This is a genomic window from Streptomyces sp. NPDC031111 (genome assembly GCF_055570675.1).
Genome location: NZ_JBVIGS010000004.1, coordinates 304641 through 416989 on the forward strand (window position 1 = coordinate 304641; position 112349 = coordinate 416989).

A 112349-nucleotide genomic window follows, 5' to 3' on the forward strand; every position below is an offset into this window, starting at 1 on the left:
ACCCCCTCCCCCCCCCCCCCCCCCCAGCCCCACCCCCCCCCCCCCCCCCCCCCCCCCCCCCCCCCCCCCCCCCCCCCCCCCCCCCCCCCCGCTGCAGTTTTCCGGGATATTTCGGGGTATGGCCCCGATCGCGTGATGGCCGGAAACCGACGGTCGGAGGCGGATGCGTTACATCCGGTTTCACCCTCGCCCCATCGCGCGTGTGAGGGTGATCTCGATGACCACCCGTGACGGGTTGGGCCGCGGTGTCCGGCCGTAGCGCTCCGCGTACCGCCGCTCCGCCTCCGCGACCCGCTCCCGCTCCGTACGGACCACGGCCCGCCCCTCCAGCGTCGCCCACCGCCGGCCGTCCACCTGGCAGGCCGCCACGAGCGCGCCCTCCGCCCCCGCCGCGAGCACGTGCCGCACCTTCGCGCTGGACTTGTTCGCGACCACCCGCGCCAGTCGCGCCTCCGGGTCGTACGTCACCGCGACGGGTACGACGTGCGGGGTGCCGTCCGGACGGAGGGTGGTCAGCGTGCACAGGTGCTTCTCGCGCCAGAAGCTGAGATAGGTCTCGTCCGGATCGCCCGGATCTACCGAGTACGTGGTGGCCATGACCCCGGAACTTAGCCCTCGTCGTACTCCCGTCCGCCACCTTGAGTGGAATAGACTCAAGTTTGTGTACGTTGGCCGAGTCAGCAACGAAGGCCGCTGAAGGGTCACCGCAAGGAGGAGAACGGATACGTGGACGCCGAGCTGACCAACCGGAGCCGGGAAGCGATCCAGGCCGCGGGCAACCGGGCCGTGACCGAGGGACACCCCGACCTCACCCCCGGCCACCTGCTGCTCTCCCTGCTCGCCGGGCAGGAGAACGAGAACATCACGGACCTCCTCGCCGCGGTCGACGCCGACCAGGCCGCCGTGCGCTCCGGGGCCGAGCGCGTCCTCGCCGGCCTGCCGAGCGTCACCGGGTCCACCGTCGCACCGCCCCAGCCCAACCGTGAACTGCTCGCCGTCATCGCGGACGCCCAGTCCCGGGCCCGCGACCTCGGCGACGAGTACCTCTCCACCGAACACCTCCTCATCGGCATCGCCGCCAAGGGCGGGGCCGCCGGCGAGGTGCTCACCCAGCAGGGCGCCACCGCGAAGCGGCTCCAGGACGCCTTCCAGAAGGCGCGGGGAGCCCGCCGGGTGACCACCGCCGACCCCGAGGGCCAGTACAAGGCCCTGGAGAAGTTCGGCACGGACCTCACCGCCTCCGCCCGCGAGGGCAGGCTCGACCCCGTCATCGGACGCGACCAGGAGATCCGGCGCGTCGTCCAGGTGCTGTCCCGCCGCACCAAGAACAACCCCGTCCTGATCGGCGAGCCCGGTGTCGGCAAGACCGCCGTCGTCGAGGGCCTCGCCCAGCGCATCGTCAAGGGCGACGTCCCCGAGTCGCTGAAGAACAAGCGGCTCGTCGCCCTCGACCTCGGCGCCATGGTCGCCGGCGCCAAGTACCGCGGCGAGTTCGAGGAACGCCTGAAGACCGTCCTCGCCGAGATCAAGGACTCCGACGGCCAGATCATCACCTTCATCGACGAGCTGCACACGGTCGTCGGCGCGGGCGCGGGCGGCGACTCCGCCATGGACGCCGGCAACATGCTGAAGCCCATGCTCGCCCGCGGTGAGCTGCGCATGGTCGGCGCCACCACCCTCGACGAGTACCGCGAGCGGATCGAGAAGGACCCGGCGCTGGAGCGCCGCTTCCAGCAGGTCCTCGTCGCCGAGCCGTCCGTCGAGGACTCCATCGCCATCCTGCGCGGGCTCAAGGGCCGCTACGAGGCCCACCACAAGGTCCAGATCGCCGACAGCGCCCTCGTGGCCGCCGCCACCCTCTCCGACCGCTACATCACCTCCCGCTTCCTCCCCGACAAGGCCATCGACCTCGTCGACGAGGCCGCGTCCCGGCTCCGTATGGAGATCGACTCCTCGCCCGTCGAGATCGACGAACTCCAGCGCGCCGTCGACCGGCTGCGCATGGAGGAGCTGGCCATCGGCAAGGAGACCGACGCCGCCTCCCGCGAACGCCTGGAGAAGCTGCGCCGCGACCTCGCCGACAAGGAGGAGGAGCTGCGCGGCCTCACCGCCCGCTGGGAGAAGGAGAAGCAGTCCCTCAACCGGGTCGGCGAGCTGAAGGAGAAGCTCGACGAGCTGCGCGGCCAGGCGGAACGCGCCCAGCGCGACGGCGACTTCGACACCGCCTCCAAGCTGCTCTACGGCGAGATCCCGGCCCTGGAGCGCGACCTGGAGGCCGCGTCCGAGGCCGAGGAAGAGGTCGCCAGGGACACCATGGTCAAGGAGGAGGTCGGCGCCGACGACATCGCCGACGTGGTCGCCTCCTGGACCGGCATCCCGGCCGGCCGGCTGATGGAGGGCGAGACCCAGAAGCTGCTCCGCATGGAGGACGAGCTCGGCAAGCGCCTCATCGGTCAGACCGAGGCCGTGCGCGCGGTGAGCGACGCCGTACGGCGCTCGCGGGCCGGGATCGCCGACCCCGACCGCCCCACCGGCTCGTTCCTCTTCCTCGGCCCCACCGGCGTCGGCAAGACGGAGCTGGCCAAGGCCCTCGCCGACTTCCTCTTCGACGACGAGCGGGCCATGGTCCGCATCGACATGTCGGAGTACGGCGAGAAGCACTCCGTCGCCCGTCTGGTCGGCGCGCCCCCCGGGTACGTCGGCTACGAGGAGGGCGGCCAGCTCACCGAGGCGGTGCGCCGCCGCCCGTACAGCGTGGTGCTGCTCGACGAGGTGGAGAAGGCGCACCCCGAGGTCTTCGACATCCTGCTCCAGGTGCTCGACGACGGCCGGCTCACCGACGGGCAGGGCCGCACCGTCGACTTCCGCAACACGATCCTGGTGCTGACGTCCAACCTGGGCAGCCAGTACCTGGTCGACCCGGTGACCACGGAGGCGGAGAAGAAGGAACAGGTCCTGGAGGTGGTCCGGGCCTCCTTCAAGCCCGAGTTCCTCAACCGCCTGGACGACCTGGTGGTCTTCTCGGCGCTGACGAAGGAGGAGCTGAGCCGGATCGCGCGGCTCCAGATCGACGCGCTGGCCCGCCGCCTCGCCGAGCGCCGCCTCCCCCTGGAGGTCACCGACGAGGCCCTGGCCTGGCTGGCCGACGAGGGCATGGACCCGGCGTACGGCGCCCGTCCCCTGCGGCGCCTCGTCCAGACGGCCATCGGCGACCGGCTCGCCCGGGAGATCCTCTCCGGCGAGATCAAGGACGGCGACACGGTCCGCGTCGACCGCTTCGGCGACGACCTGATCGTGGGGCCCGCGACCGGCAAGACGCTGTAGCCGCGGGCGGGAGGGCCCCTCCGGCGGAGGGGCCCCCGCTCACAGCGTGAACGCCGAGAACCGCACGAGCGCGGTGCCCGCGTCCTCGTGGACCACGTTCACCGTGACCGTGTCGGCTCCCACGCCCTCCGGCAGCCCCTGCCCGTACCCCAGATCCAGACACAGATCCGCGTCGTCGTCCGCGCAGAACTCCGTCTCGGGGGCGGGCGCGGCCGGATAGGTGCGCGCGAGCCAGTCCCGGACGTCCGCCCGGGGCATCCGGAATTCCGCCCTGTAATAGAGGTCCTGCCATCCCTGCTGTGTGCAGGCCCCGACGTGCTGGGCACCCGGGGGAAGAGCCGCACCGCCGAAGCCGAGGACGTCCGCGCAGGGCACCTCTTCCGGTCCGCCGCCGAGCGGGTACTCGGAGTCGGAGAAGACGATGCCGGCGAACGCGATGAGAAAGGGGAGCAGGACCAGCGCCGGAAGGGCGACGACGGCCGCGAACAACCACCACCGGGTCCGCCCCGCGACCCGTCCCCCGGTCCTCGCCGCCATCGCGCCCCCACCCGTGCGTCCGCTGTCCACCCGACCGGCCAGATCATGTCAGCCCGGGGCGGACAGGCCCCGTCGGGGCTTGCCACCCCCCTCCCCGCATGAGGGAGGATGGCAGGATCCGTACGAAGGGAAAATCACGGTGACCATCGACCCGTCCTCGATTCCGAATTTCGGGGGCCAGCAGCCCGAGCCGCAGCCCCAAGGACCGGCGGGCCCCGTCGTCCCGGATCAGGACCTCGTGAAGCAGCTCCTCGACCAGATGGAGCTGAAGTACGTCGTCGACGAAGAGGGTGACCTCGCGGCGCCGTGGGAGCAGTTCCGCACCTACTTCATGTTCCGTGGAGAGGGCGACCAGCAGATCTTCTCCGTCCGGACGTTCTACGACCGGCCGCACAAGATCGACGAGAAGCCGCAGCTGCTCGAGTCCGTCGACGACTGGAACCGGCGCACCCTGTGGCCCAAGGTGTACACCCACACCCACGACGACGGCACGGTCCGTCTCATCGGTGAGGCCCAGATGCTGATCGGCATGGGCGTCAGCCTGGAGCACTTCGTCTCCTCGACGGTCAGCTGGGTGCGGGCCGCGATCGAGTTCGACAAGTGGCTCGTCGAGCAGCTCGGCCTGGAGCAGGAGATCAACGAGGCGGAGAAGCCCGAGGACGACGAGTAGTCCGTCCTGACGCGGGAGAAGCCCGGCCCCGGCGTCGACCCTCACGGTCGGCCGTCGAACGGCCGGGCTTCTCCGCGTCCGCGCGGCGACTGCTCCGCCTCCCCGGCCGCGACGCACCCCCCGCCGTTCTCCCCTTCCAGACCTGCGGCGGTTGCGACAAGGCGTTCCGTGCAGCGGAACCCGGACAGTGCCGGGACTGCCGCTCGGGGAGCCTTCTCCATGCCGCCTGCTGAAGACTCGGGAGATTCCGACGGCGCCTACGGGGCCGGCCTGACCGCGAGGCGGTCGGCTGCCTCCTGAAGGACGTCGTCCTTCTTGCAGAAGGTGAAGCGGACCTGGGCGCGGCCGGCGTCGGGGTCGTCGTAGAAGACGGAGTTGGGGACGGCGACGACGCCGCAGCGTTCGGGGAGGGCGCGGCAGAAGGCGTAGGCGTCCTTCTCGCCGAAGGGGGTGATGTCGGTGGTGATGAAGTACGTGCCCTGAGGTTGGTAGACCTCGAACCCGGCCGCGCGCAGGCCGCCGGCGAGCAGGTCGCGCTTGCGTCGCAGGTCGGCGCGGAAGGTGTCGAAGTACGTGTCCGGCAGGCGGAGTGCCTCGGCGATCGCGTACTGGAAGGGGCCCGCGCTGACGTAGGTCAGGTACTGCTTGGCCGTCCGGACGGCGGAGACGAGCGGGGCGCTCGCCGTGACCCAGCCGACCTTCCAGCCGGTGAACGAGAACGTCTTGCCGCTGCTGGAGATGGTCACCGTGCGGTCCCGCATGCCCGGGAAGGTCGCCAGCGGTACGTGTTCGGCGTCGTCGAAGACCAGGTGCTCGTAGACCTCGTCGGTCACGACGAGCAGATCGCGTTCGACCGCCAGCTCGGCGATCGCCGCCAGCTCCTCGCGGGTGAGGACCGTGCCGGTCGGGTTGTGCGGGGTGTTGATCAGGAGCAGACGGGTGCGGTCGGTGACGGCGTCGCGGAGTTCGTCGAGGTCGAGGTGGAAGCGGCCCCCGCGCGGGCGGAGCGTGACCGGGACGCGGGTGCCGCCGGCCAGGGCGACGCAGGCCGCGTAGGAGTCGTAGTACGGCTCGAGGGCGATCACCTCGTCGCCGGGCTCCACCAGGGCGAGCAGCGCGGCCGCGATCGCCTCGGTGGCGCCCGCGGTGACCAGGACCTCGGTGTCGGGGTCGAAGGAGAGGTCGTAGAGGCGCCGTTGGTGGTCGGAGATCGCGGTGCGCAGCTCGGGGATGCCGGGGCCCGGCGGGTACTGGTTGCCGCGGCCGTCGCGCAGGGCCCGTACGGCGGCCTCCCGGACCTCCTCGGGCCCGTCGGTGTCGGGGAAGCCCTGGCCCAGGTTGATGGATCCGGTCCGCAGGGCCAGGGCGGACATCTCGGCGAAGATCGTCGTCCCGAACCCGGCGAGCCGGCGGTTCAGGAGGGGGCGCGCGCTGGAGGTCATGGCGGTCATCCTGCGCCGAAGCTCTGGAGTTCCTCAACTCTGCTTTGGGGCGTGTGGGCGGGGGGCATCTCCCCGGCACGCACGTGAGCGAGGCGCCCACGGGGGGCCGCTTCGGGGGATCACGGGGCAACGAAAGGAGGGTGGCGCCATGGTCATCGGCATCATCCTGGTTGTGCTCTTCGCGGTGTTGGCCGTCGTCGTCGTGGGCGCGGCCCGCGGTACGACGCGGCGGGTGGGCGTCGGCCGTCGCGGCAGGGGCCGTGACAGCTGGTGGGCCGGTGGCGGTGGGGGCAGCGGCGGGGGCTGCGGCTCGTCGTCGTCCGGCGGCGGATCGTCCTGTGGAGGTGGCTCGTCCTGCGGAGGCGGGTCGTCCTGCGGGGGCGGCGGATGCGGTGGCGGAGGCGGCTGACACGGGGCAGCACGCCTCCGCTTCGGGAGACAACGCATCCGCGACAGCGGGGTCCGCACCTGGGGCGGGCCCCGCTGTCTCGTTGAGCGGGGGCAATCCGTCCGGTTCCGGTTGTGACCCGGCGGCGTGGCGTGCGGGGTGTGAGCCGTTCACGCGGGGCGTACGCCGTGATTGAACAGTTGAGCTGAGGAGCCCCCCAGGGGATGGAAAGCCCACGAAGTTGGGTAAAAACGCTGTGGTGGCGCCACAGTTCATGAAAGCCTCTAAATCACCGACGCAGCCCTCGGACTCCCCGCGGACCCTTCTTCCGGCCGGGTGACCGGGCTGACGGGCCGAGTTCCCCGGTGCGACCGGGGTGCGCGGACCCCCTATCTCCCTCTCCATGTGTGCTTGCGGAGCCGATCCATGCTCACGACCCTGAACACCACCTATTCCGACACATGTGCCTCCGACCTGGCCTGGGCCCTGGGACGCGAGCCGCTTCCCGCGCTGGCCACCCTCGATCTCGAACTGGGCCGGTCACGGCTCCAGTTGAGACTGCTCGGCGCGTCCCACCAGGTGCTGCTGGAGGAGGAGCGGGGCGTCTGCTCGGAGACGGTGGCGTGCATTCCGGGCAGCAGCACGCCGCTTCCGCTGGGTGTGGCCAAGCGGGTGGACGACTGGGAGTACGAGTTCGCCGCCCGGGTCGAGGCGCTGTCGCCGGGCTCCTTCGAAGGCCGCGCCCAGGAGTTGCTCGCCCTGGTCTCCGACCATCCGCAGGGCCTCGCCGGGATCTTCCCCGGCAGTCCGCACGCCTTCACCGCCATGCTCGCCCAGCGCCACGAGGGTCAGGTCCACTGGCGGACCTGGCACGCCTACCCGCAGGACGGGCAGTTGGTGGCGACGCGGACCAGGGTGGGAGTGCGGGTGAAGTCGGCGGTCCGAGGGCGCTGACGCGAAGTCATTGCTCATACCAATATCGGACGGGCCTAAACAAAGACCACACGTGTGGGTGACGATGTGCGATGAGGGTGTGACGTAACGTCGCTGGAGTGATCGAACCGCAGGCCCCCGCCCCACCCGGCTCCACGCAGTCCGGGCACGGGCCGGGCGGCTCCGGTGACGACACGGGGAGCCCGCTGCGGCTGCCGGTGCGGCAGGGCACCGGGCGGTTCCTGGTCCTCGCGGGCGTGTTCGTCTGCGCGGCCTGCGGACTGGTGTACGAGCTGGAACTGGTGGCGCTGGCCACGTACTTGATGGGCGACTCGGTCACCCAGGCGTCGGTCGTGCTCTCCGTGATGGTCTTCGCGATGGGCATCGGCTCGCTCGCCGCGAAGCGGCTGCGGCGGCACGCGGCGGCCGGGTTCGGTGCCGTCGAGGCGACCCTCGCCCTCGTCGGCGGGTGCAGTGCGATGGCGCTGTACGCCGTGTTCGCCTGGACGGGGGACTGGGGCGGCGTGTGGGCGAGCGGCCCCCGCGCGCTGCTGGTGGCCTTCTCCCTCGCGACCGGACTGCTGATCGGTGCCGAGGTGCCGCTGCTGATGGAGCTGATCCAGCGGATCCGCCGGCAGGACGCGGGGGGCGCGGTGGCCGACCTGTCCGCCGCGGACTACGTCGGCGCGCTCGTGGGCGGCCTCGCCTTCCCCTTCCTGCTGCTGCCGCTCCTCGGCCAGCTGACCGGCGCGCTGATCACCGGCGCCGTCAACGCGGTCGTCGGCGGCGCGCTGGTGCTCGGGCTGTTCCGGCAGGACCTCACGGCCCGCGCCCGCCGGCTGCTGGTGTGGGCCAACGTGGGCGTGCTCGTGGTCCTCGCCTCGGCCGCCGCCCTCGTCGACGACTTCGAACGGGCCGCCCGGCACGCCATGTACGGCCCGGACGTCCGCGTGGCCCTCCACACCGACGTCCAGGAGGTGCTGCTCACCGGCGGGCGGGACGGACGGCCGCTGAACCTGTTCCTCGACGGGCGGCTGCGGGTCAGCGGACGGGACGAACTCCGGTACCACGAGGCGCTGGTGCACCCCGCGATGAACGGCCCGCACGCGCGCGTGCTCGTCCTCGGCGGCGGTGACGGGCTGGCCGCGCGCGAGGTGCTGCGCCACCCCGGTGTGCGCCGGGTCGACGTCGTCGAACTCGACGCGGGCGTCGTGCGGCTGGCCCGCCACGATCCGGCGCTGTCCGCGCTGAACGCGCACGCCCTCGACGACCCGCGCGTGCGGGTGACCACCGCGGACGCCTTCGACTGGCTGCGCGGGGCGCCCGCGGCGGCGTACGACGTGGTCGTCTCGGATCTGCCGCATCCCGGGATCACCGCGAGCACCAAGCTGTACTCGCGGGAGTTCTACGGACTGGCCGGGCGGGTGCTGGCGCCCGGCGGGCGGCTCGTGGTGCACGGGGGAGCGGTGGCGTCCCGCCCCCGCGACTTCTGGACGGTGGACTCCACGCTCCGCGCGGCGGGGTTCCGTACCGCCGCGTACCGCACGCGCGGCCGGCAGGCGGAATTCGCCGCCGGGCCCGACCGGGGTACCGCGGTGAACGCCCGCACCGACCGCGACTGGGGTTTCGTCCTGGCCTCCGGTGACCTCCCCGAGCCGCGCCTCGACCCCTCGGGGCCGCGCCCGCGCACGCTCGACGACGCCTCCCTCGCGGCGGACGTCCGGGCCGCGGGGCGCACCCGGGTCCCCGGTCTGCCGCCGTCCACGCTGGTGCATCCCCGGTACACCGGCTGAGCCCCTTACTACGTTCCGCACCGACGCGCCGTGACTTCTCGCCGACGGGGGTGCAGCCCGGCGTCGCGTGGGTAGGCTCCGCACTCATGGAGCACGAGGTGTTCGTTCCGGTTGAGGTGGAGCGGCTCAGGGAGGTGCTGGACGACCCCGCGCGGGTCGCCCGGGCGGTGCCCGGGCTCCAGCACGACGCCGGTGCGGATCCCGTCGCCGGCCGCCTGAAGGTCCGCGTCGGCAGCCACTCCGTCACCTACCGCGGGGCGGTACGGGTGTCCGCGCGGGACGACGGCTCGTACGCCGTCGAGGGCGACGCGTCGGAGACCCGCGGCAGCGGTGCGGTGACGCTCGCGCTGCGGCTGACACTGCGGGACGAGTCGGGCGGCACGGTCCTCGCCGTCACCGGGACTGCGACGGCCGACGGCCGGGTCACGGAACTCCCGGCGGACGCGGTGGCCTCCGCGGTGACCCGCCTGCTCAACCGCTTCGCGGAGAATCTGGGCACGGTGGCGGGTGAGGCCGGGACCGCGGTCCCGGAGTCGCCGGAACTGCTGGCGGCGGGGGACTTCGAGCCCCAGGCCACCACCGACTTCGAGACCACCCCGGACGCGGACGACGCCGCCCCGCCTCCCGAGCCCGGCCCGGAACCGGACGAAGAGGTCCCGTCCGTCTTCGACGCGGAGATTCCCCCGCCCTCCCTCGACGCGGGCGTGGAGGACGCGGAGGACTCGGAGGAGGAGGACTCCGTCGCCGAGGCGGCGCACGCCCGGCGGACGATGATCGGCCGCAGCGCCGAGGAGGTCGACCACGCCCCGCCCCGCGGCCGCTACGCCCCCGTCCCCGCCCCCCAGACCGTCGCGTCCCCCACCCCCCTGCGCTGGGCCGCCCCCGCGGCAGCCCTCGCCGTCGCCTCGGCCGTGGTCGCCATCAGAGCCCTCCGCCGCCGCCACTGACCCGCGCCGGGGCGCGGCACCCTCGAAGCGGTGCGCGTAGGCGACCCGGCCCCGCGCCCGGGCACCGGCACCGGCAAGTGCTGCCTCCCGGCACCTGCACCACGCACCCGGCCCGCGCTGCGGGCGTGCTCCGCACCGCCGTGCTGCCTGCGCCGTCCGCCCCGCCCACGCTGCCCGCCCCGCGCCGTGGACGTCCTTCCGCACCGCCGTGCCGGCTGCGCCCTGCGCCGCTCGGCGCTGCCGCGTTGTGCACTGCCCGCGCCGCACTGCCGTGCGCTGCGGGCGTGCTTGCGCGCCGCTGTGCCGGCTGCGCCTTGCGCCCTTCGGTGCTGCCGCGTTGTGCACTGCCCGCGCCGCCCGCCCCGCGCTGCGGGCGTGCTTGCGCGCCGCTGTGCCGGTTGCGTCTTGCGCCCTTCGGTGCTGCCGCGTTGTGCACTGCCCGCGCCGCCCGCCGCGCGCTGCGGGCGTGCTTGCGCGCCGCTGTGCCGGTTGCGTCTTGCGCCGCTCGGTGCTGCCGCGTTGTGCACTGCCCGCGCCGCCCGGCCCGCGCTGCGGGCGTGCTGGCGCGCCGCCGTGCCGGCTGCGCCCTGCGCCGCTCGGTGTCACCGTGCTCCGCGCCGCCCGCGCCGCGCTGCGGGCGGGCTTTCGCACCGCCGTGGCGCCTGCGGCGCCCCCGCGCCGTCCCGTCCTGCCCTCACGATGTGTCCCCGTCGTCAGGCCCGTGCCCGCGTCGCCCCGTCCGGCAAGGGGTGCGGGGAGAGGGAGCGCCGGGGACGGGGGGTTGATCGTCACAGTAGGGTCTTCGCGTGAGTAACGAACACATCACGCTGACCGCGGGTGACGCGGAGGTGGACGTGCTGCCGGGGAACGGCGGTCGGGTCGGTGGGCTGCGGGTCGGGGGCGTCGAACTGTTGCGGCAGGGGGAGCGGTTCGGGTGCTTCCCGATGGTGCCCTGGTGCGGGCGGATCCGTGAGGGGCGGTTCCGGGACGGCGCCACCGTGCAGCAGATGCCGCTCAACGCCCCGCCGCACGCCATCCACGGCACCGCCCGCGACGCCGCCTGGCGCACCGCCCGCAAGAGCACCGACGAGGCCGTGATCACGTACGACCTCGTCGAGCCGTGGCCGTACCCGGGGCGCGTCACCCAGCAGATCGCGCTCACCGGGGACTCCCTGACGCTGACGATGAGCGTGGAGACGTACGAGTCGTCGTTCCCCGCGCAGATCGGCTGGCACCCGTGGTTCAACCGCAGCCTCGGCGGCGAGGACGTCGCGATCGACTTCGCGCCCGCCTGGCAGGAGGAGCGCGGGGAGGACCATCTGCCGACCGGACAGCGCATCGACCCGAAGCCGGGGCCCTGGGACGACTGCTTCGGGATGCCCGGCGGTGTCGACGTCACCCTCACCTGGCCGGGGCAGCTGGAGCTGAAGGTGACCAGCCGCGAGGAGTGGGTCGTGGTCTACGACGAGCAGCGCGAGGCAGTCTGCGTGGAGCCGCAGACCGGGCCGCCGAACGGGCTCAACACCCACCCGCGTCTGGTCACCCCCCTGGAGCCGCTGGAGGCCTCGACGACCTGGACCTGGACCCGCCTCTAAGCTGGCTGACATGAGTGACGTACGTGGCGCGCTGCTGAAGCAGATCAAGGACAAGGCCGTGGTGCACGGCAAGGTGACCCTCTCCTCCGGTCTGGAGGCCGACTACTACGTCGACCTGCGCCGCGTCACCCTCGACGGCGAGGCCGCCCCGCTGGTCGGGCAGGTGCTGCTGGACCTGACCGCGGAGCTGGACTTCGACGCGGTGGGCGGCCTGACCATGGGAGCCGACCCGGTGGCGGCCGCCATGCTGCACGCCGCCGCCGCACGCGGCCGGAGGCTGGACGCCTTCGTCGTCCGCAAGGCCGCCAAGGCGCACGGCCTCCAGCGGCGCGTGGAGGGCCCGGACATCAGGGGCCGCCGCGTCCTCGTCGTCGAGGACACGTCCACCACCGGCGGCTCCCCGCTCACCGCCGTCGAGGCCGTGCGCGAGGCCGGCGCGGAGGTCGTGGCCGTCGCGACGATCGTCGACCGGGCGACCGGCGCCGCCGAGAAGATCCAGGAGGGCGCCGGGGTGCCGTACCTGTTCGCCTACTCCAAGGACGAGCTCGGCCTCGACTGAGAATCACCCCGCATAACGACTTGACCTGCACCGTCGACCAGCCCGGCAAGTCTGGGAAGATGGGCCCGACAATGACGTCGCTTCCAAGGTTCCAGGTCAGGGCCGACAGTACGCAGTACGCCACACCGCACGCATAAGGAGCGGACAGATGCCCATCGCAACTCCCGAGGTCTACAACGAGATGCTGGACCGGGCGAAGGCAGGAAAGTTCGCCTACCCGGCCATCAACGTCACCTCGTCCCAGACCCTGCACGCGGCACTGCGCGGCTTCGCCGAGGCGGAGAGCGACGGCATCGTCCAGATCTCGACGGGCGGCGCCGAGTTCCTGGGCGGCCAGCACAAGAAGGAGATGGTGACCGGCGCGGTCGCGCTCGCCGAGTTCGCGCACATCGTCGCCGAGAAGTACGACGTCAACATCGCCCTGCACACCGACCACTGCCCGAAGGACAAGCTCGACGGGTACGTCCGCCCGCTGCTCGCGGTGTCCGAGGAGCGCGTCAAGGCCGGCCGCAACCCGCTGTTCCAGTCCCACATGTGGGACGGCTCCGCGGAGACCCTCGCCGACAACCTGTCCATCGCCCAGGAGCTCCTCGAGCGCGCCCGCGCCGCGAAGATCATCCTGGAGGTCGAGATCACCCCGACCGGCGGCGAGGAGGACGGCGTCTCGCACGAGATCAACGACTCCCTCTACACCACGGTCGACGACGCCGTCCGCACCGCGGAGGCCCTCGGCCTCGGCGACAAGGGCCGCTACCTGCTCGCCGCGTCCTTCGGCAACGTGCACGGCGTGTACAAGCCGGGCAACGTGGTGCTCCGTCCCGAGCTGCTGAAGGAGCTCAACGAGGGCGTCGCCGCCAAGTACGGCAAGCCGGCCGGCTCCCAGCCGTTCGACTTCGTCTTCCACGGCGGCTCCGGCTCCTCCCCGGAGGAGATCCTCACCGCGCTGGAGAACGGCGTCGTGAAGATGAACATCGACACCGACACCCAGTACGCGTTCACGCGTCCGGTCGCCGACCACATGTTCAAGAACTACGACGGCGTCCTGAAGGTCGACGGCGAGGTCGGCTCCAAGAAGACCTACGACCCGCGCACCTGGGGCAAGCTGGCCGAGGCGTCCATGTCGGCCCGCGTCCTGGAGGCCTGCCAGAACCTGCGCTCCACGGGTACCCGCATCAAGTAACACCCCGCAGCACGGGAGCCCGGTACCGCCCCAGGTGCCGGGCTCTTCCGTATGCTCGCTCCATGCCCGACGTCCGGCTGTCCTCACCGCAGGGCAAGTGGATCCTGCTCACCACGGTGCTCGGCTCCAGCATGGCCCTGCTCGACTCCACCGTGGTCAACGTCGCCCTCCCGCGCATCGGCCGCGACCTGGACGCCGACCTCGCCGTACTCCAGTGGACCGTCAACGCCTACATGGTCACGCTGGCCGGGCTGATCCTGCTCGGCGGGGCGCTGGGCGACCGGTTCGGGCGGCGGAAGGTGTTCGTCGTCGGCGTGCTGTGGTTCGCCTTGGCCTCCCTGCTGTGCGGCCTCGCCCCGAACGCCGGCATCCTCATCGCCGCCCGCGCTCTCCAGGGCGTCGGCGGGGCGTTGCTCACCCCCGGCTCGCTCGCGCTCATCCAGGCGTCCTTCCACCCCGACGACCGGGGCCGCGCGGTCGGCCTGTGGTCCGGCTTCGGCGGCATCGGCGCGGCGGTCGGCCCGTTCGTCGGCGGCTGGCTGGTGGACGGGCCCGGCTGGCGCTGGGTGTTCCTGCTCAACGTTCCGCTCGCCCTGCTCTGCGCCCCCATCGCCGTGCGCCACGTACCGGAGTCGGCGGGCGGGAAGGCCGAGGGCCGGTTCGACGTCCTCGGCGCGGCACTCGGCGCGATCGCCCTCGCGCTGGTGACGTACGCGCTGATCGAGGCCGACGAGGGGTCCCTGCTGGTCGCGGTCTCCGCGGTCGCCGGACTGGCCGCCGCGGTCGCCTTCGTCCTCGTCGAGAAGCGCCGCCCGGTCCCGATGATGCCGCTGGACATCTTCGCCTCCCGGCAGTTCTCGGCGGTCAACGTGGTCACGCTGTGCGTGTACGCGGCGTTCGGCGGGTTCTTCTTCCTCGCCGCGCTCCAGCTCCAGGTCGTCGTCGGCTGGTCCGCGCTGGCCGCCGGTACGGCGCTGCTGCCGACCACCGCCCTGATGCTGCTGCTCTCCGCCCGCTCGGGCGAACTCGGCGACCGGATCGGCCCGCGCATCCCGCTCACCGTGGGACCGCTGCTGTGCGCGGCCGGGATGCTGCTGATGCTGCGGGTCGGGCCGGACGCCTCGTACGCCACCGAGGTGCTGCCCGCGCTGGTGGTGCTCGGCTTCGGCATGGTCACCCTGGTGGCCCCGCTGACCGCGACCGTCCTCGCCTCCGTGGACACCGCGCGGGCCGGTCTGGCCAGCGGCATCAACAACGCCGCCGCCCGCGCGGCCGGCCTGGTGGCGGTGGCCGCGCTGCCGCTGCTCGCCGGAATGGGGCCCGAGGCGTACCGGCTGCCGGACGCCTTCGACGACGCCTTCCGGCGGGCCATGCTGCTGTGCGCGGGCGTCCTGGTGGTGGGGGCGGGCATCGCCTTCGCGACCGTGCGCCGCCCGGCGCCGGACTGCCGGCACCCGGAGTGCCTGCCGCACGGGAGTGTGGCGGTGCCCCCGCTGGAGGCGGGGGAGGAGGGCGGGAGCCGGCCGCGCTGATGTACGAGACTGGACCCATGTCGATTCACGAGAACCTCCTCGGGGGCCCGCCCCCGACCCACCTCCCCGACGACCCCGGCCCGCGCGAGCTGCTCGCCTCCGGCACCACGCCCGCCGACGTCGCCGCCCAGCACCCCACCTCCTCGCTGGCCTGGGCCCGGCTGGCCGACGAGGCCTTCGAGCGGGGCAGCGTCGTGGAGTCGTACGCGTACGCCCGTACGGGCTACCACCGCGGACTGGACGCGCTGCGCCGCAACGGCTGGAAGGGCCACGGCCCGGTGCCGTGGGAGCACGAGCCGAACCGCGGCTTCCTGCGCGCCCTGCACGCCCTCGCCCGCGCCGCGCAGGCGATCGGCGAGCAGGAGGAGTACGAGCGTTGCAGCCAGTTCCTGAAGGACTCCTCGCCGACGGCGGCCCAGGTGCTGGGCTGAGCCGTCCGTGTTCCGTGGGGCCCGCCTGTGAGCAGGCGGGCCTTGCGGTCGTGGGGGAGCATTACGGAGGATGCACCGTGGGGACCGGGGCCCCCGTGCCGGTAACGGCAGGGGCGGACCGCTACCCGGAGTAACAACAGGAGACAGCGATGTCCCACGAGGCTCACGAGCCCGAGACCCCGCATCTCGACTTCAAGGGAACGACCCCTTACGAGGACTACGTCAAGGCCGACGTCCTCACCCACCTCCAGCACACCCTCTCCGACGATCCCGGAGAGATGGTCTTCCTGGTCACCACCCAGGTGATGGAGCTGTGGTTCACCGTCATCGTCCACGAGTGGGAGACCGCGGCGAAGGCGCTGCGCCGGGACGACGTACCGACCGCGGTCGACGCGCTGAAACGTTCCGTGCGGGAGCTGGAGGCGCTGAACGCCTCCTGGAAGCCCCTCAGCGGCCTCACCCCGGCGCAGTTCAACGCGTACCGCGGCGCGCTCGGTGAGGGCTCCGGATTCCAGTCGGCGATGTACCGGCGGCTGGAGTTCCTGCTCGGCGACAAGTCCGCGTCCATGCTGGTCCCGCACCGGGGCGCGCCGCGTGTGCACGCCGAGCTGGAGAAGGCGCTGCACGAGCCGAGCCTGTACGACGAGGTGCTGCGGTTCCTCGCGCGGCGCGGGCACGCGATCCCCGAGGACGTGCTGCGGCGCGACGTGACGCTGAAGTACGAGCCGTCGGCGGAGGTGGAGGCGGTCTGGACGGCCGTCTACTCGGGTGACGAACGGGACGAGGTGGCCCGCCTCGGCGAGGCGCTGACCGATGTCGCCGAGCTGGTGTGGCGCTGGCGCAACGACCATCTGGTCGCCACCCGCCGCGCGATGGGCGCCAAGGCCGGTACGGGAGGCTCGGCCGGGGTGGCCTGGCTGGAGAAGCGGGCGCGGAAGAGCGTGTTCCCCGAGCTGTGGACGGCGAGGTCCTATGTCTGAGCTCGCGCAGAGGGCGGAGAAGCTGGACGGGTCCGACGAACTGGCCGCCAAGCGCGCCGAGTTCGTGCTGGACGACGTGGTCTACCTCGACGGCAACTCGCTGGGCGCGCTGCCCGCCGCGGTGCCCGGCCGGGTGGAGGACGTGGTGCGCCGGCAGTGGGGCGAGCTGCGGATCCGGTCCTGGACGGAGGGCGGCTGGTGGACGGCGCCGGAGCGGATCGGCGACCGGATCGCGCCGCTGGTCGGGGCGGCGGCCGGGCAGATCGTCGTGGGCGACTCCACCAGCGTCAATGTGTTCAAGGCGCTGGTGGGCGCGGTACGGCTGGCGCGGTCGGCGGATCCAGGCCGGGACGAGATCGTGGTCGACGCGACCACGTTCCCCACGGACGGCTACATCGCCGAGTCGGCGGCCCGGATGACGGGCTGCACGCTGCGTCCGGTGGCCCCGTCCGAGGTGCCGGGCGCGCTCGGTGAGCGTACGGCGGCGGTGCTGCTCAACCACGTCGACTACCGCACCGGCCGGCTGCACGACCTGCCGTCGCTGACGGCCGCCGTGCACGCGGTGGGGGCGTACGTCGTCTGGGACCTCTGCCACAGCGCGGGCGCGCTGCCGGTGGACCTGGACCGGCACGGGGTGGACCTGGCGGTCGGCTGCACCTACAAGTACCTGAACGGGGGGCCCGGTTCACCCGCGTTCCTGTACGTCCGCGCGGATTTGCAGGACCGCTTCGACTCCCCGCTGCCCGGCTGGAACTCCCACACGGAGCCGTTCGGGATGCGCCCGGAGTACGAGCCGGCGGCGGGCGCGGTGCGCGGGCGGGTCGGCACTCCGGACATCCTCTCCATGCTCGCCCTGGAGGCGGCGCTGGAGGTCTGGGACGGGGTGACGGTCGAGGAGGTGCGGGCCAAGTCCCTCGCGCTGACGGACTTCTTCCTGGAGTGCGTCGAGGAGTACGTCCCCGACGGCCGGGTCGAGTGCGTGACACCGCGTGCGCACGGGGAGCGGGGCAGCCAGATCGCCCTGCGCTGCCCGGACGCCGGGGACGTGATGAAGCGGCTGATCGAGCGGGGCGTGGTCGGCGACTTCCGCCACCCGGACGTGCTCCGGTTCGGCTTCACCCCGCTGTACGTCGGTTTCGCGGACGTGGAGCGGGCGGCGCGGGTGCTGGCGGAGGTGCTGGCGTAGTCCTCCGGGGCCGGGGGGTGACGTCGTACGGTGTCGCCTCCCGGGCCCGCTGACCGAGCGTGACATCCGCATGTCGGCGTACGTGGGCGTGCTGATACCGTCCCGGCCAAACGGCCGCGTTCCCGTCGGTCCGTCACCCGTGTTTTGTCGCTGAGAGGTTGGAGCAATGACGGACGACGTCGCAGCCGCCCGGGCCGCCGCCGAGGAGGAGTCGGCCTTCTCCCACCCGCCCGTCGACCCCGACGCCACGGCGGCGTACGGCGACGGACCGGACCGGCTGATCGACTTCTACGCGCCTCGCGGGGAGGACGGACGGCCCGCGCCCGTCGTGGTCGTCCTGCACGGGGGTGCCTGGCGGGCGCCGTACGACCGGCGGCACATCAGTCCGTTCGCGGCCTTCCTGGCCGGGCGGGGCTTCGCCGTGGCCAGTGTCGAATACCGGCGCGGTGAGCCCGGTGGGGGTGACGCCGTCGCCGGGCGGTGGCCCGACACCTTCGACGACGTCGCCGCCGCGATGGACGCGTTGCCCGCGCTGGTGCGTGAGTATCTGCCGGGGGCCGATCCGCGGCGGGTCGTTCTCACCGGCCACTCGGCGGGCGGTCACCTCGCGCTGTGGGCCGCCGCCCGGCATCTCCTCCCCGCCGACGCCGTCTGGCGCACGGACGGGCCCCCGCCGCTGCGGGGTGTCGTCGCCCTCGCGCCGATAGCCGACTTCGCGGTCGCCGACAAGCTCGGGGTGTGCGGGGGTGCGGCTCGCGAACTCCTCGGCGGTGACGAGTACTTCGCCGAGCGCCAGGCCTACGCCGACCCTGCGTTGCTGCTTCCCACCGGTATCGCCACCACTCTTGTGCAGGGGCGCACCGACGTCGATGTCCCGCAGGCGGTCGCCGAGGCGTATGCGGAGGCGGCGGCGAAGGCCGGGGAGGTGGTGGGGGTGACCTTGCTGGAGGACGTCGGGCACTTTCCGCTGATCGATCCGGGGGCGGATGCGTGTGCGGTGGTGGCGGAGGAGATCGCGCAGTTGGCGTGGTGATACCCGTCATACCTGAGAGCTACCTCTCGGGTGAGTCCCTCGGCGGGACGCGGGTTACGCGCGTGGCTCCGTAACTTCCCTTTTCGGCAGGCCCGATGGTCGGGCTGGCGGGGGAGGTGCGGGCGGGATGGGAACCACCGGGGGATCGTGGGCCGGGGGGTGTTCGCGCGGCCCGGCGCTTGCGGGGTGCCGTCGCGCCCACCCGTGCCGCCCCAGCGGCACGACTGCCCGCGGATCGCGAGGGCGGGGGGTGCTTGCTGGGGTTGTTGCTTGTGCTCTTGCTTTGCCGTTGGCCGGGGCTGTTCCGGGGCGGGTGCCTGCGCCGGTGCCTGCCGTGGTGGCGGCGCCCACGGCTGGGGCGCTCGACGGTATCTACGCCGCCCACCGGGGCAACGCCCGGGAAGCGGCCCGTATGGCCGACGCCTACGGTGACCGGGAGCGGGCCGCCGTCGACCGGGCGCTGGCCGGGCGGCAGTTGCTGGACTTCGACGGGCGCGGGTCCGGGCGGGTCACCGAGGTTCTCGGTGACCTCGCGCACGCCGACCGTGTCGCCGTCCTCGTCCCCGGCTCCGACACCGGTCTCGACACCTACGGCCGGTTCCGCGCCGCCGCCGTGGCCCTGCACGAGCGGCTCACCCCCCGTACGGCGGTCGTGGCCTGGCTCGGCTACGAGACGCCCGGCACCGTCAGCACCACCGTCGCCACCACCGGCCGGGCGGAGGAAGCCGCGCCGGGACTGCGCGACCTCGTCCGCGACCTGCGTGCCGTCGCCGGACAGCGGGCCCGGATCTCCCTCCTCTGCCACTCCTACGGCTCCGTCGTCTGCGCCGAGGCCGCCGACGGTCTCGACGCCGACGACCTCGTCCTCCTCGGCAGCCCCGGCACCGGCGCCGACACCGCCGCGGACCTGCGCACCCGGGCCAGGGTCTGGGCCGCCCGGGGTGCCGACGACTGGGTCGGCAACGTCCCGCACCTCAGCGCCGACCTCTTCGGCACCACCGTCGGCTTCGGCACCGACCCCGTCTCCCCGGCCTTCGGCGCCCGGGTCTTCGCGGCCGGCGACGGCGGCCACAGCGACTACTTCGCCCCCGGCTCCACCTCCCTGACCAACCTCACCCGGATCGTCCTCGGCGAGATCTCGGCGGTGACCTCATGAGCCGGCTCACCACCGCGATACGCGCGGCCGCCGGGCGCCTCGACGCGGCCACCCCCGACCGGCGCGACCGTGCCGTGGACGCCCTCCGCGCCGGCGCCGTCCTCGGCGTCGTCCTCGGCCACTGGCTGGTCACCGCCCTCGTCGCGGACGGCCGCACCCTGCACACCGCCAGCCCGCTCCAGCACCTGCCGTGGCTGGCACCCGTCTCCTGGGCCTTCCAGACCCTCGCCGTGTTCTTCCTGGTCGGCGGCCATGTCGCGACCCGCGGGTACGCCTCGGCCCGCGCCCGCGGCATCCCGTACCACCGCTGGCTGGGGGCCCGGCTGGCCCGGCTGTTCAAGCCGGTCGCCGCCGTCCTCGGCCTGTGGACGGTCGTCACGGCCGCCCTGCTGCTCTCCGGTGCCGACCTGGCGACGATCCGCACGCTCGTGAAGCTGGCCCTGTCGCCGCTCTGGTTCCTGCTGGTCTTCGCCGCCCTGACCGCCGCGACCCCGCTGCTCGCCCGGCTGCACCCGCTGTGGCCGCTCGCCGTCGTCCTCCACGTCGACCTGTTCCGCTTCGGCCTCGGCGCCCCCGACCGGCTCGGCTGGCTGAACCTGGTGGCCGGCTGGCTGGTGCCGTACACCCTGGGCGCGGCCTGGACCAGGGGCGAGCTGGAACGCCGCCGCTCCGGCTGGATCCTGCTCGTCTCCGGTACGGCGGCCACGGCCGCGCTCGTCGCCGGGGCCGGCTACCCGGCGTCGATGGTCGGCGTCCCGGGCGCCGGCGTCTCCAACCTCAACCCGCCGACGCTGGCCGCCGTCACCTTCGGCCTCGCCCAGTGCGGGCTGGCGCTGCTGCTGCGGGAGCCGCTGCGCCGCGCGATGCGCGCACCGGTCGCGTGGGCGGCGGTGGCCCTGGTCAACCTCTCCGCGATGACGGTCTTCCTCTGGCACCAGACCGCCCTCATGGCGACCACCGCCACCGGTCTCCTCGCGGGCAGGCTCCCCGGTCTGCACACGGTCCCCGACGGCCTCGGCTGGGTGGCCGCCCGTGTGGCCTGGCTGCCGGTGCTGGCCCTCGCCCTCGCGGTGTGCCTGGCCGCCTTCCGGTCCTGGGAACGGGGCGGTGGCGGGCGGCGGGGAGCGTCCCGGGTGGTCCGCGCGCACCGGCCGGCCGTGAAGGACGTACGGCATGTCTAGGCTGGACCGCGTGGCGAACAAGGGGGTGGAACTCGTCCGGCGGTGGCTGGGCGTCCTGCGGGACGACCTGTGGACGGCGCGTGTCGACCCCCTGCCTCCGTCGGCGTGGCTGCGCTGGCTGCCGCACGGCATCGTGTGCCTGGCCGCGTTCGGCGTGCTGGTCGGTGACGCGGCCCAGCTCCGGGAGAACGCCCGGCTCGACGGCGGGGCCGCCTTCGCGGTCGCCCTCGCCGAGGCCGGCGCGATGGTGCTCGCGCTGTGGCGGCCGATCCCGGCGTGGTGGCTGTCGATGGCGGCCATGGTGGCGGGGCAGTACGCGGTGCGGCTCCTGATGACCCCCGACGGCTACAAGTTCACCTGGCCCTGGACGGCGGCCGGGATCGTCGCGCACCTCTTCGTCCTCCTGCTGGTCGCCCTGCGCGTCCGCCCCCGGGTGTCCCTGGAGACGCTCGGCCTGACGGCGCTCGCCACCTACGTCGTCCAGGGGCTGGTGGGCGCCCAGAACTTCCAGCCGACCGGGCAGCTCGCCGTCATCCTCTTCACCGTCGCCGTCATGTTCGGGATGGCCCTGCGCAGCCGCCGCGAGGCCCGTACGGCACTCGCGCAGCAGACCTCGCTCACCGCCGAGGAACGCGCCCGGCGCACCCTGCTGGAGGAGCGCAGCCGCATCGCGCGGGAGCTGCACGACGTGGTGGCCCACCACATGTCGGTGATCTCCATCCAGGCCCAGGTCGCCCCGCACCTCGTCCAGGACCCGCCCGACGAGCTGAAGGAGAACCTCGCCGGCATCCGCCAGAACGCCGTGGAGGCGCTGACCGAACTGCGCCGCGTGCTGGACGTGCTGCGCTCCGAACACCCCGCCCCCGGTGAGCGCTCGGACGCCCCGCAGCCCACCCTCGACCGTCTCGCCTCGCTGGTGGAGAACACCCGCGCCGCCGGGCTGACCGTGACCACCGAGATCAGCGGGGAGCGGCGCCCGCTGCCGCCCGGCGTGGAGCTGTCGGCGTACCGGATCGTGCAGGAGGCGCTGAGCAACGTACTGCGGCACGCGCCCGGCGCGACCGCCCATGTCACCCTGGCCTACGATCCGCGGGGGCTGCGGGTGACGGTCGTCAACACCGGACCGACCCGTGAGGCACCGCCGTCGGCCGGCGCCGGGCACGGGCTGCTCGGCATGCGGGAACGGGCCGTCATGCTGGGGGGCAGGCTGACCGCCGGTCCCTGGGCCGGCAAGGGCTACAAGGTCGACGCCCACCTCCCGGTCTCCTCCCCGCCCGCCACCGAACCCCTTCCCCAGGACGGCACCGCATGATCCGCGTACTCATCGCCGACGACCAGCAGATGGTCCGGCAGGGCTTCACCGTGCTGCTCAACACGCAGCCCGACATCGAGGTGGTCGGCCAAGCGGTGGACGGACTGGACGCGGTCGCGCAGGTCGCCGAACTCGCCCCGGACGTCGTCCTGATGGACATCCGCATGCCCGAACTCGGCGGGATCGAGGCCACCGCCCGCATCACCGCCGCCACCCCGCACATCAGGGTGCTGGTGCTGACCACCTTCGACCTCGACGAGTACGTGTACGAGGCGCTGCGCGCCGGGGCGTCCGGCTTCCTGCTGAAGGACGCCTCCGCCGAGCAACTCGCCGAGGCGGTGCGCGTGGTGGCGGCCGGGGACGCGCTGCTCGCGCCCGGCGTCACCCGCCGGCTGATCGCCGAGTTCTCCCGGCTGGACGCCCGGCCCCGCAGCCCCCTCAAACAGCGCGTGGGCGACCTCACCGAACGCGAGACGGAGGTGCTCGCGCTGATCGCGCAGGGCCTGTCGAACGCGGAGATAGCGGTACGTCTCGTGGTGGCCGAGCAGACCGTGAAGACCCACGTCGGCCGGATCCTGGTGAAGCTGGGCCTGCGGGACCGCACCCAGGCGGCGGTGTTCGCGTACGAGTCCGGGCTGGTCCGTCCCTCCGGGTACTGAGCGCCGCCGCTCGGTCATGGCCCGCGTAGTACCTGAGACGGACGCCCGGGAACCCGTCTCAGCGGTGACGACCGCCCTCACCCGGTCGGCCTACGGTGTGGGCGTGACCGAGACGACTCACCAGCAGCACGGGGCCGGGACGCGCAGTCCGGAGTTCCGGCTGGCCCAGGACGCCCTGCGCGGGCTGCGCCAGGACCTGTTCCACGACCCGTTCGCCTACCGCCCGCTGCCGCGCCGGCACACGGACGGCCCGTTCGTCCGCCGGCTGCCCGAACGGCTGCGCACCTCGGCGGAACACCTCCCGCACGCGGTGGTGGCGGCGGTCGCGCTGCTCGCCCTGTGCGTCGGCTCGCTGGGCGGCGACCTGCCCGGCGGCGACGTACCGGCCGTGCTGACCGGCATGCTGTGCGCCGTCCCGGTGCTCGCCACGCTGGTCCGGCCGGTCGGCGCGTTCTGGCTGTCCCTCGCCGTGACCCCGGTGGTCGCCGTCCTCAACGGCACCGGATGGGACTGGCCGTGGATGCCCGGCGCGTTCATCTGCCACCTGGCGGTGCTGATCGTCGTGGCGCTGCGCACCCGGCCCCGCACCGCCCTCTGGATGTGGGTGCTGACCTCCGCGTACGCGTTCCTCGCCGACGTCTTCTTCGGCGGGGCGTACTACTACACCAACGGCGGGCCCATGATGGTCACGTCCGCCTTCGCCCTGCTCGTGGTCTCCCTCTGGCACGTCCGCAGGACGGCGCAGCAGGAGGTGACCGCCCAGCAGACGGTCACCGCGCACGAACGCTCCCGGCGCACGCTGCTGGAGGAGCGCACCACCATCGCCCGGGAACTGCACGACGTGGTGGCCCACCACATGTCGGTGGTCGCCATCCAGGCCGAGGCCGCGCCCTACCGGGTGGAGAACCCGCCGCCCGAGCTGGAGCGCGCCTTCGTCACCATCCGGGAGAACGCGGTGGCCGCCCTCACCGAGCTGCGCCGCATCCTCGGCGTGGTCCGCGCCGAGGACTACGAGGCCCCGGACGCCCCGCAGCCCACCCTCGCCGACCTGGACGCCCTGCTCGTCAACGTGCGGGACGCCGGTCTCGAGGTGGAGAAGGTGGTGACCGGTGCGGTGCGGGAACTGCCGCAGGGTGTGGAGCTGTCGGCGTACCGGATCGTGCAGGAGGCGCTGAGCAACAGCCTGCGCCACGCGCCCGGCGCGAGCGCCCGCGTGGAGCTCGGGTACGTCCTCGGCGGGCTCGGCATACGCGTCGTCAACGGTCCGATGCCCGAACCGAGCCTGGTCAAGCCCTCGCCCGGTGCGGGACACGGCATCACCGGCATGCGCGAACGGGTCACCATGCTGAACGGCGAGATGACGGCCGGCCCGACCGACGACGGCGGTTACGAGGTCGCCGTGTTCCTGCCGGCCGCCACGGTGAACGAGAACGAGGGTGACGCATGACGATCCGGGTCCTGATCGCGGACGACCAGATGATGGTGCGCGAGGGCTTCTCGGTCCTGCTCAACGCGATGCCGGACATCGAGGTCGTCGGCGAGGCCGTCAACGGCCGGGAGGCCGTCGACCGGGTCCGCGAACTCGCCCCCGACATCGTGCTGATGGACATCCGCATGCCCGAGCTGAACGGCATCGAGGCGACCCGGGAGATCGTCGCCACCGACGGCGCCGCGAAGGTGCTGGTGCTGACCACCTTCGACCTCGACGAGTACGTCTACCAGGCGCTGCGCGCGGGCGCCTCCGGCTTCCTGCTCAAGGACGCCTCGGCCCGCCAGCTCGCCGACGGGGTGCGGGTCGTCGCGGCGGGTGAGGCGCTGCTCGCCCCCTCGGTGACCAGGCGCCTGATCACCGAGTTCTCCAAACTGTCCGAGGGCCCGCGGCTGATGCCGTCCGCGCAGGCGGCGTACGGCGATCTCACCGAGCGGGAGACGGAGGTGCTGGTGCTGATCGCGCAGGGCCTGTCGAACTCGGAGATCGCCGGGCGGCTGGTGGTCGCCGAGTCGACGATCAAGACGCACGTGAGCCGCATCCTGGTGAAGCTGGGCCTGCGGGACCGCACCCAGGCGGCGGTGTTCGCGTACGAGGCGCGACTGGTGACACCGGGCTGACCGGCACCGGGCCCGTCGGCCTCAGATCTGGTTCAGGCCGCCGTCGACGTACAGGCTGGAACCGGTGATGAAGCTGCTCTGCTCGGAGGCGAGGAAGAGCACGGCGGCGGCGATCTCCTCCGGGGCGGCCAGCCGCCCCAGCGGCACCGAGTCGGCCAGGAACCGCTTGAACTCCGCCGACTGCTCCGCGTCGGGCTGAAGTCCCGAGAGGCCGGGGGTCTCGGTCGGGCCGGGGGTGACGGCGTTGACCCGGATGCCGCGTCCCTTGAGTTCGTTGGCCCAGGTGCGGGCGAACGAGCGGGTGGCCGCCTTGGACGCCGCGTACAGGCCGAACGCCGGCGCGCCGGAGTCCGCGCTGGTGGAGCCGTTCAGGATGATCGAGGCACCGTCGTTGAGTACCGGCAGGGCCTTCTGGACGGTGAACAGCGTGCCGCGGACGTTGACGCCGAAGTGGATGTCGAACTGTTCCTCGGTGATGTGCTCCAGCGGCACGAACTCGGCGACGGAGGCATTCGCGAACAGCACGTCCAGTCCCTCGCCCCGGGCGCGGACCACGTCGTACAGCCGGTTCAGGTCGTCCGGGTCCGAGATGTCGCCCACCACCGCGGTGGCCGCCGCGGAGCCGATCGTTTCGACGGCCGTGTCGAGTTCGGCCTTGCGCCGACCGGTGATGATCACGTGCGCGCCCTCGGCGGCCATCCGCTGAGCGGTGGCCAGGCCGATTCCGGTGCCGCCGCCGGTGACGAGGGCGGTCTTCCCTTCCAGCAGTCCCATGGTGATCGTTTCCCTTCGAGTTCTGTAGCGATCGATGCGGAATTCAGACCCTAGCACTTCTGTAGTGATCGATGCGGAAGATTCTGCATCGATCGCTACGGAAGGGGTAGAGTGCACGGGTGGCGAGCAAGCAGAGCGGTCCGATCGGCCGACCCCGAGCCTTCGACACCGAGGCGGCGCTGGAACGCGCCATGCTCCACTTCTGGGAGCACGGCTACGAGGGCGCCAGCCTCAGCGGCCTGACCAAGGCGATGGGCATCTCCACCACCAGCATGTACGCGGCCTTCGGCAACAAGGAGGAACTGTTCCGCAAGGTCCTGGAGCGCTACGACGAAGGCCCGAGCGCCTACCTGAACCGGGCCCTGGAACAGCCGACCGCACTCGGCGTCGCGACCACGATCCTGACCGGCGCCGTACGCACCACCACCCGGCCGGCTCAGCCCCACGGGTGCCTGGGTGTCCAGAGCGCCCTGGTCACCGGTGCCTCGGGCAGCGGCGTCCGCGATCTCCTCGCCGCCTGGCGCAACAACGGGTGCGACCGCCTCCGCGAGCGGTTCCAGCAAGCCGTCGACGAGGGCGACCTGCCCCCCACGACCGACGCGGGACTACTGGGCCGGTACGTCAGCACCCTGGCCTTCGGCATCGCCGTGCAGGCCGCGAGCGGTGTCGGCCGCGACGAACTCCAGGGCATGGCCGACGCCGCGCTGAAGACCTGGCCACCCTTCTGAACCGGACACGCACGCCGGGCCGAGGCGGCGGGGCTACGGTGAGGGCATGGAACAGCGCATCACCCTGATCACGCTGGGAGTCTCCGATCTCGCCCGTTCCAAGGCCTTCTACGAGGCCCTGGGCTGGCGCGGGCAGGAGGTCGAGGAGACCGTGTTCTTCCAGACGGGCGGTCTGGGACTGGTGCTCTGGGGCCGCGACAAGCTGGCGCGGGACTGCGGTCTGGAGCCCGGGGCGGCGGGCGGGTTCGGCGGGATCGTCCTCGCGCACAACGTGCGGTCCGACGCGGAGGTGGACGAGATCCTCGCGGCGGTGGAACGGGCCGGCGGCACCGTCACCAAGCCGGCCGCCGTCAACGCGATCGGTTTCTACTCCAGCGCCTTCACCGACCCGGACGGACACGCCTGGGAGGTCGCCCACAACCCCGGCTTCCCCCTCGCCGAGGACGGCACGATCACGCTCCCCGACTTCGGCGCGGCATAGGCGGCCCCTGGCCCTACGGGGCGAGGCCGGGCTAACGTCCGTTCATGGCAGCCCTTCCCGACCTCGCGTTCGACCCGTGGGACCCCGCGTTCGTCGCCGACCCGTACCCCGCCTACGCCGAGCTGCGGGAACGCGGGCGGGTGCACTGGTTCGAGCCGACGAACCAGTGGCTCGTCCCGCACCACGCCGACGTCTCGGCACTGCTGCGCGACCGGCGCCTGGGACGGACGTACCAGCACCGCTTCACCCACGAGGAGTTCGGCCGCACACCGCCCCCGCCGGAGCACGAGCCGTTCCACACCCTCAACGACCACGGCATGCTCGACCTCGAACCGCCGGACCACACCCGCATCCGCCGCCTGGTGTCGAAGGCGTTCACTCCCCGCACGGTGGAGCGCCTCGAGCCGTACGTCCGGCGGCTGGCGGAGGACCTGGTGTCCGCGCTGGTCGAGGCGGGCGGCGGAGATCTGCTCAAGGACGTCGCCGAACCGCTGCCGGTCGCGGTGATCGCGGAGATGCTGGGCATCCCGGAGGCGGACCGGGCGCCGCTGCGCCCCTGGTCGGCGGACATCTGCGGGATGTACGAGCTGAACCCGCCGGAGGAGACGGCGGCGAAGGCGGTCCGGGCGTCGGTCGAGTTCTCCGACTACCTGCGCGAGCTGATCGCCGAGCGCCGCAAGAACCCGGGCGACGACCTGATCTCGGGCCTGATCGCCGCCCACGACGAGGACGACGACCGGCTCACCGAGCAGGAGATGATCTCCACCTGCGTGCTGCTGCTGAACGCGGGCCACGAGGCGACGGTGAACTCCACGGTCAACGGCTGGTGGGCGCTGTTCCGCCACCCCGACCAGCTGGCCGCCCTGCGCGCGGACCACTCGCTCGTCCCGTCCGCCGTGGAGGAGCTGATGCGTTACGACACCCCGCTCCAGCTCTTCGAGCGCTGGGTGCTCGACGAGATCGAGATCGACGGCCGGGTGATCCCGAGGGGCGCGGAGATCGCGATGCTGTTCGGCTCCGCCAACCACGACCCGGCGGTCTTCACCGACCCGTCCCGCCTGGACCTGACCCGCACCGCCAACCCGCACATCTCCTTCAGCGCCGGCATCCACTACTGCATCGGCGCCCCGCTGGCCCGCATCGAACTGGCGGCCTCGATGACGGCCCTGCTGGAGAAGGCCCCGACGCTGCGCCTCGCGACGGAGCCCCAGCGGAAGCCGAACTTCGTGATCAGGGGGCTGGAAGGGCTGGCCGTGGAGGTGGGCTGATCACCCGTTCGACTGATCACCTGCCGATTCCCGGCGATGGCCATGGACGGCCCGACAAGCTGGTGTCCGCCTGCGGAGGGAGGCACCATGACGTTTATGGCAGAACGCGCGTCATCCCGGTTGTCGGTGGACATGTTCGAGCGGATCGCCGAGTTCGCCGAGCGTGAGGACGAGACCGTCAGGTTCGAGTTCATCAACGGACGGATCGGGCTCAGGAAAGTGACCAACGGCAATCATGGCGCGATCATCATGTGGCTGGTCCGTCAGTGCATGCAGGCCAGGCCCGAACTCGATCTCAGCCCCGTGCAGGGGCTGAAGGTGGAGTCCTACCGCAAGGGCCGGGCCCGGCCGGACGCGGTACTCGCCCCTGTCGCCCACTTCGCCGGGCAGGGGGACTGGGCAGATCCCAAGGGCGTGCTGATGACGGTGGAGGTCACCTCCTTCGACTCGGACACGCACGATCGCGACCGGGTGGAGAAGCCCCAGGCCTACGCCGAAGCCGGGATCCCCGTCTACCTGCTGATCGACCGCGACCGCCGTGCGGTCCTCGTGCACAGCGACCCGGACCCGGTCGTCGGCTACCGGAACGTCCAGAAGCGTCAGTTGGGCGCGAAGGTCGTGCTTCCGGACCCCATCGGCATCGAGTTCGACACCGAGGAGCTCAAGCAGTACATGGACTGACGGGGCCCGGCGCGTCGTCAGCCCCTTCCTACTTCGTCTCCAGGTCCCGGCGGCGGAAGCCCTCCAGGCCCAGCCAGACCAGTCCCGCCGCGACGAGGGTCAGGAGCAGCATCGGGGTCCAGGACATGCCCGCCGCGGGCAGCCTCGGGACGTGGCCGAAGGGGGAGAGGTTGTTCATCCAGTCCGGGAACTGGAGGAGCTGGCCGAGGTAGCCGATGACGAAGGCGTACACCGGCACGATCCAGGCCGCCGCGCTCGCGCGCGGGAACCAGCCGAAGAGGACCACGGAGACACCGACGGTCACCCACAGGGCGGGGGCGTAGGCCAGAGCCGCGCCGACCAGCTTCGGGAACAGTGCGCCGTCGCCGGCCGAGGCCGCGCCCGAGATGCCGAAGCCGAGCCCGGCGAGGAGCAGGACGAGCGTGCCGCCGCCCATCGCCACGGCCAGGTGGCCGGCGACCCAGCGGGTGCGGGAGAGGCCGGTGGACAGCAGGGGCTCCGCGCGGCCCGCGGTCTCCTCCGCGCGTGGCCGCAGCGCGGCCATCACCACGTACACCGCCGCGACCACCGTGATGACCACCATGACCATCGAGGCGAACGACTCGGCGACGCTGGCGCCGCCGATGCGGTCCAGGGCCTCCTGGATCTGGTCGATGTCCTTCAGCATGTCCTCGGCGTCCCCGAGGATCGAGCCGTACATCGCGCCCATCACGAACAGGCCGACGCCGAAGCCGATCAGCGTGCCGCGGTGCAGCCGCAGCGCGAAGCCGAGCGGCGTGCCCAGCGCCTCGGAGGCGACCGGGCGGCCCAGCTTCTGCGGGCGCAGGCCCGCGCCCACGTCCCGCCGGGTGGAGAGGACGAAGCCCGTCGCGGCGCAGGCCACCGCGAGCGCGGCGCACAGCAGCAGCGGCCACCAGCGGTTGTCGACGAAGACGTACGTGCGCTGCACCCAGCCGATCGGGGACAGCCAGGACAGGGCGCCGCTGGAGCCGCTGTCGCCGGCGGCGCGCAGCACGAACGCCACGCCGATGACCGCGAGGGCCATCCCGCTCGCGCCGCGCGTGTGCGCGGTGACCTGCACGGTGATCGCGGCGACGGCCGCGAAGACGATGCCGGCGGCCGCGTGGGTGAGGCCGTACAGCAGCGACCCGGTGGTGTCGACGCCCTCCAGGCCCATGCCGGACAGCCCGAAGGCCAGGAGCAGGGCGAGGACCAGGTTGGCGAGGACCGCGACCGACAGGGCGGCGGCGAGGTGGGCGTGGCGGCCCACGACCGTGGAGCGCACCAGTTCGGCGCGGCCGGTCTCCTCCTCGGCGCGGGTGTGCCGAGTGATGATCAGTACGCTCATCAGCCCGACGAGGACGGCCATGAAACCGATCATCTGGTGGCCCAGCATGGAGCCGAAGTCGTAGTCGTCGAGGTAGTGGCGTGGGCCCGACATGGCGAGGCCGGCCGGACTGTCCATCGTCCTGACGACGTTGGCGCGGTCCTCGGGGTCGGCGTAGAGGGTCTTGTAGCTGTTCGCCGTCGAGAGCGTGCCGAGGAACAGCGCCAGGATCCACACGGGGAGCCGGATCCGGTCCCTGCGCAGGGCGAAGCGCATCAGGGTGCCGGTCCCGGCCAGGGTGTTGCCGACGGTGGCGGGGGCGGTGGGCGCGGGGGCCTTGGCGGTGGTGGCGGCGGTCATTTCACTGCTCCGTCGCCGTTGCCGGAGTGGCCGTTGGCGGTCAGCTCGTCGCCGTAGTGGCGGAGCATCAGCTCCTCCAGGGTCGGCGGGTGGCTGACCAGGCTGCGGATGCCGAACTCGGTGAGCTTGCGGACCGCGCCGTCGACCTGGGCGCCGTCGACCGCGAAGTGGACGCGGCCGTCGACGGTCCGCAGGTCGTGGATGCCGGGCAGCGCGTCCAGGCCGGTGGCCGGACGCTCGGTCTCGGCCTCGATCGTCGTACGCGTCAGATGCCGCATCTCGGCGAGCGTGCCGGACTGCACGATCCGCCCGAGCCGGATGATGCTCACCCGGTCGGCGAGCTTCTCCACCTGGGCCAGGATGTGGCTGGAGAGCAGCACGGTCTTTCCCGCGGCCTTGGCCTCGACGATGACGTCCTGGAAGACGACCTCCATCAGCGGGTCCAGGCCCGCGGTCGGCTCGTCGAGGAGCAGCAGTTCGGCGTCGGAGGCGAGCGCGGCGACGATGGCGACCTTCTGCCGGTTGCCCTTGGAGTAGGCCCGGCCCTTCTTGGTCGGGTCCAGGTCGAAGCGCTCGATGAGATCGGCGCGGCGCCGCTTGTTGATGCCTCCGCGCAACCGCGCGAGCAGGTCGATGGCCTCACCGCCGGTGAGACCGGGCCACAGCTCGACGTCGCCGGGGACGTAGGCGAGTCGGCGGTGCAGCTCGACCGCGTCCGCCCACGGATCGCGGCCGAGCACCTGGGCGGCGCCCGAGTCGGCGCGCAGCAGGCCGAGCAGGACGCGGATGGTGGTGGACTTGCCGGCGCCGTTGGGCCCGAGGAAGCCGTGGACCTCGCCGGACTCGACGCCCAGGTCGAGACCGTCGAGTGCGTGGGTCCGGCCGAACGACTTGTGCAGTCCGGACACGGTGATGGCCTTCGTCATGCTTCGGAACGTACGCTTCCTTCAGAAATTTGTGAAGTTAAGGAAGCGTATAAACCTCGGGCTAGACTGATCGACGGCGGTTGAGCAGGGGAGATGATCGGATCATGGCGGAACGGAGCGGGGCGGTCCGGGACCCGGAGGCGGTCTCGCGGTTCGTGGAGCACTTCGCGGCACAGCTGGTGGAGGCCGGTCTCCAGCGGATGCCCGCCCGTGTCTTCGCCGCCCTCCTCGCCTCCGACACGGGCGTCCTGACCTCCGCCGAACTGGGCGCACAGCTCAAGATCTCACCGGCCGCGGTCTCCGGCGCGGTGCGCTACCTGGCACAGCAGCACATGGTCTCCCGCGAACGCGAGCCCGGCTCCCGCCGGGAGCGGTACCGGGTCCACGGCGACCAGTGGTACGAGGCCCTCACCAACCGGGAGGCCGTCATCAAGCGCTGGGAGGACGCCCTCCGCGAGGGCGTCACCAGCCTCGGCCCCGACACCCCGGCGGGGCGGCGCCTCGCGGAGACGCTGGCCTTCTTCGAGTTCGTGGAGAAGGAGGTCGAGGCGATGATGGAGCGCTGGCGGGCATATCGGGACGAGCGGTTCGGGCGGGACTGAGACGCGGTCGCCCTACCGCGCCGGCACCGTGAGCCCCCACGCCGCCTCCCGCACCATCCAGGTCCGGGTCCGCACCGGGCCCGACACCGACGCGTCCGCCCGGTAGCGGAAGTGGGCGCCCGACACGGTCACCGTACGGGCCTGTGCCAGCAGCGGGGACGCCTCCGCCCCCACCGAAGCCGGGCGCACCTCCACCCGGGCCGTGCCGGAGGCACCGGGGCCGATCGAGACGGCCTCCACCGGCTGCCGCAGATCGACGAGCGTCTCCCCGTCGACCTCCACCCGCAGCCGCGTCGGCCCCGCACCGGGTGCGGCGACGGTCCTGGCCGGCCGGGCGGGCGCCAGGGTGCGCACGAGGGAGCGGCAGGTCCGCAGCCAGGGCCGGCCGGACCCGTCGGGGGCCTCCCGCACCGGTGCCGTACCGCCGAGCGGCGGTATCCGCAGCGTGTCCAGGACCACGCCGTCGCTGTCGTCCACCAGGAGGTCCATGCGACGTTCGGCGCCGTCGAGGACGGCCCGCGCCGCCGCCACCGCCCCCGTCGGTACGCCCAGCGACCGGGCGAGGGACATCGCACCCCCCACCGGCACCAGCGACACCGTGCAGTCGGCCAGTTCCCGCCGGCGGTGCAGCAGCGACACCGCCCGCACCAGGGCCCGGTCGTCGCCGACCACCACCGGCCGCCTCGACCCGCGCCGCGCAAGCGCCCGCGCGAACTCCTCCGGACCGTCCGGCAGACACACCTTCGTACCCGCCGCACCCGCGCTGAGCACGTCTTTCGCGATCCGCACGGACTCGCCGTCGGCGCGACGGGCGACCGGATCGATGACCACCAGGAGCTGATCGGACGTCGCGAAAGTCGCCACCTCGGCCATGCCTCGCTTCCTCGGGTAGCATCTTTGTGCAAGAGCCCCTTGCGCTATTGCGCCAGGGGCTTCGTCTATTCCGGGGCATCCGGTCCGACGGTTGGCGGCCAACGGTGGTCGCGGTGCACGCGGCGGAGATTCTCCGTGTGCGCCCCTGACCTTGGACATGCCCCGCCCGGAAGGGGTGTACGCGCGTGCCCGCACTTGTGCTGCTCGGTGCTCAGTGGGGTGACGAAGGCAAGGGAAAGGCGACGGACCTGCTAGGCGGATCCGTCGACTATGTGGTGCGCTACCAGGGCGGCAACAACGCCGGCCACACGGTAGTCGTGGGCGACCAGAAGTACGCCCTCCACCTGCTCCCTTCCGGAATCCTGTCCCCCGGCTGCACGCCGGTCATCGGCAACGGCGTCGTCGTCGACCCGTCGGTCCTGCTCTCCGAGCTGAGCGGTCTGAACGAGCGTGGCGTCGACACGTCCAAGCTCCTGATCAGCGGAAACGCCCACATCATCACGCCGTACAACGTGACGGTGGACAAGGTGACCGAGCGTTTCCTCGGCAAGCGCAAGATCGGGACCACGGGCCGGGGCATCGGCCCGACCTACGCCGACAAGATCAACCGTGTCGGCATCCGCGTCCAGGACCTGTACGACGAGTCGATCCTCACCCAGAAGGTGGAGGCGGCGCTCGACGTCAAGAACCAGATGCTCACCAAGCTCTACAACCGGCGCGCGATCGCCGTGGAGCAGGTCGTCGAGGAGCTGCTGGGCTACGCGGACAAGCTCGCCCCGTACGTCGCCGACACGGTGCTGGTGCTCAACGAGGCGCTGGAGCAGGACAAGGTGGTCCTCTTCGAGGGCGGCCAGGGCACGCTGCTCGACATCGACCACGGCACGTACCCCTTCGTCACCTCCTCCAATCCGACCGCCGGCGGCGCCTGCACCGGCGCCGGCGTGGGCCCGACGAAGATCAGCCGGGTCATCGGCATCCTCAAGGCGTACACGACCCGCGTCGGCGCCGGCCCGTTCCCGACCGAGCTGTTCGACGAGGACGGCGAGGCGCTGCGCCGCATCGGCGGCGAGCGGGGTGTCACCACCGGCCGTGACCGCCGCTGCGGCTGGTTCGACGCGGTGATCGCCCGCTACGCCACCCGCGTCAACGGCCTCACCGACTTCTTCCTGACCAAGCTCGACGTCCTCACCGGCTGGGAGCAGATCCCGGTCTGCGTGGCGTACGAGATCGACGGCAAGCGCGTCGAGGAGCTGCCGTACTCGCAGACGGACTTCCACCACGCGAAGCCGGTCTACGAGATGCTGCCGGGCTGGAGCGAGGACATCAGCAAGGCGAAGTCCTTCTCCGACCTGCCGAAGAACGCCCAGGCGTACGTCAAGGCGCTGGAGGAGATGTCCGGCGCCCCGATCTCCGCGATCGGCGTGGGCCCCGGCCGCGACGAGACGATCGAGATCAACTCGTTCCTGTAGCCCGGCGGGCCGCCGCTCACCGGTGCCCCGCGCGGGCGCCGGTGGGCGGGCATAGCCTGGGTGTGTACCACCGCGTGCGTCGACCAGAAGAAGGTGAGTGCGATGCGCGTGCTGCTGAAGGCCACCCTGGACACGGAGAAGTCGAACGAGGCCATTCGCAGCGGGAAGTTGCCCGAGCTGCTGAAGGAGATCATGGACCGGCTCCACCCGGAGGCCGCGTACTTCGGTCCCGTCGGAGGACGGCGGACCTGCATGCTCTTCGTCGAGTTGCAGGACAGCTCGCAGATCCCGCCCACCGGTGAGCCGTTCTTCGCCGAACTGAACGCCGAGGTCGAGATGACCCCGGTCATGAACGCGGACGACCTGCAGAAGGGCCTCGCCCAGCTGCGCTGACCCGCACCGGGCTCAGCTGAAGACGATCATCGACCCCTGCGCCAGACTCCTCGTCGCCGCCGCGTGCAGGCCCAGCCAGACATGCCGTTCGCGGGCGAAGGGGCTGGGGTCGTACGGGGCGGGGACGGCCGGCTCCTCCAGCTCCGTCGGGCCGCGCGGGGGCTCCGGCGCGGCCGGGGGGTTCGCCGCGTCGATGCCGATGGCCGGGGCGACCAGCTCCAGCTCCCGCAGCAGCGCGTGCGAGGAGCCCAAGGGGCCGCCGCCCGCGAGGAGTTCGTCGTTGGAGAGGGGGTGCGGGAAGTCGACGGGGACGTAGGCGCCCGCGTGGTCGTAGTGCCAGACCAGATGGGACTGCTGGGCGGTCGTCTCGAACATCTCCAGCAACTGCTCGTAGTCACCGCCCAGTTCGTCGACCGGTGTGACCGGCAGCCCGCACACCTGGAGCAGATGCGCCCGCCGCAGGAAGTGCAGCGCGTCGTAGTCGAAACCCGCGACGGGGGCCACGTCGCCGGTCAGTCCCGGCATGTACTGGTACACCGGCACCGGTGGCAGCCCGGCCTCGGCCAGCACCGCGTTGTACTGCGCGAGTTCCTCGGCGAACGGGTTGTCGGGCGTGTGGCACAACACGTCGACGAGCGGTACCAGCCACAGGTCACAGGCCAAAGAGGGCTCCTCACACAGCACGGTCGTCGGGACGGTCGTCGTGGTCAGGGAAGCGTATCGGCGCCCGGCGCGGGCGGCTTCCCCTGTGCAGGTCCCTTACCCAGAGCACCGGCCGTCAGCCCCTCGACGAGGGTGAGCGAGTGCGCGTTGTACGACTCGACGAGCGCGCGGGCCGATTCGGTGTCACGGCGCGACAACGCGTCGACGAGATCGGTGTGTTCGGACCACAGCCGGCCCCGCAGGTCGGGCAGCCGCCGCAGATGCTGCACCACGCACACCCAGGTCTGGACGCGCAGCCGGTGCAGGAAGTCGGTGAGATACGGGTTGCCGAACACGGCCCCGAGTTCGCGCCAGAAGCGCAGGTCGTAGCCGATCAGCACGGTGACCTCGCCGGCGAGGGCGGCCCGCTGGGCCTCCTCGCCGCGTCTGCGCACCCCGGCGAGGGCCGCGGCGACCCTGGGGTCGTCCGGCTGGAGATGGACCATGTGGCCCTCGTTCAGCGCCTGGAACATGCCGTCGGTCACCAGCGTGCGGGCCTCGATCATGCCCCGGAAGTCGTCGGCGGAGTACTGGTGCACCCGGAATCCCCGGTGCTGGTCGGCGTCGAGCAGTCCCTGCGCGGACAGGTCGACCAGCGCCTCCCGGACGGGGGTCGCGGACACCCCGTACTGGTCGGCGATCTCCTTGACGGTGAACTCCTGCCCCGGCTGGAGCCGCCCGGCCAGCACCTCGTCACGGAGCGCGTCCGCGATCTGCTGGCGCAGGGTGCTGCGGGTCACGGCGCCGCTGCCGCTGATGCCGGGCATGGTCGGGGCGTCTCCCTGATCGCGTTCGAGTGACGTGCACGCGGATGTCTGTGAGCACGCCACCTTACGCGGTCGGGCGGGACGCGGGGTGTTCGAAACGGGTGCGCGGCGGACCCCCCACCGCGCGCCCGTTCCGGCCCGGTCGCTCCGTTACCGCCGACCGTTTACCGTACGTAGCCGTCCGCCACCGTCAGTGCCGCGTCCAGCGCCGCCAGCCCCTCCTTCAGCTCCGCCTCGCTCGCGTTGCAGGGCGGGACCACGTGCGTGCGGTTCATGTTCACGAAGGGCCAGACCCCGGCCTCCTTCGCGGCGGCGGCGAAGGCGGCCATCGGGGCGTTCGCCTCACCGGCCGCGTTGTACGGCACCAGCGGCTCCCGGGTCTCCCGGTCGCGCACCAGCTCCAGCGCCCAGAACATGCCGGTCCCGCGGACCTCGCCCACGCTGGGGTGCCGCTCCGCCAGCTCCCGCAGGCCGGGGCCGACGACGGACGCGCCGAGTGCCGCCGCGTTCTCGACGACGCCCTCCTCCGCCATCACGTTGATCGTCGCGACGGCGGCGGCGCAGGCCAGGGGGTGCCCCGAGTAGGTCAGCCCGCCCGGGTACGGCCGCTTCCCGAACGTCTCGGCGATCGCCCCGGAGATGGCGACACCGCCCAGCGGGACGTACCCGGAGTTCACGCCCTTGGCGAAGGTCATCAGGTCCGGGACGACGTCGTACAGGTCGGCCGCGAACCACGTCCCGGTCCGGCCGAACCCGGCCATGACCTCGTCGAGGACGAAGACGATGCCGTACTTGTCGCACAGCTCGCGGACACCGGCGAGGTAGCCGGCCGGGGGCGGCATGATGCCCGCCGTCCCCGGGATCGTCTCCAGGACGATCGCGGCGACGGTCGACGGCCCCTCGAAGGCGATCGTCGTCTCCAGGTGCTCGAGCGCCCGCGCGCACTCCTGCTCCTCGGTCTCGGCGTAGAAGCGCGAGCGGTACAGGAACGGCGCCCAGAAGTGCACGACCCCCGCCGTGCCGCTGTCGGAGGCCCAGCGGCGCGGGTCGCCGGTCATGTTCACGGCCTGCTGGGTGCCGCCGTGGTACGAGCGGTACGCGGAGAGCACCTTGGGGCGTCCGGTGTGCAGGCGCGCCATGCGGACGGCGTGCTCGACGGCGTCGGCGCCGCCGTTGGTGAAGAAGATCTTGTCCAGGTCGCCCGGGGTCCGTTCGGCGATCAGCCGGGCCGCCTCCGAGCGCGCCTCGACGGCGAACGCGGGTGCGAACGTCGTCATCCGAGCCGCCTGCTCCTGGATCGCGGCGACGACCTTCGGGTGCTGGTAGCCGATGTTCGTGTAGACGAGCCCGCTGGTGAAGTCGAGGTAGCGCCGGCCGTCGTAGTCCCAGAAGTAGGACCCCTCCGCCCCGGCGACGGCGAGCGGGTCGATGAGCTCCTGGGCGGACCAGGAGTGGAACACATGCGCACGGTCGGCGGCCTTGACGGCGGCCCCGACCTCGGGGTTGGGCTGAGGGGTCATGCCGCCGAGGGTAGGCCCGGGCGGCGCGTCCGCGACATCGGCGGCCTGTCTGCGGTCGGGGACTTTCCGCGACAGGGTGTCCATGGCTACAATTGACAGGAGGCTGTCGTAATGACAAGATGCTGTCATCTGTTGGCGTACTCACCAGGGAGCGGTCATGACCCGCAAGCCCGTGCACCTCGCCCTCTATGACACCTTCGCCGACTGGGAGACCGGTCACGCCACCGCGCATCTCGCACGCGCCGGCTACGAGCTGCGTACCGTCACCCCGGCCGGGGAGCCCGTCACGAGCGTCGGTGGACTGCGCGTCCTGTCCGACCTCGCCCTCGACGAGCTGCGGCCCGAGGACAGCTCCCTGCTGATCCTCCCGGGCGCCGACCTCTGGGACGAGGGCGACGACCTCGCCCCCTTCGCCCGCACGGCCCGCGCCTTCCTCGACGCCGGCGTGCCCGTCGCCGCGATCTGCGGCGCCACCGCCGGGCTCGCCCGGGAGGGGCTGCTCGACGAGCGGGCGCACACCAGCGCCGTCTCCTTCTACCTCGCCGCGACCGGCTACGCGGGCGGCGACCGGTACGTCGAGACCGACGCGGTCACCGACGGCGGTCTCGTCACCGCCGGGCCGACCGAGCCCGTCGCCTTCGCCCGCGAGATCTTCCGGCTGCTCGGCGTCCACGACGACACGGTGAACGACGCCTGGTACCGGCTGTTCCACGACTCGGACCCCGAGGCGTACGCCGAGTACACGAAGGCCACGGCCTCGTGAGCCGTGAGGATCAGGACCTGCTCAGCCGGGGCGCGCTCGGCACCTTCCGGCTGAACGGCCAGTTCCTCGCGGTCGCCGAGGAGCTGGCCAAGCCCGCCGGGCTCACCGCCGCCTGGTGGCAGGTGCTCGGCGCGGTCCTCGGTGAACCGCTGCCCGTCTCCGGGATCGCCAGGGCCATGGGCATCACCCGGCAGAGCGTGCAGCGCATCGCCGATCTGCTGGTGGAGCGCGGACTCGCCGAGTACCGGCCCAACCCCGCCCACCGCCGCGCCAAACTCCTCGCCCCCACCGAGGAGGGCCGCGCGGCGATCAGCCGCGTCGACCCCGGCCACGCGGCCTTCGCCGAGCGACTGGCGCGGGCGTACGGGAAGGCGTACGGCGAGGGGGAACTCGCCCACGCCGTACGCGCGCTGGAACGCCTGTCCGCGGTGCTGGACGAGCTCGGCCCGCCTGTTACGGAACCGTAGAGGTCGCCCAGCTCACCGGGTACCTGCCCCGCACTATCCTCGGGATGTTGCTCATTGGGGGGAGGCGGCGCGGCGATGGACAAGCTCGGGCCCGGGGAACCACGGCACATCGGCGCGTACCGGCTGCTGGCGCGGCTCGGGGCCGGTGGCATGGGACAGGTCTATCTCGCCCGCTCCGAGCGGGGGCGCACCGTCGCCGTGAAACTGGTGCGCCGGGAGCTGGCGCAGCGGGAGGAGTTCCGGGCGCGCTTCCGCCAGGAGGTGCGCGCCGCGCGGCAGGTCGGCGGCGACTGGACGGCGCCGGTCCTGGACGCGGACACCGAGGCGCCGGTGCCGTGGGTCGCCACCGGGTACGTGGCCGGGCCGAGCCTCCAGCAGGTGGTCGGGCACGATCACGGGGCGCTGCCCGAGCGGTCGGTGCGCATCCTCGCCGCCGGTCTCGCGAACGCGCTGAAGGACATCCACGCGGCCGGGATCATCCACCGCGACCTCAAGCCGTCCAACGTGCTCGTCACCATCGACGGCCCGCGGGTCATCGACTTCGGCATCGCGCGGGCGCTGGAGACGGTGACCGACGGCGGGCTCACCCGCACCGGGGCGCTGGTCGGCTCGCCCGGCTTCATGGCGCCCGAGCAGGTGCGCGGCGACCGCATCACACCGGCCTGCGACGTGTTCTGCCTCGGCTCGGTGCTGGCCTACGCCGCGACCGGCACGCTCCCGTTCGGCACCGCCAACAGCGGTGTGCACGCCCTGATGTTCCGCATCGCCCAGGAGGAACCCGACCTGGAGCGGGTGCCCGAGGGGCTCGCCGACCTCGTACGCGACTGCCTGAGGAAGGACCCGGCGGCGCGGCCCACGCTGGACGAGGTGCTGGAGCGCACGGGCGCGGAGGACACCGTCGTCGGCGGCCGCTCCCGCGACCCGTGGCTGCCGAGCGCCCTGGTCGCCCAGCTCGGCCGCCACGCGGTCCGCCTCCTCGACACGGAGGACCCGGAAACACCGTCACCCCCCGCCCCGGCGGGTCCACCCCCGTCCACCTGGCCCCCGGTCCCACCGGGGCCGGCGGGCAACTCCGGCACACCGGTTGCGGGGCAGCAGCCGCCGCCCGGTGCGGCGGCGCCGGGCGCACCCGCGCAGGGGCAGGCCGCCGGACTGCCGGCGCCGGGAGCCCTCGCGCAGGGGTGGCCTGGCGAGGCACTTGGTCCCGGCGCACCGGCGGCCGGACAGTCGGCGCCGTCCGAGGCGCACCCCGGTGCTGGGTACCGGATGCCGCCCGGCGCGGCGGGCCCTGGCGCACCCGCGCAGGGGCAGGCTGGCGAGGCGGCCGGTCAGGTGGCGTCGGGCGCCCCCGCGCAAGGGCTACCTGGCGAGGTGCCTGGTTCCGGCGCACCGGCGGCCGGACAGCCGGCATCGTCCGAGGCGTACCCCGGCGCGCCCGCCGCCGGGTACCGGGTGCCGCCCGGTTCGGTGGTGCCGGGCGACGCTGCGGAGGGGCGGCCTGGCGAGGCGGCCGGTTCCGGCGCACCGGCGGCCGGACAGCCGGTGCCGGGCGCCCCTGCGCAGGGGTGGCCTGGTGAGGTACCTGGTCCCGGCGCACCGGCGGCCGGACAGTCGGCGCCGTCCGAGGCGCAGCCCGGTGCTGGGTACCGGATGCCGCCCGGCGCGGCGGGCCCTGGCGCACCCGCGCGGGGGCAGGCCAGCGAGGCGGCCGGTCAGGTGGCGTCGTCCGAGGCGCAGCCCGGATCGCCCGCCGTCGGGCGGTCCGTGGCGCCCGGGGCGGCGTATCCCGACGGTGGGTATCCGATGGCGCCCGGGTCGGCGCATGGTGTTGGGCAGCCGGGTGGGGACGCGGTGACCGCCGGTACCCCGGAGCACGCCCGTGCCGCCGACGACTCCGCCGTGCCGCGGGCCCCCGGCACACCCGTGCCGCCCCCGCCCGGGCAGCCGGGTGCCGACCACCTCCCCACCCTGGTGGCCGGTCAGGGCGCCCCCGTCCCGCCCCCGGCGCCGGGCCCGTACGGGCACCCCCAGCCGCCCGCGTACGGCTACCCCTACGCCGGCGGCCAGACTCCGCCCTACGGGCCACCGCCGTTCGCCCCGGCGCCCGAGCCGCGCCGGGACAGCCGTTCCACCGTGCTGCTCGTGGTGATCGCGCTGGTCGTCGCGCTCGCCGCGGGCGGCACCGTGTACGCGCTGATGAGCGGCGGCGCCGCCGACAACCGTGCCGGCGGCGACCCCACCACCCCACCGGCCCCCACCGGCGCACCGCGGAGCCCCGGTCCGAGCACGCCCGACAGCGGGCAGCCGGCCGAGACCCCCCGGCCCAGTACCTCCGCGCCCGCGGACGGCACCGTCCCGGCCGGCTACCTGGGCAGCTGGTCCACCACCATCGACAACGCGAGCGGGGAGCACACCCGGCGGCTCACCATCCAGCAGGGCGAGGTCGGCGACACCGTCATGTCCCTCGTCGCCGACGGGCCCACCGGCGACGGCACCTACCACTGCGTCTTCGAGGCCCGGCTCACCGCCACCGACGGCGGCCGGCTGGAGCTCGGCCCGTCCTCCGTGACCGTCGGACAGCCGCGCAGCGCCTGCACCCCCGGCTCCGCCAGCGAGATCACCCTGCTCTCCGGCGGCTCCCTCCAGCGCGTCACCACCGGCAACGGCGAGCGGCTCACCTACACGCGGGACTGAACTCACCGTTCATCCACGGCTGTTGAACGTTCGGCGAACACCCGCGAACGTACGGCGCCGCCCCCTTCGTACAGCCGTACGGTGGCCACCCGGTCGAACGGGCGGGCACTGGCGGGGGCGGCACGATGGAGTGGCTGAGCGCGGAGAACCTGGTGGCCGTGGCGACGGCGATCCTCGGTGTCGTCGCCTCCGCGGTCATGGTCTGGTACGAGCGGCGGGTGCCGCGCCGCAAACGCATCGGGTACCGCGTGCAGTTGGACGTACCGATCGGGGACGGCCAGCGGTCGAGCCGCACCAGCCGACGGGAGGGCTGGTTCGACACGGCGTCGGGGATGACGCACGCCAGCATGGTGCTGCTGCGCATCGAGAACGACGGCTCGCAGGCCATCGGCCACGACGACTACCAGAGCCCGGGCAGCCACGGCCTGACCGTGGAGTTCACGGAGCGCACCATCCTCGGTGTCTCGGTCACCCAGCCGTCGGAGACCAGCCACCTCCTCGGACACTTCACCCAGGACCGCGGCTTCGGCTACCAGGACGGCACCCTGCGCCTCCCGCGCGTCCCGCTGAACCGGGGCGCCTACTACAAGCTGCTGGTGCTGCTCTCCGGCGGCCGCGTCGGCGACGAGATCCAGCTGAGCGGCGACCTCCGCGAGGGCGACGTGCACCGCAACCGCAGTGCCACCCCGGACGACAAGGCCCCGCTGTTCAGCCGGGCGGCACGGCTGATCACCATTACGCTCACGCTGTGCGTGGTGGCCCTGGCGGTGATCGTCGTGGCCCAGGACGACAGCCCGCCCCCCATCGGGTGCCGGGGCGGCACCCTGACCCTCACCGGATCGACCGCGTTCGCACCGGTGCTGCGGGAGGTCGCGGAGGAGTACGAGCGGGACTGCGAGGACGTCGACCCGGACATCGACGTGGAGAACCCCCACGGGTCGACGGCCGGGATACGGGACCTGGCGGCGGCCGGAGCGGAGGCGGAGAACGGCTCGCCGCCGGTGGTGGCCCTGTCGGACGGACCCAAGCCGAGCGGGCACCCCGAACTGCGCGAGCACCTGGTGGCGGTGTCGGTGTTCGCACTGGTGGTGAACGAGGACGTGCGGGTGCGGAACCTGTCGACGGCGGACGTACGACGGCTGTACCGGGGCGAGATCGCGAACTGGAGCGAGCTGGGCGGCCCGGACCTGGCGGTCCACCTCGTCAGCCGGGACGCCAACTCGGGCACGAGACAGGTCTTCCAGCGCCGCGTGCTGGGCCGGGGCGAGATCGCCCACTCCTCCGTCGACTGCGTGCACAAGGACGACCCGACCGCCCCCGTCATCCGCTGTGAACTCGACTCCACCGAACAGGTGCTGGAGACCGTCGCCGACATCCCCGGCGCGATCGGCTACAGCGAACACGGCCGCGCCTCCCGGGCGAAGGGGCTGCACTGGCTGAACCTCGACGGCGAGGTCCCGTCCGTCGACGCCATCGAGCGCGGGACGAGTGCGTACCCCTACCGGGAGATCGAGTACGCGTACACGTACGGGCAGCCTTCGTCGGACTCGCTGACGTCGAGATTCCTGACGTACCTCACGCGCGGCAGCGGCCAGGACGCGATCCGCGCCCACGGACACCTGCCGTGCTGGACCCCGGCGGGGATGGAGCTCTGCCGACGGCCCGCGCGGTGACGGCCCGGCTCACCTCGGCTCGGGCGGACGCTGCCGGGGCATGTTCGGGCGGGCCGGCCCCGGCGGGGACGGGAAGCGGCCGTTCGGAAGGGCGCCCTCCGGGCGGCTCCCGCCCGTCACCGCCGTCTGGATGCCCAGCGGCGCGCCACCCGTGCGGAACTCCACCATCCAGTCGGCCGTCTCGACCCGCACCAGCTCGGCGACGTCCTCCGAGAACCTCCGCAGCACCGTCAGGCACCGCTCGGCCGCCTCGCTCGCCGTGCCGTCCGCCGGACCCAGCACCTCGCGGACGCACTCCGACGCCCAGTCGAACTGGAACGCCTGGAGCCGCCGCTGCACCGCCTGCGCGGTCGCCATGTCCCGCATCCAGCCGGACGTCACCCCGAAGAACCGGTCCGCGGCGGCGCAGGCCACCCCGAGCAGCAGCGCCAGATACCCCCAGGGCGCGGACCCGTCGGCCACCCCGGTCAGATCGAGCAGCGGGAGCGCGGCCCCGGTGAGCGCGCCCACGGCCGTCCCGGCCCGCAGCGCCCACCCGCACCGCCGCTTCCACACCCGGTCCTCGAGATACCAGGCGGCCGTGTCCAGGGCCCCGCGCTCCACCCACCGGTACAGCTCGTCCAGCCGGGCCGCCGGCTCGCCCCAGTCCCCGAGCGGGAACTCCCGCCCGGCCGGGTCGCCCGGCCGCAGCCCGGCCGCCCCCTCGCCCCGCCCGTCCTGAGGCCGACCCTCGGGCTGCATCTCCGGCTGACCCACCCGGTTTCTCCCTACTGGTACCCCTGCTGACGCCGCGTACTGTCCGTACCGTCCGTGCATGAAGTGTGACGCCAGGTGTTCGCGCGCCGGACCCTTCCTACCGCCCAATGGGTGGCGGTGTCGGGGGTTCGGGCTCTTTGTCGCCCGGAAGATGGCCGTGATCAGGTATAGGGCCGAAACCGTGACTCACCCGAAAGAGTGCCGGGGCGACGGCTCCCGTGACCACGTAGGCTCGTGCCGAACGGTAAATCCCTTACCGACGGACCGACCAAGGAGCGCAATCGTGATCCCCGGTGGTGGCCAGCCGAACATGCAGCAGCTGCTCCAGCAGGCCCAGAAGATGCAGCAGGACCTGGCCAAGGCCCAGGAGGAGCTGGCGAGGACCGAGGTCGACGGACAGTCCGGCGGCGGTCTGGTACGGGCCACCGTGACCGGCTCCGGCGAGCTGCGCGGCCTCGTGATCGACCCCAAGGCGGTGGACCCGGAGGACACCGAGACCCTCGCGGACCTGATCGTCGCGGCGGTCCAGGCGGCCAACGAGAACGCCCAGACCCTCCAGCAGCAGAAGCTCGGCCCGCTGGCCCAGGGCCTGGGCGGCGGCGGTATCCCCGGTCTGCCCTTCTGAACCTTTCTAAGACGGCCCGCGGGCCTCTACCGTACGTACTGAAGGAACACCAGGAAGGGACGGCAGTCCGTTGTACGAAGGCGTGGTCCAGGACCTCATCGACGAACTGGGGCGGCTGCCCGGCGTCGGTCCCAAGAGCGCGCAGCGGATCGCCTTCCACATCCTCCAGGCCGAACCGACGGACGTACGCCGGCTGGCGCACGCGCTGATGGAGGTCAAGGCGAAGGTCCGCTTCTGCGCGACCTGCGGGAACGTCGCGCAGGAGGAGCAGTGCAACATCTGCCGCGACACCCGCCGCGACCCGGCCGTCATCTGTGTCGTGGAGGAGCCGAAGGACGTCGTGGCGATCGAGCGCACCCGTGAGTTCCGCGGCCGCTACCACGTCCTGGGCGGCGCGATCAGCCCCATCGACGGGGTCGGGCCCGACGACCTGCGTATACGAGAACTTCTCGCGCGGTTGGCCGACGGGACGGTGACGGAGCTGATCCTGGCCACGGACCCGAATCTGGAGGGCGAGGCCACGGCGACGTACCTCGCCCGCATGATCAAGCCCATGGGCCTGAAGGTCACCCGCCTGGCCAGCGGCCTCCCGGTGGGTGGCGACCTGGAATACGCGGACGAGGTCACCCTCGGCCGCGCCTTCGAGGGGAGACGACTCCTAGATGTCTGATGCCACGCTGCACGCGACCGACCAGAACCCTGACGACTTCGCGGTCCAGATCGCGGATCAGATCGAGAGCTTCCTGGTCGCCGTCACGGAGGTGGCGAAGGGTGACGAGCCGGACTCGGCGGTCCCCTTCCTCCTCCTGGAGGTCTCCCAGCTCCTGCTGGCCGGCGGCCGCCTGGGCGCACACGAGGACATCGTCCCGGACGAACGCTACGAGCCGGACCCCGGCCCGGAGCTGGACGTGGACGACCTCCGCGAGAACCTCGCCCGCCTCCTCGACCCGATCGACGTCTACTCCGAGGTCTTCGACCCCTACGAGCCCCGCAAGGCCCCGGTCCCGGCCCGTATCTCCGACGACCTCACCGACGTGATCACCGACCTCCGCCACGGCATGGTCCACTACCGCGCGGGCCGCACCTCGGAAGCCCTGTGGTGGTGGCAGTTCTCCTACTTCTCCAACTGGGGCTCGACGGCGTCCGCGACCCTGCGCGCACTCCAGTCGGTGGTCGCCCACGTCCGCCTCAACCAGCCCCTGGCCGAACTCGACGGCCTCGACACCGACCAGGGCATGGGCGACGACACCCTGGAGTTCGAGGCGGGCAGGGTCATGGCCGAGGAGATCGGCGGACCGCTGGGGATGCGTCCGGTTCAGTAACCGTCGGATGTGACGCAGGTCGCTTTTCCGAGTGGTTCGCGTGGGGATGGGCATGAGCCCCCCTGCACGGGCGCCGGGGAGTCTCACCATGCGATATCGCGGAGGGGTTTTTCGGGCGCTCGATAGACTGAGCCGACCGCAGCGCACACATATGTGGGCGGACTGTGGAAAACGACGGACTGAGCGAGGAGCGCACGTGGGCCTTGTCGTGCAGAAGTACGGAGGCTCCTCCGTAGCCGATGCCGAAGGCATCAAGCGCGTCGCCAAGCGGATCGTGGAAGCCAAGAAGAACGGCCACCAGGTGGTCGCCGTGGTTTCCGCGATGGGCGACACGACGGACGAGCTGATCGATCTCGCCGAGCAGGTTTCCCCGATCCCTGCCGGGCGCGAGCTCGACATGCTGCTGACCGCCGGAGAGCGTATCTCCATGGCCCTGCTGGCCATGGCGATCAAAAACCTGGGCCACAACGCCCAGAGCTTCACCGGCAGCCAGGCAGGTGTCATCACCGACTCGGTCCACAACAAAGCCCGCATCATCGATGTCACGCCGGGCCGGATCAAGGCATCGGTGGACGAGGGCAACATCGCCATCGTCGCTGGTTTCCAGGGCGTCAGCCAGGACACCAAGGACATCACCACGCTCGGCCGCGGTGGCTCCGACACCACCGCCGTCGCCCTCGCCGCCGCGCTCGACGCCGAGGTGTGCGAGATCTACACGGACGTCGACGGTGTGTTCACCGCCGACCCGCGTGTGGTGAAGAAGGCGCGGAAGATCGACTGGATCGCGTTCGAGGACATGCTCGAACTCGCGGCCTCCGGGTCCAAGGTGCTGCTCCACCGCTGTGTGGAGTACGCCCGCCGGTACAACATCCCGATCCACGTCCGCTCGTCCTTCAGCGGACTCCAGGGCACGTGGGTCAGCAGTGAGCCGATGAAGCAAGGGGACAAGCAGGTGGAGCAGGCTCTCATCTCCGGTGTCGCGCACGACACCTCCGAGGCCAAGGTCACGGTCGTCGGTGTGCCGGACAAGCCCGGCGAGGCCGCCTCGATCTTCCGCACGATCGCCGACGCCGAGATCAACATCGACATGGTCGTGCAGAACGTGTCCGCCGCCTCCACGGGCCTGACGGACATCTCCTTCACCCTGCCGAAGACCGAGGGCCGCAAGGCCATCGACGCCCTGGAGAAGAACAAGGGCGCCATCGGCTTCGACTCCCTGCGCTACGACGACCAGATCGGCAAGATCTCCCTGGTCGGCGCCGGTATGAAGACCAACCCCGGCGTCACGGCGGACTTCTTCACGGCGCTCAGCGACGCGGGCGTGAACATCGAGCTGATCTCGACCTCCGAGATCCGTATCTCGGTCGTCACCCGCAAGGACGACGTGCCGGAGGCCGTCCGCGCCGTGCACTCCGCGTTCGGCCTGGACTCCGACAGCGACGAGGCCGTGGTCTACGGAGGCACCGGCCGCTGATGGCCGGAACCGCGGGACCCGGACGTTCCGGGCGGCCGACGCTCGCGGTCGTGGGAGCGACCGGCGCCGTCGGCACGGTCATGCTCCAGATCCTGTCCCAGCGTGCGGACGTCTGGGGCGAGATCCGACTGATCGCCTCCCCGCGCTCGGCCGGCCGCAAGCTGGCCGTGCGCGGCGAGGAGGTCGAGGTCGTCGCGCTCACCGAGGAGGCCTTCGACGGGGTCGACGTCGCGCTGTTCGACGTCCCCGACGAGGTCGCCGAGCAGTGGGCGCCGATCGCGGCGGCGCGGGGCGCGGTGGTCGTCGACAACTCGGGCGCCTTCCGCATGGACCCGGACGTGCCGCTCGTCGTGCCCGAGGTCAATCCGCACGCCGTGCGGATGCGTCCGCGCGGGATCATCGCGAACCCGAACTGCACCACCCTGTCGATGATCGTCGCCCTGGGCGCGCTGCACGCCGAGTTCGGCCTGCGCGAGCTGGTCGTCTCCTCGTACCAGGCGGTCAGCGGCGCCGGGCACGCCGGCGTGCGGACCCTGCGCGAACAGCTGTCCCTGGTCGCCGGTACGGAACTGGGGACCAGCCCCGGTGACGTGCGGCGCGCCGTGGGGGACAACACCGGGCCGTTCCCGGAGCCGGTCGCGCTGAACGTCGTACCGTGGGCCGGGTCGCTGCGGGAGGACGGCTGGTCCTCGGAGGAGATGAAGGTCCGGGACGAGTCCCGCAAGATCCTGGGCCTGCCCTCGCTCCCGGTGGCGGTCACCTGTGTCCGCGTCCCCGTGGTCACCACGCACTCCCTCACCGTGCACGCCCGCTTCGAGGGCGAGGTCACCGTCGACAAGGCCCGCGAGATCCTCGCCACGGCGCCCGGAGTCGTCCTCTTCGACAACCCGGCCGCGGGGGAGTTCCCCACCCCCGCCGACGTCGTCGGCACCGATCCGACCTGGGTCGGACGCGTACGCAGGGCCCTCGACGACCCCACCGCGCTGGAGCTCTTCGTGTGCGGCGACAATCTCCGCAAGGGAGCCGCGCTCAACACCGCGCAGATCGCCGAACTGGTGACGGTTGAACAGTGAAAAGTTCTGGATCACACGGCATTCGTTTGTAGGATCTGTGTAAGTCCGGTGAACCGATTCCGAGCCGAGGGCCACTTGATCGGGCCGGGCCGGCAACCGAGGATTGCACGAGGATTCACCTCCCCGTTCTCCGCAACCGAGCGGAGGGCGGGGAGCGTCTTTGCGGACACCCCTACCGGGGGCCGTGGGGACGCTGCCTTTCGGACGTGGGGACGTCCGGGCCGGGCGTGGGGACGTCCGTTCATATGGGACACAGGGGAAGAGCGGGACACATGAGGGCATTTGACGTGCTGTCGGTGGTGCTGCCCGACACGGGCGGCGGGCCGGTGACACCGGCCGCCGTAAAAGTGACGCCCGGCATGTACAACCCTCACGGGGGGAAGCGTGTCCAACTGGCGTGGCTGAGGTACTCGACTTCACAGCGCCGCGCGGCACGGCCCTACGTCCGCCCCGCCAGGCTCTACGACCCCGCGTGGCCGGCGTGCCCGGTGGCATGCCGGTGATCGCGCCCATGCCCGCAGCGCGCCCCGCCCGCATACCCGGTCAGCGAGACGGCGCCGACGACGTCGTGGCGGCCGGCACCACCGTCGACCATCTCACCGAGACCTACCGCGCGCACTACCGCTCGCTGCTGGGCCTCGCGGCGCTCCTCCTCGACGACACGGCCTCCTGCGAGGACGTCGTCCAGGAGGCGTTCATCCGCGTCCACTCGGCCCGCAAACGCGTCCGGGACCCGGAGAAGACCCTGGCCTATCTGCGCCAGACGGTCGTCAACCTGTCCCGCTCCGCGCTGCGCCGCCGCATCCTCGGCCTCAAACTGCTCTCCAAGCCCATGCCCGACATGGCGAGCGCGGAGGAGGGCGCCTACGACCAGCTGGAGCGCGACTCCCTCATCAAGGCGATGAAGGGTCTGCAACGCCGGCAGCGCGAGGTGCTGGTGCTGCGCTACTTCGCGGACATGACCGAGGCGCAGGTCGCCGAGACCCTCGGCATCTCGCTGGGTTCGGTCAAGGCGTACGGCTCGCGCGGCATCGCGGCGCTGCGGGTGGCCATGGAGACGCCGGCATGAGCGACGGCAAGGACGCGCGACGCGAGGAGCGCGAACCGGAGGTCACGGAGACCCCCGGTTCGTCCGACGCCGCGCGGGAGTCCGAGGGCGTGAGCGCGCCCGAGGGCGCACGGGAATCCGGCGACGGGCACGAGCCGGAGCACACGCACGCGGGGAACGGAACTGTGAACGACGGCCTGGACGAACAGAGCCCCAACGGGCTCGACGCGGACGAGCTGGCACTGCGCAGCATGCTGCACGACGCGGTGCGGGAGGTGGAGCCGGGCGACGGCACCCTGGACTATCTGCGCCGGGCCGTCCCCGCCCGCCGGGCCCGCAAGCGCCAGGCCCTCGTCGGCGCGGCCGCCGCCGCGCTCTTCCTCGGCACCGCCGTCCCCGCCCTGCTCCACGTCTCGGGCGCTACCGGCTCCGACGCCAACCCCTCCGCCGTCGGCCACGCCTCGCAGGCTCAGGGCGGCACCGGCGAGGGCAAGGGCACGGACGGCGGCGAGAGCACCGCCGGCGGCTCCTCCGACCGGGTCGAGGGGACCGACAAGGGCGACAAGAAGGACAAGGACAAGGACGAGGACGGCGCGAGCAGCGGCTCGAGCACGGGCACCACGGAGGGGGCCGACCCCTCGTCCAGCGTCGCGGCCGGGGCGCCCGCCTGCACCGCCGCCCAGCTCGGCCCGGCGGTCGCGTCCAGCGCCGCCCCGGACTCCATGGGCACGGTCTACGGCTCGTTCCGGGTCACCAACGTCTCCACCGCAGGCTGCACCGTCGAGGACGCCGGCGTCGTCGGCGTGACCCCGCAGGGCGCGGCCGACCCCGCCAAGGTGGGCTCGGCGCGGCATGTGGCGGGCGACGCGGCGGCCGGACTGCCCGACCCCTCCCTGGAGGCCGCGCAGCTGGTGCTCAAGCCGGGAGAGTCGTACGAGGTGAAGTTCGCCTGGGTGGCCTCCGAGCCCTGCGCCCCGCCGGGCGACACCACGGGCGGCGGCACCGGCGGCCCCTCGCCGGACCCGACACCCACCGAGAACCCGACCACGACGACCGGGGCGTCCACGGGCACCGACAGCGGCATGACCACGCAGCTGGTCATGGAGGACGGCACGGTCGAGGGCAGCGTGGCGGTGACGTACACGGCGTCCACCGGCTCGGGCTCGGCCACCGCGACGGTCGGCAAGGCGTGCGCGGGCACGGTGTACTGGACCGGGCTGCTGCCGGCTGTGTGAGGTGACGGAGGCCGCCGCGCGGCCGTCAGTCAGACCGCTGACGGAGTCGGCCGCTCCGGTTCGCGTTCCCCGTCGCCGTTCTCGTCGTCCTCGTCGTTCTCGTCCGGGACCAGGCCCAGTTCCGCGTCGCGGGCGAACTCCAGCTCGCGGCGGAGCAGACGGAACCACATGAAGATCACGAAGCCCACGAAGGCGAACCACTCGGCGGTGTAGCCGAGGTTCTGGAAGGCCTTCAGGTCCAGCCCGGTGCCGCCCGGCGCGGTCGCCGGCACCGCCTTCATCCCCGCGTCACCGCGGTTGAGCGTGACCCAGGCGTCGTACACGTCGTACTCCACGAGGTTCACCAGCGACGCCGAGCTGATCGCCGCCGTCTGCCCGGCCGGGAGTCCGCCGCGGGCGCTGACGCCGTTGTTGCCCGGTGTCTCGGAGGCCTGGAGCGCGCCGGTGACGGTGACCTCACCGGTGGGCGCCGCGGGCACCTCGGACGGGTCGGGCGAGCCGGGCAGCCAGCCCCGGACGACGGGCAGCGCCCTGCCGGTGTCGGTGCGCAGCAGGGTCAGGACGTAGTAGCCGTCCTCGCCGTCCAGCTTGCGGTCGGGCACGAGCAGTTGGGTGTCGTACCGGCCGCTCGCGGTGGTCTGCTTCCCGGAGGTGGCCTTGGTCACGGGCAGCAGCCCGTCCAGCGGCCTGGCCTCCTCCCGCTTGTCCGAGGCGACCCGCGCCTCGGCCTCGCGGTGGTCGTCCACCCGGTCCTCGAACCGGCCCAGCTGCCAGGACCCCATGAAGATGCAGAAGGGGATGGACAGCAGGACGAAGACGTTGATCCCCCACCAGCGGGGCGTCAGCAGAAACCGGTACACGCCCTCAACGGTACGGGTCGGCGGGTGGTTCCCGTCCCGCGGGGTCGCCTCGGGCACGGGCGGCAGGTGAAGGATCGGGGAGAAGTTGTCCACAGGCTGGGGACCTCGGCGGCGGGATGTCCTCCGGGACGGGCAGTATGGGGTCATGACTGAGAGCAACGGGTCCCACGCGCCGGACCGGGCGGACCACCAGACCGAGCGAGTGGAACGGGGCACGGACATGCCCGACTGGGAGAAGCGCTTCCGGGCGCCCCGGGTGTCCCTGCCCGACTGGGCGGAGGACGCCCCCGACCGCTCCCTGTTCGTGTCGAACGCGACGGGGACGTACGAGCTGTACGCCTGGGACCGGACGACGGGTGAACAGCGTCAGGTGACGGACCGGCCCAACGGCACGACGGACGGGGTGCTCTCGCCGGACGGCGAGTGGATCTGGTGGTTCGACGACAAGGACGGCGACGAGTTCGGCGTCTGGCGCCGGCAGCGGTTCTCGGGCGGCGAGGACGAGCTCGCGGCGCCGGGCCTGGACCCGTCGTACCCGGCCGGCCTCGCCCTGGGCCGGGACGGCCGTACGGCGGTCGTGGGCCGCTCCACGGACGAGGACGGTACGACGATCCACCTGGCCCGCACGGGCGAGGGACCCGTGGAGATCTACCGGCACCGCGAGTCGGCGGGCGTCGGCGACCTCTCCCACGACGGTTCACTGATCGCCGTGGAGCACACCGAGCACGGTGACGCGATGCACTCCGCGCTGCGGGTGATGCGCCCCGACGGCACGACGGTCGCCGAACTCGACGACACGGAGGGCGGCACGCGGGAGCTGGGCCTGGAGGTGCTGGGCTTCGCCCCCGTCGCGGGCGACACCCGGCTGCTCATCGGTCACCAGCGGCGCGGACGCTGGGAGCCGCTGGTGTGGGACGTGGCGTCGGGGGAGCAGACGGACCTCGCCCTGGACCTGCCCGGCGACGTGAGCGCCGAGTGGTACCCGGACGGCACCGGCCTGCTCATCGCGCACGGCTTCGAGGCCCGCGGCGAGCTCTTCCGCTACGACCTGGCCGAACGCCGGCTGGAGAAGATCCCGACCCCGCGCGGCGCGGTCTCGGGCGCGACGGTCCGCCCCGACGGCAGCGTGGAGTACCTGTGGTCGTCGGCGGCCGAACCGCCGGCGGTGCGTTCCACGGCCGGCGGGGTGGTCCTGGACCCGCCCGGGATGAAGTCGCCCGGGTCCGTGCCGGTGGAGGACGTGTGGGTGGAGGGCCCGGGCGGCCGGATCCACGCGCTCGTCCAGAAGCCCGCCGGCGCGACCGGTCCGCTCCCGACGGTCTTCGACATCCACGGCGGCCCCACCTGGCACGACAGCGACTCCTTCGCGGCGGGCCCGGCGGCCTGGGTCGACCACGGCTACGCGGTGGTCCGCGTCAACTACCGGGGCTCCACGGGCTACGGCCGCGCCTGGACCGACGCGCTGAAGCACCGGGTGGGCCTGATCGAGCTGGAGGACATCGCGGCGGTGCGGGAGTGGGCGATCGAGTCCGGTCTCGCCGACCCCGCCCGGCTGATCCTCACCGGCGGCTCCTGGGGCGGCTACCTCACCCTGCTGGGGCTCGGCACGCAGCCCGAGGCGTGGGCGATGGGCATCGCGGCGGTTCCGGTCGCCGACTACGTCACGGCGTACCACGACGAGATGGAAGCGCTGAAGGCGATGGACCGCACGCTCCTCGGCGGCACCCCCGAGGAGGTCCCCGACCGCTTCGAGGCGTCCTCCCCGATCACGTACGTCGACCAGGTCAAGGCCCCGGTCTACATCTCGGCGGGCGTCAACGACCCGCGCTGCCCCATCCAGCAGATCGAGAACTACGTCAAACGCCTGGAGTCCCGCGACGCGCCCCACGAGGTCTACCGCTACGACGCGGGCCACGGCTCCCTGGTGGTCGACGAACGCATCAAACAGTTCCGCCTGGAACTCGACTTCGCCGCGAACCACCTCCCGTAACCCCACCCGGCCCCGCAGCTACGGGCACTCATACGTAGCTGCGGGCAGCCACACCGCCGTAGCTGCGGGCAGCCACGGCGCTGGGGCGCCTTCCCACCCCCCCACCTGCGGGCAGCCACGCCGCCGTAGCTGCGGGCAGTCGTGCCGCTGGGGCGGCACGGGTGGGCGCAGCGGCACCCCGCACACGCGGGCAAGTGAAACCCGCCCCGCCCAGCCCGGACCCGCTACGCCGCGCAGCGGCACCCCGCGCACGCGGGCAAGGGAAACCCACCCCCGCCCAGCCCAAACGGCGCGCCTACGTCCCGCTCCGCGCCCGCCGCCCCAGCAGCTCCGCCAGCCCTCGCCGAGTAGCCGCCAGCACCACCCGATCCTCCCCCCGCAGCACATACGTGTCGGGCAGGTCCCACACCAGCCCCACCCCCGGAACCTCGCCCGCACCCGCCGCCGTATCCAGCGCCAGCACCCGCCACGCCCCCGCCCGAAACGCCTCCCCCACCGTCCGCCCCTCCAACTGCGGATGCCCGCCCACCCTCACCGCCGCGAACAGCAACACCCGCCGCTCCACCGGAATCGCCCCCAGAATCTGCCGCCCCATCATCGCCCCCGCGAACGCGGGCGCGGCCAGATGCGAAACGCTCCGGCTCCGCGTCACCGCCCGGGGATGCGCGGTCCGCAGCGTCCGGTACACCGCCTTCGCGAAGTCGTCGTCGTACAGCCGCAGCACCGCCCGCAGATCCGGCCGCACGGACCGCGCGTACAGCACCGCCTCGAGATTCGTCGTGTCCGCACTGGTCAGTGCCAGCAACGCGTCCGCACGATGAATCTTCGCCGCCTCCAGCACCCCCTCCTGCGTGACGTCCCCCAGCACCACCGGCACCCTCAGCCGCCGCGCCACGGCCATCCCCCGCGCCTCCGGATCGGCCTCGACGCACACCACCGGAATGTGCAGCTCCCGCAGCCGCGTCAGCACCCGCGTCCCGATCTTGCCGAGCCCCAGCAGCACCACGTGCCCGCCCAGCCCGCGCGGCGGCTTCCGCAGCGCGGACGCCGTACGGAACGTCCCCAGCGCCTCCAGCACCGCCGCCAACAGCACCGGCAGCAGCAGCAACCCCACCAGTCCGGACAGCAGTTGCAGCACCTGCCGCCCCGTCGACTCGTGATGCGCGGGCTCGTTGATCGCGAACAGGTCGAGGAGCGTGACGTACGTGGCGTGCAACGCGTCGTCGTCCGTCACCAGTGCCAGCGTGACCGCGAGCGCGACCGTGGCCGCCACCAGCCCCGCCAGTGACCACCGCAGCCGCCGCGAGAACAGCGAGGCGAACGGCGGCACCCGGCTCCGTCCGGCCGTCAACGGCGGACCGGAGTAGGACACCTGCTCCAGCACCACCGTCCCACGCCCGGTCGCCGCCGCCACCGCCTCCGCGTCCGGCAGCAGTCGCGGCCCCTGGTCGCCGCTGTCCTCCGAACCCTCGTCCCCCGCAGGGTCGTTGCTCGTCGCGGACAGCAGCGCCAGCGTGCACAGTCCGGGGTCGGCCACCTCGCCGGGACGGGGAGGCCGGCGTTCCACCGCGCGCAGCAGCAGCCCGTCCGCGTCGACGACCTTGCTGGTGCCGACGAGCGCGGTGGCGACCAGCGCGGGGGCGGTCGTGTCGGCGTCGGACAGCACGGTCGTGGCGTGGTCGGCACCACGCTCCGGTGCGCTGCCGCCGCCCGCCAACTCCGCCGCCTGGTCGAGCAGTTCCTCGATGTGCTGGCCGAGCCGCCGGTTGTAGAGCCGGAGGACCAGCCGCAGCCGGGGGTTGAGCCGACGGGCGGTCAGGGCGGCGCGGATGTTCGTCTCGTCGTCGTCGTACACCAGCGCCAGCGCGGCGGCCCGCTCCACCCCGGCCTCGGCGAGCACGGCCTCGGTCGGCTCGGCCGCCTCCACCACCCGTTCGCCCGACCCCGGGGCCGTACTCCCGTCGGAGGAGCCGCCGTTGCCGCCGTGGCCGCCGTTGCCCCGGTTGACGGCGGTCACGACCCGGTCGAGCAGGGCCGCGGAGGCCGCGCGGGCCCGTCCGACCACCGGCTGCCGTTCGCTGCGCCCGGCCGGTGGCACGACGAGGGTGACCTGTTCGCGGTAGACACCGCGCAGTTCGGCGGCGAGCCGGTGCGCCAGCCCGTCGTCACCGCACACCACCATGTGCGCGGACGGATCGCTGGGCAGGGCCGGGTTGGGAAGGAGGCTCACCACAGGGGAAGAGACTGCCCGATCGCGGCGGGTGGTTCCAGGCGGCGGCTGAACGGCCGCGCCCCGACCGCCGTAACAAGGGGGAGGGACCGAGCGGCCCCGCTCTCCCGCGCGACCGTATCCGGAGGTGCACCCGGCTCGTGGCCATCACCAGAACACGCCCGCGCGGCACCGGCGACCCCGGCCCCGAGGGCCCGCCCGAGGACGGCCGGGAGGCGACCCCCGCCGAGGAGTCCCGCCACCCCGACTCCCCGCTCCTCCTCACCCTGTTCCTGCTCACGGCCGTGCTGTTCCAGGACCCGGTCCGCCGCGCCCTGGGCGCCCCGGTGATGCAGAGCTGGATGACGGTGTTCGTGGCGGTGGTGCTCCAGGCCCTGCCCTTCCTGGTGCTCGGTGTGCTGCTGTCGGCTGCGATCGCGGTGTTCGTCCCGCCGTCGTTCTTCGCCCGCGCCCTGCCGAGGCGGCCGGCGCTGGCGGTCCCCGTGGCGGGCGCGGCGGGCGCGGTGCTCCCGGGCTGCGAGTGCGCCTCCGTCCCCGTGGCGGGCGCCCTGGTGCGCAGGGGGGTGGCCCCGGCGGCGGCCCTGGCGTTCCTGCTGTCCGCGCCCGCGATCAACCCGGTGGTGCTGACGGCGACGGCGGTCGCGTTCCCGGACGACCCCGAGATGGTGCTCGCCCGCTTCGTCGCGAGCCTGCTGGTGGCGTGCGCGATGGGCTGGCTGTGGCAGCGCCTCGGCCGCACCGACTGGCTGCGCCCGCCGGCCCGTTCGTCCTACGAGGGGCGGAGCAGGGGCGCGGCGTTCTGGGGTTCGGTGCGGCACGACGTGATGCACGCGGGCGGCTTCCTGGTGGTCGGCGCGACGGCGGCGGCGACGCTGAAGGCGGTGGTCCCGGCGGAGTGGCTGCGCGCGGCGGCCGACCATCCGGTGCTGTCGGTGCTGGCGCTGGCGGTCCTGGCCGTACTGCTGTCGATCTGCTCGGAGGCGGACGCGTTCGTGGCGGCGTCGCTCACCCAGTTCTCGCTGACGGCGCGGCTCACCTTCCTGGTGGTGGGGCCGATGGTCGACCTGAAGCTCTTCGCCATGCAGGCGGGCACGTTCGGCCGCGCGTTCGCCCTGCGTTTCGCGCCGGCGACCTTCGTCCTGGCCGTGGCGGTGTCGGCGCTGACGGGAGCGGTGCTGCTGTGAAGGGCAACCTGAACCACCAGGCGCAGGCGGCCCTGCTGTTCCTGCTCGGCGCGACCGTGCTGCACGCCGGCCTGACCGACCTGCACCTGCGGTACGTCAAGGGGGGTCTGCGCCCGCTGCTCCTGCTGTCGGGAGCGGTACTGATCGCGACGGCGGCGGCGACGGTCCGGTACGAGTGGCGCCGTCCGCCGCGCACGGAGCGGCACCGGGAACCCCGTGTCTCCTGGCTGCTGACCCTGCCGGTCCTCGCCCTGATCCTGGTCGCCCCGCCGGCCCTGGGCTCCTACAGCGCCACCCACGCCGGAACGGCCCTCCAGAAGCCCTTCGGCTTCCCGGACCTGCCCGCCAAGGGCCCGCTGCGCCTCGGAGTCGGGGAGTACGCGGCCCGCGCGGTCTACGACAACGGCCGTCACCTGCGCGGCCGCCCCATCGGCGTCACCGGTTTCGTCGCCCTGGACGACGCCGGAACGCCGTATCTGGTCCGTATGAGCCTCAACTGCTGTGCCGCGGACGCCCAGCCGGTCAAGATCGCCCTCAGCGGCGAGATCCCCCCGGTCCTGCGACCCGACACCTGGCTGGAGGTCTCCGGCACCTACACCCCGCGCCGCGCGAAGGACCCGGTCAACGGCGGCCCCGTCCCCTACTTCGAGGTCACCTCCGCCCGGCCCGTCCCGGCCCCGCCGGATCCGTACGACGACTCCTGGTCGGGTTAGCCGACAGGCCCTGCTAGGACCCGTACGGCTGCTGCTGCGACGGCTGTCCGTACCCCTGGCCACCGCCCGGTCCGCCGACGGCCTGCGCCTGGAGCTGTTCGGCCTGCTCCCCGGTCACCTTCTGCTCCGCCCCGCAGAAGGTGCACTGCGTCGTGTACTTCGTCGAGACCGGGAACAGCGGCACGAAGAACAGGGTGAACTTGGTGACCCGCTTCCTGAGCGTGTGCGCGGCCGGATTCCCGCACTGCGCGCACACCAGCGTCAGTATCGCGAGCTGGTACAGATACCCCTTGGTACCAAAAATGATCATGTCGGCGATCCTTCCCAGGCCTCGGCCCCCCGAACCACCACACCAGACGGTGGCCCCCGTCGGCAACGTCACCGGCGGCTAGCATTTGTTGATCGACTCCGGCGAGAGGGGATGGTGGAGATACCCAATCACGCCGATGCCGTCCGCAGGCCCCGCACCCCGCTGAGCAAGGAGCGGGTGCTGGCCGCCGCCGTCGCCCTGGCCGACGAGGGCGGGGTCGACGCGCTCAGCATGCGCAAGCTCGCACAGGCGCTGGGCGTCGTGCCCATGGCGCTGTACAAGCACGTCGCCAACAAGAACGAGCTGCTGGACGCCATGATCGACGCCCTCGTCGGCGAGATCGACCCGCCGGCCGCCGGCACCGACTGGAAGACCGCCGTCCGGCTGCGCGTGCTGTCCGCCCGCCGCATGCTGCTGCGCCACCCCTGGGCGCCGGCCGTCATCGAGGCCCGGATGAAGGAGCGGGCCGCTCCGACCCCCGCGGTGATGGCGTACCTGGACTCGATGATCGGCGTCTTCCGGGCCGGAGGGTTCTCGGTCGACCTGGTCCATCACGCGATGCACGTCATGGGCAGCCGACTGCTGGGCTTCTCCCAGGAGCTGTTCGACGACACCCCGGACCGCGAGCCCGACCCGGACGCCCTCCCGCCCGAGGAGATGGCCGCGCGCTACCCCCACATCACCGAGCTGGCCATGGCCGTCGCCCATGACGCGGAGTCCGTCGTGGGCTCGGGCTGCGACGACCAGTACGAGTTCGAGTTCGCCCTGGACCTGACCCTGGACGGCCTGGAACGCCTTCTGCCCTGACCTCGGCCCCTGCCCTTGCGGGGTGTACGGCGTACACCTATCCTCTCTGGTGTACGCCGTACACCCGTGCTCGCTCGCTGCCGATCGGGGAGAGGCCGATGAAGGCGATCATTCAGGACCGGTTCGGCGCGCCGGACGTCCTGCGACTGACGGAGACCGACCGGCCCGGGATCGGGGCCGACCAGGTACTGGTCCGCGTGCACGCCGCCGCGGTCAACCCGTACGACTGGCACATGATGCGCGGCGACCCGTATGCCGCACGGCTGACGCCCGGCGTGGGGCTGACCCGCCCGAAGTCACGCGTGGCGGGGATCGACGCGGCCGGGCGGGTCGAGGAGGTCGGCGCCGGCGTGCGCGGACTCCGGCCCGGCGACGAGGTGCTGGGCTTCTGTCCGGGCTCCTTCGCCGAGTACGCGCGCACCACCCCGGACCTGCTGGTCCCCAAGCCCGCGAACCTGACCTTCGAACAGGCGGCGGCCGTGCCGATGGCGGCGGTGACCGCCCTGCGCGGCATCCGCACCGTGGGGCGGGTGCGGGCGGGGCAGCGGGTGCTGGTCAACGGGGCCGGCGGCGGTGTGGGCACGTTCGCCGTGCAGCTCGCCGCGTCCCTCGACGCCGAGGTCACCGGGGTGTGCGGCGCGGGCAACGCCGAGCTGGTGCGCTCACTCGGCGCCGCGCACGTCGTCGACTACACCCGCGAGGACTTCACCGACACCCGTGACCGCTACGACGTCGTCCTGGACAACGTGGGCAACCACCCGCTCGGCCGGCTGCGCCGCGTGCTCACCCCGGCCGGCACCCTGGTGGCCAACGGCGGCGGCTCACCCGGCCACGTCTTCGGCGCGATGGGCTCCATGCTGAGGCTGATGGTGGCCGACCGGTTCGTCAGGCAGCGGCTCCGCGTGATCCTCCCGGCGGCACCGGCCGGTCCCACCCACGAGGACCTGCTCGCCGTCACCGCCCTCATCGGGGACGGGCGCCTCACCCCGGTGGTCGACCGGACGTACCCGCTGGCCGAGGCGGCCGAGGCGGTACGCCATGTGGAGGCGGGCCACGCCCGCGCCAAGACGATCGTCACCGTCGACCCCGACGGCCCGGGCGGCGGCGGGGTCAGGCCTTCTTGACCACGCTGGACTTGAGCTGCATCGCGCCGAAGCCGTCGATTCTGCAGTCGATGTCGTGGCCGTCGACACCGTCCTCGACGAGGCGGATGTTGCGCACCTTCGTGCCCGCCTTGATGCCGGACGGGCTTCCCTTGACCTTCAGGGCCTTGACCACGGTCACGGTGTCGCCGTCGGCGAGCACGTTGCCGACCGCGTCCTTGACGACGCGTACGCCGGGGTCGCCGGCGGCGGCCCCGGCGGGGGCGGGGGTCCATTCGTGCCCGCACTCGGGGCAGACCAGCAGCGCGCCCATCTCGTAGGTGTAGGCGCCGGCGCACTCGGGGCAGGGGGGAAGGTTCTCACTCACGGCGGCAGTCTATGAACGACTAGCTGAATTGCGAAATTCTGCAATTCGTTGGATGGTGTGGGCGCCATGCTCGTGGTCGCGGGGAGAGGTTCGCGTGTCGGTTCCGCTGTATCAGGCCAAGGCCGAGTTCTTCCGGATGCTCGGCCATCCCGTACGGATACGGGTGCTCGAACTCCTCCAGGAGGGGCCGACGCCCGTGCGGGACCTGCTCGCCGAGATCGAGGTCGAGCCGTCCGCGCTGTCCCAGCAGCTCGCCGTGCTGCGCCGGTCGGGGATCGTGACGTCCCGCCGGGACGGCTCCACCGTCGTCTACGCCCTGGCCGGCGGCGACGTCGCCGATCTGCTGCGGGCCGCCCGCCGGATCCTGACCGAGATGCTGGCCGGGCGGAGCGAGCTGCTCGCCGAACTGCGGGAGGCCGAGAACTCGGCGGAGGCGACCCGGTGAGCGGGGCGTGGGGCCGGGTGCGTTCGCTGCTGCCCTCGTCCGCCGACCTCACGGACGTACGGCGTGATCCCCGCCGGGACCTGCTGGCCGGACTGACCGTCGCGATCGTGGCACTGCCGCTCGCCCTGGGCTTCGGCGTCTCCTCCGGCCTGGGCGCGGAGGCCGGGCTCGCCACGGCGGTCGTGGCGGGTGCCCTCGCGGCGGTGTTCGGCGGGTCGAACCTTCAGGTGTCCGGGCCGACCGGGGCGATGACCGTGGTCCTGGTGCCGATCGTCGCGCGGTACGGGCCGGGCGGGGTCCTCACCGTCGGCCTGATCGCCGGATTCCTCCTCGTCGCCCTCGCGCTGCTGCGCGCGGGCAGGTACATGCGGTACGTGCCCGCGCCCGTGGTCGAGGGCTTCACCCTCGGCATCGCCTGCGTGATCGGGCTCCAGCAGGTTCCGAACGCGCTGGGTGTCGACAAGCCGGAGGGCGAGAGGGTTCTCGTGGTGACCTGGCGGGCGGTCGAGGAGTTCGCCGAGGCGCCGAACTGGACCGCTGTCGGCCTCGCCCTCGCGGTGGCCGCGGTGATGCTGGCCGGGGCACGGCTGCGGCCGGTGATCCCGTTCTCCGTCGTCGCGGTGATCGCCGCCACGCTCGTCGCGCAGGTCTTCGGCCTGGACGCGGCCGCACCCATCGGCGACCTGCCCTCCGGGCTGCCCGCCCCGTCGCTCGGATTCCTGGAGCCGGACGCGTTGGGCACGCTGCTGCCCTCGGCCGTGGCGGTGGCCGCGCTCGCCGCCCTGGAGTCGCTGCTGTCCGCCTCCGTGGCGGACGGCATGACGGTCGGCCGGAAGCACGACCCGGACCGGGAGCTCTTCGGGCAGGGCCTGGCCAACATCGCCGCGCCGCTGTTCGGGGGCGTTCCCGCCACGGGCGCCATCGCCCGCACCGCGGTCAACGTCCGCACCGGAGCCTCGTCGCGGCTCGCCTCGCTCACCCACGCCGCCGTCCTCGCCGTGATCGTGTTCGCCGCCGCGCCGCTGGTGTCGAGGATCCCGCTGGCCGCGCTCGCGGGCGTGCTCATCGCCACGGCGATCCGCATGGTGGAGGTGGGCTCCCTACGGGTGATGGCGAAGGCCACCCGCTCGGATGCGCTGATCCTGGTCCTGACCGCCGTCGCCACACTCGCCCTCGACCTCGTCTACGCCGTGATCATTGGGCTCGTCGTCGCCGCGGTCCTCGCGCTGCGCGCCGTCGCCAAGCAGGCCCGCATGGACGAGGTCCCCCTGGACCGGGGTGACCACACCACCGAGGAGCACGAGCTGCTCGCGGAGCACATCGTCGCGTACCGCATCGACGGACCGCTGTTCTTCGCCGCCGCGCACCGCTTCCTGCTGGAGCTGAGCGAGGTCGCCGACGTCCGCGTCGTGATCCTGCGCATGTCCCGGGTGACGACCATGGACGTCACGGGCGCGCTCGTCCTCAAGGACGCGGTCGAGCGGTTGAACCGGCGCGGCATCGTGGTCATGATCTCCGGGGTGCGCCAGGGGCAACGCCAAGTCCTGGACTCCGTAGGTCTGTTGAAGCGGTTGGCCCTGGAGGGGCGCGAGTACGCGACCACGCCCGAGGCGATCCGGGGCGCACGGGACCACCTGGAGAGCGCCGGACTGCTGCCCGCCCCGCCCGCCCAGTGGACGCGGTCGAAGACCGCCCGCGAGGAACCGGCTCGGTGACGACCGGAGAAGATGGCCGCATGCTGACGATTCATGGGCGGACGCGATGGTGCGGGCGGAGCGCGAGCGAGAGGGGGGTTCGGTGAGTACGCCGCTGTACCAACTCAAGGCCGAGTTCTTCAAGACGCTCGGGCACCCCGCGCGCATCCGCGTCCTCGAGCTGCTGAGCGAGCGCGAGCACGCGGTGGCGGAGATGCTGCCCGAGGTGGGGATCGAGCCGGCGCACCTGTCCCAGCAGCTCGCGGTGTTGCGCCGGGCGAACCTGGTGGTGACGCGCAAGGAGGGCTCGAACGTCTACTACTCGCTGACGAGCCCGCACGTGACGGAGCTGCTGCGGGTGGCCCGGACCATCCTGTCCGGCGTCCTCAGCAACCAGGCCGAGCTCCTCGCCGACCTGAAGGCCGCGTCGAACGAGCCGAAACCGCCGGCCGGCGGCTGATCAGGATTCGGGGCAGAGCGTCTTGCGCAGCCCGATGTTGATGTGACGCCCGTCGTCATCGGTCAGCGTGACGCCGTCGTAGGAGAACCGCTGAGCGGCAGCGTGCTCCGGGTTCGTCGCGCCGCCGTCGAGGGCCGCGCACTGGTTGCGGGCCGCGTCGATGGCCTTGTCCTCGTCATGGACGAGCCCGGCGTTGACGTCCATGACGGCCGCGAGGACGGCGTCCCGCTCCGCACCGGTGGGCTCGGCCGGCAGGCCCGAGTCGTCGGCGGCGCCCGACGTCTCGGGGGCGGTGCTCTTGACGGCGTCGGCGTCGGCCTTGCTGTCACCGCCGCCGTCACTGCTACTGCAGCCGACGACGGTGACGGCGACGACGGCGACGACGGCCGCGAAGGTGGTACGAACGCGCATGATCCCCCCAGATGCGAAACGATTGTGCCCATGGTGCGGCAGGAGGGGTGCCTGAACCGTAGTGGTGACAGAGCCATGACATGCTCCGGACGCGTCTGAAGCACTCCGTTGCTGAGGAGGAGTCGCACGGCGCAATCGATGCGGATGTTGTCTATCGTCACCCAGTGCGAACTCTTGCGGTGCCTGTCCGTGGAGCGGAGGGCTTGTTGTGGTGACGCGGCGATGGCCACGTCTGAGGCATCCGGCGCAGGTGGTCGTGGCCGGCTTCGCCACGGCGGTCGTGGCCGGGACCGGCCTGCTGATGCTGCCGGTGGCCAAGGCCGGGCCGGGCGGCGCGAGTGCGGTGGAGGCGTTGTTCACCTCCACCTCCGCGGTGTGTGTGACCGGCCTGATCGTGGTGGACACCCCCGTCTACTGGAGCGGATTCGGGCAGGCGGTGATCCTGGCGCTCATCCAGGTGGGCGGCTTCGGCATCATGACCTTCGCCTCCCTGCTGGTCCTCCTCGTCTCCCACCGCATCGGCCTGAAGGCACGCCTGACGGCCGCCGCCGAGACCAAGACCCTTGGGCTGGGCGACGTCCGCTCCGTCGTGACCGGTGTGGTCAAGGTCAGCCTCCTGCTGGAGGCGCTCACCGCACTGGTCCTGACCCTGCGGTTCGGCATCACCTACGACGAATCCTGGCCGCGGGCGCTCTGGCTCGGTGCCTTCCACGCCGTCTCCGCGTTCAACAACGCCGGGTTCGCCCTGTACTCCGACAACCTGATGGGCTTCGCCACCGACCCATGGATCTGCCTGCCCATCGCACTGGCGGTCATCGCCGGCGGACTGGGCTTCCCGGTCCTGTTCGAGCTGCGCCGCCGCTGGCACCGGCCGTGGTCCTGGTCCCTGCACACCAAGATCGTGGTGTGGGCCTCCGGGATCTTCCTGGTCGGCGGCAGCGCCTTCATCACCGCGATCGAATGGTCCAACCCGGGCACCCTGGGCCCGCTGAACGCTCCCGGGAAACTGCTCGCCGGCTTCTTCCAGGGCGTGATGCCGCGCACCGCCGGGTTCAACAGCCTCGACACCGCCGAGATGAATCCGGCGAGCTGGCTGGGCACGGACGTGCTGATGTTCATCGGCGGCGCCAGCGCCGGCACCGCCGGCGGCATCAAGGTCACCACCTTCGCCGTGCTGTTCTTCGTCATATACGCGGAGATCCGTGGGGAGGGCTCGGTCAACATCTTCCACCGCCGTCTGCACGGTGACCTTCAGCGTCAGGCCCTGACCGTGGTGCTGCTGTCCGTGGCCGCGGTCGCCGTCTCCACCCTGGCCTTCGTGGTCTTCACCGACTACAGCCTGGACCAGTCACTGTTCGAGACCACCTCCGCCTTCGCCACCGTGGGACTGTCCACCGGCATCACCGCGGGGCTGCCCACCGGTCTGCAACTGCTTCTGGTCGCGCTGATGTTCATCGGCCGGCTCGGCCCCATCACCGTCGCCTCCGCGCTCGCCCTGCGCAGCCGCGTCCGCCTGTACGACCTTCCCGAGGAGCGACCCGTCATTGGTTAGGAAACCCGTCCCCAAGAAGCGGCGCGGCGGCCCCCAGGGCTCCGTCGTGGTGATCGGCCTGGGCCGCTTCGGCCGTTCCCTGGCCCTGGAACTCATCGACGAGGACACCGAAGTCCTCGGCATCGACGAGAACACCGAAGTCGTCCAGGCGCTCTCCGGCTCCCTCACCCACGTCGTGCGGGCCGACTCCACCAAGGAGGACGCCCTGCGCCAGCTCGGCGTCCCCGAGTTCGAGCGCGCCGTCGTCGCCATCGGCACCGACCTGGAAGCCAGCATCCTCACCGCCTCGCTGCTGATCTCCTTCGGCATCGAGAACGTCTGGGCCAAGGCCACCAGCGAAGCCCACGGCCGCATCCTCACCCAGCTCGGTGTCCAGCACGTCGTCTACCCCGAGCACGACATGGGACAGCGCGTCGCCCACCTCGTACGGGGCCGCATGCTGGACTACATCGAGTTCGAGGACGACTTCGCCATGGTCAAGACCAGCCCGCCGGCCGACATCATCGGCCTCCCCTTGTCCCAGAGCGCCGTCCGCACCCGCTTCGGCATCACCGTCGTCGCCATCAAGCGCCCCGGCGAAGGCTTCACGTACGCCACCGCGGACACCGTCGTGGAAGCGGACGACACCGTCATCGTGGCCGGCCGCACCCGAGCGACCGAACGCTTCAGCGAACTCCAATAGCGCGCACGGTCGGGCGCCCTCCTGGCTCCCAGGGAAAGCCGCTCGCCTCGGCCGATCAAGGCTGAAGACAACCCACGGCCGGCAGCTCGCTGGGGACTCCAGGAGCGGTCGGGTCCACGAGACTCGTGACGTCTCCAACGGCACAGTCGAGGACCATGGCTGGATCCACCACGGCAGTGGCCGGTGCCGCAAGACAACCGACGATCGTGACAGCTACCAGCGCAGCGGCTGGGATACGAGGCATGATTTCCTCCAGAGGAACGACAGACGTGCGCAGTTTGCCCGCTTTGTCGTATCAGGATTCAATCCGTCACCCGAACAGCACGGCGAACCCCGCCGACTCCGTCAGATGATGTCGCCACAGAGGTTGACCCTGAGGACAACCTCTCACCCTGGTCGGCATGACTTCGAGAGCCGATGGGACGACGCAACACTTCACGGTCCACCACGACGGCGTCACGATCCCGGTGTCCCTCGGCGGGCAGGGACGCCCCCTGGTCCTATGTCCTGGGCTGAACTCGACACAGGCCGACCTGCACGAGCTGACCGAGCTCCTGCGAGGCGACCACGACGCCGAGGCGATCACGGACATCGACAAGCGGCTACGGGCCGAGATCCGCGAGCGGCAGCGGCACCGGGAGCGTTGTCTGGCGGTGCCCCCGGAGGTGGTCGAGTATCTCGACCGGCTGCGGGCGCTCGGGGTCGGCGAGCGGATCGTCCAGGTCGAACGCGACGGCTGGATTCCGCTGGCCGCGCTCTCACCCGAGCGAATCCCGGAGTGGATGCACGCAAGCGGAAGCAGCTCGCCGACCCCCAGTTCGCCGGCTTCTACCTGACCCTGAGCCAGGCCCTCGACCACACCCACGACGATCCACTGCTGGTCGAACTGGCCGACGAATTGGCCGCCTGCATCACACAGATGGCCAACGAGCGGGGCGAGCACTACGTCGACGACACACGGTGCCCCCGGCCCGCTCGTCCGCCATTGTGTGTCGGCGTTGTCACGCAGTTAAACACTCACTGCTCGGACGGTGGCGCTGACCATGGATCATGTTGTTGGAGTGCGTCGAACTCGCTGAGACCAAGCCTGCTTGCGGCGGTACGCCGTTCCCGAACCTCTGACCACGTTCTGGGGCGGTAGCCTGGCCCACTGCAACCGCACGAGTGGAAGGTGATCCCGGCTCGGAGAATGGCCTCAAGGGTGCGCCAACCCTGCTTGTCCCTGCGGCGTGGAATGGCCACGTCCAAACCGGCGTTGATCATTGGCCGACGGCAGCGAGGACAGAGGTGATCGCCGGGCGGTTTCAAGCCTTGCTTGAACGAAGTCCGGCAGACCAAGCAAACGAAGTGACGCTTGTAGGTAGCCGCATACCGACACATCCCTGAAGCGTAGCGAGATCGATCTGTCCCCGGCCATCGAGTAGTCGACTGGTCCGGTGGCCGGACAGTGTCGCTGGTGTGTGCCCCATTCCGGCACCGTTGATGTCAGCCGTGGATGTCAGGCAGAGGGCCTGCCGGGGTCTCGGAGATCTGTCGCGCCAGTTCCTCGATGACCTGTGGGACGACACGCTGAGCATCCTCGTCCTGTAGTGCTTCGACAAGTGCTTGATGCACTGCCGCATACGGCTGTCCGGCATGTGAGGCACGGGTTCGGTCGACCGCCCGCTCGATCGCCGCACATCGCGGTGTGGCGCTCGGTCCGGCGGGGCGGGGACACCAAGACCCGGAAGTCCCGGCGCACGCTCGCTCTGCCGGCGCGGTGCGTCGAAGCCCTCTCGCAGCAGTTCGAAGATCAGGGATGGGATCGGCTCGCCGCCGGCGACACCACAGCTTCGTGTCCCCGCTGTCCGACCGTGGCGTCCCGCTGGAAGTGATCTCCCGGCTCGTCGGACACTCCGGGACGGCCGTGACCGAGGAGCTCTACCGGAAGCAGATCCGGCCCGTGACCCAGATCGGCGCCGTGGTCATGGACGGGATCTTCGGCGCTGATCCGCAACGGTCGTCGGCACGCGGGAGCCGGTAGTCACGCAGACGAAACAGGTGAGGCACCTACTCAATTGAGTAGGTGCCTCACCTGGTGTTTCTCTGTCGGGGTGGCGGGATTTGAACCCACGACCTCTTCGTCCCGAACGAAGCGCGCTGCCAAGCTGCGCTACACCCCGATTGTCGCTGCTGTCGCGGCGACGACGTTTACTTTAGCCCACTGGAGGCCGTGGACGAAATCCGGTTTTCCAGGGGCGGCGGACCGGGTTCGGGCGGGTGTGGTCCAGGGCCACGAGGAGGACGGCCAGGGCGTAGAGGGCGAGGCCCAGGAGGAGGGCGTTGGCGAGGGCGCCCCGGTAGCCGTGCCGGGCGGCGTCGAGGAAGGGGTAGAGGTAGCGGTCCGGGGAGCCGGGGAGGAGCTCGCCACGGATCAGGGTGAAGGCCAGGTAGGCCAGGGGGTACAGCATCCAGGCCGGGGTGTGGCGGAGGTGGGTGCGGGCCGGCGGGGTGAGGAGGAGCCAGTCCAGGAGCGCGGCGACGGGGAGCAGCGTGTACAGGGTGTGGGCGGCAAGCGACGTGCCGGTCGCGTCCGCCGACAGGACGTGGTGGACCAGGGCGGCCATGACGACGTACAGCAGGGTCGCCCCCGTGACGGCGCCCGGCAGCGGGTGGCGGGCGCTCCAGGCGCGGCGGGCCGAGGCGAGCATGACCAGGGCGAGCAGGACCGCGCTCTGGACAGCGAAGAGGCTCAGGACGCGGGCCGGGTCGCCGGCGAGGCTTTCGACCAGCACCGCGCCCGCCGCCAGCAGGGCCAGGACCAGGCGGTACGTCGCTGCCAGCGGGCGGCGTACCAGCGGGACGACTGCTCTGGCGGGGGCGAAGAGGGCGGCCGACGCCGGATGCGTACGCGGCAGGGCGGGGATGTCCGGCAGGTCCCTGGGTATCGGGGCGGTCATGCACCCCAGCGTGGGCGGGCGTCCGGCTCGCGGCGATGCGGGTGAGCCGGACGGGTGACCTCGGCGGGTCTCAGTCCCGGCCCACCAGGGTCAGCAGCGTCGCCTCGGGCGGGCAGGCGAAGCGGACCGGGGTGTAACGGCTGGTGCCGCAGCCCGCGGAGACGTGGAGATGGGACGTACGGCCCTGTGACGTGTGCGTGGACAGGCCCTTCACGCGGTCGGTGTCCAGGTCGCAGTTGGTGACCAGGGCGCCGTAGAAGGGGATGCAGAGCTGGCCGCCGTGGGTGTGCCCGGCCAGGATCAGGGGGTAGCCGTCGGCGGCGAAGGAGTCCAGGGCGCGCAGGTAGGGGGCGTGGACGACGCCCATCGAGAAGTCCGCCGCGTCCGACGGGCCACCCGACACCTCCGCGTACCGGTCGCGCTTGATGTGCGGGTCGTCCAGGCCGGTCAGCTCGATCGACGTGCCCTCGATCTTCAGCGTGCCCCTGGTGTTCGTCAGGTTCAGCCAGCCCGCCGCGTCGAAGCCGTCCCGTAGGTCCTCCCACGGGTTGTGGACCGCGCCGACCACCGGGGGGTTGCCGTTCAGGCCGTGGCGGCCCTGGACCTTCTCGAGCAGGTAGCGGGCGGGGTTGCGCAGCGTGGGGCCGTAGTAGTCGTTGGAACCGAAGACGTAGGCGCCCGGGAACTCCATCAGGGGGCCGAGCGCGTCGAGGACCTCCGGTACGCCCTCGGGGTCGGAGAGGTTGTCACCCGTGTTGATCACGAAGTCGGGGCGCAGGCCCGCCAGGGAGCGCAGCCAGCGCTGCTTCTTGCGCTGGCCGCCGACCATGTGGATGTCGGAGACCTGGAGCACGCGCAGCGGACGCATCCCGGAGGGCAGTACGGGGACGGTCACCCGTCGGAGGCGGAAGGAGCGGGCCTCGAAGCCCGCCGCGTACAGCAGCCCGGCGGCGCCGGCCGCCGTGATTCCCAGGGGGATTCCGTATCGCGCTTGCATGGGCCCATCGTGTCAGACCCGCGGGACCGCGCCGAACGCCCGTGGACGCGGGGCCCGTTAAATCAGCAGGCGTTCCTCCGCGCGCACCTGCGACAATCAAGCCATGACCACGCTCAAGTCGAAGCTGCAGGAAGACCTCAACGCCGCGATCAAGGAGCGCGACGAGCTCCGCTCCTCGACGCTCCGGCTGACGCTCGCCGCGATCACCAAGGAGGAGGTCGCGGGCAAGGAGAAGCGCGAGCTCTCCGACGACGAGGTGCAGAAGGTGATCACCCGTGAGGCGAAGAAGCGCCGCGAGGCGGCGGAGGCCTTCGCGCAGGGTGGCCGCGCCGAGCAGGCCGAGCGGGAGAAGGCGGAGGGCGAGGTGCTGGCGCAGTACCTGCCCAAGCAGCTGTCCGACGACGAGCTGAACGCGATCGTCGCGCAGGCGGTGGAGGAGGCCCGTGCCGCGGGTGCCGAGGGGCCGCGGGCCATGGGTGCCGTGATGAAGATCGTGAACCCGAAGGTGGCCGGGCAGGCGGAGGGCGGCCGGGTGGCGGCCGCGGTGAAGAAGCTGCTGGCAGGGTGACGTGACGAAGCTGCCGGCCGGCTGAGTCCGGGTCGCGCCCACGACGTCGAACGGCCCCTTCCCCGATGCGGGGAAGGGGCCGTTGACGTGTTTCGGGACCGGCGGGCTCGTCAGCGGCGTCCGCCGGGGCCGTTGCCCGTGCCCTGGATGAAGCCCTCCGGGATGGAGAACGTCGGGTCCGGCTCGGTGCCGCCGTTGCCGCCGCCGTTTCCATTGCCGCCGTTGTCGCCGCCGCCGACCAGGCCGCCGATGAGACCGCCGTCGCCGTTGTTGCCGTCGTCGTCACGGTCGTCGTCGTCACGGTCGCGGTCGCGGTCCTTGGCGTCCGGGATGTCGACGAGGTTGAAGGACGGGGCCTCCTTGCCCGACAGGGCACCGGTCATCGCGTCGCGCCAGATGGGGCCGGGGACGGCGCCACCGAAGACGAGCGCGTGCGGGACACCGCCGATCGTGATGTTCTTCATCTCGACCTTCTGGCTGGCGCTGCCCACCCAGACGGCGCCCGACAGGTTCGGCGTGTAGCCGACGAACCAGGCGTTCTTGCGCTCGTCCGTCGTACCGGTCTTACCGGCGTTGGCGCGGTCGTTGAGACCTGCCTCCTGGCCGGTACCGGAGTCGACCACGCCCTGGAGCAGGGTGTTCACCGTGTCCGCGGTCTTCTCGCTCATCGCGCGCGAGCACGTCGACTTCGGCACCTCGAGCGACTTCTGCTCGTTGCCGATCTTCTGCGTGATCGACTCGATGGCGACCGGGGTGCAGTACATGCCCCGGGAGGCGAAGGCGGCGTACGCGCTCGCCATGGTGAGGGGCGACAGACCGGTGGAACCGAGGGTCATCGACGAGGGCACCTCGGGGATCTTCTTCCCGTTGCCCTGGACCACGCCGAGCTTGTCGGTCATGGTCACCACGGGGCACATGCCGATGTCCTCGATCATCTGCACGAAGTAGGTGTTGACCGACTTGGCCATCGCCTCCTTGAGCGCGTACGGCCCCACCTCGGACTCGTTCTCGTTCTCGAGCTTGTAGTTGTTGTCGTTCACCCAGGGCTTCTCGCAGCCGCGCACGGTGGCCGGGTACGGCATGTCGTACGGGGCGGAGTAGGACTGGGTCGGCGGCCTGCCCTCCTCCAGCGCGGCCGCGGCCACGAACGGCTTGAAGGTGGAACCCGTCGGGAAGCCGAAGTTGGAGCCGCCCAGGGCGGCGTCGACCGAGAAGTTGATCTCCGTCTCGTTCTTGCCGTAGCCGTACGGCTTCGACTGGCCCATCGCGACGATCTTGCCGGTGCCGGGCTCGACCAGGGTGGAGGCCGCGGCGACCGGGTCCGACTTGTAGACGTGGTCCTTCAGGGACTCCTGGACCGAGTCCTGCGCCTGCGGGTCGAGTGTCGTGCGAATGGTCAGGCCGCCCTGGTTCCAGATCTTCGCCCGGTCGGCCTTGGTCTTGCCGAAGACCGGGTCGCTCAGGAACACCTCGCGCACGTAGTCGCAGAAGAAGGACGCGCCGTCGACGGCGGTGATGCAGCCGTTCTTCGGCTTGCTGACCTTCAGGCCCAGCGGGGACTTCGCCGCCTCGGCGGCCTCCTCCTGGGAGATGTCGCCGACCTGGGCCATCCGCTGGATCACGGTGTTGCGCCGCGTCGTCGCCTCGGCCTCGTCGTTGACCGGGTCGTAGCGGCTCGGTGACTGGACGATGCCGGCGAGGAGGGCGGACTCCTGGAGGTTCAGGTCCTTGGCGGGCTTGGAGAAGTAGCGCTGCGCGGCGGCCTCGACACCGTAGGCCTGCTGGCCGAAGAAGGTGATGTTCAGATAGTTCTCGAGGATCTTCTTCTTGCCCAGCTCCTCCTCGACCTGGATCGCGTACTTCAGTTCGGCGATCTTGCGGCCCAGGGTCTGCTGTGTGGCCTGCGCGACCTTCGTCGGGTCGTCGCCCGCCTCCTCGACGAAGACGTTCTTCACGTACTGCTGCGTGAGCGTGGACGCGCCCTCGGAGACCTCACCGCTGCGCGCGTTCTTGTTGAGGGCGCGCAGTACGCCCTTGAGGTCGACCGCGCCGTGCTCGTAGAAGCGGGAGTCCTCGATCGCGACGATCGCCTTCTGCATGTACGGCGAGATGTCCTTGAGGTCCACGACGGTGCGGTCGCGCGAGTAGACGGTGGCGATCTGGCCGCCGTCGGCGTCGAGGATGGTGGTGCGCTGGCTCAGTGGCGGTGTCTTCAGATTGGCTGGGAGCTCGTCGAAGCTCTCGACCGATCCCTTCGCCGCCAGGCCCAGCGCGCCCACCGCGGGCAGCGCGATGCCGGCCATGACGGCCCCCGCGAGGACACTGACACCGAGGAACTTGGCGGCCTGCTGCGTGGGAGACAGACCACCGCCCGAGCGCTTCTTTGGCATGGGAGCAGCCTACGTTCTCATTCGCCGGACAAGCGTATATGCCTTGGCCTAAGCTGCTCTCAACTGTCACAGCAGTGAGGCCACGTATCAATACGTCCGGCGACCCCGAATCGTTCCGGATCTGCTCGACTTTCTTCGTACGAGTTCGGTCGAGGTGTGTTGAGTCCGTGTCCGGATCCGCCTTGTGTGTCACGCGGTGCCCGTTGTGACGCAACTGAATTGACTAAGAATGTCGTGTTTGTCGCGCATGTCGCCACCTCACTCCCCCGGGTGATCTGCCGCTTACCCATAGTCCGTTCGGACCATTCAAGATTGGGCCCGCTGGGGGTGTTGCGCTGTGCCCACCTTCCGTAACGTCCTCAACTGGCGGCGGTGAATATGCCGCTGCCGCCGTGGGGGAGCCTCGATTCGGGAGAGGACGGCGCCGGTATGGGCTGGGTTACCGACTGGAGTGCGCAGGCTGCCTGCCGCACTACTGATCCGGATGAACTGTTCGTTCAGGGAGCAGCGCAGAACAGGGCCAAGGCGGTGTGCACCGGATGTCCGGTACGCACCGAATGCCTTGCCGACGCGCTCGACAACCGTGTCGAGTTCGGCGTATGGGGAGGCATGACGGAGCGTGAGCGCCGCGCATTGCTGCGCCGGCGCCCGACCGTGACGTCCTGGCGCCGACTGCTGGAGACCGCGCGCTCGGAGTACGAGCGGGGGACGGGGGTCGTACCCCTCAACGACGACGAGGTGTACGAGAACTACGCGGCCGTGAGCTGAGGCCCCGGCTAGGGGGTTTCGGGCAGCTCCGGCCGGTCGGCCGCGAGCCGGTCGCCGATGTCCCGCAGTCCCGCGAGGTCGTGCACATCGCCGGGCAGCGCGGCCACCTCGGTCACCGCCACCTCGGGGTGGAGCGCGGTGAAGCGGTCACGCGTGCGCTGCTCGCGCGAGAGCAACTGCATCCGCTCGGCGTGCAGCCTCAGCAGGCCCGCGGTGAGCCGGTCGACGGACCGCTCCGCGTCCGCCGCGGCGTCCCCGGCCTCCGGGCCGTGCGTGCCATCGGTGCCGTCCGTGCTGTCCGTGCTGTCCGTGCCGTCCGTGTCCCCGGGCTGTGAGGGGGAGCCTTCGCTGTGAGCGGGGATGTCTGAACTGCCGTACGTTTCGGGAGAGTTACGAAGTCCAGCTTTCCCGTCCTCCTGATCCACAATGCGGGACTCCTCAAGATTTTCCGCGGCGGCGAGCGCCCGCTCGGCCGACAGCCGGTCCGCACCGCTGCCGTGGACCCGGTTGAGCACCAGACCGGCCAGCGGCATGTCCTCCGCGGCCAGCCGCTCCACGAAGTACGCGGCCTCGCGCAGCGCGTCCCGCTCCGGGGCCGCCACCACCAGGAACGCCGTCCCGGGCGCCTGGAGCAGCTTGTACGTGGCGTCCGCGCGCGTACGGAACCCGCCGAACATCGAGTCCATCGCCGCCACGAACGTCTGTACGTCCTTCAGCAGCTGACCGCCGAGCACCTTGCCCAGCGCGCCGGTCATCATCGACATCCCGACGTTCAGGAACTTCATCCCCGCGCGGCCGCCGACCTTCGCCGGGGCCAGCAGGACGCGGATGAGCTTGCCGTCGAGGAAGGACCCGAGCCGCTTGGGGGCGTCCAGGAAGTCCAGCGCGGACCGGGAGGGCGGGGTGTCGACCACGATGAGGTCCCACTCGTCCCGGGACCGCAGCTGGCCCAGCTTCTCCATCGCCATGTACTCCTGCGTTCCGGCGAAGCCGGCGGAGAGCGACTGGTAGAAGGGGTTGCCCAGGATCGCGGCGGCCCGCTCGGGGTCCGCGTGCGCCTCGACGATCTCGTCGAAGGTGCGCTTCATGTCGAGCATCATCGCGTGCAGTTCGCCGCCCGCGGAGTCGTCGACGCCCTTCACCCGGCGCGGTGTGTTGTCGAGGGAGTCGATGCCCATGGACTGGGCGAGCCGACGGGCCGGGTCGATGGTGAGGACCACCACCTTGCGTCCCCGCTCGGCGGCGCGCAGGCCGAGCGCGGCGGCGGTGGTCGTCTTGCCGACCCCGCCCGAGCCGCAGCACACCACGATCCGGGTGGCGGGGTCCTCGATCAGCGGATCGATGTCGAGCGTGCGGGTGGGGGAGAGGGAGAGGTGGTGGTGACGGGCCGGGTCCTGGGCCTGCGCCGATTCCGGACGACGACTCATGACATCCCCTGCTTCCGGTACTTCCGCGTCGTGACGGGGCGGCTGGTGGGGCGGTGGCGGTGCGGTGCGACCGGCCTCGGAGGTCCGGTCCGCGCGGGGCCGGTCGTGAGCCCGGCGGGGTGGCTGCCGTGGGTCCGTGGCCGGTCCGTGCGGGGGCCGTCGGTCATGACACGCCCTGTTCGCGCAGCTCCCTGGCCAGCGCGTACAGGCCGGCCAGGTCCATGCCCTCCGCGAGCAGCGGCAGTTCGTGCAACGGCACGTCGAGGTCCGTGAGCACCGCGCGCTGCTCGGTCTCCAACGCGTACCGCTCGGCGTACTCCTCCGCCTGCGCGAGCAACGGGTCCACCAGCCGCTCGGCGTGTCCGCCGCGCCGCGCCCCGCCGAGACCGGCGGACGACAGTGCCCGCGCGATGGAGGAACGAGGGACCGCCCCCACGAGTTCCAGCCCGTCCCCGTCCAGCACCTCCGGCCGGACCATGTTCACCACGACCCGCCCCACCGGCAGCCGCGCGGCGCGCAGTTCCGCGATGCCGTCCGCGGTCTCCTGGACCGGCATCTCCTCCAGCAGCGTCACCAGGTGCACGGCCGTCTCCGGCGACTTCAGCACCCGCATCACCGCCTGTGCCTGATTGTGTATCGGGCCGATCTTGGCGAGTCCGGCGACCTCGTCGTTCACGTTGAGGAAGCGGGTGATGCGGCCGGTCGGCGGGGCGTCCATCACGACGTAGTCGTAGACGAACCCTCCGTGCTTGTCCTTGCGCCGTACGGCTTCGCACGCCTTGCCGGTGAGCAGGACGTCCCGTACGCCGGGGGCGACGGTGGTGGCGAAGTCGATCGCGCCGAGCTTCCTGAGGGCGCGGCCGGCGCTGCCGAGCTTGTAGAACATCTGGAGGTAGTCCAGAAGGGCCAGTTCCGCGTCGATGGCGAGCGCGTACACCTCGCCGCCCCCCGGAGCGACGGCGATCTTCCGCTCCTCGTAGGGCAGCGCCTCCGTTTCGAAGAGCTGCGCGATGCCCTGCCGGCCCTCGACCTCGACGAGGAGCGTCCGCTTCCCCTCCGTGGCCAGGGCCAGCGCGAGGGCGGCGGCCACCGTGGTCTTGCCGGTTCCGCCCTTGCCACTGACGACCTGGAGCCTGCTCACGCCTTCGAGCCTAAAGGCTCGCCCCGCGCCCCGGCGGCTCCGGGTGGCGGTTCCCGGGAGTCGCGCCCCGCGCGAGGGGGCGGGACGGGGGCCGCGTGCCGGGCGGCCGGGGGCTAGAGTCGGCCGCATGACCAAGTGGGAATACGCGACTGTGCCGCTGCTCGTCCATGCAACGAAGCAGATTCTGGACACCTGGGGCGAGGACGGCTGGGAGCTCGTCCAGGTCGTGCCCGGGCCGAACAACCCCGAGCAGCTGGTGGCCTACCTGAAGCGGGAGAAGCAGGGATGAGCGCCGTCGAGGCGAAACTGGCCGAGCTGGGCCTGAGCCTGCCGGAGGTCGTTCCGCCGCTGGCCGCCTACCAGCCGGCCGTGCGGTCGGGGCGGTACGTCTTCACCGCCGGCCAGCTGCCCATGGTGGAAGGCAAGCTTCCGCTGACCGGCAAGGTCGGCGCCGAGGTCACCCCGGAGGAGGCGAAGGAACTGGCGCGCACCTGCGCGCTGAACGCCCTCGCCGCGGTCAAGTCCGTCGCCGGGGACCTGGACCGGGTGGCGCGCGTGGTGAAGGTCGTCGGCTTCGTGGCCTCCGCCGCGGACTTCACCGGCCAGCCGGCCGTCCTCAACGGCGCGAGCGAACTGCTCGGCGAGGTCCTCGGCGACAAGGGCGTCCACGCCCGCAGCGCGGTGGGCGTCGCGGTCCTGCCCCTGGACGCCCCGGTGGAGGTCGAGATCCAGGTGGAACTCACGGAGGCGTAGTCCTGCGGCGGGGTGGCCGGGCGGGGCCCGCTCTCGGGCTTGGCGCCCGTGGGCCCTCGGGGGCCTTACCGGGGTCGGCGCGTCCTGCGTCCGCCGTGCGGACCCACGTGACAGCCAGCACACGGCTGCCCCGGTGGGGGTCGGGATCCAGGTGGAACTCACGGAGACGTAGTCCTGCGGCGGGGTGGCCGGGCGGGGCCCGCTCTCGGGCTTGGCGCCCGTAGGCCCTCGGGGCCTTACCGGGGTCGGCGCGTCCTGCGCCCGCTGTGCGGACCTAACTGACCGCAGGGTGCGCCGGCACGGCACCCGGCCGCCCCGATGGAGTCGAGATCCAGGTGGAGCGCGGAGGCGTAGCCGTCCGGTGGTCGTAGGCCCGTAAGGTCTCAGCGGCCTTATGGGGCCGGCCCCGGCCTGGGCTCGTCGAGTGGGGCCCGATCTGACGGCCGGGTGCGCCGGCACGGGGCGGCCTGCCGCCCCGGTGGGGCGGCACGGTGAGCCCGTCTCCGCCCGCGCCGCAAGGCGTTCGCACGCCGGTTCCGCGGCTTTCCCGGGTGCCACCGGGAGGCCGCGCGGCGGCACTCGCCCGCGCGGGGCATCGACGCCGGCGCCCGCCCCCACGGGCGGTTGGCTGTACGCCGTAGCTGCTCATCGCGGCGACGGGTACGGCGGCTCCTGGTTCGGTGGCTGCCGGCCCGCCGCGCGTTGCCCGCGCCCCGGCGCTCCCGCGGGCACCAGCTGGGCGCGACGCCCGGACGTCCCGGCGGGGCACCCCGCCGCCCCTGGAGGCACTCGAACATCCGCCCGTCACGGGATAGCCTCCGGCCATGGCGAATGCGCAGGCTGACGGTCAGTGGTACCCGCCGGAGTGGCCGGAGCGGATCCGGGCGCTCGCGGACGGCGGGCTCACGCCGGTCGCGCCGAAACGCGCGGCCACTGTCATGCTGCTCAGGGACACCGCAGACGGCCCCTCCGTGCACATGCTGCGTCGGCGTACGTCCATGGCGTTCGCCGGCGGCGCGTACGCCTACCCCGGCGGCGGTGTCGACCCGCGGGACGACGACCGTCACGTCCGCTGGGCGGGCCCCACGCGCGCGTGGTGGGCCGACCGGCTCGGCGTCGACGAGACGGGCGCCCAGGCCATCGTCTGCGCGGCCGTGCGGGAGACGTACGAGGAGGCGGGCGTCCTGCTCGCCGGACCCACCCCCGATTCCGTGGTCGGCGACACCACGGGCGAGGACTGGGAGGCGGACCGTGCCGCGCTCGTCGCGCGAGAGACGTCCTTCGCGGAGTTCCTCGACCGCCGGGGGCTGGTGCTGCGCTCGGACCTGCTCGGCGCGTGGACGCGCTGGATCACCCCCGAGTTCGAGCCCCGCCGCTACGACACCTGGTTCTTCGTCGCCGCGCTCCCCGAGGGCCAGCGCACCCGCAACGCCTCCACGGAGGCCGACCGCACGGTGTGGATCACCCCGCGCGAGGCGGCCACCGGGTACGACCGTGGCGAGCTGCTGATGATGCCCCCGACCATCGCCACACTGCGCCAGCTCACGGCGTACGGAACGGCCGCGGAGGCGCTCGACGCGGCTCCCGCGCGGGACCTCACGCCGGTGCTGGCCACCGCGCGCCTGGTGGAGGGCGAGATCGTGCTCTCCTGGCCGGGGCACGACGAGTTCACCAAACACATCCCGACCGGTGGAGCCCCCGCATGACGGACGCAAGCACTCTTCCCGGCCAGCCACGGGGCGGTGTCCTCTCCGGCCCCGCCACCGCGCGTGCCGTCAACGTGCTGGCCCCCAACCCCTCGGCGATGACCCTGGACGGCACCAACACCTGGATCCTGTCGGAACCGGACTCGGACCTCGCGGTCGTCGTCGACCCCGGCCCGCTCGACGATGGTCATCTGCGGCACGTCGTCGGCACGGCCGAGCAGGCCGGTAAGCGGGTCGCCCTCACCCTGCTGACGCACGGTCACCCCGACCACGCCGAGGGCGCCGCCCGTTTCGCCGAGCTGACCGGCACGAAGGTGCGGGCACTGGACCCGGCGCTGCGGCTCGGCGACGAGGGGCTGGCCGCCGGGGACGTCATCACCGTCGGGGGCCTGGAGCTGAGGGTCGTACCGACCCCCGGCCACACGGCCGACTCCCTGTGCTTCCATCTCCCGGCCGACCGGGCGGTCGTCACCGGTGACACCATCCTGGGCCGTGGAACGACCGTCGTGGCCCACCCCGACGGCCGTCTCGGCGACTACCTGGACACGCTGCGGCGGCTCAGGTCGCTCACGGTCGACGACGGCGTCCACACGGTGCTGCCCGGCCACGGGCCCGTCCTGGAGGACGCCCAGGGTGCCGTGGAGTTCTACCTCGCCCACCGGGCCCACCGCCTCGCCCAGGTCGAGACGGCCGTCGAGGACGGCCACCGCACCCCGGCCGAGGTCGTCGCCCACGTCTACGCCGACGTGGACCGTTCCCTGTGGCCCGCGGCCGAACTGTCGGTGCGGGCCCAGCTGGAGTACCTGCGGGAGCACGGCCTCATCTAGGAAGCCGTCGCCCCCGTCAGGGTGTCAGCGGGAGCGCTTCGCGAGGCGCTCGACGTCCAGCAGGATCACCGCGCGGGCCTCCAGCCGGAGCCAGCCGCGCTGGGCGAAGTCCGCCAGGGCCTTGTTGACCGTCTCGCGGGACGCGCCGACCAGCTGGGCCAGCTCCTCCTGCGTGAGGTCGTGCACCACGTGGATGCCCTCCTCGGACTGCACGCCGAAGCGGCGGGAGAGGTCCAGCAGGGCGCGGGCGACACGGCCCGGGACGTCCGAGAAGACCAGGTCCGACATCGCGTCGTTGGTCTTGCGCAGGCGGCGCGCGACGGCCCGCAGCAGTGCCGTGGCCACCTCGGGGCGGGCGCTCAGCCAGGGCGTCAGGTCGCCGTGGCCCAGACCCAGCAGCTTGACCTCGGTCAGCGCCGTGGCGGTCGCCGTGCGCGGGCCCGGGTCGAAGAGCGACAGCTCACCGATCAGCTCGCCCGGACCGACCACGGCGAGCATGTTCTCGCGGCCGTCGGGGGACGTGCGGTGCAGCTTGACCTTGCCCTCGGTGACGACATAGAGCCGGTCGCCGGGGTCGCCCTCATGGAACAGGGAGTCGCCCCGTGCGAGGGTCACCTCACTCATGGAGGCGCGAAGCTCGGCGGCCTGCTCGTCGTCGAGCGCCGCGAAGAGCGGATTCCGCCGCAGAACGTCGTCCACGAGTTCTCTCCTTGTCGACCTGCTCAGGGGATCTTGTTCCCCCACGTACCAGGGGACCCTGGTGCCCATTTTGCCGGACGGTTCAAACAGTGTGATCTGTCACAAGGATGCCGTACGGGCCGGTCGGGGTAAGCGGCAGGGGTCCAATTGGACGCCGATCTTCAGGGGCCGGGGCGGATGTCGGTGCCGGGTCGTAGGCTGGCCGGGTGTCCAAATCGCCGGTGAGAGCACAGGCCGAGGGGGCTGCGCGGGTGAGTGTACGTCGCGATTCCGCTGTGGGCGAACAGGGCTCCGATGGCGGTAGGAAAACGGCGAAAACGGCGAAGGGGTCGGCGGTGACGGAGAAGCCGGCGGACGGCGCGGGCAAGGAGAAGAGCGCCTCGACGAAGAAGGCTGCCCCCGGGAAGCCGGCGGCGAAGAAGACGACGGCGGCCAAGAAGGCGAAGAAGACGGCAGCCAGGAAGGCGACGGCAGCCAAGAAGGCCGCCCCCGTCAAGAAGGCCCCGCTCGCCAAGAAGCCGCTCATCGCGCCCAAGAAGGCGACCGCCACCGTGCACGCCGCCCCGGCGAAGACCGTCGTCAAGCCGGCCAAGGACGAGTCGCGCACCGCGCTGGTCCGCCGCGCGCGCCGCATCAACCGTGAGCTCGCCGAGGTGTTCCCGTACGCGCACCCGGAGCTGGACTTCGAGAACCCCTTCCAACTCGTCGTCGCCACGGTGCTGTCGGCGCAGACCACCGACCTGCGGGTGAACCAGACGACCCCCGCCCTCTTCGCGAAGTACCCCACCCCCGAGGACCTGGCCGCCGCCAACCCGGAGGAGGTGGAGGAGATCCTGCGCCCCACCGGGTTCTTCCGCGCCAAGACCAAGTCGGTCATGGGGCTCTCGAAGGCGCTCGTGGAGGAGTTCGGCGGCGAGGTGCCCGGCCGCCTCGAGGATCTGGTCAAGCTGCCCGGCGTCGGACGCAAGACCGCCTTCGTCGTGCTGGGCAACGCCTTCGGGCGCCCCGGCATCACCGTGGACACCCACTTCCAGCGACTGGTGCGCCGCTGGCGCTGGACCGAGGAGACCGACCCCGACAAGATCGAGGCGGCGGTCGGCGCGCTCTTCCCCAAGAGCGACTGGACCGACCTCTCGCACCATGTGATCTGGCACGGCCGCCGCATCTGCCACGCCCGCAAGCCCGCGTGCGGCGCCTGCCCCATCGCCCCGCTCTGCCCGGCGTACGGCGAGGGCGAGACGGACCCGGAGAAGGCGAAGAAGCTGCTGAAGTACGAGAAGGGCGGCCTCCCGGGCCAGCGGCTGAAGCCCCCGCAGGCCTATCTGGACGCCGGCGGCAGGCCCGCCCCGCCGCTGGGGGCCGGATGACCTGGCGGCGCACGCGGCGGCCGGTGGAACGATCTCGGGGCCGCCGGGCGTTGAACCGCTGGGACGCGGCCGGACGACGGGGGTGGCGATGACGAGGACGAGCGGTACCCAGGGCGGCCCGGTGACGCTCAGCAAGGAGGGGCTGCCCTCCTGGCTGGACCCGGTGGCCGGCGCGGCGGAGACGATCGCGCCGAGACAGCTGAGCCGCTTCCTGCCCCCGGAGAACGGCACGGGGCGCCAGTCCGCCGTCCTCATCCTCTTCGGTGACGGCGAGCGCGGCCCGGAGCTGCTGCTCATGGAGCGCGCGAGCTCCCTGCGGTCGCACGCCGGGCAGCCGTCGTTCCCCGGTGGCGCCCTCGACCCCGAGGACGGCGACCCGCACGGCGACGGCCCGCTGCGGGCCGCTCTCCGCGAGGCCGAGGAGGAGACCGGGCTCGATCCGTCCGGGGTCCAGCTGTTCGGCATACTGCCGAAGCTCTACATCCCGGTCAGCGGCTTCGTCGTCACGCCCGTACTGGGCTGGTGGCGCGTCCCCAGTCCGGTCGGCGTGGTCGACCCGAACGAGACCGCGCGGGTGTTCACCGTCCCCGTGGCGGATCTCACCCACCCGGACAACCGTGCGACCACGGTCCACCCCAGCGGCTACCAGGGTCCGGCATTCCTGGTCGAATCGGCCCTCGTATGGGGCTTCACCGCCGGGGTCATCGACCGCTTGCTGCACTTCGCGGGGTGGGAGCGGCCCTGGGACCGGGACAAGAAGGTCCCGCTCGACTGGCGGTCATGACAGGGTGGGCGCCGTGCTGGGTAGGACGAGGCGAGGCTTGAAGCGGTGAACGTGCTGGACATCCTGTTGCTCGTCGCCGCCGTGTGGTTCGCGGTCGTCGGCTACCGTCAGGGCTTCGTCGTCGGCATCCTGTCGGTGATCGGCTTCCTGGGCGGCGGTCTCGCCGCCGTCTACGCGCTGCCCGTGATCTGGGACGCCCTGACGGACAATTCCGAGGTCGGCACGGCGGCCGCCGTCGTCGCGGTCGTCGTCGTCATAGTCTGCGCCTCCGTGGGCCAGGCGCTGACCACCCACCTCGGCAACAAACTCCGCCGCTACATCACCTGGTCCCCGGCCCGCGCGCTGGACGCCACCGGCGGTGCCCTGGTCAACGTCGTGGCGATGCTCCTGGTCGCCTGGCTGATCGGCTCCGCCCTCGCCGGGACGACACTGCCGACGCTCGGCAAGGAGGTCCGCGGCTCCAAGGTGCTGCTCGGGGTCTCCCGGGCCCTGCCCGACCAGGCCGACACCTGGTTCGCCGACTTCTCCTCCGTCCTCGCGCAGAACGGCTTCCCGCAGGTCTTCAGCCCGTTCTCCAACGAGCCGATCACCGACGTACGGCCCCCGGACCCCGCGCTCGCGGGCAGCCCCGTCGCCCTCCGCGCGCAGCGCTCCATCGTCAAGGTGATGGGCACCGCCGAGAGCTGCGGCAAGGTCCTGGAGGGCACCGGCTTCGTCTTCGACGAACGCCGCGTCATGACCAACGCGCACGTGGTGGGCGGTGTCGACGAGCCGACCGTGCAGATCGGCGGCGAGGGCAGGAAGTACGACGCCACGGTCGTCCTCTACGACTGGAAGCGCGACATCGCCGTCCTCGACGTACCCGATCTGCGGGCGCCCGCGCTGCGGTTCACCACCGAGGACGCGAGCAGCGGAGACGGCGCGATCGTCGCCGGCTTCCCGGAGAACGGGGCGTACGACGTCCGCGCGGCGCGCCTGCGGGGACGCATCACGGCCAACGGCCCCGACATCTACCACCGCGGCACGGTCCGCCGTGACGTGTACTCGCTGTACGCGACGGTCCGTCAGGGCAACTCCGGCGGCCCGCTCCTCACCCCCGAGGGCGAGGTCTACGGCGTGGTCTTCGCGAAGTCCCTCGACGACGCCGAGACGGGGTACGCCCTCACCGCGGACGAGATCCAGGAGGACATCGCCAAGGGCCGCAGCGCGAACCAGGAAGTCGACAGCGACAACTGCGCGCTCTGAGACCCTGGCGAACAGGCGCCCCGGCGGCCCTGGTACCCGGTCGAACCGCGGTACGGGTCGTCAGCCGCGTGGGTGGCGCAGGCGGACGGAGACCCAGCGGGCCCGGCGGCGGAGGATGCGCGGGATTCCCACCCTGAGATCCGTACCTGCCATCTGCGGTGCACCGCCTCGCTGGTGGGAGCTCACGCCGCCCGCCGAACGGCGATCGCGGCTTGCGTCACTGTAGTCGTGCGTCCAGCCCATACCCGGACGTCTGCCCCCGCCCCATGGTCGATAACCACCCCAGGCGCCTCCAATTGGCCTATGCGCCGGGCAATTGGCTGATCGTCAGACAAGCGCTCGGCGCGCTCACCGATCGGGCTCGGGATCCTTCAGCCAATTGATCAGTTCGGTGGAGAAAGTGACCGGATCCTCTTCGTGCGGGAAGTGTCCCAGCCCGTCGAACAGCCGCCAGCGGTACGGCGCTTCCACGTATTCCCCGGACCCCGCGGCGCTGCGCGTACGGACGACCGGATCCAGTGAGCCGTGCAGATGCAGCGTCGGCACCCGCACGGGCCGCTTCATCCTGCGGTTGAACTGGATGCCGTCCGGGCGGGCCAGGGACCGCACCATCCAGCGGTACGGCTCGATCGAGCAGTGCGCCGTGGACGGGATGCACATGGCGCGCCGGTAGACGTCCAGCGCCTTCTCGTCCGGCAGGCGGGGCCCGGACCAGTCCTGGATGAGCTCGGCCACCAGCGCCCCGTCGTCCGCGGTGAGCCGCCGCTCCGGGATCCAGGGCCGCTGGAATCCCCAGACGTGGGACAGGGCGGCGGACTGCCGGGCGTCGGAGAGCAGCGCCGAGCGCCAGCGCCGCGGGTGCGGTGCGGAGGCGACCGCCAGCCGCCGTACGAGCTTGGGGCGCATCGCCGCCGCCGTCCACGCCAGATAGCCGCCCAGGTCGTGGCCGACCAGCGCGGCGTCGGGTTCGCCGAGGGAGCGGATCACACCGGTGATGTCCAGCGCGAGGTTGGCCGGGTCGTAACCGCGCGGCGTGCGGTCGCTGCCGCCGACACCCCTGAGGTCCATGGCGACGGCCCGGAAACCGGCGTCGGCGAGCGCCGTGAGCTGGTGCCGCCAGGTCCACCAGAACTGCGGGAAGCCGTGCAGCAGCAGTACCAGCGGGCCGTCGCCCAGTTCCGCGATGTGGAAGCGGGCGCCGTTGGCGGCGACGTCGCGGTGGGTCAGCCCGGCGCCGCCCGGAATGTCGAGGCGTACGACCGAAGCGGGTTGCGCCGAGGGTGTGGCGGGATCCGTCATGAGGACGAGCGTGCCACAGCCTCGATGGCCCGGGGGGCGCGGTCCTCGGGCAACTGGGGGCGCGGGTGCGGCTTGGCCTTCTGGAGCACGCCCGCCGTCTCCTTCACCGAGGCGGCGACCTTCTGCGGGCCCCGGCCCTTCTTCGCCTTCTTCGCGAAGACGATGCCGATCAGTGCGAGGAACAGCGCGATCAGCACGTTCGCCGCGAAGGAGAGCAGGAAGCAGACCGCGAGGTTCCAGTCGCTCCAGGTGCGGATGCCGTAGGCCAGCGCGAAGTTCAGCATCGGCAGGGAGAACAGGAGCAGCACCCCGGCCGCCGTGAACGCGCCGCCGCTGGTCGCGCCCCGCTTGACGTCCTGCTTGAGCTGCGCCTTCGCCAGCGCGATCTCGTCGTGCACCAGCGCCGACATGTCGGCCGTCGCCGAGGCGAACAGCTGGCCGATGCTGCGTTCGGCGCCGACCGGGCTGCCGTCGGGTGCGCTCATCGCGTTCTCCCTCATCTGCGTACGTTCTGCGTACGTTCCTCATGCCTGCGCGTACGGTCCAGTCTTTTGTACCGTCTCGTCAGATCATGCCGGACCGTCGTGCTCCTCGCCTGCCCCGCCCGTCACTTCGGCAAGCGCGTCACGCTCGGCGGCCTTCTCCCGGGCGAGTCGCCGGTGCTCGGCGGCCTTCCGCTCGTGGATCTCCGCCATGCGCAGGTGGTACGCCGGGTCGTCCTGCTCGTACACGTCCGGGACACCGCTCAGGTCCTCGTCCCGCTCCTCTTCCTCGGTCAGCGCGCGGTACTTCGCGTTCCGTATCTTCAGCAGCACCGCCGCGATGGCGGTGGCGATCAGCGAGCCGGTCAGGACGGCGGCCTTGACGCTGTCGGTCATCGACGCGTCGTCCTCGAAGGCCAGTTCACCGATGAGCAGCGAGACGGTGAAACCGATGCCGGCGAGGGTCGCCACGGCGAACACGTCCGCCCAGGCGAGGTCGTCACTGAGCGAGGCCCGGGTGAAGCGCGCCGTCAGCCATGTACCGCCGAAGATGCCGAACGTCTTGCCGACGACGAGCCCCAGCACCACGCCGAGCGTCTCGGGCTGCGTGAACACCTCGGCGAGGGCGTTGCCGGACACCGCCACGCCGGCGCTGAACAGAGCGAACAGCGGGACCGCGAGGCCCGCCGAGAGCGGCCGGACGAGGTGCTCGATGTGCTCGCCCGGGGAGTGCTCCTCGCCCTCGCGGCGGTGGCAGCGCAGCATCAGGCCCATGGCGACGCCGGCGATGGTGGCGTGGATGCCGCTGTTGTACATCAGAGCCCACACGACCAGCGCGAGCGGGATGTACACGTACCAGCCGCGCACACCCTTGCGCAGCAGCAGCCAGAAGACGACCAGGCCCGCGACCGCGCCGCCGAGCGCCGCGAAGTTCAGGTCGCTGGTGAAGAAGACCGCGATGATCAGGATGGCGAACAGGTCGTCGACGACGGCGAGGGTGAGCAGGAACGCGCGCAGCGCGCTGGGCAGGGAGGTGCCGATGACGGCGAGCACCGCGAGCGCGAAGGCGATGTCCGTGGCGGTGGGTACGGCCCAGCCGGCCAGGGAGCCGCCGCCCACGCCGGCGGTGAGCGTGTAGACCAGCGCCGGTACGGCCATGCCGCACAGGGCGGCGATGACCGGGAGCGCGGCGGCCTTGGGGTCGCGCAGATCGCCGGCGACGAGCTCACGCTTGAGCTCGATTCCCGCGACGAAGAAGAAGATCGCGAGCAGTCCGTCGGCGGCCCAGTGCGCGACGGACAGGTCCAGCCCGAGGGCCCCGGGGCCGAAGTGGAAGTGGCTGACGCTCTCGTAGCTGTCGTGCCACGCGGGTACGTTCGCCCAGACCAGCGCCGCGACGGCGGCGAGGAGCAGCAGGACGCCACCGACGGTCTCGGTACGCAGCGCGTCCGCGACGTACGTCCGCTCGGGCAGGGAGAGCCGCCCGAAGACCTTGCGGGGGCTGGGGGTGCGGGGGGCGCTCACGGGGAAATCCTCTGGTAGACGGGCAGCACGAATCGCGTGCCGACCAGACTTCCCGGCGCTCCATGAGACAACTTTTACCTTTAGCCTACCTAACGTGCTCCTGAGGTGCACGGGAGCACGTTGGCGAGAGGGGCCTCGCCCACGAACGGGCGCCGCGTCCGCGGGGCCCCGCCGGGGGGTGGCGGGGCACCCGGCGCCTTGGCGGGCCGGGTGCCCTCGTCCGGCCGCGACCGGCCGGTGCCCGCTCAGTCCTCGCCGGGCGCCTGGGGCAGCTTGGCCTGGATGAGATCCATGACCGTGGAGTCCGTCAGCGTCGTGACGTCTCCGAGCTGACGGTTCTCCGCGACGTCCCGCAGCAGGCGGCGCATGATCTTGCCGGAGCGGGTCTTCGGCAGCTCCGCCACCGGCAGGATCCGCTTGGGCTTGGCGATCGGGCCGAGTGTGGCGCCCACGTGATTGCGCAGCTCGGCGACGAGGTCCTCGGTCTCCGCCGCCGTACCGCGCAGGATCACGAAGGCGACGATCGCCTGACCGGTCGTCTCGTCCGCCGCGCCGACCACGGCCGCCTCGGCGACGGAGGCGTGGGAGACCAGCGCGGACTCCACCTCCGTGGTGGAGATGTTGTGCCCGGACACCAGCATCACGTCGTCGACCCGGCCGAGCAGCCAGATGTCGCCGTCGTCGTCCTTCTTGGCGCCGTCACCGGCGAAGTACTTGCCCTCGAACCGCGACCAGTACGTGTCGATGAACCGCTGGTCGTCGCCCCAGATGGTGCGGAGCATCGACGGCCACGGCTCGGTGAGCACCAGGTAGCCGCCCCCGCCGTTGGGCACCTCGTTCGCCTCGTCGTCCACGACGGTCGCCGAGATGCCGGGCAGCGGGGTCTGGGCGGAGCCCGGCTTGGCGTCGGTCACGCCCGGCAGGGGCGAGATCATGATGCCGCCGGTCTCGGTCTGCCACCAGGTGTCCACGACCGGGGTGCGGTCCGCGCCGATGTTCTTCCGGTACCAGATCCACGCCTCGGGGTTGATCGGCTCGCCGACGGAGCCGAGCACCCGCAGCGAGGACAGGTCGAACTTGGCGGGGATGTCGTCGCCCCACTTCATGAACGTCCGGATCGCGGTGGGCGCCGTGTAGAGGATCGTGACGCCGTACTTCTGCACGATCTCCCAGAAACGGCCTTGGTGCGGGGTGTCCGGCGTGCCCTCGTACATGACCTGGGTGGCGCCGTTGGCGAGCGGGCCGTAGACGATGTACGAGTGGCCGGTGACCCAGCCGACGTCGGCCGTGCACCAGTACACGTCGGTCTCGGGCTTGAGGTCGAAGACCGACCAGTGCGTGTACGCCGTCTGGGTCAGATAGCCGCCGGAGGTGTGCAGGATGCCCTTCGGCTTACCCGTGGTGCCCGAGGTGTAGAGGATGAACAGCGGGTGCTCGGCCTCGAACGCCTCGGGGGTGTGGTCGGCGCTCTGCCGCTCGACCGCGTCGTGCCACCACACGTCGCGGCCCTCGGTCCAGGCGACGTCCTGGCCGGTGCGGCGGACGACGAGGACGTGCTCGACGTTGCCGGCCTTGCCGATCGCCTCGTCCACGGCGGGCTTGAGCGCGGAGGGCTTGCCGCGCCGGTAGCCGCCGTCGGCCGTGATGACGACCCTGGCGTCGGCGTCCTGGATTCGGGTGGCGAGCGCGTCCGCCGAGAAGCCGCCGAAGACGACGGAGTGCGCGGCGCCGATGCGGGCGCAGGCCAGCATCGCGACCGCGGTCTCCGGGATCATCGGCATGTAGACGGCGACCCGGTCGCCCTTCCGGACGCCCAGCTCCAGCAGGGCGTTGGCGGCCTTGGAGACCTCGTCCTTGAGCTGGGCGTAGGTGATGGCGCGGCTGTCGCCCGGCTCGCCCTCGAAGTGGATGGCGACCCGGTCGCCGTTCCCGGCCTCCACGTGCCGGTCCACGCAGTTGTAGGCGACGTTGAGTTCGCCGTCCTTGAACCACTTGGCGAACGGCGGGTTCGACCAGTCCAGGGTCTCGGTGGGCTCCGTGGCCCAGGTCAGCCGGCGGGCCTGCTCGGCCCAGAAGCCGAGCCTGTCAGCCTTGGCCTGTTCATACGCCTCCGCGGTGACGTTGGCGTGGGCGGCCAGGTCGGCGGGGGGCGCGAAGCGTCGCTCCTCCTTCAGAAGGTTGGCCAGGCTTTCATTGCTCACGGCATCTGCCTTTCCCAGGGTGTCCGTTGTGTCCCAGGCCACAGCTCATCAGACCCGGGGGTGCGCTGACAAGGGCCGACGGGAGATTGGTTTAGACCTGTCGGGTGGAGTGGTGCGCTGTACGACAACCCTTCCCACGGGGCCCGGCGTATGCCGGTTCAAGCTGTGTAACGCCTCTCACACCCGGACGGGTCGCCTCACATCGCCAGATCCGCGGACCGGACCCGGTCGAACACCTTCTCCTCGGCCTGTTCAGTGAGGAGATACGCCTGGGCCTCACCCACGTGGAAGTACAGCCCGTGCAGTTCCAGGGCCCCGTCCTTCAGGGCCCGGGCCACCGGTTCATGGGCGCGCAGGTGCTCCAACTGCTGCACCACGTTCGTCAGACAGAGCTGCTCGACCGCGTCGGCGGGGGCCCGCCCGGCCAGCCGTGCCCCGGGCCCGCCCGTGTCGCCCATGCGCTCCAGGCTCGGCCGGCCGTGCCGGAGCCACCGTCTCAGCGGCGTACGGGCGCCGCCCGGCTCCGCGTCGAGCAGTGCCTGCATCGCACTGCATCCCGAGTGCCCGCACACCGTGATCGAACGGACCGCCAGCACCTCCACGGCGTACTCGAGCGCGGCTGCCACCGAGTCGTCGCCGCTCTCCGCGCCGGGCGGCGGCACGAGGTTGCCGACGTTGCGCACCACGTACAGGTCTCCGGGACCGCTGGACGTGATCATCGAGGTGACCACCCGCGAGTCGGCGCAGGTCAGGAACAGCTGCCCGGGCCGCTGCCCCTCGCGCGCCAGCCTGGCCAGCTCACCGCGCACCAGGGGAGCGGTGCTGCGCTGGAAGGTGCTGATCCCGCGCATCAGCTGACGGCCACCGGTGCCGTTCGGCTCGGGACCGGCTTCATTCGCTCTGCCCGGTCCGTCTCCTCCGTCTCCTCCGTCCGCCGCGTCCGCCTCCTTCCTTCCGCCGGTCGTGCTCGGCCGTGGGGTGTCGGACGGCCGGGAGCGTGGGCGTTCGCACTGATGGTTGCGCCAGGCCGTCCAGGGCCGGCAGCGGCAGTCGTCATCGGGGGCACCGGCCTCCTCCGTCCCGTCGGGCGGGTGGGCGGAGGCAAGGGCGGCGGGTTCGGCGATCCGGAGCCCGGCTCGGCGGCCGGTGATCTCCACGGTGCCGCCCCGCGCGGTGTGCGTGCTCTGCCAGTCCTGAAGCGTCTCGTACGCCGCGTGGTCCATGAAGGAGCCGTCCAACGCCACGACCACGTCGGCCCCTTGGGGCACGAGATGCAGGGCCCGGCTGAGTCGTGGCACCGCGAGGAACGTCAACTGCCCTCGTACGTGTACGTGATGGACTCCTTCCTGCGTCCGGTGCGTGATACGGGTGCGGGTGAGCCGGTGCAGGGCCACACCGACGGCCACCGCGATGCCCAGCGCGACGCCCTCCAGGACACCGAGGGACACGACCCCGAGGGTGGTCGCGGCGTAGACCAGGACTTCACGGTGGCGGGTCACCGTGCGGATGTGGTTCAGGGACACCATCTGGATGCCGACGGCCATCACCAGGGCGGCGAGCGAGGCGAGCGGGATGAGCTCCAGGAGCGGGACCATCAGCAGCGCGGCGATCACTACGAGAACGCCGTGCAGCATCGTGGAGTTCCGGCTCACGGCACCGGCTTTGACATTCGCGGAACTGCGGACCGCGACCCCGGCCACCGGCAGTCCGCCGAGTGAGCCGGAGACGATGTTGGCCGCGCCCTGACCGAGCAGTTCGCGGTCGAGATCGGACCGCCCGACATGGCCGGGGCCGGGACGGCCGGACACCAGCTTGTCCACGGCCACCGCGCCGAGCAGCGACTGCACGCTGCACACCAGGGTCGTGGTGAGCACGGCGGCGGCGAGTCCGAGCACCGGTCCCTCGGGCAGCCCGGCCAGGGCGTGGTTGCGCCAGGACGGCAGGTCGACCTTGGGCAGGAGGAGGCCGGCCGCGGCGGCGACGGTGGTGGCCCCGGCGACGGCGATCAGCGCGGCCGGAACCGCGCGCAGCAGGCGTCCGGCCCGGCCTGGCAGCCGGGGCCACGCCAGCAGCAGGGCCAGGGTCAGCAGGCTCACCGACAGGGCCGCCGGGTGCAGATTCGCCAACTGGTTCGGAAGGGCGCGGAGGTTGTCGGGGACGGAGCTCTGCGGGGTGCCGCCGAGGACGATGTGCAGCTGGGCGACGGCGATGGTGACGCCGATGCCGGCGAGCATGCCGTGCACGATCGCGGGGCTGACGGCGAGCGCGCCGCGCGCCACGCGCAGGCAGCCGAGACCCAGTTGGGCGAGTCCGGCGAGGACGGTGACGGCGCAGGTGGTCCGCCAGCCGTACTGCTGGATGAGGTCGGCGGTGACGACGGTGAGTCCGGCCGCCGGTCCGCTCACCTGGAGCGGGGAGCCGCCGATCCGCCCGGCGACGATTCCGCCGACGGCGGCGGCGACCAGGCCCGCCTGGAGCGGCGCGCCGGTGGCGAGGGCGATGCCGAGGGACAGAGGAAGGGCGATCAGGAAGACCGCGATGGAGGCCGACACATCGGCGCCGGCGATGCGGAAGCCCGGAGGCCGGGTCGGCGGGCTGTGCGGTGGGTGGGCGCGTTCGGTCCGATCCGAGTCGGCGGCGCGGGCGGGAACGCAGGCTGACATGGGTTCTCGCTTTCCATGTATCAACAATCAGTAAACGGATCGTAATTGAGAGTAAAGGGCTGGCATAGACTTTCCGGGCAAATGGGCTAATCAATCACCCCGGCGAGTGAAGTAGCCATTCCATCGGCTTGTCGTATTAATTCGTTCTTCCTTTCATGCGAGCTTGACGGCGCTGTCGGCATGGACCGGCACAGCACCAGACATCGCCGTCATCGAGCTCGGCCCGAGAGAAGGAAGAAGGTGGGCGGATGGCCGCCACCCACAGGATCGCCACGGGCACCGTGATCGTCGCGGTCTGCGTCGCCTCGCTCGCCGGCTGCGGGACCGGCACCGACAGCACCGGCGAACGGGCGCGGGGCGAGGAGAAGGCCGAACCGGCCCCCGCACCGAAGAACGTCGTCCGTCTGATCGGCGACGGCTCCACCGCCTACACCGGGGCGCAGCCGCACCTGCCCCGGCCCGAGCGGTTGAAGCCCGGCGAAAAGCCCCCGCAGTTCGTCGTCTTCTCCTGGGACGGCGCCGGTGAGGACGGCCAGAGACTCTTCTCCCACTTCCGCAAGGTCGCCAAGGAGAACAACGCGACCATGACGTATTTCCTGAGCGGCGTGTATCTGCTTCCGGAGGAGAAGCGTGATCTGTACCGCCCGCCGCAGCACTCCCCGGGCCGCTCCGACATCGGCTTCAACGACCAGGAGGGCATCGCGGACACCGTGAAGCAGCTGCGCCTTGCCTGGCTCGAGGGCAATGAGATCGGCACCCACTTCAACGGGCACTTCTGCGGCAGCGGCGGCGGGGTCGGCGAATGGTCGGTGGCGGAGTGGAAGGACGAGATCGCCCAGGCCAAGCGCTTCGTGAAGACCTGGAAGACCAACGCCGGCATGAAGAACTCGGCCCCGCTGCCCTTCGACTACGACAAGGAGCTCATCGGCGCCCGCACCCCCTGCCTGGAGGGGCGGAGGAACTTCACGAAGGCCGCCCGCGAACTGGGCTTCCGCTACGACACCAGTGGAGTCAACGACCAGGTGTGGCCGAAGAAGAAGCAGGGACTGTGGGATCTGTCGATGCAGCTCGTGCCCTTCCCCGGGCACTCCTTCGAACAGTTGACCATGGACTACAACTTCATGGTCAACCAGTCGGGCACCACCACCCAGGGCGACCCCGCCAAGCACGAGATGTGGGGCGACCAGATGCGGGACGGCCTCCTCCAGGGCTTCGCACGCGCCTACCGGGGCAACAGGGCGCCCCTGATCATCGGCAACCACTTCGAGTCCTGGAACGGCGGCACCTACATGAGGGCCGTCGAGGAGGTCATCGAGGAGGTGTGCACCAAGTCCGAGGTGCGCTGCGTCTCCTTCCGGCAGCTGGTGGACTGGCTGGACGCCCAGGACCCGGAGACCCTGGCGAAACTGCGCACACTCGACGTCGGCGAGGCCCCGAAGAAGGGCTGGAAGTCCTTCCTGGCCGGTGGCCCCGCGCCGGCCCCCAAGGGAGCGCCCGGAGCGCCGGCGGAGAAGCGGTGAGCGTCAGGCCGGCGCCGTGACATGGTCGCCGAGTACGAAACCGGGGTCGATCTGGGCCGCCAGATCGGCCCCGGTGCGCTCGTTCCCCCACGACCGGGCGTTCTTCAGGTGGAAGTGCGCCATCTGGCGGGTGTAGCGCTCCGGGTCGCGGGACTCGTACGTCGCGTCGGCAGCCGAGTGCAGCAGCCGCAGCGCCTGCCGGTTGGACTCCTCCAGGAGGTCGAACCGGGGCGGCCGGCCCTTCTCCATGGCCCGGACCCAGTCCGAGTGCGCCACGGTCACCAGCAGGTCCTCCCCGACCTCCGCGCGGAGGAAGTCGATGTCGTCCGGGCCCTGCACCTTGTTGCCGACGACCTTCAGGGTGACGCCGAAGTCGCGGGCGTACTCCTTGTACTGGCGATAGACGGAGACCCCCTTCCGGGTCGGTTCGGCCACGAGGAAGGTGATGTCGAAGCGGGTGAACATGCCGGAGGCGAAGGAGTCCGAGCCGGCCGTCATGTCGACCACGACGTACTCGCCGGGGCCGTCCACCAGGTGGTTCAGGCACAGCTCCACCGCTCCGGTCTTGGAGTGGTAGCAGGCGACCCCCAGGTCGGCGTCGGTGAAGGGGCCGGTGACCATCAAACGGACGGTCCCGCCGTCGAGTTCCACCGGCCGTGCGCAGGCGTCGTAGACGGGATTGTCCTCACACACCCGCAGCAGCCGGGAGCCCTCGCCGGGTGGTGTCGTCTTGATCATCGTCTCGGTGGACGCGATGCGCGGATTGGTGCCGCGCAGATAGTCCTTGATCAGTGGCAGGTGCTCGCCCATCGCGGGCAGTGCGGCCGCCTCCGCCTCATCGAGACCCAGCGCGGCCCCGAGGTGCTGGTTGATGTCGGCGTCGACCGCGACGACCGGGGCGCCGACGGCCGCGAGATGACGGATGAACAGGGAGGACAGGGTCGTCTTTCCGCTGCCGCCCTTCCCCACGAAAGCAATTTTCATGTTCACCAAGCGTAATGGAGTGATGGCTGTAGGTGTCGGTCGGGCGTGAAGAAGACCACTCCATCGTGGGGCGGGCGCCCGGGGTGCGTAGTGTCGTACTCATGAGTACGACAGGCGCGTCCGCCGATCCGCTCGCGGCCCTTGGCTCACTGCCCGGCGTGGCCGGTTCCGTGGAGTCCGTGCGCAAGGCCGTCGACCGGGTCTATGGGCACCGGGTCATGCGGCGGCGCAGCAATGAGATCACCTCGGAGGCGGCGCTGCGCGGCGCCCGTGGCTCGGCGGCCCTGTCGGGCGCGGACTGGGCCCTGGAGGAGGTGCGGCGGCGCAGCGACTTCAGTGGCGACGACGAGTCACGCACCATGGGCGCGGCCCTTCGCCTGACCGCCGAGGCGGGTCAGCTGCTGTCCATCTGGCGGCAGTCGCCACTGCGAGTGCTGGCCAGGCTGCACCTGGTCGCGGCGGCCGACAAGGCCGAGCGGGTCGGCCGGCCCCGCCAGGGGGGAGAGCCGGTCGACGAGCCCCTGATCGGGCTGGAGCTGCCGGGAGCGGCGGAGGCGCACGGCCGGCTGGAGGGGCTCTCCGAGCTGATCATCGCGGGCGGCTCCGCGCCGGCGCTGGTGACGGCCGCCGTCGTGCACGGCGAACTTCTCGCGCTGCGCCCCTTCACCTCCCACAACGGCCTGATCGCGCGCACGGCCGAGCGCATCGTCCTGGTCGGCAGCGGTCTCGACCCCAAGTCGGTCTGCCCCGCCGAGGTCGGACACGCCGAGCTGGGCCGGGAGGCCTATGTGAAGGCGCTGGAGGGCTATGTCTCCGGCACTCCCGAGGGCGTGGCCGCCTGGATCACCCACTGCGGGCGTGCGGTCGAGCTGGGTGCGCGGGAGTCGACGGCGGTGTGCGAGGCGCTCCAGCGCGGGGCCGCGTAAACGGGGTGAGCGGGGGCGGGCGGAGGCCTGCGCAGAAATGCGGCGGTACGAATACTCGTACCGCCGCTGGCATGTCCACCGCGTTACCAAGCGTCCTCGATATATGCCCATCAGGTCGGGGACTTCGCCCGTCACCTGGTGCGGCTGGCCCGTAATCGACGGGTCGACGTCGCGTGGGTTCACCGGTGTTCATGCTCGGTCCGTGGGGCCATTCATGCGTATGTGAAGGTGATCCTCTCGGATGTCCTTGGTCTCGCGGGCCGTCAAGTCCTTTGTACTCCGGGTTCGAAGCAAGGGGAAGTCCTGGCCCTGCTTCTTTACTTTTGTGCTCAAAGAGGTGTTAAACGGGCGACGATGGGGTGGACGCGGCCGATGACCGCCGGGGCGGCTCGCGCGGGCGGCGGTCAGACCACCGTCGCGCGGCGTCGGCTCGCGTACCAGACCAGGCCCGCGGTGGCCGCCGCCGCGCCTATGGCGGCCGCCGCGACCAGGGCGGGACGCGGCGGCACGGAGATCGCGGGGAGGCGCTGTTTGAGCCGCACCGGCCGGTGGAAGTCGAGGATCGGCCACTGCCGCGCGAGGGCCTCGCGGCGCAGCGCGCGGTCCGGGTTCACGGCGTGCGGGTGCCCCACGGACTCCAGCATCGGCACATCGGTCACCGAGTCGCTGTAGGCGTAGCACCGGGCCAGGTCGTAGCCCTCGGACTCGGCCAGTTCCCTGATCGCCTCGGCCTTGGTCGGCCCGTACGCGTAGTACTCCACCTCTCCGGTGAAGCACCCGTCGTCGCCCACGACCATGCGGGTGGCCACGACCCGGTCGGCGCCGAGCAGTTCGCCGATCGGCTCGACCACCTCGGCGCCCGACGTGGACACGATCACGACGTCGCGCCCGGCGGTGTGGTGCTGTTCGATGAGCGTGGCGGCCTCGTCGTAGATGATCGGGTCGATCAGGTCGTGCAGGGTCTCGGCGACGATCTCCTTGACCTGCTGGACGTTCCAGCCGCGGCACAGTGCGGAGAGGTACTTGCGCATCCGCTCCATCTGGTCGTGGTCGGCGCCACCGGCCAGGAACACGAACTGGGCATAGGCGGTGCGCAGGACCGCCCTGCGGTTGATCAGGCCGCCTTGGTAGAACGACTTGCTGAACGTGAGCGTGCTCGACTTCGCAATGACCGTCTTGTCCAGGTCAAAGAAGGCGGCTGTGCGGGGCAACGAGTGGTTTTCCACGTCCTTGAGCATAGGCGCAGCCCATTCGGCGTAAGGTGGGGCGCGTGGGTTTGCCTGAGAGGGCTCTCGGGTACACCATGGAAGTCACGGATCGTTCGCGACCGTGCTAACCCGGTCCGACTCCTCCCCCCCCGAGTCGGCCGTGGGGACGACCCCCGCTCTCCCCCCCGGCGGGGGTCGTCGCATGTCCGGGTGGGTTTTCTCCCCTCTTCTCGCGGTGGGCACGCCGTGGTGGTGGCCACAGGGCAGTGCCTTGTCATGCGCATGATTACTTACCGACGGTAGCCGTCGGACTGCTCTGCGGGAGTCGCACAGGAGATGTGCGGGACTCCCCCGTAAGGGTGACCGCGATATTCACAGCCGCCGACTCGTCCACAGTTTTTCACCAAGATCCACATGTTTTTCGGGATCGCTGCACCGTGATTCCCACGCGGCCCGCTCGCCGTGAGTTCACGCCCGGTTCCGTTTGTCGGGTCGCGTATGGCCGGTTTCCGTCGGCCGTCAAAGGAAGGCCGCTTGCCGGCTCTTCACACATCTGGGAATCGCGGGGCCGCAGGGGCTGCGCGAGAGATGCGGCAAAAGGGGGACGAACATGTCCGGAACCATCACCCACGATCCACCGCCGGACGCCGGAGGAGGCCGACCGGGCGCACCGCTGATCGTCACCGAGGACGCCGGGCTCCTCGACGACCTGTTGCGCCTGTGCGCGGCAGCCGGCGCCACACCGGAAGTGCATCACGGGGTGCCGGGACCGAGGGGGAGCTGGGAGGCCGCGCCGCTCGTCCTGGTCGGGGACGACGCCGCACGGCGCGTGCGCGGGGCGGCGCGCCGTCCGGGAGTGGTGCTGGTCGGCCGCGACCAGGACGACTCCGGGGTCTGGCGACGGGCCGTCGAGATCGGCGCCGACCATGTGCTGATGCTGCCCGACGGCGAGCAGTGGCTGGTCGACCGCATCGCCGACGTGGCCGAGGGCGTCGGACGGCCCGCCCTGACCGTGGGCGTCATCGGCGGCCGGGGCGGAGCGGGAGCGTCCACGCTCGCGTGCGCGCTCGCCGTCACCTCCGCCCGAGAGGGCCTGCGCACCCTCCTCGTGGACGCCGATCCACTGGGCGGCGGACTCGACGTGGCCCTCGGGGGCGAGACGGCCAAGGGACTGCGCTGGCCCGCCTTCGCCGCGTCGCACGGCCGGGTGGGCGGCGGAGCCCTGGAGGAGTCACTGCCGGAACTGCACTCGCTGCGGGTGCTCAGCTGGGACCGCGGCGACTGCCTGGCCGTACCGCCCCGGGCCGTCCGTGCCGTGCTCGCCGCGGCCCGGCGCGGGGGCGGCACCGTCGTGGTCGACCTGCCGCGCCGCGTCGACGACGGGGTCGCCGAGGTCCTCGCCCAACTCGACCTCGCGCTCCTCGTGGTCCCCGCGGAACTGCGCGCCGTCGCGGCGGCGGGCCGCGTCGCCTCCGCCGTGGGCATGGTCCTGCGTGATCTCAGGGTGGCGGTACGCGGGCCGTACGCGCCCGGACTGGACGACCGCGAGGTGGCCCGGCTGCTCGGACTGCCCCTCGCGGGAGACGTGCCCGTCGAGCCCGCCCTGCAACGCCCGTACGAGACGGGGCGGCCACCCGGGGTGTCGGGCCGGGGCCCGCTGGCCCGCTTCTGCAAGGAGTTCTGGGAGCGGGCGCTGGTGGAGGCGAGGGCGGCATGAGGAGCCCGGTGACCGGAGCGGGGACGCCCCCGGGCCTGCTGGACGGAGTGCGGCGGTGGCTGGCGGAGAGCGGGGCCGAGCCGACGCCCGCGCGGGTGGCCCAGGCGCTGCGCGACCAGGGGCGGGTGCTCGGGGACGCGGAAGTGCTCGGAGCGGCCGAGCAGTTGCGGTCCGAGCTGGTCGGCAGTGGGCCGCTGGAACGGCTCCTGTCCGACCCTTCGGTGACCGACGTGCTGGTGTCGGCGCCCGACCGGGTCTGGGTGGACCGGGGCGGAGGGCTGGAACTCACCGAGGTCCGCTTCCCGGACGAGACGGCCGTCAGACGACTCGCGCAGCGGCTGGCCGCCGTGGCCGGAAGGCGCCTGGACGACGCCAGGCCCTGGGCCGACGCGCGGTTGCCCGACGGCACACGACTGCACGCGGTACTGCCCCCGGTGGCCGTGGGCGGCACCTGTCTGTCGCTGCGGGTCGTACGGCCCCGCGCCTTCACCCTCGACGAACTCATGGCGGCCGGGACGGTGCCGCCCGGCGGGGACCGCGTGCTGCGGGCACTGCTGGACGCGCGGTTGTCGTTCCTCGTCAGCGGCGGGACCGGCAGCGGGAAGACGACCCTGCTGAGCGCGCTGCTGGGCCTGGTCGGGCCGGACGAGCGCATCGTCCTGGCCGAGGACTCGGCGGAGCTCCGGCCCGATCACCCCCATGTCGTGCGCCTGGAGACCAGACCCGCCAACCAGGAGGGCGCGGGCCTGGTCACCCTCGAGGACCTGGTGCGGCAGGCGCTGCGGATGCGGCCGGACCGGCTGGTCGTGGGCGAGGTGCGCGGCCCGGAGGTGGTGCATCTGCTGGCAGCCCTCAATACGGGCCACGAAGGCGGGTGCCTGGGTTAACCATACATGCGCCTACCACACGGCAGCGGGCATGACGAAGCCCCGCCCATGCACCACGGGGGAGGCGCACGAACGGGGCCCGCCCGACGCGCTGAACTGCCCTTCTCGCCGTCGCTCAGCGGGCCGGGGTCTACTCGGCGCGGGTCACGCGGGCATGGTCGGTGTACTCGCGCCGGAACAGGTCATGTGCAGGGTTCCGACCCGTGTGCCGCAACGCCCAATCCTGAGCATCGTCGGGCGCCCCTTGCGGACCGGAGGACTCACCACAGTCGAGCGCAACGCAGAAGAGTTCCGCCGTAACGCCACCGTCGGGCACATGCGTGATCGTGTGGGGCACGTACCGGAACACGGTGCGGGCGCTCATCAGTGGCCATCCGGGTGCCTGGTCATAAGCACATTGCAGTCAGTCACGGTCGTCGGATCGTTGCCCGCACGTGCCCAGTCGCGGACCTTCGCCAGTTCAGCGCAACCGGCACAGCCTTCAACAGGCGTTGGCTCCAACTTGCCTTCTCTCATGGGGAGTTCAACCGGTGCCCCGGGATAGGTGCGCGGCGTGGTCATGTCTCCGACCCCCTGTCTCCATCCGTCTGATAGCAGTCAACGACCGGGGCGGCTGTGCACTCCAGCAACTTGCACCGACTTGCACGCGAGTTTGGCCGCAGGTGGTCTTGACCCGACGCGCAATGAGGGGACGATTGATGTGCAAGTCCACGCAAGGCAAGCACTGTTGGAGGCTGTCATGGCGCTACGGTTCGTCGGGATCGATCCGGACACCGACCTTGAGCACTGCCCTACCGTCTGGGCGGACACAGAAGCAGGGGAGCTTGTACTTCAGGGGTGGAAAGCGGGGCCCGAACTTCGGGCAGTGTGTGAGGCAGAAACACCCGCCAAGGGATCGATCCCCGACAGCGAGGAAGTCATCAGGATTCCGGCCCGCATGGTTCGGATGATCAGGGAAGCGTGCGATGCCGTCGAGCAGCATTCCGCCGTTCAGTGAGCTACTGAGCAACACCCAAAGTTCCGCAGTGCATTTGGAGTTGCGCGACGACTACGGGAGCAACCCCCGGCTTGAAGACTGGCAGCGTGGAGAACGCGTTGACTGGGCTGACCGTGGGGCATGGTGGCACCCCTTCCATCAGGCCATTGCGGAAGCTGTGGCGCGCGGCGTAGCGATTCGGCGTGCTCGAATTGTCTCGGAGCCTGTCAGTGAGTACATCCGTTGGGAGCACTACGCCACGGAGTCCAACATCATTGCCGGGGAACAGGTGCGATGGTTGCCACGGCGAAACGCACAGGGATTCCTAGTGCCGGCCAACGACTTCTGGCTTTTCGATGGCGCACTACTCCGCACCCACCATTTCGCGGGGGACGGAAGCCATGTGCGGGATGAACTCAGCACTGATACTGAGACGCTGAAGCTGTGCGGTGCAGCGTTCGAGGAAGTTTGGCAGCGTGCCATTCCGCACAGTGAGTACAAGATCTAGAGCACAGCGAGCAGCCAACTCATGTCGTCCCCTTCGTCCAGGGCCCAAGAGGCCAGGGAAGCCGTAGCCGTACGGCTTAGAGAACTACGGCTGGACGCTGGAATCACGGCGCGCGAGTTGGCTGTTCGCTGTGGGTGGAGTGAGTCGAAGTCGTCTCGCATCGAGCATGCGAAGACACCACCAAGCGACGCTGATATTCGGGCTTGGTGTACCGCCTGTGAGGCTCAGGCACAGGCTGATGATTTGATTGCCGCTAGCCGTCAAGCCGATTCCATGTTCGTGCAATGGAAACGGCTACAACGCACGGGACTCAGACGGCTTCAGGAGTCCGGCGTACCACTCTATGAACAGACACGGAACTTCCATGTGTACTGCTCCAATGTTGTCCCTGGGTTCTTTCAAACGCCCGGCTATGCCACAGCGCTACTAACTTCCATTGCTCGATTTCGGGGAACGCCCGACGATGTCGCGGATGCTGTGACCGCCCGAATGAACCGCTCACACGTGGTGCGTGATGGTGGGCGTCGGTTCGCCGTACTGATTGAAGAAGCTGTCTTGAGATATCGGATCGGCGACTCTGAAGTAATGGCAGCGCAGCTAGGGCATTTGCTAGCAGTAATGGCGCTTCCCTCCGTATCGCTGGGCATAATTCCATTCACGGCGCCCCGATCAGCGTGGCCGTTGGAGACCTTTACGGTCTTCGACTCTCAGCGTGTGCACGTCGAGACGCTTTCGGCAGCAATCAAGGAAACTCAGCCAAGCGAAGTGGACCTGTACCTAAGCGCCTTCAGTAAGCTGCAAGAGGTTGCCGCCTATGGGGCGGATGCACGGACACTCGTTATGGATGCCATGACAGCACTTCCCAGCGCATGACCGGAGAACGCACAGAAGCCCCGTAGACGGCCCAGGATCATTCCCAGGTGTCTACGGGGCTTCGTGGTGCCGCTGGACGCTCAGAACACGTCAGGGGCACTTGTGCAGCGGTACACGTCGTGGACGTCGCCCCAGGGGGTCTCGTCCGTGCCGGGTTCCGTGCCCGTGTCGCGGATGAACGCGAGACGGAAGAGCGGGTATTGCGGGTGCGTTGTCGGGTCCATGCCGCTGCGCACGATCCTGTTGGCAAGCTCCGACGTGTTCGCAGACACGGCCACCGTCATGCCGCGTTCCCTTCGTCGTCGCTTGCGCGAAGTGCCTTTGCGATCAGCGCGTCAAGGTCGTCCGTTCCGGTCTCCGCCGGGTGCATCTCGTGCTTGAGAAGCTGAGCGTCAATCTGCGCCAGGAACCGAAGCGCGGGATGCGCGACGGGCACCCCGGCAGAACCGGGTACTAGAACACCCTGGGCGGTCACTGAGGCTATGAGCGCATCCCAGATACCCCGAAGGTCATCCGTACGCCCGGAGTCGCCCAGGGCGCCCGTGGACGGCTTCAGCGGGACGACGTTCCCCGCTGCCTTCGCTGCCCGCTCCACACGGTTGGCACGCTTCCGGCACGCGTCGTCGCATGTGGTCTTCCGCCGGTCCGCGTCCGTCGGCAGCGCCTTGCCGCACGCCTTGCAATATCGGTCGTTCATCGTTCCTCGAATCGTCGTGACGGGGGCTGCGTGACACCCAGCGGACCCGTCACTCACGGACGCGTTTTCCGAGCTGGGACCGGGATCGCTGGGAGGCTTCCGGCTGAACTTTCGACCCGATATCCGCCCCGTGAAAAGATGGCGAACCATGATTGGAATTCCCATTTGGGTGCAATGCTTAGAAATGGTTCATAACTATGCATGTGATCAGTTGCCGGGTATGCGCAGGGGTGAGAGAAGGCCAAGCTGACCTACTCGCTGTGTCCGGATTCGGTACAGCGCTTGCACACAATCCGTTGAACACCGCGCACACGATCGGCACCCGCGTGCTCACGCTGATAGTCCACGCGCTCACACCTTGTGCAGTAGGTCGCCACAGCGTGCGGCAGTCCTTCAGCACGCTTCACGCGTCCGTCAGCACGCATCCATGACGGGCGCATGTGGGTAGGCCATTCGTCCAGCCCAATACCCACCCCCGGGATATTGCGCACAGGGGGCCACTCCAGCACCCCCCTAGGGGTTTGATGCCCCCTATCCACCCCGCGCGCCCATTGCTGCGCAATCAGGTGTTCGGCAACGTCAGCAGGAACGCGCACCCGAACGCCGGAAGGGACCGGCTTCCCGTCAATGAGAAGACCGGTCCCAATCTCGACGTGCTTAGGCGGCGCGCTGTCCGTGAACAGTTCGCCCAGCGCCATTACGCGGCAAGCGTCATCTTGACGACGGCGGCAGCGTTCGGAACGGCGATAGCCGCGCGCATGATGGCACGGGCACCAATGCCATCCTTGAAGAAACCAGCATCCGACGAAGTCTCGAAAGTCGCATCCTTCCGAATGACCGCGTAAATCTCCGAAGCGTCATAGACAAGAATCGTGTTCGCGTCCACGTACGGGGAAACCTTCACGGGAACGCCCAGGATGCTGCGGGAAATGCCGTCAGTGCCGGAGCCCGCACCCGCGCTGAGAAGCTGACGGCCGGTCGAGTCCTTCAGGCCGAGAAGCTGAGCCCAACGGGTCGGGTTCATGACGACGACGCCCGGGGTTGCGGACACGTCTTCGAGCATTCCGAAAGCCTCAGCGAACGGGGCAAGGTCCTTCGGCTCACCGGTCACGGCAAGAGTCTGAATACCGGCCGTGTTGGCGATACCGGCGAACGCATCGGCACCGGCAGTACCGCTCAGCGCCTGCTTGTCGAAGCCCAGCGCTAGAGTGCGGAGCATCGAGCGGGAGATGGCGTTCAGGGAAACACCGTCGCTGTCGTTGACGAACTCTGAGCTGAGCATTTCAGCCGTGGCAATCTTCATCGGCTTAACGGTCAGAAGACCAGCCGCGAAACCACCCGTCGGCAGATCGGCAAGCTCACCGACGAACGCCGGAGTGAAGTCGGAAGTGACAACCGGGGTCTTCCACTCAGAAGCGTTGGTCGCAACCCGGTTCACGCCACTGGAAAGCACGACGGAGTTGGGCGCCATGAGGTCAACGAAGTTCTTGGAGAATTCGGCCGGAGTGAACGCGCCGGCCGTGCTCGTAGAAGTCAGATTCCGGGACTCAGCAAGCTTCGCGTACAGGAGATCACCGGCGGAAGCCTTCCGGCCGATCGCGGCGCGCTCAGTGGGTGACTTCATAGCGGAAAGGGAAGCGGCGCGCTCAGCGTTGTGTGTGTCAAGCTCCGCGCGCTTCTCGTCAAGCTCCGCCGTGCGCTTCTCGCCGTTCGCCTCAGCGGCGCGAATGTCGGCCCGAAGCTTCTCGGCGCGCTCACTGTCGGCGACGGCCTTACGGGCGGCGTCAATGTCAATCTTGTGCATGTTTCCTCTTTCGATTGCACGCGCCGAAACGGTCGCGTCCGGGTATGCAGGGGTGTGAACGGGTCCAAGCTCAATGACCCGCATTGCGGTAACTGTGCGGTGCGGAATTTCGCCCGTGTAGTCCCACTCGTCTTCGTCAGCGAAGAACGTGAACGAAGAACCGAACACGTCGCCACGCTTCACAAGCTCATGGACGCTGCGGCCAAGCTCCGTATCCGGAAGGTTCACGTCATAGCGAATGCCCGTGGAATCCACGGTCAGCGTGAGTGTGCCGGAACGCGTGCGGCCCAGTACGTTGTCAGGGTTGTGATTCCATGTGGCTAGCACGTCATCACTCGTGTTCGTCCATGCGCCGGGGGCAATGGATTCGGTGAACGCGCCAATCGTGGTGGGCGAGTTGAAGACGACGGCATAGCCGCTGAGCTTCCGTGCGCCGTCTGCATTGAGCGGTTGTGGCGCTGCCCGGGTTTCTATGTCAGGCAAGGTTGATTCCCTTCGCTGCCTAGGTTGAAAACGCTGTTCTACTTGCGCGGCCTCTTTCCCGTCTGCCGGATACGAAGCCCCAGAACGGCCGGACGGCCAAACAAATCTGTGGTGAGTTCGTAACCTGCCTGGGCAAGAGGCGCTGCAACGTCGTCGTCATTCAGAATTGGCAGTCGTTTACGGGAAGACCAACCGTTGAAGACGCGCACGAAATTGACCAGAGACAGGCAGTATCCCGGGTAATTCACCGTCTCGGCGCGCAGGAAATCCCATACCTGATTGCGTGTGGCTATGGCATCAGGAAGTTCAGACACGGCGCGCCGCCTCAGCGACCCTGCGCATTGCCTCGGCGGCAGCGGAGATATCCGGCACCCGCGCACAGCTGGGGCAGACGTGTCCTCGGTGCGAAGCTGTCCCATATCCGCATGCCGAACAGGTCGTGTAAACGATCGGGTTTCTGTTGCGCTTCACGATTTGATCCTTACGAGAAGAGTTTGGGGCAAGGGCCGGCGGTGCCTACGCTGCTAATTTGTGCGCAGTCGCACGCCGACCAGTGCGACGCCTTTGTTTGTGCGCTTCGAAGTCGCCCCGTGGCGAAGTAGCGCCTTCTTGAAAGTGGTGCGCGTCATGACCTCCTGCGCGCGTGCCTGTTCTTCGCGGCAGAAATCCAAATAGGTTGCGTATGCGTCGCTGAGTAGAACAGAGCGGCTGGCGTCCACCTGAAAGCAAGCCGTGAACCAGTGGCGCTCAGCGAAGACGTTCACGCGCCGGAAGGCCACGGGTGGGAAGCCTGACGCGCAGTCCTCGTATTCGTGCGCGCAGCGGGTGCAGAACGGCCAATAGTCTGTGTGCCGGGCGCTGTATCTACGCATTCGAGGGTCAAGGGTGGCGGGTCTGGAACTGTCCACCACCCAGCGGGAGGCATTGTTGGTGCAGTGGATGCAGCCGAAGTCCGTAGCTAGACCGTAGGCGGCTTCGACAGATTTAAGTGCGTCGGCGTATGGGTCGCCAATGGGCATGGGGAAGATCCTTCGTTGTCACGGAAACGAAAAAGCCCCCGGACGTAGGGAGTCTCAGTCAGCGCCGTGACACGCTGAATGAGTCTCGACCTACGCCCGGGGGCTCTAGTCGTACGCGCATCGGCCCGGTTGGTGGCCATTCCCAGCGCGTGAGGGAGTCAAAGGGGCGGCAGGCATGGCGTAAGCGCCGTCACGGACCCGCAGCAAGAGCGCCGTAAAGCGCCTCTACTTATCTCAAGGGAGTCGGTGACTAGGGGGGAAGTGACGCGCTTCAGCGCTGGGGCGTGCGCGGGATTCGGTATTTCAGCAGGTCAGCGGGTGTACGCCTGTCCTGTGACGCAGTTCCGTCACTCAAGGATTGTCCTATAGGTTTTCTTATGTGATTCATGAAAAGACGTAACAGCGTCACTCAAGAGAAGAAAAACAGAAAAATCCCAGGTCAGAGCGTTCTGAAGCGTGACGCTAGCGCCACCCCTCCCGCTGCTGGTGTCACCTGTGCGTCACCGCCGGGACTTGAAGCCACACGGGCTCCCCTGAGCGCCACTGAGCGGTTCTCTATCCGCTGGTGGCTCCGTGCCCTGGCAGCGCCGTAGGCGGGCACACAGAAGCCCCCGGCTCCGTCTGGGCAGCCGGGGGCTGTGCGTCTTCCTGGGGCGTGCGGGCTAGACGTGCACGGCGCGCCGCTCTTCAGTAATGAGCGCTTCAGTTTGGGCAATGGCCGCTAGCTCCGCTGCCGCCGGATCGTTGCGTACCCACGTCGGACCCTCGTAATCAATCTCGGCGCGGGCCGGGTTGAATCGCCGTGGGGCGCCGGGGGTTGCCGGGCGGACGACGACAACGGCGCCCAGGTCCTTCAGGAGTTCCCTACGGCCTTCATCCGTACGTCGCTCCCACTCAGCCGCAATGGTGGTCCCAGCGTCCACCCAACGGCCTTCAGCGTGGTCGGCTTCCGTGCGCAATTCAGCCTGCCGCTTTTCCAGTGCGTTCAGTTGGGCAATAGCCATGCGTGCCGCTGTGCCGTTCGGGTCGAGCTGGGCAAGGTTCCCGGCAAGCCGTTCAATCTGTGTCGTGACTTCGCTGAGCTGAAGTACCGCGCTGCCGTCCGGCTCCGTCCAGCGCTGAAGTGCGATGCGACCGAAACGCTTCAGGTAGTCGGCGGTGACAAGGTCGTCCAGTATTGGAGCCGTGATGACGTTGGGCCGGTGAATTCCCCGCTTACCTACCCCGTTCCGGCAAACGTACGTCGAGTAATCCTTGTCCCGGGCGGTTCGGTGCTGCCGGTACATCGGGCCGTTGCATTCGGAGCACAAGGCGACGTGCAGGAGTAGTGCTTTCCCGTTGCGCTCGACACCCCGCCCCTTCGCCTTCCCGTCGAGAATCGCCCGCACGGCCGACCACGTTTCGGCGTCGAGAAGTTCGGGACCGACGGAAATGGGATTGCCTTCAGGGTCGAGTACGGGCTGATTGGTCAGCGCGCCCCGCTTTTCGCCCGGCACGGCCTGAACAAGCCATCCGCGCAGCGCTGCCGAATACATGACGTCGCGAAGCGTGGTGTTGTGCCATACGCGTTGACCACGAAGCTTCCGCCCGTCGCGCTTTCGTGCGTGCTCAGCGGGAGGCAGCACGCCCCGTTCAGTGAGTTCACGGGCAAGGCCAGTCAGCGACGCGCCGTGATTGATGAGTTTGTCTGCACACTCGCGGACAATGGCGGCGGATTCATCGTCAATGACCCAACGCTTGTTGTTCACGGGGCCGGTTACGCGGTAGCCGTAGGGCGCGACTCCGCCCAGGTGGTTGCCACGCTTGCGGAAATAGTCCTTACTCGCCGTGATACGCGACTTGATCATGTCGCGCTCGTACTCGGCGAATGCGGCAAGAACGTTGATGATGATGGATGCGTTTTCCGGCGAAACGACGCCGTCCGCTGTGATGACCGTCGAGTGAGTCGACTTCGCGGCGTCGAGAAGTCGCTGAAATTCCAGAACGCTTCGGGCGTAGCGGTCGAGCTTCGCGGCAAGCACGTAATCAACGCGCGGAAGCCACGACAACACTTCGCGCATTCCGGGGCGGTCTTCGAGCTTGCTTGCGCCGCTGACGTTCGTGTCTGTGGCGACGTGTACGACCTTCCACCCGCGCGCTTCGGCGTATGCGCGGCAGATGGCGATGCGGTGATCCGGGGCTTCCTCGGCGAAGAGACGGGACAACCGGTCGTAGATGACCACGGTCTTGGGGCTCATGTGCGCCTTCAAGGTCGTCGGCGACCTACCCGCTATGGACGGTTAGGCCGGACACCCGGGCGGTTCATGCACCGTTCACGCCAACGCCGCGGCCGATGTGCCGGCCCGGCTGGAGGCGCTCGGTACGGCCGCCGGGCTCGACAGGTTCGCGCTGCACAGCCAGTTGGCGGCCGCCCTCTCGGTGGTGCTGCACCTCGTGCGCGAGCGGAACGGGCGGCGGCGGATCGCGGAGGTGCATGTGCTGGAACGGGACCCCTCGGGGCTGGTGAGGACGGTGCCGGCGCTGCGGTGGGGTCGGCAGGCCTTCACCCACGAGCGGGGATGGCAGCGGCTGCGGGAGCTGCTGCGGAACGCGAACGGTGTCGGATCGGACGAGGGGACCGGGACATGAACGGGACGACCGAGGCATCGACGGGCGCGGCCGTGGCGTGCCTGGGGACCGCGGCCTGGCTGCTGGGCGGCGGGCACGGCGGGGCCAGGCGGGCGCGGTTGCTGCTGGCCGGCGGGGGCTCGGTGGGGAACGGGCCGCCGGGATGGCCACGGGTGGCCCGCGCGTGGGGACGGATCCGCGGGCGGCTGCGGGCCGAGTGGTGGTCGTTGGCCGCCGGGGCGGTGCTGGCGGTACTGGGTGCGTCGGTGCTGCCGGTCCTCGCGGGGGCGGGCGGGGTGCCCCTGCTGCGGAGGGTGCGGCGGGCCGCCGGGGACCGCCGGGCGCGGGAAAGCCGCGGGGACGCGGTGATCGCGTTGTGCGGGGCGCTCGCCGGAGAGGTGCGCGCCGGACGGCAGCCGGGTGAGGCGCTGCTGTCGGCCGCGCGGGACTCCGGCGGGCTCGGTGATCTCCAGGCGGCGGTGCTGGCGGCGGCGCGGTTCGGTGGGGACGTCCCGGGGGCTCTGGCGGAGGCGGCACGGCAGCCGGGTGCCGAGGGACTGCGGGGACTCGCCGCGTGCTGGCGGGTGGCGGTGGACCAGGGTGCCGGGCTCGCGGCCGGACTCGACCGGCTGGAGGCGGCGCTGCGGTCCGAACGGGACCAGCGGGCCGACCTGGTCGCCCAGTTGGCCGGCGCCCGCGCGACGGCGGTGCTGCTCGCGGGGCTCCCGGTCGTGGGCCTGGCGCTGGGCGCGGCACTCGGCGCCGACCCGCTGCACATCCTGCTGCACACACCGCCGGGACTGGCCTGTCTGGGGGCCGGCGGGGTGCTGGAGGGCCTGGGGCTGTGGTGGGCGCTGCGGATCATGCGGGGCGCCGAGGAGGTGACGGCATGAACGGGGAAGTTGTCCACAGGCTGGGGGCGGTGGTGGGGACGGTGTCCGCGCTCGCCTCGCTGGCGGGGTGGTGGGGCCGGGCGCGGCGCGTACGGAGAGTACGGCGGCGACTGGCCGAGGTGCTGGCCCTGGAGCGGACACCGCCCGGAGCACGCCTCACGGTGCTGCCCACAGCGCGGAGTTGGCTGCCGTACGCGGGCGTGGCGTGTGCCGGATGGGTGCTGGTGGGCGGTCTCGCCGGAGTGGTGCTGGGGCCTGCCGCCGCGGCCGGACTGAGGTGGTGGCGACTTCGGCAGACGGCGGCCGCTCCACACGCGCCGGAGACGGACATCGCCGGGGCGGCACGTCAACTGCCCCTCGCCGCCGATCTGCTGTCCGCCTGCATCGCGGCGGGCGCCGGTCCGGTACTGGCCGCGCAGGCCGTCGGCGAGGCGCTGGGCGGACCGGTCGGGGAGGCGCTGGCGCGTGGCGCGGCGGAGGTGCGGCTCGGTGGTGAACCGGCCGCGGCGTGGCGCCGGCTGGCGTCGGTGCCGGGCGCCGCACCTCTGGCCCGGCTGCTGGAGCGGGCCGATGTGTCCGGGCTTCCCCTGGCCGCTCCCGTGGGCCGGCTCGCTGCCGAGGCCCGCGCCGAGTGGGCCCGCGCGGCGACGGCACGGGCGCGGCGGGCGGCCGTCCTGGTCAGCGCCCCCGTGGGGTTGTGCTTCCTGCCCGCCTTCATCGCGGTCGGCGTGCTGCCCGTGGTGATCGGGCTCGCGGGCGGCGTGCTGGGAGGAGGTGGTGGGTGACGGCAGACGACGACCGAAGAAGGCAGCGGCAACTAAAGGATCAAGGCGATTTCTCCTTACGGGGGTTGAGATGTATCAGGCGGTACGGGCACGACTGCGTGCCCTGGTGTGCAAGGCGCGGACGGCACGGCGGGACGCCGGAATGGTGACGTCGGAGTACGCGATGGGAATCGTGGCGGCGGTGGCGTTCTCCGTCGTGCTCTACAAGGTGGTCACCAGCGGACCGGTCAGCACCGCGCTGCGGAACATCGTGCAGCAGGCACTCGATGGCCGGATGTGAGCGGCGCGCGGACCGGGGTTTCGTGACGGCGGAGGCGGCCATGGTGCTGCCCGTGCTGGTGATGGTCGCGACCGCGCTGGTCTGGGGCCTGCTGGTCGTGGCGGCGCAGGTCAAGTGCGTGGACGCGGCCCGCGCGGGCGCCCGCGCGGCGGCCCGGCAGGATCCCGCCGACGCGGTCGTCGAGGTGACCCGGGAGGCGGCACCGCCCGGCGCCGGGGTCACGGTGAGCCGGGAGGCAGGGCAGGTACGGGTGGTCGTGGTGGCCAGGCCTCCGGTCCTGCACGGACTGCCCTTCGAGTTGCGGGAGGAGGCCGTGGCCGCGGTGGAGGAGACCGTGGGGGAGGGGGCGTGAAGGGCGCGTGGTGGCGGGCGAGAGGGAGCGGCCGTGGGCCCGGTCGGTGCTCGGACCGGGGGTCGGCGACCGTCTGGAGTGTCGGCGCGATCGCCGTGCTGGGTGTTGTGTTCGGCGTCGTCCTCGCCCTGGGGCACGCCGTGGTGGTCCGGCACCGGGCGGCCGGGGGCGCGGATCTGGCGGCACTGGCGGCGGCGGACCACTGGACGGAGGGCACTGCGGCGGCCTGTGCGCGGGCGGAGCGAGTGGCCCGGGCGCAGGACACGCGGCTCGTACGGTGCGTCGTCACCGGTGAGGTGTCGGACGTGTCGGTGGCGGCGGGCCGGGGGCCGTTCACGGCGGAGATCAGGGCCCGGGCGGGGCCTGCGGGGCCGGCGGAACCACAGCACCCGGGTCCGGTCACGGAATCGGCCGGGAACCTGGCGCCGGGCCCGGCTCGGGCGCCGTGAGCGGTACCGGATCGAGCGCCGGTTCGGGATTGGCTGCGGCTCGGTCGCCCCGGTTCGGACTGGGCTCGGCTGGGGCGCCGTACGGTTCCGGTCCGGGTTCGGTTCGGGCACCGTCGCTCGCCCTGGGCCGGGCTGGAGCTCGCGCCGCACCGGCGCTCGCCCTGGGCCAGGCTGGAGCTCGCGCTCGGCCGGGGCGCCCCCAGGTTCGGTGCCGGGTCCCGATCCGGGCCCGGTGCCGGCCCCCGACCCGGGGCCCGCGGTCCCGGACCCAGCCCTCCGTCCCGGTGGCAGCCGTCCGTCCGGGTGGCCCAGACCGAGTCCCGGTCCCGGACCCAGCCGTCGTTCTCGGTCGCCCAGACCGAGCCCCGGTCCCCGACTCGCCCCTGTCGCCGGTGTCGAGGTCGGCGACGTGGCCCGCCCCCGCTCTGTCTCAGCCGGGCCGGCTGTCCGACCTCGGACCCTAGAGCCGGGCCCGAGCTAGGGCGCCGCCTCCGCCTCGGTCCCCGACTCGCCCCTGTCGCCGGTGTCGAGGCTGGCGACGCGGCCGCCCCCGCTCCGTCTCAGCCGGGCCGGCCGTCCGACCCCGGGCCCCTGAGCCCGGGCCCGAGCTAGGGCGCCGTACCTCGCTCCGGTCCCCGACTCGCCCCCGTCGCCGGTGTCGAGGCCGGTGACGCGGCCCGCCCCGGCTCCGTCGCAGACGGGGAGTCGGCCGCCCCGGCACCCGGCTCCCCGCCGTCCTCCCCCTCGGGCTTCTCCACCGGCGCGCCGTCCAGCAGCACCGTGAGCAGGCGTACCGCGCCCCGCTTGTGCAGAGGGTCGTTGCCGTTGCCGCACTTGGGGGACTGGATGCAGGAGGGGCAGCCCCCGTCGCACTCGCAGGAGGCGATGGCCTGGCGGGTGGCGGTCAGCCAGGCACGGGCGGTGTGGAAGGCGCGCTCCGCGAAGCCCGCGCCGCCCGGGTGGCCGTCGTAGACGAAGACCGTGGGCAGCAGGGTGTCGGGGTGGAGCGGGATCGAGACACCGCCGATGTCCCAGCGGTCGCAGGTCGCGAAGAGCGGAAGCATGCCGATGGAGGCGTGCTCGGCGGCGTGCAGGGCGCCGCCGAGGATCTCCGGGTTGATCCGGGCCCGGTCCAGCTGGTCCTCGGTGACCGTCCACCACACCGCGCGGGTGCGCAGCGTACGCGGAGGGAGGTCGAGCTTCGTCTCGCCCAGTACCTCGCCGGTGATCAGCCGGCGGCGCAGGAAGGAGACCACTTGGTTGGTGACCTCGACGGAGCCGTAGCACAGGCGGCCGTCGCCCCACGGGATCTCGGTGTCCGTCTCCAGTACGGAGATCGACGTCGTGTCCCGGGCCACCGTGGTGTACGTCGGGTTCGCCTGCTCGACCAGGGCGACGGAGTCCTCCAGGTCGAGGGAGCGGACGAGATACGTCAGGCCCTGGTGCAGATGGACCGCGCCCTCGTGGACGCTCGCGTGTGCCGCGCCCGCGTCGACCGTGCCGAGCAGCCTGCCCGTACCGGCCTCGACGACCTGTACCGGCCGGCCGCCCTCCCCCCGGATGTCGGTCAGGTCGGCGGCCCGCTCCCTGCGGGTCCAGTGCCAGGCCCTCGTCCGGCGGCGCAGCAGCTTCGCGGCCTCCAGTTGCGGGAGCAGTTCCTCGGCGGCCGGGCCGAACAGGGCCAGGTCCTCGTCGGTCAGTGGCAGTTCCTCGGCCGCCGCGCAGAGGTGCGGGGCGAGCACGTAGGGGTTGTCGGGGTCGAGGACGGTGGACTCCACGGGCCGGTCGAAGAGGGCCTCGGGGTGGTGGACGAGGAAGGTGTCCAGGGGGTCGTCGCGAGCGACC

General features: G+C 71.3%; 104 protein-coding genes, 1 tRNA gene and 5 pseudogenes (1 of these 110 only partly in view). 71 read left to right on the plus strand and 39 right to left on the minus strand.

Annotation, left to right across the window (positions count from 1 at the left end; genetic code table 11):
• Positions 1-180 precede the first annotated feature (180 nt).
• The gene (locus tag ACZ470_RS11735; RefSeq protein ID WP_468426703.1) at positions 181-597 is read right to left on the minus strand and encodes a pyridoxamine 5'-phosphate oxidase family protein; all 417 of its coding nucleotides are present in this window, start codon (positions 595-597) and stop codon (positions 181-183) included.
• A gap of 129 nt (positions 598-726) precedes the next feature.
• Between ACZ470_RS11735 and clpB the strand changes: the two genes are divergently transcribed.
• Positions 727-3324 carry an ATP-dependent chaperone ClpB gene (gene clpB / locus ACZ470_RS11740; RefSeq protein WP_468426704.1) on the plus strand — a complete coding sequence of 866 codons (2598 nt, stop codon included), beginning with the start codon at positions 727-729 and terminating at the stop codon, positions 3322-3324.
• 39 nt (positions 3325-3363) lie between these two features.
• On the opposite strand, the gene ACZ470_RS11745 is transcribed toward clpB, so the two are convergent.
• Positions 3364-3861 (minus strand): hypothetical protein, encoded by a 498-nt coding sequence (locus ACZ470_RS11745; RefSeq protein WP_468426705.1) that lies wholly within the window; start codon positions 3859-3861, stop codon positions 3364-3366.
• Positions 3862-4000: 139 nt separating this feature from the next.
• Between ACZ470_RS11745 and ACZ470_RS11750 the strand changes: the two genes are divergently transcribed.
• The gene (locus tag ACZ470_RS11750) at positions 4001-4531 is read left to right on the plus strand and encodes a YbjN domain-containing protein (RefSeq protein WP_468426706.1); all 531 of its coding nucleotides are present in this window, start codon (positions 4001-4003) and stop codon (positions 4529-4531) included.
• Positions 4532-4788: 257 nt separating this feature from the next.
• Here ACZ470_RS11750 and ACZ470_RS11755 read toward each other — a convergent pair whose 3' ends face one another.
• Positions 4789-5982: a pyridoxal phosphate-dependent aminotransferase gene (locus tag ACZ470_RS11755; protein WP_468426707.1), complete on the minus strand. Its 1194-nt coding sequence runs from the start codon at positions 5980-5982 to the stop codon at positions 4789-4791.
• Positions 5983-6787: 805 nt separating this feature from the next.
• Here ACZ470_RS11755 and ACZ470_RS11760 point away from each other — a divergent pair.
• From ACZ470_RS11760 to ACZ470_RS11840, 17 genes are all read left to right on the plus strand, one after another.
• On the plus strand, positions 6788-7315 hold the full coding sequence (locus tag ACZ470_RS11760) for a DUF2617 family protein (RefSeq protein WP_468426708.1): 528 nt from the start codon (positions 6788-6790) through the stop codon (positions 7313-7315).
• Positions 7316-7413: 98 nt separating this feature from the next.
• On the plus strand, positions 7414-9087 hold the full coding sequence (locus tag ACZ470_RS11765) for a polyamine aminopropyltransferase (protein WP_468426709.1): 1674 nt from the start codon (positions 7414-7416) through the stop codon (positions 9085-9087).
• A gap of 86 nt (positions 9088-9173) precedes the next feature.
• Positions 9174-10034, plus strand: a complete 861-nt coding sequence (locus ACZ470_RS11770) for an SRPBCC domain-containing protein (RefSeq protein WP_468426710.1) — start codon at positions 9174-9176, stop codon at positions 10032-10034.
• An 806-nt stretch (positions 10035-10840) separates the two neighbouring features.
• The gene (locus tag ACZ470_RS11775; RefSeq protein WP_468426711.1) at positions 10841-11629 is read left to right on the plus strand and encodes an aldose epimerase family protein; all 789 of its coding nucleotides are present in this window, start codon (positions 10841-10843) and stop codon (positions 11627-11629) included.
• 10 nt (positions 11630-11639) lie between these two features.
• Entirely contained in the window at positions 11640-12188 is a 549-nt protein-coding gene (pyrE, locus tag ACZ470_RS11780) for an orotate phosphoribosyltransferase (protein WP_468426712.1), read from the plus strand.
• Between the two features lie 148 nt (positions 12189-12336).
• On the plus strand, positions 12337-13368 hold the full coding sequence (fbaA, locus tag ACZ470_RS11785; RefSeq protein ID WP_468426713.1) for a class II fructose-bisphosphate aldolase: 1032 nt from the start codon (positions 12337-12339) through the stop codon (positions 13366-13368).
• A gap of 62 nt (positions 13369-13430) precedes the next feature.
• Positions 13431-14900, plus strand: a complete 1470-nt coding sequence (locus tag ACZ470_RS11790; protein WP_468426714.1) for an MFS transporter — start codon at positions 13431-13433, stop codon at positions 14898-14900.
• A gap of 17 nt (positions 14901-14917) precedes the next feature.
• Entirely contained in the window at positions 14918-15331 is a 414-nt protein-coding gene (locus tag ACZ470_RS11795) for a DUF3151 domain-containing protein (protein ID WP_468426715.1), read from the plus strand.
• Between the two features lie 149 nt (positions 15332-15480).
• Positions 15481-16311 (plus strand): tryptophan 2,3-dioxygenase family protein, encoded by an 831-nt coding sequence (locus tag ACZ470_RS11800; protein ID WP_468426716.1) that lies wholly within the window; start codon positions 15481-15483, stop codon positions 16309-16311.
• A complete protein-coding gene (gene kynU / locus ACZ470_RS11805) occupies positions 16304-17497 on the plus strand; it encodes a kynureninase (RefSeq protein WP_468426717.1) in 1194 nt (397 codons plus the stop codon). Before ACZ470_RS11800 ends, kynU begins: the two co-directional genes overlap by 8 nt.
• Positions 17498-17663: 166 nt before the next feature.
• Complete coding sequence (locus ACZ470_RS11810) at positions 17664-18530, plus strand: alpha/beta hydrolase (protein WP_468426718.1); 867 nt, start codon at positions 17664-17666, stop codon at positions 18528-18530.
• 127 nt (positions 18531-18657) lie between these two features.
• Positions 18658-19686 carry an alpha/beta hydrolase gene (locus ACZ470_RS11815; RefSeq protein WP_468426719.1) on the plus strand — a complete coding sequence of 343 codons (1029 nt, stop codon included), beginning with the start codon at positions 18658-18660 and terminating at the stop codon, positions 19684-19686.
• Positions 19683-20867, plus strand: a complete 1185-nt coding sequence (locus ACZ470_RS11820) for an acyltransferase family protein (protein WP_468426720.1) — start codon at positions 19683-19685, stop codon at positions 20865-20867. The genes ACZ470_RS11815 and ACZ470_RS11820 overlap by 4 nt, the downstream gene beginning before the upstream one ends.
• Positions 20860-22179, plus strand: a complete 1320-nt coding sequence (locus ACZ470_RS11825) for a sensor histidine kinase (RefSeq protein ID WP_468426721.1) — start codon at positions 20860-20862, stop codon at positions 22177-22179. Before ACZ470_RS11820 ends, ACZ470_RS11825 begins: the two co-directional genes overlap by 8 nt.
• The gene (locus ACZ470_RS11830) at positions 22176-22838 is read left to right on the plus strand and encodes a response regulator (RefSeq protein WP_468426722.1); all 663 of its coding nucleotides are present in this window, start codon (positions 22176-22178) and stop codon (positions 22836-22838) included. Before ACZ470_RS11825 ends, ACZ470_RS11830 begins: the two co-directional genes overlap by 4 nt.
• A 16-nt stretch (positions 22839-22854) precedes the next feature.
• The gene (locus tag ACZ470_RS11835) at positions 22855-24285 is read left to right on the plus strand and encodes a sensor histidine kinase (protein ID WP_468426723.1); all 1431 of its coding nucleotides are present in this window, start codon (positions 22855-22857) and stop codon (positions 24283-24285) included.
• A complete protein-coding gene (locus tag ACZ470_RS11840; RefSeq protein WP_468426724.1) occupies positions 24282-24947 on the plus strand; it encodes a response regulator in 666 nt (221 codons plus the stop codon). The genes ACZ470_RS11835 and ACZ470_RS11840 overlap by 4 nt, the downstream gene beginning before the upstream one ends.
• A gap of 21 nt (positions 24948-24968) precedes the next feature.
• Here ACZ470_RS11840 and ACZ470_RS11845 read toward each other — a convergent pair whose 3' ends face one another.
• Entirely contained in the window at positions 24969-25721 is a 753-nt protein-coding gene (locus ACZ470_RS11845) for an SDR family NAD(P)-dependent oxidoreductase (RefSeq protein WP_468426725.1), read from the minus strand.
• A 119-nt stretch (positions 25722-25840) separates the two neighbouring features.
• On the opposite strand from ACZ470_RS11845, the gene ACZ470_RS11850 reads away from it, so the two are divergent.
• From ACZ470_RS11850 to ACZ470_RS11865, 4 genes are all read left to right on the plus strand, one after another.
• Positions 25841-26449 carry a TetR/AcrR family transcriptional regulator gene (locus ACZ470_RS11850; protein WP_468426726.1) on the plus strand — a complete coding sequence of 203 codons (609 nt, stop codon included), beginning with the start codon at positions 25841-25843 and terminating at the stop codon, positions 26447-26449.
• Between the two features lie 46 nt (positions 26450-26495).
• The gene (locus ACZ470_RS11855; RefSeq protein ID WP_468426727.1) at positions 26496-26930 is read left to right on the plus strand and encodes a VOC family protein; all 435 of its coding nucleotides are present in this window, start codon (positions 26496-26498) and stop codon (positions 26928-26930) included.
• Between the two features lie 44 nt (positions 26931-26974).
• Positions 26975-28198, plus strand: a complete 1224-nt coding sequence (locus tag ACZ470_RS11860; RefSeq protein ID WP_468426728.1) for a cytochrome P450 — start codon at positions 26975-26977, stop codon at positions 28196-28198.
• An 87-nt stretch (positions 28199-28285) separates the two neighbouring features.
• Positions 28286-28879, plus strand: a complete 594-nt coding sequence (locus ACZ470_RS11865; protein ID WP_468426729.1) for a Uma2 family endonuclease — start codon at positions 28286-28288, stop codon at positions 28877-28879.
• Between the two features lie 28 nt (positions 28880-28907).
• Here the strand turns inward: ACZ470_RS11865 and ACZ470_RS11870 are convergent, their stop codons facing one another.
• A complete protein-coding gene (locus ACZ470_RS11870) occupies positions 28908-30566 on the minus strand; it encodes an ABC transporter permease (protein WP_468426730.1) in 1659 nt (552 codons plus the stop codon).
• On the minus strand, positions 30563-31492 hold the full coding sequence (locus ACZ470_RS11875) for an ABC transporter ATP-binding protein (RefSeq protein WP_468426731.1): 930 nt from the start codon (positions 31490-31492) through the stop codon (positions 30563-30565). Before ACZ470_RS11875 ends, ACZ470_RS11870 begins: the two co-directional genes overlap by 4 nt.
• 104 nt (positions 31493-31596) lie before the next feature.
• Between ACZ470_RS11875 and ACZ470_RS11880 the strand changes: the two genes are divergently transcribed.
• Positions 31597-32094 (plus strand): GbsR/MarR family transcriptional regulator, encoded by a 498-nt coding sequence (locus ACZ470_RS11880; RefSeq protein ID WP_468426732.1) that lies wholly within the window; start codon positions 31597-31599, stop codon positions 32092-32094.
• A 12-nt stretch (positions 32095-32106) separates the two neighbouring features.
• On the opposite strand, the gene ACZ470_RS11885 is transcribed toward ACZ470_RS11880, so the two are convergent.
• Entirely contained in the window at positions 32107-32967 is an 861-nt protein-coding gene (locus ACZ470_RS11885) for a diacylglycerol kinase family protein (protein ID WP_468426733.1), read from the minus strand.
• A 185-nt stretch (positions 32968-33152) separates the two neighbouring features.
• Between ACZ470_RS11885 and ACZ470_RS11890 the strand changes: the two genes are divergently transcribed.
• A complete protein-coding gene (locus ACZ470_RS11890; RefSeq protein ID WP_468426734.1) occupies positions 33153-34436 on the plus strand; it encodes an adenylosuccinate synthase in 1284 nt (427 codons plus the stop codon).
• Between the two features lie 102 nt (positions 34437-34538).
• Complete coding sequence (locus ACZ470_RS11895) at positions 34539-34829, plus strand: hypothetical protein (protein WP_468426735.1); 291 nt, start codon at positions 34539-34541, stop codon at positions 34827-34829.
• 12 nt (positions 34830-34841) lie between these two features.
• Here the strand turns inward: ACZ470_RS11895 and ACZ470_RS11900 are convergent, their stop codons facing one another.
• The 3 genes from ACZ470_RS11900 to ACZ470_RS11910 all read right to left on the minus strand — a co-directional run bounded on the left by ACZ470_RS11900 (position 34842) and on the right by ACZ470_RS11910 (position 37818).
• Positions 34842-35492, minus strand: coding sequence for a hypothetical protein (locus ACZ470_RS11900; RefSeq protein ID WP_468426736.1), 651 nt, complete (start codon positions 35490-35492; stop codon positions 34842-34844).
• A 44-nt stretch (positions 35493-35536) separates the two neighbouring features.
• Complete coding sequence (locus ACZ470_RS11905; protein ID WP_468426737.1) at positions 35537-36298, minus strand: GntR family transcriptional regulator; 762 nt, start codon at positions 36296-36298, stop codon at positions 35537-35539.
• Positions 36299-36462: 164 nt separating this feature from the next.
• Complete coding sequence (locus tag ACZ470_RS11910) at positions 36463-37818, minus strand: aminotransferase class III-fold pyridoxal phosphate-dependent enzyme (protein WP_468426738.1); 1356 nt, start codon at positions 37816-37818, stop codon at positions 36463-36465.
• A gap of 157 nt (positions 37819-37975) precedes the next feature.
• On the opposite strand from ACZ470_RS11910, the gene ACZ470_RS11915 reads away from it, so the two are divergent.
• The 4 genes and pseudogenes from ACZ470_RS11915 to ACZ470_RS11930 all read left to right on the plus strand — a co-directional run bounded on the left by ACZ470_RS11915 (position 37976) and on the right by ACZ470_RS11930 (position 43415).
• Positions 37976-38581: a type 1 glutamine amidotransferase family protein gene (locus ACZ470_RS11915; protein ID WP_468426739.1), complete on the plus strand. Its 606-nt coding sequence runs from the start codon at positions 37976-37978 to the stop codon at positions 38579-38581.
• Positions 38578-39048, plus strand: coding sequence for a MarR family winged helix-turn-helix transcriptional regulator (locus ACZ470_RS11920; RefSeq protein WP_468426740.1), 471 nt, complete (start codon positions 38578-38580; stop codon positions 39046-39048). The genes ACZ470_RS11915 and ACZ470_RS11920 overlap by 4 nt, the downstream gene beginning before the upstream one ends.
• Positions 39049-39123: 75 nt before the next feature.
• Positions 39124-40506 (plus strand): annotated as a pseudogene (locus ACZ470_RS11925) (serine/threonine-protein kinase); the annotation flags it as partial.
• 1361 nt (positions 40507-41867) lie between these two features.
• Positions 41868-43415 carry a substrate-binding domain-containing protein gene (locus ACZ470_RS11930; RefSeq protein WP_468426741.1) on the plus strand — a complete coding sequence of 516 codons (1548 nt, stop codon included), beginning with the start codon at positions 41868-41870 and terminating at the stop codon, positions 43413-43415.
• A gap of 9 nt (positions 43416-43424) precedes the next feature.
• Here the strand turns inward: ACZ470_RS11930 and ACZ470_RS11935 are convergent, their stop codons facing one another.
• Positions 43425-44171: an SLATT domain-containing protein gene (locus ACZ470_RS11935; RefSeq protein WP_468426742.1), complete on the minus strand. Its 747-nt coding sequence runs from the start codon at positions 44169-44171 to the stop codon at positions 43425-43427.
• A gap of 283 nt (positions 44172-44454) precedes the next feature.
• On the opposite strand from ACZ470_RS11935, the gene ACZ470_RS11940 reads away from it, so the two are divergent.
• The 7 genes from ACZ470_RS11940 (at position 44455) to ACZ470_RS11970 (ending at position 50948) form a co-directional block, all read left to right on the plus strand.
• Positions 44455-44796, plus strand: coding sequence for a YbaB/EbfC family nucleoid-associated protein (locus ACZ470_RS11940; protein ID WP_468426743.1), 342 nt, complete (start codon positions 44455-44457; stop codon positions 44794-44796).
• 70 nt (positions 44797-44866) lie between these two features.
• A complete protein-coding gene (gene recR / locus ACZ470_RS11945; protein ID WP_030863096.1) occupies positions 44867-45466 on the plus strand; it encodes a recombination mediator RecR in 600 nt (199 codons plus the stop codon).
• The gene (locus ACZ470_RS11950) at positions 45459-46118 is read left to right on the plus strand and encodes a DUF5063 domain-containing protein (protein WP_468426744.1); all 660 of its coding nucleotides are present in this window, start codon (positions 45459-45461) and stop codon (positions 46116-46118) included. Before recR ends, ACZ470_RS11950 begins: the two co-directional genes overlap by 8 nt.
• Before the next feature lie 196 nt (positions 46119-46314).
• The gene (locus ACZ470_RS11955) at positions 46315-47592 is read left to right on the plus strand and encodes an aspartate kinase (protein WP_149548150.1); all 1278 of its coding nucleotides are present in this window, start codon (positions 46315-46317) and stop codon (positions 47590-47592) included.
• The gene (locus ACZ470_RS11960; RefSeq protein WP_468426745.1) at positions 47592-48665 is read left to right on the plus strand and encodes an aspartate-semialdehyde dehydrogenase; all 1074 of its coding nucleotides are present in this window, start codon (positions 47592-47594) and stop codon (positions 48663-48665) included. The genes ACZ470_RS11955 and ACZ470_RS11960 overlap by 1 nt, the downstream gene beginning before the upstream one ends.
• A gap of 397 nt (positions 48666-49062) precedes the next feature.
• The gene (locus tag ACZ470_RS11965) at positions 49063-49734 is read left to right on the plus strand and encodes a SigE family RNA polymerase sigma factor (RefSeq protein ID WP_468426746.1); all 672 of its coding nucleotides are present in this window, start codon (positions 49063-49065) and stop codon (positions 49732-49734) included.
• Positions 49731-50948, plus strand: a complete 1218-nt coding sequence (locus ACZ470_RS11970; RefSeq protein WP_468426747.1) for a hypothetical protein — start codon at positions 49731-49733, stop codon at positions 50946-50948. Before ACZ470_RS11965 ends, ACZ470_RS11970 begins: the two co-directional genes overlap by 4 nt.
• Positions 50949-50977: 29 nt before the next feature.
• On the opposite strand, the gene ACZ470_RS11975 is transcribed toward ACZ470_RS11970, so the two are convergent.
• Complete coding sequence (locus ACZ470_RS11975) at positions 50978-51808, minus strand: SURF1 family protein (RefSeq protein ID WP_468426748.1); 831 nt, start codon at positions 51806-51808, stop codon at positions 50978-50980.
• 145 nt (positions 51809-51953) lie between these two features.
• Between ACZ470_RS11975 and ACZ470_RS11980 the strand changes: the two genes are divergently transcribed.
• Complete coding sequence (locus ACZ470_RS11980; protein WP_468426749.1) at positions 51954-53798, plus strand: S9 family peptidase; 1845 nt, start codon at positions 51954-51956, stop codon at positions 53796-53798.
• A 295-nt stretch (positions 53799-54093) separates the two neighbouring features.
• On the opposite strand, the gene ACZ470_RS11985 is transcribed toward ACZ470_RS11980, so the two are convergent.
• A complete protein-coding gene (locus tag ACZ470_RS11985) occupies positions 54094-55980 on the minus strand; it encodes an NAD-binding protein (RefSeq protein WP_468426900.1) in 1887 nt (628 codons plus the stop codon).
• Positions 55981-56168: 188 nt separating this feature from the next.
• Here ACZ470_RS11985 and ACZ470_RS11990 point away from each other — a divergent pair, with 188 nt between their 5' ends.
• Together ACZ470_RS11990 and ACZ470_RS11995 are read left to right on the plus strand one after the other, a co-directional pair.
• A complete protein-coding gene (locus ACZ470_RS11990; protein ID WP_468426750.1) occupies positions 56169-57212 on the plus strand; it encodes a permease in 1044 nt (347 codons plus the stop codon).
• Between the two features lie 8 nt (positions 57213-57220).
• The gene (locus ACZ470_RS11995; protein WP_468426901.1) at positions 57221-57925 is read left to right on the plus strand and encodes a TIGR03943 family putative permease subunit; all 705 of its coding nucleotides are present in this window, start codon (positions 57221-57223) and stop codon (positions 57923-57925) included.
• A gap of 13 nt (positions 57926-57938) precedes the next feature.
• Here the strand turns inward: ACZ470_RS11995 and ACZ470_RS12000 are convergent, their stop codons facing one another.
• Positions 57939-58235 carry a zinc-ribbon domain-containing protein gene (locus ACZ470_RS12000; RefSeq protein ID WP_468426751.1) on the minus strand — a complete coding sequence of 99 codons (297 nt, stop codon included), beginning with the start codon at positions 58233-58235 and terminating at the stop codon, positions 57939-57941.
• Between the two features lie 111 nt (positions 58236-58346).
• Here ACZ470_RS12000 and ACZ470_RS12005 point away from each other — a divergent pair, with 111 nt between their 5' ends.
• Both ACZ470_RS12005 and ACZ470_RS12010 read left to right on the plus strand, forming a co-directional pair.
• Positions 58347-59042 carry a TetR/AcrR family transcriptional regulator C-terminal domain-containing protein gene (locus tag ACZ470_RS12005; protein ID WP_468426752.1) on the plus strand — a complete coding sequence of 232 codons (696 nt, stop codon included), beginning with the start codon at positions 58347-58349 and terminating at the stop codon, positions 59040-59042.
• Between the two features lie 98 nt (positions 59043-59140).
• Positions 59141-60166, plus strand: coding sequence for an NAD(P)-dependent alcohol dehydrogenase (locus ACZ470_RS12010; protein WP_468426753.1), 1026 nt, complete (start codon positions 59141-59143; stop codon positions 60164-60166).
• On the opposite strand, the gene ACZ470_RS12015 is transcribed toward ACZ470_RS12010, so the two are convergent.
• The gene (locus tag ACZ470_RS12015; protein WP_468426754.1) at positions 60153-60512 is read right to left on the minus strand and encodes a zinc ribbon domain-containing protein YjdM; all 360 of its coding nucleotides are present in this window, start codon (positions 60510-60512) and stop codon (positions 60153-60155) included. The genes ACZ470_RS12010 and ACZ470_RS12015 overlap by 14 nt on opposite strands.
• Positions 60513-60606: 94 nt before the next feature.
• Here ACZ470_RS12015 and ACZ470_RS12020 point away from each other — a divergent pair, with 94 nt between their 5' ends.
• The 3 genes from ACZ470_RS12020 to ACZ470_RS12030 all read left to right on the plus strand — a co-directional run bounded on the left by ACZ470_RS12020 (position 60607) and on the right by ACZ470_RS12030 (position 63111).
• A complete protein-coding gene (locus ACZ470_RS12020; protein ID WP_468426755.1) occupies positions 60607-60957 on the plus strand; it encodes an ArsR/SmtB family transcription factor in 351 nt (116 codons plus the stop codon).
• A complete protein-coding gene (locus ACZ470_RS12025) occupies positions 60954-62672 on the plus strand; it encodes a SulP family inorganic anion transporter (protein ID WP_468426756.1) in 1719 nt (572 codons plus the stop codon). The genes ACZ470_RS12020 and ACZ470_RS12025 overlap by 4 nt, the downstream gene beginning before the upstream one ends.
• 82 nt (positions 62673-62754) lie before the next feature.
• On the plus strand, positions 62755-63111 hold the full coding sequence (locus ACZ470_RS12030; RefSeq protein WP_468426757.1) for an ArsR/SmtB family transcription factor: 357 nt from the start codon (positions 62755-62757) through the stop codon (positions 63109-63111).
• Here ACZ470_RS12030 and ACZ470_RS12035 read toward each other — a convergent pair whose 3' ends face one another.
• Positions 63112-63522 carry a hypothetical protein gene (locus ACZ470_RS12035; protein ID WP_468426758.1) on the minus strand — a complete coding sequence of 137 codons (411 nt, stop codon included), beginning with the start codon at positions 63520-63522 and terminating at the stop codon, positions 63112-63114.
• Positions 63523-63733: 211 nt separating this feature from the next.
• Here ACZ470_RS12035 and ACZ470_RS12040 point away from each other — a divergent pair, with 211 nt between their 5' ends.
• The 4 genes and pseudogenes from ACZ470_RS12040 to ACZ470_RS12055 form a co-directional block, all read left to right on the plus strand.
• Positions 63734-65074, plus strand: coding sequence for a TrkH family potassium uptake protein (locus tag ACZ470_RS12040; protein WP_468426759.1), 1341 nt, complete (start codon positions 63734-63736; stop codon positions 65072-65074).
• Entirely contained in the window at positions 65067-65756 is a 690-nt protein-coding gene (locus ACZ470_RS12045; protein ID WP_468426760.1) for a potassium channel family protein, read from the plus strand. Before ACZ470_RS12040 ends, ACZ470_RS12045 begins: the two co-directional genes overlap by 8 nt.
• 401 nt (positions 65757-66157) lie before the next feature.
• Positions 66158-66328, plus strand: a pseudogene (locus ACZ470_RS12050) (alpha/beta hydrolase); the annotation flags it as partial.
• 1080 nt (positions 66329-67408) lie between these two features.
• Positions 67409-67779 (plus strand): annotated as a pseudogene (locus ACZ470_RS12055) (site-specific integrase); the annotation flags it as partial.
• 65 nt (positions 67780-67844) lie between these two features.
• Here the strand turns inward: ACZ470_RS12055 and ACZ470_RS12060 are convergent.
• The 3 genes from ACZ470_RS12060 to ACZ470_RS12070 form a co-directional block, all read right to left on the minus strand.
• Positions 67845-67918 (minus strand) — tRNA-Pro (locus tag ACZ470_RS12060).
• 33 nt (positions 67919-67951) lie between these two features.
• Positions 67952-68695, minus strand: a complete 744-nt coding sequence (locus ACZ470_RS12065) for a Pr6Pr family membrane protein (RefSeq protein ID WP_468426761.1) — start codon at positions 68693-68695, stop codon at positions 67952-67954.
• Between the two features lie 70 nt (positions 68696-68765).
• Positions 68766-69692, minus strand: a complete 927-nt coding sequence (locus ACZ470_RS12070; protein WP_468426762.1) for a metallophosphoesterase — start codon at positions 69690-69692, stop codon at positions 68766-68768.
• Between the two features lie 103 nt (positions 69693-69795).
• On the opposite strand from ACZ470_RS12070, the gene ACZ470_RS12075 reads away from it, so the two are divergent.
• Complete coding sequence (locus ACZ470_RS12075; protein WP_468426763.1) at positions 69796-70260, plus strand: GatB/YqeY domain-containing protein; 465 nt, start codon at positions 69796-69798, stop codon at positions 70258-70260.
• Between the two features lie 110 nt (positions 70261-70370).
• Here ACZ470_RS12075 and ACZ470_RS12080 read toward each other — a convergent pair whose 3' ends face one another.
• On the minus strand, positions 70371-72650 hold the full coding sequence (locus ACZ470_RS12080) for a transglycosylase domain-containing protein (protein ID WP_468426764.1): 2280 nt from the start codon (positions 72648-72650) through the stop codon (positions 70371-70373).
• A gap of 429 nt (positions 72651-73079) precedes the next feature.
• On the opposite strand from ACZ470_RS12080, the gene wblA reads away from it, so the two are divergent.
• Entirely contained in the window at positions 73080-73418 is a 339-nt protein-coding gene (gene wblA / locus ACZ470_RS12085; RefSeq protein WP_208818272.1) for a transcriptional regulator WblA, read from the plus strand.
• Positions 73419-73426: 8 nt separating this feature from the next.
• On the opposite strand, the gene bagB is transcribed toward wblA, so the two are convergent.
• Both bagB and bagA read right to left on the minus strand, forming a co-directional pair.
• Positions 73427-74845, minus strand: coding sequence for an ATPase BagB (bagB, locus tag ACZ470_RS12090; RefSeq protein ID WP_468426765.1), 1419 nt, complete (start codon positions 74843-74845; stop codon positions 73427-73429).
• 163 nt (positions 74846-75008) lie between these two features.
• Positions 75009-75986 (minus strand): ATPase BagA, encoded by a 978-nt coding sequence (gene bagA, locus ACZ470_RS12095; RefSeq protein WP_468426766.1) that lies wholly within the window; start codon positions 75984-75986, stop codon positions 75009-75011.
• A gap of 127 nt (positions 75987-76113) precedes the next feature.
• Between bagA and ACZ470_RS12100 the strand changes: the two genes are divergently transcribed.
• From ACZ470_RS12100 to ACZ470_RS12115, 4 genes are all read left to right on the plus strand, one after another.
• Positions 76114-76275, plus strand: a complete 162-nt coding sequence (locus ACZ470_RS12100) for a DUF4177 domain-containing protein (RefSeq protein WP_142194045.1) — start codon at positions 76114-76116, stop codon at positions 76273-76275.
• Positions 76272-76739: a RidA family protein gene (locus ACZ470_RS12105; protein WP_073936669.1), complete on the plus strand. Its 468-nt coding sequence runs from the start codon at positions 76272-76274 to the stop codon at positions 76737-76739. Before ACZ470_RS12100 ends, ACZ470_RS12105 begins: the two co-directional genes overlap by 4 nt.
• Before the next feature lie 824 nt (positions 76740-77563).
• The gene (locus ACZ470_RS12110) at positions 77564-78445 is read left to right on the plus strand and encodes an NUDIX hydrolase (protein WP_468426767.1); all 882 of its coding nucleotides are present in this window, start codon (positions 77564-77566) and stop codon (positions 78443-78445) included.
• Positions 78442-79272 carry an MBL fold metallo-hydrolase gene (locus tag ACZ470_RS12115; RefSeq protein ID WP_468426768.1) on the plus strand — a complete coding sequence of 277 codons (831 nt, stop codon included), beginning with the start codon at positions 78442-78444 and terminating at the stop codon, positions 79270-79272. The genes ACZ470_RS12110 and ACZ470_RS12115 overlap by 4 nt, the downstream gene beginning before the upstream one ends.
• A 24-nt stretch (positions 79273-79296) precedes the next feature.
• Here ACZ470_RS12115 and ACZ470_RS12120 read toward each other — a convergent pair whose 3' ends face one another.
• Positions 79297-79971, minus strand: coding sequence for a Crp/Fnr family transcriptional regulator (locus ACZ470_RS12120; RefSeq protein ID WP_006132548.1), 675 nt, complete (start codon positions 79969-79971; stop codon positions 79297-79299).
• A 335-nt stretch (positions 79972-80306) separates the two neighbouring features.
• Here ACZ470_RS12120 and nth point away from each other — a divergent pair, with 335 nt between their 5' ends.
• From nth to ACZ470_RS12135, 3 genes are all read left to right on the plus strand, one after another.
• On the plus strand, positions 80307-81338 hold the full coding sequence (gene nth / locus ACZ470_RS12125) for an endonuclease III (protein ID WP_468426769.1): 1032 nt from the start codon (positions 80307-80309) through the stop codon (positions 81336-81338).
• A gap of 88 nt (positions 81339-81426) precedes the next feature.
• Positions 81427-82122 carry an NUDIX hydrolase gene (locus ACZ470_RS12130; protein WP_468426770.1) on the plus strand — a complete coding sequence of 232 codons (696 nt, stop codon included), beginning with the start codon at positions 81427-81429 and terminating at the stop codon, positions 82120-82122.
• Positions 82123-82167: 45 nt separating this feature from the next.
• Positions 82168-83367: a MarP family serine protease gene (locus ACZ470_RS12135; RefSeq protein ID WP_468426771.1), complete on the plus strand. Its 1200-nt coding sequence runs from the start codon at positions 82168-82170 to the stop codon at positions 83365-83367.
• Between the two features lie 60 nt (positions 83368-83427).
• On the opposite strand, the gene ACZ470_RS12140 is transcribed toward ACZ470_RS12135, so the two are convergent.
• From ACZ470_RS12140 to ACZ470_RS12165, 6 genes are all read right to left on the minus strand, one after another.
• On the minus strand, positions 83428-83610 hold the full coding sequence (locus ACZ470_RS12140; RefSeq protein WP_468426772.1) for a hypothetical protein: 183 nt from the start codon (positions 83608-83610) through the stop codon (positions 83428-83430).
• A gap of 105 nt (positions 83611-83715) precedes the next feature.
• On the minus strand, positions 83716-84666 hold the full coding sequence (locus ACZ470_RS12145) for an alpha/beta fold hydrolase (RefSeq protein WP_468426773.1): 951 nt from the start codon (positions 84664-84666) through the stop codon (positions 83716-83718).
• Positions 84663-85151, minus strand: a complete 489-nt coding sequence (locus ACZ470_RS12150) for a phage holin family protein (protein WP_468426774.1) — start codon at positions 85149-85151, stop codon at positions 84663-84665. The genes ACZ470_RS12145 and ACZ470_RS12150 overlap by 4 nt, the downstream gene beginning before the upstream one ends.
• Before the next feature lie 84 nt (positions 85152-85235).
• Complete coding sequence (nhaA, locus tag ACZ470_RS12155; RefSeq protein ID WP_468426775.1) at positions 85236-86672, minus strand: Na+/H+ antiporter NhaA; 1437 nt, start codon at positions 86670-86672, stop codon at positions 85236-85238.
• Between the two features lie 245 nt (positions 86673-86917).
• Entirely contained in the window at positions 86918-88873 is a 1956-nt protein-coding gene (gene acs, locus ACZ470_RS12160; protein WP_468426776.1) for an acetate--CoA ligase, read from the minus strand.
• Between the two features lie 197 nt (positions 88874-89070).
• Positions 89071-91536: a SulP family inorganic anion transporter gene (locus ACZ470_RS12165; RefSeq protein WP_468426777.1), complete on the minus strand. Its 2466-nt coding sequence runs from the start codon at positions 91534-91536 to the stop codon at positions 89071-89073.
• A gap of 248 nt (positions 91537-91784) precedes the next feature.
• On the opposite strand from ACZ470_RS12165, the gene ACZ470_RS12170 reads away from it, so the two are divergent.
• Positions 91785-93056, plus strand: coding sequence for a polysaccharide deacetylase family protein (locus ACZ470_RS12170; RefSeq protein WP_468426778.1), 1272 nt, complete (start codon positions 91785-91787; stop codon positions 93054-93056).
• A 3-nt stretch (positions 93057-93059) separates the two neighbouring features.
• Here the strand turns inward: ACZ470_RS12170 and ACZ470_RS12175 are convergent, their stop codons facing one another.
• A complete protein-coding gene (locus ACZ470_RS12175) occupies positions 93060-94040 on the minus strand; it encodes an ATP-binding protein (RefSeq protein ID WP_468426779.1) in 981 nt (326 codons plus the stop codon).
• 101 nt (positions 94041-94141) lie between these two features.
• On the opposite strand from ACZ470_RS12175, the gene ACZ470_RS12180 reads away from it, so the two are divergent.
• The gene (locus ACZ470_RS12180) at positions 94142-94966 is read left to right on the plus strand and encodes a Fic family protein (protein ID WP_468426780.1); all 825 of its coding nucleotides are present in this window, start codon (positions 94142-94144) and stop codon (positions 94964-94966) included.
• A 404-nt stretch (positions 94967-95370) separates the two neighbouring features.
• Here the strand turns inward: ACZ470_RS12180 and ACZ470_RS12185 are convergent, their stop codons facing one another.
• On the minus strand, positions 95371-96204 hold the full coding sequence (locus ACZ470_RS12185; RefSeq protein WP_468426781.1) for an HAD family hydrolase: 834 nt from the start codon (positions 96202-96204) through the stop codon (positions 95371-95373).
• 580 nt (positions 96205-96784) lie between these two features.
• Here ACZ470_RS12185 and ssd point away from each other — a divergent pair.
• Both ssd and ACZ470_RS12195 read left to right on the plus strand, forming a co-directional pair.
• Positions 96785-97891, plus strand: coding sequence for a septum site-determining protein Ssd (gene ssd / locus ACZ470_RS12190; protein WP_468426782.1), 1107 nt, complete (start codon positions 96785-96787; stop codon positions 97889-97891).
• Positions 97888-98769, plus strand: a pseudogene (locus ACZ470_RS12195) (TadA family conjugal transfer-associated ATPase); the annotation flags it as partial. The gene ssd and the pseudogene ACZ470_RS12195, both read left to right, overlap by 4 nt.
• A 139-nt stretch (positions 98770-98908) precedes the next feature.
• Here ACZ470_RS12195 and ACZ470_RS12200 read toward each other — a convergent pair.
• Positions 98909-99142 (minus strand): DUF7848 domain-containing protein, encoded by a 234-nt coding sequence (locus ACZ470_RS12200; RefSeq protein ID WP_468426783.1) that lies wholly within the window; start codon positions 99140-99142, stop codon positions 98909-98911.
• 375 nt (positions 99143-99517) lie between these two features.
• On the opposite strand from ACZ470_RS12200, the gene ACZ470_RS12205 reads away from it, so the two are divergent.
• From ACZ470_RS12205 to ACZ470_RS12215, 3 genes are read left to right on the plus strand one after another with little or no spacing between them, the layout of a single operon-like run.
• On the plus strand, positions 99518-99775 hold the full coding sequence (locus tag ACZ470_RS12205) for a hypothetical protein (RefSeq protein ID WP_468426784.1): 258 nt from the start codon (positions 99518-99520) through the stop codon (positions 99773-99775).
• On the plus strand, positions 99744-100262 hold the full coding sequence (locus tag ACZ470_RS12210; RefSeq protein ID WP_468426785.1) for a DUF6879 family protein: 519 nt from the start codon (positions 99744-99746) through the stop codon (positions 100260-100262). The genes ACZ470_RS12205 and ACZ470_RS12210 overlap by 32 nt, the downstream gene beginning before the upstream one ends.
• A 21-nt stretch (positions 100263-100283) precedes the next feature.
• The gene (locus ACZ470_RS12215) at positions 100284-101135 is read left to right on the plus strand and encodes a helix-turn-helix domain-containing protein (RefSeq protein ID WP_468426786.1); all 852 of its coding nucleotides are present in this window, start codon (positions 100284-100286) and stop codon (positions 101133-101135) included.
• An 80-nt stretch (positions 101136-101215) separates the two neighbouring features.
• On the opposite strand, the gene ACZ470_RS12220 is transcribed toward ACZ470_RS12215, so the two are convergent.
• The 6 genes from ACZ470_RS12220 to ACZ470_RS12245 form a co-directional block, all read right to left on the minus strand.
• Complete coding sequence (locus ACZ470_RS12220) at positions 101216-101419, minus strand: hypothetical protein (RefSeq protein WP_468426787.1); 204 nt, start codon at positions 101417-101419, stop codon at positions 101216-101218.
• Positions 101416-101832 (minus strand): hypothetical protein, encoded by a 417-nt coding sequence (locus ACZ470_RS12225; protein WP_468426788.1) that lies wholly within the window; start codon positions 101830-101832, stop codon positions 101416-101418. The genes ACZ470_RS12220 and ACZ470_RS12225 overlap by 4 nt, the downstream gene beginning before the upstream one ends.
• Before the next feature lie 697 nt (positions 101833-102529).
• Positions 102530-104119 carry a phage major capsid protein gene (locus ACZ470_RS12230; protein WP_468426789.1) on the minus strand — a complete coding sequence of 530 codons (1590 nt, stop codon included), beginning with the start codon at positions 104117-104119 and terminating at the stop codon, positions 102530-102532.
• Positions 104120-104157: 38 nt separating this feature from the next.
• Entirely contained in the window at positions 104158-104433 is a 276-nt protein-coding gene (locus tag ACZ470_RS12235) for a hypothetical protein (RefSeq protein ID WP_468426790.1), read from the minus strand.
• A 210-nt stretch (positions 104434-104643) separates the two neighbouring features.
• The gene (locus ACZ470_RS12240) at positions 104644-105138 is read right to left on the minus strand and encodes a hypothetical protein (protein ID WP_468426791.1); all 495 of its coding nucleotides are present in this window, start codon (positions 105136-105138) and stop codon (positions 104644-104646) included.
• Between the two features lie 662 nt (positions 105139-105800).
• Entirely contained in the window at positions 105801-107375 is a 1575-nt protein-coding gene (locus tag ACZ470_RS12245; protein ID WP_468426792.1) for a recombinase family protein, read from the minus strand.
• A gap of 49 nt (positions 107376-107424) precedes the next feature.
• On the opposite strand from ACZ470_RS12245, the pseudogene ACZ470_RS12250 reads away from it, so the two are divergent.
• The 6 genes and pseudogenes from ACZ470_RS12250 to ACZ470_RS12275 all read left to right on the plus strand — a co-directional run.
• Positions 107425-107766: pseudogene (locus ACZ470_RS12250) on the plus strand (ATPase, T2SS/T4P/T4SS family); the annotation flags it as partial.
• Positions 107763-108638, plus strand: a complete 876-nt coding sequence (locus ACZ470_RS12255) for a type II secretion system F family protein (protein WP_468426793.1) — start codon at positions 107763-107765, stop codon at positions 108636-108638. The pseudogene ACZ470_RS12250 and the gene ACZ470_RS12255, both read left to right, overlap by 4 nt.
• The gene (locus tag ACZ470_RS12260) at positions 108635-109423 is read left to right on the plus strand and encodes a type II secretion system F family protein (RefSeq protein ID WP_468426794.1); all 789 of its coding nucleotides are present in this window, start codon (positions 108635-108637) and stop codon (positions 109421-109423) included. The genes ACZ470_RS12255 and ACZ470_RS12260 overlap by 4 nt, the downstream gene beginning before the upstream one ends.
• A gap of 70 nt (positions 109424-109493) precedes the next feature.
• Positions 109494-109703 carry a DUF4244 domain-containing protein gene (locus ACZ470_RS12265; RefSeq protein WP_468426795.1) on the plus strand — a complete coding sequence of 70 codons (210 nt, stop codon included), beginning with the start codon at positions 109494-109496 and terminating at the stop codon, positions 109701-109703.
• Positions 109690-110055: a TadE family type IV pilus minor pilin gene (locus tag ACZ470_RS12270; protein WP_468426796.1), complete on the plus strand. Its 366-nt coding sequence runs from the start codon at positions 109690-109692 to the stop codon at positions 110053-110055. Before ACZ470_RS12265 ends, ACZ470_RS12270 begins: the two co-directional genes overlap by 14 nt.
• Entirely contained in the window at positions 110052-110504 is a 453-nt protein-coding gene (locus tag ACZ470_RS12275; protein ID WP_468426797.1) for an Rv3654c family TadE-like protein, read from the plus strand. Before ACZ470_RS12270 ends, ACZ470_RS12275 begins: the two co-directional genes overlap by 4 nt.
• Positions 110505-111112: 608 nt before the next feature.
• On the opposite strand, the gene ACZ470_RS12280 is transcribed toward ACZ470_RS12275, so the two are convergent.
• On the minus strand, positions 111113-112349 hold the 3' end of the coding sequence (locus ACZ470_RS12280; protein WP_468426798.1) for a DEAD/DEAH box helicase. It continues 1358 nt past the right edge of the window; only the last 1237 of its 2595 coding nucleotides appear in the window; its start codon lies off the right edge, out of view; its stop codon occupies positions 111113-111115.

Excerpts from the sequence above, each read along its gene's own strand:
- ACZ470_RS11985 (WP_468426900.1), bottom strand. The coding sequence starts at position 55,980 with ATGGTGGTGTGCGGTGACGACGGGCTGGCGCACCGGCTCGCCGCCGAA.
- bagB (WP_468426765.1), bottom strand. The coding sequence starts at position 74,845 with ATGAGTCGTCGTCCGGAATCGGCGCAGGCCCAGGACCCGGCCCGTCAC.
- ACZ470_RS12175 (WP_468426779.1), bottom strand. The coding sequence starts at position 94,040 with ATGAAAATTGCTTTCGTGGGGAAGGGCGGCAGCGGAAAGACGACCCTG.
- ACZ470_RS12005 (WP_468426752.1), top strand. The coding sequence starts at position 58,347 with ATGGTGGAGATACCCAATCACGCCGATGCCGTCCGCAGGCCCCGCACC.
- ACZ470_RS11835 (WP_468426723.1), top strand. The coding sequence starts at position 22,855 with ATGGCCCGCGTAGTACCTGAGACGGACGCCCGGGAACCCGTCTCAGCG.
- ACZ470_RS12180 (WP_468426780.1), top strand. The coding sequence starts at position 94,142 with ATGAGTACGACAGGCGCGTCCGCCGATCCGCTCGCGGCCCTTGGCTCA.
- ACZ470_RS11795 (WP_468426715.1), top strand. The coding sequence starts at position 14,918 with ATGTCGATTCACGAGAACCTCCTCGGGGGCCCGCCCCCGACCCACCTC.
- ACZ470_RS12065 (WP_468426761.1), bottom strand. The coding sequence starts at position 68,695 with ATGACCGCCCCGATACCCAGGGACCTGCCGGACATCCCCGCCCTGCCG.
- ACZ470_RS12265 (WP_468426795.1), top strand. The coding sequence starts at position 109,494 with ATGTATCAGGCGGTACGGGCACGACTGCGTGCCCTGGTGTGCAAGGCG.
- pyrE (WP_468426712.1), top strand. The coding sequence starts at position 11,640 with ATGAGTGACGTACGTGGCGCGCTGCTGAAGCAGATCAAGGACAAGGCC.
- ACZ470_RS11980 (WP_468426749.1), top strand. The coding sequence starts at position 51,954 with ATGACTGAGAGCAACGGGTCCCACGCGCCGGACCGGGCGGACCACCAG.
- ACZ470_RS12205 (WP_468426784.1), top strand. The coding sequence starts at position 99,518 with ATGGCGCTACGGTTCGTCGGGATCGATCCGGACACCGACCTTGAGCAC.
- ACZ470_RS12200 (WP_468426783.1), bottom strand. The coding sequence starts at position 99,142 with ATGAGCGCCCGCACCGTGTTCCGGTACGTGCCCCACACGATCACGCAT.
- ACZ470_RS12115 (WP_468426768.1), top strand. The coding sequence starts at position 78,442 with ATGACGGACGCAAGCACTCTTCCCGGCCAGCCACGGGGCGGTGTCCTC.
- ACZ470_RS12165 (WP_468426777.1), bottom strand. The coding sequence starts at position 91,536 with ATGTCAGCCTGCGTTCCCGCCCGCGCCGCCGACTCGGATCGGACCGAA.
- ACZ470_RS12080 (WP_468426764.1), bottom strand. The coding sequence starts at position 72,650 with ATGCCAAAGAAGCGCTCGGGCGGTGGTCTGTCTCCCACGCAGCAGGCC.
- ACZ470_RS11905 (WP_468426737.1), bottom strand. The coding sequence starts at position 36,298 with ATGCCCGGCATCAGCGGCAGCGGCGCCGTGACCCGCAGCACCCTGCGC.
- ACZ470_RS11845 (WP_468426725.1), bottom strand. The coding sequence starts at position 25,721 with ATGGGACTGCTGGAAGGGAAGACCGCCCTCGTCACCGGCGGCGGCACC.
- ACZ470_RS12150 (WP_468426774.1), bottom strand. The coding sequence starts at position 85,151 with ATGAGCGCACCCGACGGCAGCCCGGTCGGCGCCGAACGCAGCATCGGC.
- ACZ470_RS11790 (WP_468426714.1), top strand. The coding sequence starts at position 13,431 with ATGCCCGACGTCCGGCTGTCCTCACCGCAGGGCAAGTGGATCCTGCTC.
- ACZ470_RS12010 (WP_468426753.1), top strand. The coding sequence starts at position 59,141 with ATGAAGGCGATCATTCAGGACCGGTTCGGCGCGCCGGACGTCCTGCGA.
- ACZ470_RS12075 (WP_468426763.1), top strand. The coding sequence starts at position 69,796 with ATGACCACGCTCAAGTCGAAGCTGCAGGAAGACCTCAACGCCGCGATC.
- ACZ470_RS11760 (WP_468426708.1), top strand. The coding sequence starts at position 6,788 with ATGCTCACGACCCTGAACACCACCTATTCCGACACATGTGCCTCCGAC.
- ACZ470_RS11855 (WP_468426727.1), top strand. The coding sequence starts at position 26,496 with ATGGAACAGCGCATCACCCTGATCACGCTGGGAGTCTCCGATCTCGCC.
- ACZ470_RS12240 (WP_468426791.1), bottom strand. The coding sequence starts at position 105,138 with ATGCCCATTGGCGACCCATACGCCGACGCACTTAAATCTGTCGAAGCC.
- ACZ470_RS12255 (WP_468426793.1), top strand. The coding sequence starts at position 107,763 with ATGAACGGGACGACCGAGGCATCGACGGGCGCGGCCGTGGCGTGCCTG.
- kynU (WP_468426717.1), top strand. The coding sequence starts at position 16,304 with ATGTCTGAGCTCGCGCAGAGGGCGGAGAAGCTGGACGGGTCCGACGAA.
- wblA (WP_208818272.1), top strand. The coding sequence starts at position 73,080 with ATGGGCTGGGTTACCGACTGGAGTGCGCAGGCTGCCTGCCGCACTACT.
- ACZ470_RS12210 (WP_468426785.1), top strand. The coding sequence starts at position 99,744 with ATGCCGTCGAGCAGCATTCCGCCGTTCAGTGAGCTACTGAGCAACACC.
- ACZ470_RS12270 (WP_468426796.1), top strand. The coding sequence starts at position 109,690 with ATGGCCGGATGTGAGCGGCGCGCGGACCGGGGTTTCGTGACGGCGGAG.
- ACZ470_RS12245 (WP_468426792.1), bottom strand. The coding sequence starts at position 107,375 with ATGAGCCCCAAGACCGTGGTCATCTACGACCGGTTGTCCCGTCTCTTC.
- ACZ470_RS11870 (WP_468426730.1), bottom strand. The coding sequence starts at position 30,566 with ATGACCGCCGCCACCACCGCCAAGGCCCCCGCGCCCACCGCCCCCGCC.
- ACZ470_RS12035 (WP_468426758.1), bottom strand. The coding sequence starts at position 63,522 with ATGCGCGTTCGTACCACCTTCGCGGCCGTCGTCGCCGTCGTCGCCGTC.
- ACZ470_RS11755 (WP_468426707.1), bottom strand. The coding sequence starts at position 5,982 with ATGACCGCCATGACCTCCAGCGCGCGCCCCCTCCTGAACCGCCGGCTC.
- ACZ470_RS12130 (WP_468426770.1), top strand. The coding sequence starts at position 81,427 with ATGACGAGGACGAGCGGTACCCAGGGCGGCCCGGTGACGCTCAGCAAG.
- fbaA (WP_468426713.1), top strand. The coding sequence starts at position 12,337 with ATGCCCATCGCAACTCCCGAGGTCTACAACGAGATGCTGGACCGGGCG.
- ACZ470_RS12145 (WP_468426773.1), bottom strand. The coding sequence starts at position 84,666 with ATGACGGATCCCGCCACACCCTCGGCGCAACCCGCTTCGGTCGTACGC.
- ACZ470_RS11970 (WP_468426747.1), top strand. The coding sequence starts at position 49,731 with ATGAGCGACGGCAAGGACGCGCGACGCGAGGAGCGCGAACCGGAGGTC.
- ACZ470_RS12185 (WP_468426781.1), bottom strand. The coding sequence starts at position 96,204 with ATGCTCAAGGACGTGGAAAACCACTCGTTGCCCCGCACAGCCGCCTTC.
- ACZ470_RS12215 (WP_468426786.1), top strand. The coding sequence starts at position 100,284 with ATGTCGTCCCCTTCGTCCAGGGCCCAAGAGGCCAGGGAAGCCGTAGCC.
- ACZ470_RS12225 (WP_468426788.1), bottom strand. The coding sequence starts at position 101,832 with ATGAACGACCGATATTGCAAGGCGTGCGGCAAGGCGCTGCCGACGGAC.
- ACZ470_RS11860 (WP_468426728.1), top strand. The coding sequence starts at position 26,975 with ATGGCAGCCCTTCCCGACCTCGCGTTCGACCCGTGGGACCCCGCGTTC.
- ACZ470_RS11875 (WP_468426731.1), bottom strand. The coding sequence starts at position 31,492 with ATGACGAAGGCCATCACCGTGTCCGGACTGCACAAGTCGTTCGGCCGG.
- ACZ470_RS12070 (WP_468426762.1), bottom strand. The coding sequence starts at position 69,692 with ATGCAAGCGCGATACGGAATCCCCCTGGGAATCACGGCGGCCGGCGCC.
- ACZ470_RS11800 (WP_468426716.1), top strand. The coding sequence starts at position 15,481 with ATGTCCCACGAGGCTCACGAGCCCGAGACCCCGCATCTCGACTTCAAG.
- ACZ470_RS12000 (WP_468426751.1), bottom strand. The coding sequence starts at position 58,235 with ATGATCATTTTTGGTACCAAGGGGTATCTGTACCAGCTCGCGATACTG.
- ACZ470_RS11910 (WP_468426738.1), bottom strand. The coding sequence starts at position 37,818 with ATGACCCCTCAGCCCAACCCCGAGGTCGGGGCCGCCGTCAAGGCCGCC.
- ACZ470_RS12220 (WP_468426787.1), bottom strand. The coding sequence starts at position 101,419 with ATGACGGTGGCCGTGTCTGCGAACACGTCGGAGCTTGCCAACAGGATC.
- ACZ470_RS11915 (WP_468426739.1), top strand. The coding sequence starts at position 37,976 with ATGACCCGCAAGCCCGTGCACCTCGCCCTCTATGACACCTTCGCCGAC.
- ACZ470_RS11930 (WP_468426741.1), top strand. The coding sequence starts at position 41,868 with ATGGAGTGGCTGAGCGCGGAGAACCTGGTGGCCGTGGCGACGGCGATC.
- ACZ470_RS12105 (WP_073936669.1), top strand. The coding sequence starts at position 76,272 with ATGAGCGCCGTCGAGGCGAAACTGGCCGAGCTGGGCCTGAGCCTGCCG.
- ACZ470_RS11880 (WP_468426732.1), top strand. The coding sequence starts at position 31,597 with ATGGCGGAACGGAGCGGGGCGGTCCGGGACCCGGAGGCGGTCTCGCGG.
- ACZ470_RS11885 (WP_468426733.1), bottom strand. The coding sequence starts at position 32,967 with ATGGCCGAGGTGGCGACTTTCGCGACGTCCGATCAGCTCCTGGTGGTC.
- ACZ470_RS12260 (WP_468426794.1), top strand. The coding sequence starts at position 108,635 with ATGAACGGGGAAGTTGTCCACAGGCTGGGGGCGGTGGTGGGGACGGTG.
- ACZ470_RS11745 (WP_468426705.1), bottom strand. The coding sequence starts at position 3,861 with ATGGCGGCGAGGACCGGGGGACGGGTCGCGGGGCGGACCCGGTGGTGG.
- ssd (WP_468426782.1), top strand. The coding sequence starts at position 96,785 with ATGTCCGGAACCATCACCCACGATCCACCGCCGGACGCCGGAGGAGGC.
- ACZ470_RS11960 (WP_468426745.1), top strand. The coding sequence starts at position 47,592 with ATGGCCGGAACCGCGGGACCCGGACGTTCCGGGCGGCCGACGCTCGCG.
- ACZ470_RS11830 (WP_468426722.1), top strand. The coding sequence starts at position 22,176 with ATGATCCGCGTACTCATCGCCGACGACCAGCAGATGGTCCGGCAGGGC.
- ACZ470_RS11865 (WP_468426729.1), top strand. The coding sequence starts at position 28,286 with ATGACGTTTATGGCAGAACGCGCGTCATCCCGGTTGTCGGTGGACATG.
- ACZ470_RS12100 (WP_142194045.1), top strand. The coding sequence starts at position 76,114 with ATGACCAAGTGGGAATACGCGACTGTGCCGCTGCTCGTCCATGCAACG.
- ACZ470_RS12140 (WP_468426772.1), bottom strand. The coding sequence starts at position 83,610 with ATGGGCTGGACGCACGACTACAGTGACGCAAGCCGCGATCGCCGTTCG.
- ACZ470_RS11770 (WP_468426710.1), top strand. The coding sequence starts at position 9,174 with ATGGAGCACGAGGTGTTCGTTCCGGTTGAGGTGGAGCGGCTCAGGGAG.
- ACZ470_RS11815 (WP_468426719.1), top strand. The coding sequence starts at position 18,658 with ATGGGAACCACCGGGGGATCGTGGGCCGGGGGGTGTTCGCGCGGCCCG.
- ACZ470_RS11810 (WP_468426718.1), top strand. The coding sequence starts at position 17,664 with ATGACGGACGACGTCGCAGCCGCCCGGGCCGCCGCCGAGGAGGAGTCG.
- ACZ470_RS11735 (WP_468426703.1), bottom strand. The coding sequence starts at position 597 with ATGGCCACCACGTACTCGGTAGATCCGGGCGATCCGGACGAGACCTAT.
- ACZ470_RS11950 (WP_468426744.1), top strand. The coding sequence starts at position 45,459 with ATGTCTGATGCCACGCTGCACGCGACCGACCAGAACCCTGACGACTTC.
- ACZ470_RS12170 (WP_468426778.1), top strand. The coding sequence starts at position 91,785 with ATGGCCGCCACCCACAGGATCGCCACGGGCACCGTGATCGTCGCGGTC.
- ACZ470_RS11825 (WP_468426721.1), top strand. The coding sequence starts at position 20,860 with ATGTCTAGGCTGGACCGCGTGGCGAACAAGGGGGTGGAACTCGTCCGG.
- ACZ470_RS11820 (WP_468426720.1), top strand. The coding sequence starts at position 19,683 with ATGAGCCGGCTCACCACCGCGATACGCGCGGCCGCCGGGCGCCTCGAC.
- ACZ470_RS12110 (WP_468426767.1), top strand. The coding sequence starts at position 77,564 with ATGGCGAATGCGCAGGCTGACGGTCAGTGGTACCCGCCGGAGTGGCCG.
- ACZ470_RS11895 (WP_468426735.1), top strand. The coding sequence starts at position 34,539 with ATGCGCGTGCTGCTGAAGGCCACCCTGGACACGGAGAAGTCGAACGAG.
- ACZ470_RS11840 (WP_468426724.1), top strand. The coding sequence starts at position 24,282 with ATGACGATCCGGGTCCTGATCGCGGACGACCAGATGATGGTGCGCGAG.